Source organism: Yersinia sp. J1, assembly GCF_050586585.1.
GTDB lineage: Bacteria > Pseudomonadota > Gammaproteobacteria > Enterobacterales > Enterobacteriaceae > Yersinia > Yersinia entomophaga.
The window spans coordinates 1-85,456 of sequence record NZ_JBOBDP010000013.1; the positions used below are offsets into that span (position 1 = coordinate 1).

Consider the following 85,456-nt stretch of genomic DNA (forward strand, 5'->3'; position numbering starts at 1 on the left):
TAAAACGGGAGCCGATTGGGCTCCCGTTTGCTGATTTATTTTTGCCGGTTTAGCAAAAGGCATCAGTGAGTTGCATTGTATATTTAGTTACACTGCACTTTGATCGCCAGACCGCCGCGAGAAGTTTCACGGTATTTAGCATTCATATCTTTACCTGTTTCAAACATGGTTTCGATAACCTTGTCGAGAGAAACGCGCGGTTCGCTGCTACGGCGCATTGCCATGCGTGCGGAGTTAATCGCTTTTACCGAAGCAATCGCGTTTCGTTCGATGCAAGGAACCTGTACCTGACCGGCAACCGGGTCACAGGTCAGACCCAGGTTGTGCTCCATACCGATTTCGGCCGCAATGCATACTTGAATCGGGCTAGCGCCCAGCAGCTCCGCTAAACCGGCCGCCGCCATAGAACAGGCTACGCCCACTTCACCCTGACAGCCCACTTCTGCACCGGAAATCGACGCATTCATTTTATACAGAATGCCGATAGCGCCGGAGGCGAGGAAGTAACGGATAAAGATTTCCGGTGTCACAGGCTCGATAAAGTGATCGTAGTAAGCCAGAACCGCTGGAACGATACCGCAGGCGCCGTTGGTTGGTGCAGTCACCACGCGTCCACCGGCGGCGTTTTCTTCGTTCACGGCCAGCGCAAACATATTCACCCAGTCAATCACGTTCATTGGATCGCTGGAAAGTTTATCGGAAGAAACCAACAGACGGCGTAGCGCAGAAGCGCGACGCGGAACGCGTAGCGGACCCGGGAGAACCCCTTCGGTATTCAGACCACGATCGATACAGGCGCGCATAGTGTCCCAAATCGCCGTAAAGTAAGCATCAATCTCTTCTTTACTGTGCATGGCCAGCTCGTTCTGCATCACCATACCGGAGATGGACATCCCGGTGGTGCGACAGTGGGCCAGAATGTCTTCAGCGGAGTTAAACGGATAAGGTACGCTAATCTCGTTGACTGAGGCTTTACCGAAATGTTCTTCATCGACGATGAAGCCGCCGCCGATAGAATAGTAAGTTTTGCTGTACACTTTTTCATCGCCAGCGAAGGCGTGAATTTGCATACCGTTTTCATGCAGGGGCAGGTTATCGCTACGGAAAACCATGCCGCCTTCACGCGGGAAATCAACTTCGTGCAAGCCATTGGCCAGCATCAGTTTTTCACGTTGCTCAACATCGCGAATAAAACCGGGAATGCTATCGATATCTACGGTGTCAGGCATATTGCCCGCTAACCCCATAATGATAGCGATATCAGTATGGTGGCCTTTACCGGTTAATGACAGTGAGCCGTAAACCTCCACGGCCACACGCGTGATAGAAGGCATTAGTCCCTGTGTTACCAGGTCGTCTACAAACTGTTTGCCGGCTTTCATCGGTCCAACCGTATGAGAGCTGGACGGGCCGATGCCGATCTTAAACATGTCGAAAACGCTAATCACGCTAGAACTCCTCAAAAGGCATTGTGTTTAAAGCCGATGTTTTATGGTCGAAGCGTTTAAAAATTACGCAACGGGAACATCGGTATTGTAGGTTGACTCGTCAATTTTCGTGACTTTATTCGCATGAAATAAAGTAATCGCGAGCCTTAGTTTATTTTGTTTTTACTGGTGTTAGCGGTATCGATCGGATACAGCAACGGTCACTCTGTTAACCAACAACATAAGTGACTTTTTTTACGGGTTATTAACCCCACACTATTAGTGGTTTATAGTGAAGGAAGCTATTTTACAGGTATTTCATAACGCTGACAGGCCTGTTTACAGTTTTTTTAAAAACTGCGATACAGAGAACATAGAGTAAAAGTGGTAAAAGTGAGGTGATAGGGATCGTTTTATGCTGAAAATGAGGGGGTTAGCGCGTGATGATGTGATGGTTATCACGCGTTTCAGCGCGGTTCGATGCTGACCTGCTGAGCCAGACGGCGAATAATGGCGGCGGTGAGTCCCCAGACAAATTGGCTTTCGTACCAGGAAAGGTAAATCCGGTGGTGCGCGCCCGCGCGATGAACATCCAGTGGATAATAACGTGAAAGGCTTAACGCTTCGTATAGCGGCATTTCGAATAGACCGGCAACCTCCTCTTCATTACCGTGAAAGGGGACGTCCGCAGGAATAAGACCCACAATTGGCGTGACCTGAAAACCCGTCGAGCTATCCAGTGGCCCTAGCTGACCCAGCACGCGTACCGATTCAGGAGGAATCGCTACTTCTTCCTGCGCTTCCCGCAGAGCGGTTTCAATCAGCGAATGATCTTCTGGATCGGCCTTGCCGCCAGGGAAAGCCACTTGTCCGGCGTGTTTACGTAAATGAGCGGAGCGACGAGTTAACAGCAGCGTCGGCTCTGGGCGACAAATAATCGGCACCAGCACCGCCGCGCGATGATGATGAGCCGACAGGCTGCCGGGCTGGGGCAACTGAAGCTGAAAACGACTGATAAATTCGGCTAAACTGATCCCACTCACGGCTGCGGGTTCTCCCCCAATAATGGCAAAATGCGCGCGATTTTATCAAAAGTTTCTTGATATTCGGCTTGCTCCTGACTGTCTGCCACTATGCCACCTCCCGCCCAACAATAGATTTTACCCTTTTCCGTCAATAAGGTACGGATGGTGATATTGGTATCCATGGTGCCACAGCAACTAATATAGCCAATGTTTCCGCAATATCCATTACGACGATGAGGCTCCAGTTGTTCAATAATCTGCATGGCACGGATTTTGGGCGCGCCGGTAATCGAACCGCCGGGGAAACAGGCACGCAGCAATTGTGTTGGCGAACAATTCGTCGGCAGGGTGGCGGTGATGGTACTCACCAGATGATGCACCGCAGGGAAAGGTTCCACCACGAACAGCTCCGGTACCCGAACGCTGCCAGGTTCAGCGACGCGGCCAATATCGTTACGCAGTAAATCCACAATCATCAGGTTTTCTGCTCGATCTTTGGGTGACGCGGCTAAGCGCTCAGCCTGCTGCCGATCGGCATCCGCATCTTTCAGTCGTGGCAAAGTGCCTTTGATTGGCCGAGTCTGTATCTGTTGATTTTCTAGCCAGACAAAACGCTCGGGGGAAACGCTGATCACCGTATGTTCAGGCAGGCGAATAAATGCGGAGAAAGGCGCGCGATTGCTGGCGCTCAGGCGTAAAAAAGCCTGCCATTCATCCCCCTGATATTCGGCGCTGAAGCGTTGCGCCAGATTGATTTGATAGCAGTCGCCACTGTGCAGATATTCCTGTACCTGACGAAATTTTTCGCCGTACTCTTCACGAGCCATATTGGCCTGCCAAGGGCTTTGCAGCTCGAAAGACTGGGGCGTAGCCGGGCGCTGCTGCTCGAGCCATTGATGGCGTTGCTCTATATCCCCGTGGCTAATTAGCGTCAGTTTTTGCCGTTGGTGATCGGCAATCAGCGCCCAGTCATACAAACCAATGGCCATATCCGGCAAGTAAATATCTTGCTGTGCCAGCTCCGGTAAGACCTCGATTCTGCGTCCTAAATCGTAACCAAATAGCCCTAATGCGCCACCCAAAAAGGGTAGGTCTGGATTCGGTGAGCAGGTCAATCCCAAGCAATCCAGCTGTTGCTGTAATAAATCGAAAGGATCGATTTCTGAATATTGGGTATTCAGGGAATCGCTGATTTCCGTTTCTTTGCCTCGGGTGATCAAACGCACGCGGGGTTCAGCGACCAAAATATCAAACCTGTTATGGGAATGCTCGGCAAAACCCGAATGCAGCAGCATCGCCCAAGGCAAAGTGGAAATCGGAGCGAAATAGCGTAACAACGCATCGGGGTGATAAGGCAGGCTTTTACAGAAAGGAGCATTGGCTTGCAGGCTATGAGTATTTTTTTCGACTGACGACATGACAACTCGTGAAATAATTTCGGGGAAAAGATTCGGCCTGTAAGGTTATCACAGATTATGTGGGCGAGGGCAGTAGCGGCTTGACAGGGAATTCCCTATTACGCTAAAGAAACGGGTATACTTGCCGGCTAATTCGTAGGAGACAGATAATGCTAGCGGGAATGCCCTCACTTTCTCACCAAGAGCAACAGGAAGCTGTTGAACGTATTCACCAACTGATGTCCGAAGGGATGAGCAGTGGTGAAGCCATAGGTCTGGTTGCGGAAGAAATTCGCGAGCGCCACAAAAACGATCCTCAGGCAATGGTCATCTTTGATGATGAAGACTTTGAGGAACACAGCGATCCTGAATATCGCCGCGACAATGAAAAAGACGCGGACGAGTATGAGGATGACTACGAAGGTTAGTGATAACTATCAGTGACCAGAAGCTAAGTTATCCGAAGGCTAGCTAGCCAAAGTCAATCGCCATCATGAAGGTTTCGGTAAACTAGCCTGCAACCTTCATGATGTTTCGTATCACTTCCTAGAGCCTTGGATTTTTAGCTGTGGCTGACCGTGATTTGCCCAGCGGCATTTTTCGCCACGGCCACGGCTTGTTCTACCGTTTCGGCTACGGCCAGCGCGACGCCCATCCGCCGTCTGCCGGCAATTTCGGGTTTACCAAACAAACGCACGTCCACGTCACCCAGCAGCGCATTTCCCAAACCGCGATATACCACATTCTGGCTGGTTAACTCAGGTAAAATAACCGCCGAGGCGGCGGGGCCATACTGGCGAATCTGGCTGATTGGCATGCCGAGGAAGGCGCGAACATGCAGCGCAAATTCGGAAAGATTTTGTGAAATCAGCGTGACCATACCGGTATCGTGTGGGCGAGGGGAGACTTCGCTGAAAATAACTTCATCACCGCAGATAAACAGCTCCACGCCGAATAAACCGTAGCCACCCAAAGTTTGAACCACTTTAGCCGCGATCGCCTGAGCGCGTTGCAACGCCAGTTCGCTCATCTGCTGCGGCTGCCAGGATTCGCGATAATCACCCTCCTCCTGACGGTGGCCAATCGGCGCGCAGAAATGGATACCATCTACGGCGCTGATGGTCAGTAGGGTAATCTCGAAGTCAAAATTAACCAGACCTTCCACAATCACCCGACCGCCGCCGGCGCGACCGCCTTGCTGTGCATAATTCCATGCGGTTTGTCGTTGCTCTTCACTGCGGATCAGGCTTTGCCCTTTGCCAGAGGAACTCATCACTGGTTTCACAATGCACGGATAACCGATTTCGGCCACGGCTTGACGGAAGCGGCTTTCGGTATCGGCAAAACGGTAGCTGGAAGTGGGTAATCCCAGCGTTTCTGCGGCCAGACGACGAATGCCTTCACGGTTCATTGTCAGGCGAGTGGCTTCGGCGCAGGGCACTACGTGTTGACCCATAAGCTCCAGCTCCACCAGCATATCGGTGGCAATGGCTTCAATTTCCGGCACGATGTAGTGGGGGTTTTCCAGCTCCACAATTCGTTTGAGCGCCGCCCCATCCAGCATATTAATCACGTGACTGCGGTGGGCGACGTGCATAGCAGGCGCATCGGCATAGCGATCGACGGCGATCACTTCCAGCCCAAGGCGCTGACATTCAATCGCCACTTCTTTGCCCAGTTCGCCAGAGCCAAGCAGCATCACACGGGTTGCGCCGGGGCGCAAAGCAGTTCCAATGGTTAACATAATTCGATACCTACATCAGCAAGATAATATGCGAGGAAGAAACCGCCGCAGTATATACGAAAACGATTGCGCGGGCAGCGCTTAGGGCAAAAAACAGGTTTGAGTGCGGATAAATTCAGCAAAGTAAGGTCTGGAGCAATCAGGGGGGCGAAGATATCGAAAGGGATGCATTTGACCCATATCTAGGGTTACAGGAGAAAAACGCAGATTTCCCCGCGCTTTTTTACGCTTTAACTCAAGAAAAGGCCTCAACTCTGCTATTATCGCCGCAAATATTGCGCTTGCCTTCAGGCATCGCTTTCAATCCATTCCGTTATATAAGAGTTACCGCCGTGAGCACAACGTCCTTTTCTTCCCTAACGCTGCCTGCCGAGCAGTTGTCGAACCTTAATGAACTCGGTTATACCGAAATGACGCCGGTACAGGCCGCCGCGTTACCGGCCATTCTGAACGAGCAAGATGTTCGGGCCAAAGCCAAAACGGGCAGTGGTAAAACGGCCGCATTCGGCATTGGTTTGCTGGATAAAATTGCCGTGGGTGAGTTTGTGACTCAGGCATTGGTACTCTGTCCAACTCGCGAACTGGCCGATCAGGTCAGTAAAGAACTGCGTCGTTTGGCTCGTTTTACTCAAAATATTAAAATTCTGACCCTATGTGGCGGCCAGCCAATGGGGCACCAGTTGGACTCTCTGGTTCATGCGCCGCATATTGTTGTGGGCACGCCGGGACGCATTCAGGAACATTTGCGTAAACGCACCTTGGTATTGGACGATCTGAAAGTGCTGGTGCTGGATGAAGCGGATCGCATGCTGGACATGGGCTTTACTGACGCGATCAATGACGTTATCAGCTACACGCCGCCGCAGCGCCAGACGCTTCTGTTTTCCGCTACTTATCCGGCGGGGATCGAACAGATCAGCGCAAAAGTACAGCGTGAGCCGCTGAACGTAGAAGTGGCCGATGAAGGCGATGAACCGGCGATCGAACAGGTATTCTTCGAAACGACTCGTGAAAAACGTCTGCCGCTGCTGATCTCAGTGTTAAGCCACTATCAACCGGCGTCCTGCGTAGTATTCTGCAACACGAAAAAAGACTGTCAGAGCGTTTACGATGCGCTGGAATCACGTGGAATCAGCGTATTAGCGCTGCACGGTGACTTAGAGCAGCGGGATCGTGATCAGGTGCTGGTGCGCTTCTCTAACCGTAGTTGTCGAGTGTTGGTTGCCACCGACGTCGCGGCGCGCGGTCTGGATATCAAAGATTTGGAACTGGTTGTGAACTTCGAACTGGCTTTCGATCCGGAAGTCCATGTACACCGCATTGGTCGTACCGGGCGTGCGGGCATGAGCGGGCGGGCAGTCAGTCTGTGTACGCCGTCAGAAATGGGGCGTGCGCACGCCATTGAAGATTATCTGCAAATCAAAGTGAAATGGACGCCGGCGGAGCAAGTGAGCCGCAGCGCCAATGTCATGCTGGAGCCAGAAATGGTGACGTTATGCATCGACGGTGGCCGTAAAGCCAAGATTCGCCCAGGCGATATTTTGGGGGCGTTGACCGGCGATGCGGGTTTGACGGCGGCTGACGTCGGTAAAATCGATATGTTCCCAGTTCATGCTTACGTTGCTATTCGCAAAGCCAGTGCGAAACGGGCTATACAACAATTGCAGCAAGGTAAAATTAAAGGCAAAAACTGCAAGGCACGTTTGTTAAAATAGTAAATAACGATTTTTACGGGGTAGCGTGTATTGCGTTGCTCCGTTTCAGCCCCTTATATTGAATGTTAATAACTGACGGATTTACTGCTTAAGTTATTGAATTTATATATTTATTTCTTTTGTTTGAGCTGGCCGGAATCATTCCTTCCGCTCAACGGAATGACTATTTAACCGCATTTAATAAAGGGAATGTATTAAATATGATACCTGCCATTAATCAGACCGCAGTATTTTTCCGCCCAGCTTCTCTTTCTTCTTCCTCGGTTAACCCTAATGATTTTGCACCCCCAACAGGTGAGATAAAGTCCGCGCTGGATCAGCATATTAAGGGAAAGCAGGTGCTGGTTTTTAGCGGCTTTTCCGGCATGGGGTACGACGATGTTGAAGCGTTTCAAACCTCACTTGAATCTACATTAAAAGAGGCCAGCCTCAACCACGGAAAACATAATGTAGTGGTGGTCGCGGGGGCGACCAGCGTAGGTATTGGAGCGGTTTATTCGCTAGCAAAAAAACTCGAAATTAAAACGCTGGGGATTGTTTCTGAACAAGCCAAAGGCGGCGGTGAAATAGCCAGTAGTTGTGACGATGTAATTTATGTTCCTGAAAAGAAAGGCAGTTGGCAGGTGCTCTACGATATAGATAAGGCGAAGGGATTAACGGGTTCATATATGACTTATGTCGCCTCAAAAGCATCGCCAGCTTCAGGTGGTGAGTTCTTCGCTTTTGGGGGCGGAGACGTGACGGTGAGTGAACTTAAGGAAGCGAAAAAACTGGGAATAACCACGCGAGTTTATCCTGATTTCCAACCCAATCGGGATAAAGTAAAAGAGCGCCAGGCCAATAAACCGGGTAGCGATATGACGCCCGTGAAAACTTATATGACTCAGGTTCTGGAATAAAGCCTGACCACATTTTTCGGTAGCGGATGCCAATCCGGGTTTGAGATCCGTATTTACGAAAATCGTGTTCGCTAAATGAGTGTTCATCAATTTGCCGTTGAATGACTTCGAATAATGGGAAGCTCTGAGCCGCAACGAGAGCTTCCCATTATGTTATAATTTCTCCGGATTAAATATTTCCTGCTTATGTATCCGCCACTTATCGTTTTCAGAAATCCCTATTATTGGAAGGGATTTCGTTCTTTCATTTTGAGGTGAATAACGCAGCAGGGAATGATTACCATCATGTCTGAGTGTCTCTTCGGGGCGTCGCGGATATTAATAAAGTTACGGGTTGGTAAAAGGACTCTAATAAATGGCCGTTGAAGTAAAATTCGTTGTAGTACGACAGGGTGAGGAAAAAATGACTTTCACAACCAAAAAAGAAGCCGATGCATACGATAAAATGTTGGATTTGGCCGATAATCTGGCCGAATGGTTGTCGCAGTCCCCTCTGACGATGGAAGAAGAACAGCGTGAAGCGCTGAGTTTCTATCTGGCTGAAAATAAAGATGTTTTAGGGCAGATTTTACGTGGCGCTGCTCCAACCGCAGCGGCGGAGCCTGTGGTGAAAACCAAGGCAGAGAAAGGCGCTGCCAATAAGAAAAATGACAAAACCGAAGAAATTCAAGCGGCTTAATGAGTTATCTCCCGGCAAAATGGGGAAAAAGGATCTAGAATGAATCGTGAAATCACCTTCTTCAGCCGTTTTGAGGCGGATATTCTGGCGAATCGTAAAACCATTACTATTCGTGATAGCAGTGAATCCGATTTTCAACCCGGTGAAGTTTTGCGGGTTTGCCGCAATGAGGATGGCGTATTTTTTTGCCACATTGAAGTGAAGTCAGTGACGCCAGTGACATTGGACGCATTAACTGAACGCCATGCGAAGCAGGAAAACATGTCATTGGATGAACTGAAAAAGGTGATAAAGGAGATCTATCCCGGTTTGCAGCAATTTTATGTGATCGAATTTACCCAGTGCTAGTTCTGTAATGGAATTCACTCTGTAACCTACAACGCGATCTTTTGCTGCACCTCCGGATAGAAATAATAACGATTGGAGGAGCAATGAAAAAAACGGCATTCACTTTGACTGCGATGATGATGGCGCTGGGTAGCATGGCTGCATCGGCTCAAAACCACGAGCAGGAGCAACGCACTGCGAAGTTCCCCGCCTGCGTGGGATTGACTCAGGCCAAGGTGGCGACTCAGGTGAAACGTGACTTTTTGCAAAATCGCATTGTCCGTTGGGAGTCTGATAAAAAGCTGCTGGGAACCGCAACGCCGGTGGCCTGGGTGAGTCCAGATGATATCAATGGGAAAGACGATATCTGGGAAGTGCCGCTGACGGTGCGCGGGACCAAAGCGAATAAAAGCTACGACGTGGTTCTGAACTGCGTTGAAGGGACGATAACCTACAGTTTGCCGCAGTAACAGGTTAAATTTAGCCAGGTTTTAGTCGCTCAGGCTATTTTGAATGACAGTGTCCGAGTGCCGCTTTCTGACTGAAATCCCGATTCGCAGGAACGGCATTCGGCGCTGATTATAGTTTCTCCGAATTATTCAACGACTGTTTACGTTGCCTCTCGATACACCTCTTATTTATCATATGGTTACCACGACATCGGATTTGCCGAAAACGTGCAGGTGCTCTTGGCATCGTGCGTTAATCGTGTCACTCTGGCAAACATATATTGATACGGATAATTCACAGATGATCACACCTCCAAAGGCGGCCAAGCGCCCTCATACCATGACTTTGCACGGCGATACTCGTGTAGATGATTACTATTGGCTCCGCGATGATGAACGGAGCAATCCCGAAGTATTACGCTACCTGCAGGCGGAAAATGATTTCACCGAAGCGGTGTTACAGCCTCAGCAACCGCTGAGGGAAAGCTTGTATCAGGAGATGGTAGCGAGGATCCCTCAACAGGAAGCCTCGGTTCCTTATGTGCGTAATGGATATCGTTACCAAACTCGCTATGAACCGGGCAATGAATACGCTATTTACGTTCGCCAACCTAAAGAGGTCAATGCCGAATGGCATACGTTGCTGGATGGCAATATCCGTGCTGCAGACAGCGAGTTTTATACTTTAGGCGGTTTGGACGTGAGTCCGGACAATCAGCTACTGGCGGTTGCGGAGGATTTTCTGTCTCGCCGTCAGTATGATATTCGCGTTAAACAAATCAGCGACGATCGCTGGCATGACGAAGTCATCCGCAATACCTCGGGTAATTTCGAGTGGGCGAATGATTCGCAAACCCTGTATTACGTACGTAAACACGAAAAGACGCTGCTGCCTTATCAGGTGTATCGCCACCGTATCGGCACCGATCCAGAGCAGGATGAGCTTATCTATCAGGAACAGGACGATACTTTTTACGTCAGCCTGGAAAAAACCACCTCGGAGCGTTTTATTCTGATTCACCTCGGTAGCACCACCACTTCGGAAATCCTGCTATTGGATGCCGATGACGCTGAGGCGATGCCGCAAATGTTTGCTCCGCGCCGTCAGGATCATGAATACGGTTTGGATCATTATCAGCAGCATTTCTATATTCGTTCGAATAAAAACGGGAAGAATTTTGGGCTGTATCAGAGCCAGCAGGCTGATGAAAGCCAATGGCAAACCCTGATCGAGCCACGAGTTGAAGTGATGCTGGAAGGCTTCAGCCTGTTCCGTGATTGGCTAGTGGTGGAGGAACGTAGTCAGGGGTTGACGCATCTGCGGCAAATTCACTGGCGTAGCGGCGAAGAGAAAACCATTGCCTTCGACGATCCAACCTACACCACCTGGCTTGCCTACAATCCAGAGCCGGATACCGCGCTGTTGCGTTACGGTTATTCCTCCATGACCACGCCAAGTTCGCTGTTTGAAGTCAATATGGATACCGGCGAACGGGTTTTGCTGAAGCAGCAGGAAGTGAAAAACTTCACGGCAGAACATTATCGCAGTGAACGGATTTGGGTGAGCGCGTCGGATGGGGCAAAAGTGCCCGTTTCGCTGGTTTATCATCGCGATCACTTTAAGCCGGGGACTAACCCGCTCATGGTTTATGCCTACGGTTCCTACGGGAGCAGTATGGACCCAGCGTTTAGCGGCAGTCGTCTGAGCCTGTTAGATCGTGGTTTTGTCTACGCATTGGCGCATATTCGCGGCGGCGGCGAACTGGGGCAGCAATGGTATGAAGACGGTAAGTTATTCAACAAAATGAATACTTTTAACGACTTTATTGATGTAACCAAGGCTTTAATCGAGCAAGGCTACGGCGACGCCGAACGAGTGTTTGCTATGGGCGGCAGCGCTGGCGGCTTATTGATGGGCGCGGTGATCAATCAGGCTCCTGAATTATTTAAAGGCGTAGTAGCGCAGGTACCTTTCGTTGATGTGGTCACGACCATGCTGGATGAATCTATTCCGTTGACGACTGGCGAATACGAAGAGTGGGGCAATCCGAACGATAAGGCTTATTACGACTATATTAAACAGTACAGCCCTTACGATCAGGTGCGCGCTCAGGATTATCCTCATTTACTGGTGACGACCGGCCTGCACGATTCCCAGGTGCAATACTGGGAACCGGCAAAATGGGTCGCGAAGCTACGGGAAATGAAAACTGACGACCATCAACTGCTGCTGTTTACCGATATGGACTCCGGCCACGGCGGTAAATCAGGTCGTTTCAAAGCCTACGAGGATATCGCACTGGAATACGCGTTTATCCTCGCGCTGGCTTAATTTACCTATGATTCCAGATAATGCGTTAGGGTATGGCGCATGTCTGGAGTCAGGTCTTTCACCGATTTCAGCATCCAACGCAGATAGTCCGGATCTTGCTGGGCTATCTGTTCAATGTTTTGCCCACGATACTTGCCAAATTTCAGCGTCCGTAACAGCAGGGGGGCCTGCGTCAGCTCAACCATTTTCTCAGCGCTCCAACCGGAGTCTTTAATTATGCGTTGCAGCAGGGCGGCGGTGATATAGCAGTCATATAATGCGCGGTGGGGATAAAGATTTTCCGGTGGCGTAACTTCCAGTCGCAGGGCATAACGCAGATATTGATTACTGTATTTGATATCCGGATACAGTGCTCGCGCCAATTTATAGGTACAAATCCACTCACCGCCCATTTCCGGCAAGACACCTCGGTCAAACGGGGCATTGTGCGCGACATAATATTGACTGCCTTGATATCGGCCAATGGCTTTAGCAATTCGAGGCTTACCTTCCACCATTTCTTCGGTGATATGGTGAATGGCCATAGCTTCAAGGCTAATTGGCCGGTCCGGGCTGATTAAATCACTGATCGGATTAACGATTCGCCCATCAATCAGATCCAACGAAGCAATTTCGACGATCCCGCCGTCTAACCCGCAAGTCTCAGTATCAATAATGCGAAAATTCATGTGTTCTCCAGAGACTGGCCATTATTCGGTTTTATCTGGCGATCATAATAGACTGGCCAGTCCCTGCCAACTTTCTTCAGTCAGGCGGGTAATCACCAGAGCCTCGTGTTACCGCTAATCTGGGCGATCGCGTTGCCTTGTTGATCCCACACTGCGCTTATGCCCGCGCCGATTTTAGCCGAATAAATTAAGTTATAGGCAATAAAAAACCCGCCTGAGCGGGTTAACTTAACGTGATGAAAAACCTTTACTCTGCGCTGGAAGAAGATGCCTTCTTCGCACGTTTCTCCGCCTTTTTTTCGGCCGGAGTTTTCAGTGGTTTTTTCTTCGCGTTCTTTTTGCTGTCCATTCCCTTACTCATGGTTTGCCTCTCTATGACCTTCGGTTAGGTTGGTACGCATCTTCATTAAGGCCCTAATAGCGAATACTTGCAAGGAGATAAAGTCGAGAAAAGGCTAAAACGCTGTTAATTATAATGATTATTAAAATGTAATACTTGATATTAACGAGGAATAGCGACATTAACATCCTTTGCCAGTGAAACCGATGTAATGATCGGTTATGGAATCTGCAGCGCATTTCCTAATGATTGACTCATCAACGGCGATAAAAAATGCGCGATAGGGATCGTATAACCGGTATTTAAATGATTAATCAGCTTTATTTGACCTCTTTAGTCGTTGACCCTGCGTCAGGCATAGGCTTTTATAGAGAGGTGATCAATAACAAAAATGGAAAATGCGATGGGACAATTACGGGGACTCTATCCGGCTTATGAGCCTTACGATTGCGGCTGGTTGGAAACCGGTGATGGGCATAGCATCTATTGGGAGTTATGCGGTAATCCGCAGGGAAAGCCCGCAGTATTTATTCACGGCGGTCCCGGTGGCGGCATTGCGCCATATCATCGCCAGTTATTCGATCCAACCAAGTATAAAGTGATGCTGTTTGATCAACGCGGCTGCGGGCAATCCAGACCACATGCCAGCCTGGATAACAATACTACCTGGCATCTGGTGGAAGACATTGAGCGTCTGCGCGAACTGGCGGGTGTCGGTCAATGGCTGGTGTTCGGCGGTTCCTGGGGCTCTACGTTGGCATTGGCCTATGCGCAGAAGCATCCGGAGCGGGTGAGTGAGATGGTGCTTCGGGGGATTTTCACCCTGCGCAGAGAAGAATTGCTTTGGTACTATCAGGACGGCGCATCCCGTTTCTTCCCCGATAAATGGCAAAGGGTATTATCCATTTTATCTGAAGAAGAGCAAAAGGATGTGATCGCGGCTTATCGCAAACGTCTGACATCCCCGGATCGGGCTGTGCAGCTGGAAGCTGCGAAATTATGGAGCCTGTGGGAAGGGGAGACGGTAACGTTATTACCAACCAAAAGCTCGGCTTCATTCGGAGAGGATGATTTTGCCTTGGCTTTTGCCCGCATTGAAAACCATTATTTCACCCATAACGGTTTTTTGGCCCATGACAACCAGCTTCTGGATGATGTTCCATTAATTCGTCATATACCGACGGTTATTGTTCACGGCCGTTACGATATGGCATGTCAGGTGAAAAATGCCTGGGATCTGGCCCATCGTTGGCCTGAGGCAGAGTTACATATAGTGGAAGGTGCCGGGCATTCATTCGATGAGCCGGGGATATTGCATCAGTTGATGTTATCAACGGACAAATTTGCCAAATAATCGGGTTCCCGCAGGCTAAACGCTGGCGGGAACCTTTCAGTCGCCTTACTTAATTTTAGGCTCATAAGGCAAACGTGAGAATTTATTCGATTCGCTCCGATAGTGCGCGAGGCGCTGCAAAAAGTAGTCTCGCAGGTTTTCCGTCTGTTCACGGGCAACCAGTTCAGGGATCACTGGCATGTTATAGCGTTCCTTAAATGCAACGCCCGATGCAGCTAAATCGACGTTCATTTTTGCCGTTTCTTCGTCAGAAAGCTCTGCCAAGTTGTAACCCATCGTTTTCTCCTCTTTCGACTTAAGCGGCGGATTGTATCAAATCAGCGTTGAAAATAATGCAGGCATCTCCCTATGGCAAGAGGGTGTGGATAACGGTAGAGAGGAATGTAGAGAAGAAATAGCGAGCCAAATAATAAATGAGAATGATTGGCGTTTATTTTAAATAATAAATTAAAAATAAGAATGATTCCTTTTATTATTGGCGGGCTTGTTGATAATAGTTATCAAAGTTATTTGCCCACTTTTTCCCATATTAATTAAATAATTTATTTCATCATATTAAACATGTAGTTAATTCAATTTGTTGTTTTAATCTTTTTAAATGTGAATAGGGTGTTTTTATTTTGTGTTTATGTTGGCATAATACGTGAAATAACCTCCTGCCAACCTGCATGATAAAAACTAGGGACTAATTATGTTGAAGAAAGAAATGGCTCAAAAGCTCAATGAGCAACTCAATTTAGAATTCTATTCTGCCAATCTTTATTTGCAAATGAGTGCATGGTGCAGCGATAAAGGTTTTGAAGGTGCGGCCGCTTTCTTGAAAGAACATTCGCAGGAAGAGATGCAGCATATGCAGCGTTTGTTTGAATACCTGAGCGGCACAGGTTCGATGCCGATATTGGGCACCATCAGTGCGCCCCCGGTAGAGTTTGGCTCGTTAGCTGATGTCTTCAAGCTGACCTATGAACATGAGCAATTGATCACCACCAAGATCAATGAACTGGCACATGTTGCCATGACTACGCAAGATTACTCGACGTTCAACTTCCTACAGTGGTACGTTTCTGAACAGCATGAAGAAGAAAAACTGTTCAAATCCGTATTGGATAAATTGGCTCTGGTGGGTAACAGCGGTAATTCTCTGTTCTTTATCGATAAAGATTTGAAGAACATGGCCACCAGCGCGCAAATCCATTCTCAAGGTTAATTCTATCTTTTGAGCTATAACCGCAGTTTCTCTGTTATCGACAGAGGCTGCGGTTTTTTATTTTGTGTCATCCCTGCCTGAAACCATTTCTTGTCTGTGCCTGTAAGCTCGACTTCATACTCTCAACTCATTATTATTCATGGCTAACATACGGAAACGGATGACTTCAAGTGAGCATCCGGTGGCTTTTCGACCACTTATCCGATGTCGGCAGTTTATTTTGTGTGGTATCTCACATGTAGTACATCCAACTGGAAGCGATCGGGGTTTACGCCGCCAATATAGGGTAAAGTTGGTAGCAGCGATTTTTTTACCCCAATTTATTTAAGGGACTTTATGTTAATTAACAAAGTACGTTCATCCTGCCGCATGCTTTCTGCACTGGTTGTTTTGTTTGTTGGCCTTTCCAGCCAGCAGGCTTTAGCTCATGCTCATTTGAAAGTGGAAACCCCTGCCGCCGATACCACGGTAAGTGCCGCTCCAGAAGCGTTAACACTTAATTTTTCCGAAGGGATCGAGTTGGGTTTCAGCGGTGTGAAGGTGACGGGGCCAGATAATAACGCGGTGAAAACCGGCGCGTTAAAACTTGACCCGGTTAATAACACTCAGTTGATTTTGCCGTTGGATAATGCGCTAAGCGCAGGGAAGTATAATGTTTCCTGGCATGTGGTGTCCGTTGATGGCCACAAAACCAAAGGCAATTACAGCTTCACTGTAAAATAATATGTCTTTAGCGGCCTTATTTGTCCTGTGTCGCTTTGTGCATTTTATGGCGGTGATGCTGATGTTTGGTGTCAGCGTATTCACCGCCATATTGTCATCCGACCGTTTCGCTCTAACATTACAACAACGCCTTCAACCCTTGCTGGCTAGCAGTACGCTAGTCGCGGCATTTTCTGCCGTCGGCCTGTTGTCCATTCAGGCTGGAATTATGGGCGATGGATGGGCAGATACCTACCAGTTTCCCGTGTGGGGGTTAGTGCTGGGCACGCGTTTCGGCCAGGTTTGGCAGTGGCATCTCGCACTGTCTTTCATCAGTATCCTGCTGTTGTTTTTCAATCGAAAATCATATTTTTCGGCTCTGATGGTCGCCTGTTCGTCGCTGTTACTGGCTAGCTTGGCTTTTATCGGTCATGCGGCGATGCATGATGGCATAATTGGCTGGATACATCAGTCGAATCAAATTCTGCATCTTTTCAGCGCCGGTTATTGGTTCGGTAGTCTTTTACCTTTGCTGGTTTGCCTGCCCTATACCCGCAATAGTCAGCATAAACCCGCCGCTATCCATACTTTAATCCGTTTTTCCAGTTGGGGTCATTTGGCTGTCGTGCTGGTGGTTGTCACCGGAATGATTAATAGTTTCATTATACTGCGTGGTTGGCCCCTGGATTTCACCTCGACATATCAGAGATTGCTTTGGTGCAAAATTGTCTTGGTTGTTTTGATGATTATCATTGCGGTAATCAATAGGTATCGCGTGGTTCCAGCAATTCGTCATTTACCGGAAAAAGCGCACTATTGGCTGGTGATGAACGCTTGGTTTGAGGTGGTACTAGGGGCGGCGGTTCTACTTTTGGTGAGCACCTTTGCTACATTTGAGCCGGTATAAGCGGCTAGAGGGCTAACTAGCAGGGAACAAGGCTTGCTTCTTTAGGGTTAGATGCAGGAAAATCAGGTCAATCAGCTAACTTAGGAATAGTTAACATGAAGGGTTTCGCGCTAACGCTTTCTCTTTTGCTTCTGGCTGCTAATGCTGCGGCAGCATCAAAGATTATCACGGTCAGTAAGTTTGAATTTGGCAAGCAATGGGCATTCACGCGTGAAGAAGTGATGCTGGAGTGCCGCTCAGGTAATGCGCTGTTCGTGATTAATCCCAGTACACTAGCGCAATATCCTCTCAATGAAGTAGCAACTGAGCAGATGAAATCAGGAAAAGTATTGGCTTCATCATTAGATCCGTTGGTTTTGGAAGACAAAGATAATCCGGGCAAAAAAATGAGCCTGCAACCTTTCCAGCAACGAGCTCAAACTCTGTGTGAAAAATAGGGCGAAAGCGGATATGCCCGCCGGGATAGCGTTTGAATAATCTCATAATTACCAGTGGACTAACTAAGAAGCTATTAGTTAACCTGAGTGATTATTAAGTTATTATGTCGAAAGTTGGTAAAACGTGGGTCGTCTACTACGCTTAAGTAGTACGGCTGAATAAGCCTGCATGAAATGCCAACTTTTAGCGCACGGCTCTCTCCCAAGAGCCATTTCCCTAGACCGAATATAGGAATCGTATTCGGTCTTTTTTTAACTTGTTGTTTTATATGGTTATTTTCAGCCAATCCCGAAATCCCCCGAAATTTCCCCGAAATCCTATACTCGGCCTAAATTTCTACCCACTCATTTTTACGTGAATCCAGGTATACATTAGTCATTTTCATCGACTTGTGACCGAGCAGTTTCTGTGCAAATTCCTTACCGTATTCCGCTTCATACAACCGCGATGCCAGGCTGCGGATTTCATGAAAACTGGGCGGGGAGACTTCGTAAACCAGATCGGTCGCCTTCAATGCTTTAACAAATGCTTTAGTGAGCGAGTCTGCATTTAATGCACCGGGCTCTCGGCCTGATTTTCTACTGGACGAGCAAATGAGATATTCGCTCTTATTGTTATTCAGGCATTGTTCTATAACCTCACCGACGGAGGTATTCATTATTTCCAACCGAAGTGATAGTGATATCGCTATCTGCATCTTGGTTTTACTCTGGACTATCCAAAGCTTACCATCATGCACGTCATTTCTTTTTAATTGCCGCACATCGTCACGGCGTTGACCGGTAATCAGCGCCAGTGCCAGGCTGAGTTGAACCCAGTTCTGTTGTTGGCCGGCAGCCTCATAAATCTTGCAAAAGGCTGCATAGTCTAGCCGTTCCCGCTTAACTTTTGGTGACGGCGTACGGGTTGCTTCCACAGGATTGCGGCTAATTAATCCATCAGCTATGGCCTCTCTGAAAACGTCTGATAAAACAGAGCGTAAATTAACCGCCATCGAACTTTTACCATTATCGACATAGGTATTAATAAAATCAGCAATATGCTTAGTGGTAATAGCCTCGATCGGCTTATCTCCAAATTCTTGGTTAATATATCCGATTTGCAGAACTCGCATTTTCATGGTGTTCTCGGCCAGTTCGCGACGCTTTAATAGTCCTGAATAGCGCTTTAGCCAACGCGCTACGGTATTAACTTCAGCTTTAGCCGCAGGAGTGGGGGCGGGGGCTTGCAATCGTTCAAGCAGGGCTACTGGTTGAAAGTTTGATTCAATATAGTTGTTAGCCTGGATGGCCTGAGATATGGCATCCCTCCGGGCAATTTGCCCTAAGGATATTTCAGAACCAGTTATTGGGTTGCGCCAACAAAATGATTTCTCTCTACGCCGATATGTCAGATTTCTTGGCAAATTGGCATCATACTTTTTTGGCCTCTTTGCCATGAATAATTCTCTCTATCAGTGATGAACTTGTACTGGGCGATGTTTTAAGTATTTCTTTTGCCAGCCGGTAGCTTTTAGGCTGAATATAAATAGCGCCGGGCTTCACCCGATATTCCCGCCCGTGTTTTTCCGGTGCTGGGTAAATATTGCCGCCTCTCGCCCAACGTTGCAGGGTTTGAGTTGTTGGGCACTTGCTGCGGTAGGTTTCTGCCGCCCACTCTTCTAAAGTCAGTAGCTTGGTCATTGGTCTTTCCTCAGTAGGAAAGGGCGTAACGATGCTACGCCCTATTATGGTCGTTTTGTCTGGGGTGGTAAGGGGCTGTGTTTTAGTGATACAGCTATTGAGTGCTATTACAGCGACTACGTTTTTGGAAGGCTAGATATAGCCAATGCACTCCCTTCAGGAGTACAGCAATAAACAGTGCCATCACCCCACATAGCAGGCGCGGGGTGAGCGGTCATGTAGCCAACCGCAACTAACTGTTTAAGGTCAGCATTGTCACTGTGTCCATCACCGGCAAGAAAGTGATTTCGGTATGGTTCACGGCTCTTTTCAGAGACGCCAATAGTGTGTTGCAGTAATCCCAGATGGCGAAGCTCTAATTGATTAGCCATATCACCCACCTTAATAAACAAGAACAGTCAGATAAATAATCCCGGTCACTGCCGCTGCGAATATCACGGTCAGTAACAGGAGCCATGTAGATAAAGGCGCTTTTTGATGTATGGCCTTGTGAATTGCTGATTTGATTTCTCCCACCTCATCGCCTGGTGGCTGTTCGTACCGCTGTAATTGTTTTGACCATCATTGCTTCCTCGCAAAGAGAACGCCATCGACTGGCAGGCATTCATATTCAGGTGGCAGACCTTGCTGTTGAATGTCAGCCAGGCAGTTTTTATCATCGGGATAGATATAACCTTGCGGTTCGTACTGGCAGGGTTGGAATGTAAAGCAGACGTATAGAAACAATCCAAACATGGGATGACTCTTTAATTGAATGAAATAACCCCCAGCCTGCTGGCAGGAATATAATTAATGATTACTGGGGATTTATTGGGGGATATTATTTGGAATTATTAAGCCAATGCATAACGAAGCTAATTCGGATTTGTTATTAAAGGTTAATAATTGTTGGGGTAATAAACTTCATCCGCGTCGGATTCGTCTAATAGCAGCAGGCTATCGCCGTAGTACAATGCTGCCACTAGCTTTTCAAATTTGCCGCGGAACGTGATGACTTTTTTACCGATCACATCACCATCCAACTTACCGGAGTACAGGCTGTAGACCGGAAGGCCATCAACTTCTGCCCATACTTTTTCTTGGCGGCGCTGGCCCTCAATCTCAATGTACTCACCTTCACGAGAAAAATAGAGATTGTCCGTGAACTGGAATGGGTGTGTTTTCTTTCGTGACGAACTGAATAACGATGAACTTTCTCCTGCCGGCTCTTTTTCGATCCCCATGCGGAAACCATCATGTTCGCTCATTTCCATCAGTACTTCAGGCCGTTCCCATCCCTCTTGCGCCGCTTCTTCCTTGTGCTGCTCAACATAAGCTTCCCACAGGTCTGACGCTTTGATGTATTTTGGCGTCTGTTCAGACTTAATGAAATCCAGCACGATCTTTTGCATGCCAGCGGTCAATTGTTCCCCAACGGCATTGAGCGTCCAACTTTCTTCCAACGTCTTAGCCATAAGGATGTTGTAGCGCGGCAGATCGACCATATCGGAAATATTGGCCGGTAAAGCGGATTCCAGCGCTTTCTTGACTGCTCGAGGGAAGTCGCCCCAATCAAGGGTTTCTTTGATGGTATTTTCGTACAAATTGGCAACGTGTTTTTGTAACATCGCTGAATAATCCGGCGACTGCTCGAAGGCTAAGCAGTGAGCTGCAATGTCCGTAGCCAGGCTTGTTGTTTTTGGTTGTGTAGTAGCGGTTAGTTTTTCGTTGGTCATTGGTCAGTCCTCAGTTTATTTTTTCGAAATTGATTACCCATACTCATGGGCTTTTCCTCTACAACTAAACCTCCCGTAATAATCGGCTGATAATGTCTCTCTTAGCGGGAATGCGGAGCTGGTGAGCCAGTTGCCAGGCTTTGCGTTGGGTTTGAGTTTTATGCTCGAGCATTTTACGGATAGTAGCCGCTGGGATACCGGTATCACTGGCGATCAAGTTTTCATTGTGGCCAGCGCGGTGAAACTGATAGATAGCCAACAACACTTCCAGTGAGTAGCGCTTACGGATACCGATATCGACTGTATTCACCTGAGGAATGGCATCCCATTGGTCATCACCGGGATAAATCGGCTTTGGCATGGGTCGATAGGGATTACCGCTGCGGATCTCTGCGCGGGAGCGCATTAGCCAGATGATACGAGCGGTATAGTCTCCCCGGTCATCTTCTTTAAAGTAGCTGCCGGTACTCTGGTTCAGTTCCTCATCCATCATGCGGCTTCCTTCTGTTTCTGCTCTAATTCCCAGTCTTTCACGATCCTGGAACATTGAGCGTGTACCTGGCGGGCAGTTGCTATCCCAAAGCCTTTAACTGCATTTGCTAGCATATCGGGCGTTCGGCGGACAACATCAAACAAAGAATGGATCCTGGAGAGGGCCAGCAGTTCTAAATGTTGCTCTTTCAAAGGGAGGGTTTCGGTAAGCACTGACTCTGCCCACTCAGCCCGTTTAACCAGATGCGGATGAGTAGGCTCAAGCAGATCACGAATGCGTTGGGTAATAGCCGGGGTTAGGCCATCCGGCCAGTTCTGTTCGAAGTCATCGACCATGGGGTAAGAGGGCGCAGTCCATTCATTAACAGAGACAATCAGGCCAATGCCGTTGGTGGAACGAATTTCAATATGCCAGTCAATATCGTTAATTAGTTGCATATCGTAATCGCCTGAGCGCAGTTTCAGCCCCCACTGGAAGGTATAAAAGTAAAACTCAATGTCATCATTGCCACGATAGTAGGTTGGCTCGACGTCACCATCCATACGCTGGATCCGGTTGGTGAGGTCAGAAACAACATTATTCAATTGCTCATTAACATTAACCATGACAGCCAGTTTGCTGGTTTTTTCTGCTACCTCTTTTTTGTATCGCCGGATCTCCGTCAATTGCTGATTTAACAGTGTGCGCTTATTCTCCAGATCATCTTTCAGTCGAATGAGCTGGATTTTCATTTTTTCAGGATTCAGTGACTTTAGCCGATTCACCTCAGTAGCCAATACTCGTTGGTCTGAAAGTGAAAGGTTGTATTTGGCTGAAATACTGTCTCGCTGTGCATTGGCTTCAGCCACTGCTAGATCGGCATTTTCTATGCGTTCCTGCACTTGTGTTAGCGCCAAGGATTTCGTAATTAGGTCGTTTTCAGTTTTTTCTAAACGGTCGAATAATAGGTTGTACTCGTCAGTCTCGATGTTGAGTTGTTCAATACATAGGGACTGTGCTTGGTTGAGTAAAACAGTCGCGCTCTCTACAGAACGCTGTGCGGTGCCGGTAGTCTGCTCAATGGCAAGGTCTAGCTGCGCCCGAACTGGGCGCAGGGATGACTCCAGCACACTGGCAGTTGTGGCCTGTGTGGTCATGATGGGTTACCTGTGGAATGCCTGCCGTGGCAGGTTATGAAAAGTTATTGCGTGATAGAGAAATAGCGGATCCGGCCAGCTTTCACCGCGTTGTACAGACGGTTAACTGTTTCAGTAGTAAGCTCAATTCCTGCCGCCACTAAATCAGCATTAATTTGTGCAATCCAATCAACTGGCTTGTCTATAGTTGCCGAATTTACAGATTTGCCCAGTTGCTTAGGAAAGTTAACCGATCCCGCAGGGTGCAACGGCTGATGGGCAGTTGTATCAGTGCTAGCGGCAACAGTCTCTGTGGTGATCACTGATGCAGCCTGTTGCTGTTTTTTCAATTCATCAAGCCGCAATGCTTCCTGCTGTCTGTGCTGTTCCTCAATCTGTTTTTGCCTGGTAATGCGTTGATCAATCATCAGCGCCAAATGTTCGTGCTCAAGGGCAATTATCTGGTTGATGTCAGCGAACAGATTTTTATAAGCCGGTTCAATATCAGCAAATAGCGCTAAATTAGCCTGATATTTTTCACCTAATTGATTAGCGACAATCTTGGCGCGGGCTAGCTCATCGTTGGCGGCACTTTGCAACGAGGTGAGGGTTTTCTTTCCTTTGATGGCAGTGGCAAAGTCAGCCGGAATCGCGGGTAGGGTGACAATAGCCAACTGTTTATTGATAACAGCAATGTGCTCGGCAAGCGCGGCTTTGGCCTTATTCAGTATTTCAAGGCGAATAGCTTCTTTGCGCAACTTAACGAGTTTTGACAGGTCTAGCCGTTTGTTTCGCATTTCATCGCGCAAGGTATCAATGGTGCGGAAAAGGAGATCAATCTGTTCAGTTTTAGACAGTGCCTGTTGTTTAATCAGATCCAGCTCTTTCTCCGCCTTTTCGCAGAACTTAACGGTTTCTTCTGCGTCAGCGAAGTCCTGATCGGTCACCAGATTGGTGTTGATGGATTGAATAAAGGCCAGCGCCTGATTCTGGTAAACAGTCAGGTTTGATTCTTTTACTGCTCCTTCGATTTCTACCAGCAGAGCCGGGAGGCGCATTAAGGCTTTACCCTGCGGGATGTCTTTTATCTCAGGGGCTGTGTAACCGTTCAAATCCTGCTCAAATTGCTGCCAGCCTGCCATCAAAGCTTCACGGCGACCAGGTACCGGTAAATACTCCATCCACACAAAGTTATCTTCAGTGCCATCTGATACCACAAAAATGACCTTTTCGGACCCACTCACTAAAAGCTGCTGTTCTAACTGCCAGTAATACTCTGGCGGCAAGTCTTTATTTTTCACTGCCAGTGCCAGTGTGGCATTCCACATTTTGTGCTCAAACAACACATCTTCCATCATGGTCATGCCATCAAAGGAAGCCAACAAATAGCCATCATCATCGATGGCGGTTGCTGGGAATAATTCGGTACCGATCATGGATTCTACGATTACCCGTGCTGCGGCCTCCTGCGCGTGACCTTTATCAAACAAGTTGGTTTGTACCCAATCGCTGATTTCCCGTTCTGAGCCGGTAGCCTTCATGTTCAGTAATTCATCGCGGCGCATTTTACTGGAGGCTGCCATCATTACCGGGGCTTCGCTGGCGGTGAAATGGCGACTGCGCAAGGCGTGCCATTCCGGCGTGCCTTGCTGGACATTAATGATTTGCATCTTCTGCCTCCAGATATTCGATAGTTTTGATTTGTGCTGAGGTCAGGGTGTATTTGCTTTCGATGGTGTTGATGATTTGCGCGGCGGTTTTCTTGCCCTTGTTGATCAGCGTTGTCCAGTCAGCAAGGGCGCGTTGAAATTGTTCCGCGCTGTATTCCGGTAGTGCCTGCGGTTGGCTTGGTTGCTGGCTGCCTTGGCTGTGTTCTTTACCTTCATTCACATCAAGACTTTTGCCTTCCATTTCTTCTGCTGTTGGTTGTTGACCAATTTCAGGCCAGCCTTTACGCAATGCCTGCGCTTCAGCACATTTGGCTAGTTGCCCATAAGGGCGCTTTTTCCACATGGCATTGGGTGCCTGGGTATCGCGGCCAGCGGTGGCATAGTTTTCCAGCCAATACTCTTTTGCGCTGAACTCTACGATAGTGCCGTTAGGCATGAGTTTGCTCAGGGTGTATTTGCACCACTGAGGAAAGGTAATTTCTACACCGTTAAGTGTTTGTGTGATATCTGGGCCAAACTCAGGTTCTTGTGCGCCAGCATAATTACCGGAGCGGTCTGCTTGTATGCGATAAAGCCCAACACCGGGCATCACTACATCGCGCCATTCGTTTTTACCGGTTAGTGCATCTTTCACGCTCATGGGAACTAAATGAACGGGTTTCATCAACGGATCTAACTGGCGGGCGCGGCAATAGCTCACCGCCATAATGACTGAATCATCTTTAGCACCAGGGTAAATGCTATTTTTCAGCGCGTTCCACGTTGGTTCGTCAATATTCAACCCAACCACGGCGGGCGGGAGATTACGGGTTGTTACTGCTTGGGTGGTCATTGGTCAGCCCTCAGATTTTGATAGCGATAGCCAGAAACATGAAAGCGCCTAAAACACAGGCGAAGAAGAATTTCAGGCCAGATTGGCGGGGATAAAGGTTAAAATCGTCGCCAGTAACTCTGTGGCGGTATTGGAGTCTCTTGATGAATTCAATAGGCATGGTATGCTTTCCCATGGTTGGGTTTGGTCACTCAACCACGCTGATAATAATCCTCGTGGTTATTGTTCAGTCCTCAGTAGGTTTGCGGTTGGTCCCGCACTCCTGGGATAGCCCCGGCTTAATCGCTGGGGCTTTTCTCTTTATTGGAGTTGGTGGTTTTTCTCAGCGTCTAATTCCATTGCTCGTTCTGCCTTGGCAACCCGGAGAAATATTTCCTCCTGTACCTCATCCAGATAGAGTTCCATATCGGCGGTTTCGGTAAATGCCGGAAGATGTTCACCGCTTGAACCTGCAACATGGCAACTATTTTTAATTGCGGATTTAAAAGCACTGAGCATTTTCGAGTGCTGACGTAGGAACTCAATCCGCTTGCCCAATTCCTTTTGCTCACCGGGATCCGATATCAACAGGCGGTCATATTGCTCCAGCGATTGCTCAACCATTCGCTGATAGTTGTACTCATTCACGATGCACCTCGCTTATCAGGTTGAGAGATAGTCTTCACATATCTGTTTCGCTTGCTGGCACTGCTTAATGTCAAACCAGCCAAAGTGGCATTTCTCAGCAGGGATCCCCATTTTTTCAGCTAGCCATCCATACGCCTGAGAGCGAGACATAAGCCTTGATTGCCAAATGCACTCAAATGGAGTTTTGCACTGCTTCCTCGCTTGCCGGGTGGCTTTGTCAGCCAATGTTCCTAAAGGAATTGCCGTGAATGGATGCAATCCAACATATGCGCCACAGCCTTGGCATAAATAGATATAGGGCCAGTCGCTGTAGTCACGGCCATAAACTTCTTGATGTGTGGCGATTTGAACGCTATCGGAGCAAAAATGACACTCAGTAGGTGCCGGAAGAGGATTTTTTACTCGGGCAGTAGCTGTTCGACTTGGATTGGTCGGGGTCTTAATTTTAGAAGTGTCCAATATGTTTTCCTCAATGGTCTTACTCATGCGCCCATACTGATTAGGCGCATGGTGAAAGAGCGTTGATTATTCGCCGTCTTTCTTTTCGTTAATGCGTTGGAATGGGTAGCGGTCGGTATCCGTTTTAATATTGCGATAGAAGTGGGTGCCAATTGATTCAGCGCCGGAGAATGCCGCGTAATCATCAGCGGATACATTCTGGTAGTGATACAGCGCTGCCGGTTCACCTTTTGACTTAAAGCGAATCGCTAGAGTGTTGCTAATTGGGTCATGGCCGATGCTGTGGATCTGGGATGATTCAATCTGCTGCATATTAATTGCTGATAATTTGCTCATTTGGGTTCCTTTTAGGTAAAAAAAAGAGCCACAGCCTAAGCTGTAGCTCCGATGGGTTATTTTGATTTCCTGCTAATTAATGTTTAACGCACGCCACGCGGCAACTTGCTACAACCTCGCATCTTCTGGCGGGCAACTGCTGCAATCCGTTTCTCTGGATCGGCTGAAGTTCGGTGCTTGCTTGGTATTGCGGGCATATCTGGCATCGGCTTGCACCGCACCAAAACTAATACTGCTTTTTCAACTCGGTTACTTTCACGCTTTGCCAGTGCCTGGATATAGGCGTTGCGTTTTTTTGCCATACGCTTTTGACGAGATGTTGTGGCCATTGGTCAGTCCTCAGTTGCTTCTATCACCGCAGTACCTTTTAAAAAGGCACATGGGTAATTAGTGGTTTTATGCCTGCGGCCTCTAACTGACAGCAGCAGGGTAAATCCACTCGTCATTTTTTAAGCTGCTTATGCGTTAACTGGGCGCTAACCGGTTACTCAGTGATGCTTTACGCCTCCTTTCCCTCACTACGTCGCTGTGGGAACCCGACCTGTAACACCGTCGTCGCGTGCCTGAATTCAATCAGGCAGTGGGGGGTGGTCTATCCGCATTTTTAACTCATGGTTTTTCCTCCATTAATAGGCGCTCCGTGGTTTAGCTTAGCCGTGACCGGTACACGCGGACCGTTGTGTGTCACTTAACCTGTTTGTTAAAGAGCATATCCTTGCGGAATGCATAAAAGGTATAACTATACCGGTACTTTTGCAACCAAAAGATCGTTAAGTTTCGATACTTTATGTTTTTTGCGGAAATAAGATGTAAAAAAACCGGCCATAGCCGGTTAGTTGGATAAGTAATGAAACTATTTCAAGTAAAGTGTCGCTAGCTTTATGCTATTGATAATTGAGGATATTCCGCAGAAGAAGGCAATGACAGAGACTAGTTTAGTTAGCGTAATAGCAATCGCATTGTTAATTTTTTTAGACACTCGCCATAAACCAAGGCCAACGTTAAAGATATAAATTGCATATAGCGCCATACCGATGAGGATTGCCCAAAGATCCCAATTCGCATATCCAGCGGAGATAGTAATTACAGCAATAAAGGCAAGTGCCAAAATAAGATGAAGGTAAGTTCTGCCAATGCTCAGTTGTCCGTTAGCCAACTTCACTAACCAGTTAGGCTCAGCATTTTCTGTTACCGGATTATTCACAATAATTTGATTTCCTTATACGGGCTTAACGTGACACACCACGGTACCAATAACCTCACAATTGCCATTGATCTTAATGAAGCGGGCTTCTGGTGGGTAATCGGGGTTCAGCGCTTTTAGATAACGTTGATTATCAAGTATCTGCAGCTGTTTAAAGGTGGCTTCCGCGCTGCCTTCTAGGCGGGCAATAACAAATTTGCCACTTGGAGGATCGACCAACTCAGGATCGACATAGATAATATCGTCTGGCTCAAAACGAGGTGTCATTGACTCACCCTCAATGCGCAAAGCGAAACTTTCGGCACTGCATACTACCGGACAAGGGTAATAAACATAATCTTCACGCGGTAGCAGGGTAATTTCTGTGAATGCGCCTGCTTGTACCCAACTGATCAATGGAACCTCTCTGGTAATGACATCAATCGGCGAGGCATTATTGATTCTTACAGGTGCCTGCTGCGTGGCTTCCTTGTCACCTTTTCCTGATACCAACCAGTTAGGGTTTACATGCAGTGCTTTAGCTAACGAAAAAAGATTATCGGCTCGGGGCTTTTGTGTCATCCCAAGCTCGATCTTACTTATTGCCATCCGAGTAATCCCAGCCTTGGCCGCAAGGTCTTCTTGCGTTAGTCCGAGCTCCTCACGTCGCGCCAGAAGGCGCTCACCGAAAGTTTTATAGGTATTCATAGGTATAAAAGTAACTCAACTTTAGTAAACTTTGCGCTCGGTATAGTTTCGGTATATATTGCATCTCATGGGTATAATTCTACCTCTAAGCTGCGAGTGACAATCTAAAATGCACTGTACTAAAGCAACCTCGCTCAATGCGCGTATCAAAGCTGCAGAGAAAGTGATCAGACACTTTTCCAGTCCCTATCAGGCTGCCGAAGCGCTTGAATGCTCATACGAAGCGATCAAAACCTATCGAAAACGAGGACTACCAGAAAAGGTAGCTCTGCTTTGCCATATGTCTACGGATATCCCATACACCTATAACCCGGCAGATTATGGCCGCAACCCGGAAAATCTCAGTCTGGTTCTGACCAAACCAGCTCATCAGTAAAGATAGAGGACTGACCAATGACTATTAGCCCAAAGCGTTGGCTTGCTAACTGGAGAGCCAAACGTAAGAAACAAAAAACTGCTACTCCTCTTTGCCCCCTCTCAATAAACGCAAATGTGGGGAGGAGTGTGACTTTTCAGGATCTGGATCTTCTTGGCGTATCCGTGCTGAAAGGAAAACCTCAGTGCTTGAGCCATCCAGAAGGGCAGCAAAGTGAGCGAACAGTTCCTGGCCTTCATGTGACATCTCCAGTGTCGGATGATTCATGATTGCATCCAGACTTTGCTTGATACGGAGCTTATGTTGTTCATCACTACCGGATAGCACGGTAATGGCGACAACATCGACCAAGGCTCTAATGTAACTAAGGGAATTATCACTGGACATTGCGCCTCCGTGGCGGACTAAAAAAGAAACTATTCACAGTTTATGTCCATGTGTGTAATCACCAAAGATATTTAAGGACTGACCAATGACCACAATTTACCAACCTGCCGGTATAACGGCAGGGGCTGCGATAGCCTCTGACGTTCGGCGGGAGTTGTTATCCCGCAAAAAAGTAGGCAAGAACGGATTACCGTTCCATACCGTCCGCGAAGATCAGATTAAAACCCGATGGACAGAAAGCGAGGCAGTGACCATCAAAAGCACCGCCAGCGCACTGGAATCAAACCCCGCAGTAGAAACCAATGTGGCGGCGATTCGTGGTTTTTTGGCAATGTTCGCCGAAGCGCCTGAAATGCTGGTTCACGTTCATGCCGAATTAAAATTAGCCGGGCTACCGGTACCCGAATGGCTGCCTGAGCTTCCACCAAAACAGGAGAATCCTCTATGAGCAATATCACACCCAACACCACGCCATCAGTGGAACTGATTGCCAATATCGTGGGTAAAAAACTGGCTATTGACGGGCAGGAGGCCCGCCGTATGGCTATTACAGGGACGTTGTCCGGTGTGACGCAGGCGTTCTATTCCCGTCAACATAGTCCCTCTGATGCAAAGCAGCCGTAGGGGGATCTATGAGTCTGTTATTTAAATATCGGCCACTGGTAGTAAATCCAGAGTTAGCGGCCCGTATCGGTCTGAATGAAGCCATAGTTTTACAACAGATTAATTACTGGCTGACAGAAACTAACTCAGGCATTGAGCAGGATGGATTTCAGTGGGTTTATAACACCCACAAAGAATGGGTAAAGCAGTTCCCGTTCTGGTCCATTGACACAGTAAAGCGGACGCTTTTGTCATTGGAAAAATTGGGATGTGTCCGCGTGGAGCAGTTAGCAAAAGCACAGCGAGACATGACGAATTATTACACGATTAACTATGAGTGTGACGCCCTAAATAGTGAAAGCAAATTGCCACAGTCCAATGGGGCAAATTGCCCTGATGGAGATAGCAACTTGCCCCCATCCAATGGTGCAGATTGCCCCCATCTGAAGAGGGCAGATTGCCCTGATGTTCATACAGAGATTACAAAGACTACAACAGAGACTACTACAGAGAAGCGAAAGCGTAAGGCGGCTAAAAATTCGGCAATAGACTTCTCAGCTTTCCCGATGGCTGTTAGCTCTGAAATTTGGGATGACTATCTAAAACACCGAAAAGCAAAACGAGCGCCAATGACCCAGACCGTGGTGAACATGCTGGGTAAGGAATTGAGTAAAGCGGCTGCCGCTGGATGGTCGGTGGATGATGCGTTATCTGAAGCCATGGCCGCCGGTTGGCAGGGATTGAAATTTGAATGGTTACAGAATCGTAGCCGGCCACAGAACCAGTGCGCTGGTAACACCAGCATGAGTCGTCAGGAAGCGCTGGAGGCGCACAATGCGCGGGTTGCGGATGATTTTGTCAATGACGGGTGGTGAATATGCAGGGTATCGCTGATAGACGTGAATTCGCGGAGGTCATGAAAGCCACTCTGGCGATATACGGAAAAGATGCATCAAAAGCTGTGCTTGATCTCTATTGGAATGCGTTGCTGCCATACGATATCGACACCGTACGCCAGGCATTTAGCAACTGGCTGACTGATCCAGACCAAGGCAGATTCTCACCGAAACCTGCCGATATTATCCGCAATATCCAAACTATTGCCGGTAAGCCTGATTGGCTCTCTGCGAATGAGGCGTGGGCATTGGCATTACCCGCGCAAGATGAGGCTAACACTGTGGTTTGGACAAATGAAATTGCCCAGGCATGGAATATTGCTCTGCCAATTATGCAGGAAGGCGACAAGGTGGGTGCGCGTATGGCTTTCATTGCGGCCTATGAGCGATTGACTAAGGCAGCACAGGGAACAGGCCGATCACCTGAATGGTCAGTGTCTGAGGGATGGGATAAAGAGACCGTAAAACGCAGCGTTGAACAGGCGGTTACAACAGGACTCCTGCCAAAACCTAAAGTTGAAAAATATCAGTTGTTGTTATCAGACAAGGGCAAGTTGGGTAATGGGGTACCAACTAAAATCCGTCATTTTTTAGACGAACTGAAAGATAAAATTAAACAGGATCAGGAGGAAATGGCAAGAAGATGGCGAGATGAAAGTATCAGGTTACAAGAGTCTCTGGGCAGTAAACACCAAGAGCCATTACAGCAGGCCGCTGACCACGGTTTGCAAAATAATAAAATTACCGAGGACTGATCAATGAGCATTAATTTCAAGAACGTGTTGATTTACAAACTATCCCGCGATGTCTCTTTCGCCAATCTGGAAGAGCAAATGGCACAATTCGCATTCACCCCTTGTGGTAGCCAGGATATGGCGAAAACCGGTTGGATATCACCGATGGGAACTGATTGCACTGTACTGGCACATGTGGCTAACAAGCAAATCCTACTCACATTGCAGTGTGAGAAAAAGGATCTGCCAGCGCCAGTTATTGCCCGCGAGCTGGCGGGGAAAGTCGAGCGTTTGGAACAAGAGCAACACAGAAAACTGAAAAAAACAGAAAAAGACTCGCTGAAAGATGAAGTTATCCAGACTCTGCTGCCACGGGCCTTTAGCAAATACTCTACAACATCCATTTGGATTAACGCTGGGGCTGGGTTAATCATCATCGATGCAGCTAGCGCGCGGAAAGCTGAAAATGCATTGGCATTACTGCGCAAAACCATGGGTTCTCTGCCTGTTGTCCCCTTGACACTTGATACCCCAATTGAACTGACGTTAACCGAATGGCTGCGATCAGGTTCCGCGCCCGCTGGGTTTGCGTTTCAGGAAGAAGCTGAGTTAAAGGCGGTGCTGGAGCAAGGCGGGATTCTACGCAGTAAACATCAGGATTTAGTCAGTGACGAGATCCGGGGGCATATCGCCGCCGGTAAATTGGTCACCAAGCTGGCTTTGGAATGGCAGGAGCGCATTAGCTTCATGTTGTCTGACGATGGCAGCCTGAAGAGAGTGAAATTCAGCGCCGTGTTGCTGGAACAAAATGACGACATCGATCGGGAAGATTACGCCCAGCGGTTTGATGCCGACTTTATTCTGATGACCGGTGAAATGGCCGTGCTAATTGCGCAATTGATCGGCGCATTGGGCGGAGAGGCAGCCAGTAGCACATGGGTAGACCTGGATGGCGTAGAGCGGGACGATGATGCTCGTTACCCTGATGCTGTGAAATTCATCGAGGCAAAAGGCAGAGCCTCAATTTCTGGGCTACAGCGTGAATTCCGCATTGGTTATAACCGTGCGGCCTGGCTGCTTGAAAGAATGCAGGTTGAAGGCATTGTGTCACAACCAACGCCAGACGGAACCCGCCAAGTGCTGATCGGGGAGGGCGCGTAATGGTGACCAAACCGGAGGTACCCAATGCCGAACGTGTAGGGATTAATAACGGCATAAGGGCTATGCGCCTGGCTGGTCGGGTAAACGATGCCAACAGCCAGTTAAATCGAGTGGTCAGTGCCGCCAGTGGTGCTGATTGGCTGACACTTCGCGACCTCGAAAAGTTACTGTCCCAAATGTTCCCCGGCGAAGGTGACACTCAGGCCGCAATCAGCGCACGCCTGCGCGAGATCAATCCTGTCCGTCATGGGCTGGTGAAACAGGTTAGAACTGTCCGCAACGAAGATAGCGGTAAGCGGGTTTGGTTTTATCGTCTGATTCCAAATACTGGTCATGGGGAGCCATTGCATGATTGATTTCTCCAATACCCAATATGTTCATGATCTCGCAGCTCTCAAATCCGCCCCAACGCATAAGTTGAAATTGATTGGTGATCAGTGGCGCACGCCAGATGCTCTGTTCTGGGGTATCAATGCAATGTTTGGCCCGTTAGTCCTGGATCTGTTCAGTGATGGTGAGAATGCGAAAACGCCAGCTTATTACACTGCGGAAGATAACGCGCTCACTCAAGATTGGGCCGCAAGACTGACCGAATTGAATGGTGCCGCATTTGCCAATCCGCCCTACAGCACGGCGAAAAAGCATGAAGGGCAATATATTACAGGTATGAGGCACATCATGGCTTATACCTCTGAAATGCGGCAGCGTGGCGGTCGATATGTCTATTTGACCAAAGCGGCAACGTCAGAGGTGTGGTGGCCTGAAGAGGCAGACCATATTGCATTCATTCGCGGCAGAATTGGTTTTGAAGTACCTGCATGGTTCCGTCCAGAAGATAGCACTCAGGTGGCCTGTAATGCTGGGTTTGGTGCGGCTATTGCAATTTTCGATAAGGAATGGCGTGGCCCTGCGATTAGCTACATCAGCCGTGAGCAATTACTTGCCACTGGTGAGGCATTTCTAGCGCAGATCCGCAGAGAGGCCGAGCGGCTGTCCTCAATGGGGGCCGTATGACAACAGCGCAGCGAACTAAGTCCCCGAGAAAGAAAAAGACTGAGGTTATGGGCGTGCTGTTACCCGGTGGTGGAATTAAGTACGCCACCGATCACGATCGCGAAACCATGAAAGGGGTGCCTGTTGGCACTCCAATTTCTATGAGCCCTATCGGTGACCGGCGTAACCTGAAGCATCACCGTAAATTCTGGAAATTGCTCGAGCTGGGTTTTTCATATTGGGTACCGGATTGGACCTTTGTTAGTGCACCAGAGGAATGGATAGCCCATGAAGTAGCGAAAGCAGTGGGCAGCGCCGCTGGAGATTCAGAACTCTATGAAAAGGTTACCAAGTCTATTGCTCAAGCGGTATTAGACCGAGTCATCAGGCAGCGCCAAAAAAGATTTGATGGGGAGGCGGTAAAGACCGATACCGCTTATTTTAACCACGTCATGATCAAAGCCGGATTCTATGACCTGATGCCAAATCCAGAAGGTGGCACATTGAAACAGCGTTGGAGTATTGCGTTTGTGAATATGGATCAGGGGGCTTTTGACCGGATTTATAAAGGGGTGGCCGGTGTTATCTGGAATGAGACATTAGGCCAGCACTTTGATAACGAGTATGAAATGGAACAGGCAGTTAACCGGCTGCTGGAATACTGAGGACTGACCAATGAGCGATAATAACGATATTCATGATGATCAAAGTGACAATGTATTGGCATTCACCAAGCGATTTAATGAGAACGCTGATATCAAAGAAATGCTGAATTTTGTTAAGGCTGAGCCAGCAGCAAGCCAAAGCCGACGCTGTACTCATAGTAAAATTTTAGTTGATGATCATCTGCGTCAACTTACTTGCCGCCTGTGTGGTGCCGTAGTGGAAGCATTCGACTGGATTAACTCAGTAACGAAAAATGAAACAAAAGTCGATTGGGAACTTAAAGGACTGCGTGGAGAAATTAAGCAACATCGTGAAGGTTTAGAAAAGCTGAAACGTGAAGAGGTTAATTGCCGGGCAAGGATTAAGAATGCCGCATTCAAGTTGAATGATATCAACCTCCAGATCAGCAAAGCAGAGAGCGATCTAAGGGATAAAAGTGAGTAAGTCCCCGGCATTTAGAAGCAAAGCCCTGCGCGATTCTGCGCGGGGCCAATGCTGCACGCTCCAGATCCCCGGAATTTGTAATGGAAACCCGGAAACAACGGTACTGTGCCATTTACCCAGTTCGACCCACGGCATGGGGTATAAGTCAGATGACTACTGGGCCGTATTTGGCTGTTCGGATTGCCATGATGTGTTAGATGGACGGGTGCCGTATGAGTGGCTGGTGGGGGAGAAGGAGGAGATGGTGTTGATAGCATTACATTCAACTTTTAAAAGTTATTTTGATCGTGTAGTGGTTCAACTGACTGAAAAGTGACGTGTGTCATTGATTGAATTCAAAATAATTGATAAGACTTACTTCACATTAGAACTCATTTGGTAAAGAACATGGAAGCTCAAAGTACCTTCAGAATAAAATTCGCCTATTTTCATCCAACGTGGGATAGGAATGCACATTCGATCCCAGCGTTAAAATCTCAGGGGAAGAGAGTCTTACCTAGCGAATTTACACTAGAGATGGATCAAGCTATTTTTTGTCCGGAATGTTTTACGCCGCTTACCAGAAGGCCAAAACATAAGGAGATGACTACAAATGGGCGAAGCGCCAGTTTTGCACACTTAAGCTCATTCCGTGATGTGCCTTGTTTTTTGCGTTCTAAACCAGCGGAAGGTAAAAAATATTTAAACGAAGAAGAAGCCAGAAAAGCAATTTCAGATGATCAGTTGGCAATCGTCAAGGCATTTGTAACAGAGCGCCCTGAAATAAAGAAATCTGAATTGGGTACTTACGATCAAAACCATCTAGAGGATATCGATGGCGGACTCTCTGAAGTCGCCATCGGCAGGCATACTGACAAGCCTTTCTCTTTACCAAGTGTAATAACCACAGTGGCAGGACTCTGTCGAAATTTTGACAATAACTATTATAAATTTTTTGTTCTACCTGGTGAAAAAAATGCGGAACGCCTTGATAGATTATTAATTGATATAAAGACGATAAAAGATATTAACGATACGCCAAGATTATATTTTGCAAAAATTCAAAGTAGCTGGAGTAAACCTAAGGATACATCAATACGGATGACTAAGTTAGTTTGGGAAAGAAACAGTGATTATGCTGACTTCTATTTCAAACAAAAAAACAAAGACGCCAAAGATAAGCATATAAATGAAGATAGTCGAGGACGCTATATTATCATGTACGGTACAGTTGAAAAAAACGGAATAGGATTATGCTTGTCTGATTTGGGGTGGGGGGAATTCGCTCTTCTTCCAGAGAAATATAATTATTTATTGGAAGATAAGCAGATACAAAGTTGATAAATCAAATTGAGGCCATCGATCTTATTAGTACAAAAGCCAAGCTGGAGGTACGCAACGGCAAGATACGCAAAGTTAATCACCAGGCAGAAACGGAGGAACAGGCCGCCCTTATTCAATGGGCGGATAAAACTGTTATCGATGGTATCTGTGTTGGCGATTATCTGATCCATATTCCTAATGAGGGGAAGCGCGGGCCAAAGGCAGCGAGGGATGCTAAGCGACTAGGATTGCGAAAAGGCGTGCCGGATTTGTTTCTGGCGCTGCCGCGTGGTGGCTATGCAGGGTTGTGGATCGAGATGAAATCAGAGAAAGGTAGAACCTCAACAGAACAAAATCAGTGGATTACAAAATTGTGTGATGTAGGCTATCGAGTTGAAATGTGTTTTTGTTATGATAGCGCAAAGGGTGTGATAACTACTTATCTTAAACAATAAATTATCTTTCTCTGTAATTCTGAGTAAAGGTGGTTAGGAATGATAGAAGGTTTAAAAAATGGATGACAATAATAATTTAATAAACGTCTGCTATGAGGGCAGTTCTGGATCAACTGATATCAGGACTTATTATATTGAAGGTATTCTGCATTTCTCATTAAAAGATATTTTTATTATTTTAAATAAAGAAAATAGAGCAATGGGAGAGGAAAATCCAAGGTATATTCCTAATTTAATTAAAAACCAGATTAACGAATTAGATCAAGATGAATATACTATGCTGTTAAATCCTGATGAGTTTTTTGCTGGTCAAAAAGAAGTTTATATAACACAGCCTGGTTTAAATCGGGTTATGGGTAATGACAAATCAAAAGCTGGGCGTAAATTTCAGCGCTGGTTGTATCATGATGTAGTCCCTTCTCTTACAAAACATGGAAAATATCCGCCACCAGCAACCCCCCAAGGTTCGGCATTATCCCAGATGGCGGAAATTATTGCTCAGAACTCTCGCGCTTTAGCTGATTCGATCATTCGACAAGATATGCTAGAAAAAGAAGTAAGCATGGTTAAAGGGGAAGTGAAAAGTGTCTCAAGCCGTTTATCGAAATTAGAACAAGATACATTAACTAGTGATTACATACTGACGGTAAGACGGTGGTTTGAAAATGCAGGGTTAGTGTTAACGGCAGAAAAAGAGTTTGAAATAGTTACCTGGTGCGAGAATTTAAGCCTTAATCGTGCTAAACCAATTGAAAACTGCCCTTCTGGCGAAAGATTACGAGCTAAGTTTTATACAGAAATCATTGAAGAAGCTAAGAAGTTGGTTGAACAATCTAGAGGGTAAGGAGTTATTTTTATTTCATTTTATGCAATGGTTTTATTATTGTTGCGATTTATAAAATGAACTATAAAATCAGTCTCGTGAGCTTAAAGCACAGGACTGACCAATGACCACTGCAATTGAACAACTTATCAAAATGCACGATCCGCGCTGCGTCAGCATAGAGTCGCTGAACATTGGCCGAGGTCGTGCTGTTCTGACCAAAGACCAGATATTAGGGACTTTCGCTACCTGCCAGCACCAACATCCTGTTGGATTCGATATCTTGATGACCAAATATCGCAATGACTGCCAAGCGGAGCAACGCTTACGGGCCGCAATTAGTGTGTGGCTGCATAAGCGACCGCATCCCGCGCGTGCCATTGCTGCCTGTCAGCTAGCGCTTAATATGGTATTGGATAGAAATCTCCCCGCGCAGGTAGAGCAAATTGCAACTTTATTACGACGTTACGGCTCCCGTACAGGGATGACCAGAAAGGTCGTTGATGGGATACAGCAGCAAATCAAATTACTGGAAAGAGATAAAGCCCAGGCACTTGATGATGGCACTATCGCATTACTGGCAGACGAAATAAAAACCCTTCAGTCTAAAATCAAAACAGAACGTGGTGCATTGCGGGCGTGGGCGAATCAACAGGCAACCACAACGCAGATCTGTCCACGTTGCCATGGTGCCGGTAAAACTCTGCGACCTCATCCAGAAACATGCAACGAATGCGGTGGTGGTGGCCGTATACCGCCAACAATGGAACATCTGCGCAAATCCATGGGCATCATAGGGGCTGAGATACCGGCCGGAGAGTGGGCTGCGCAATATGCACCGCTGGTGAAGGAATGCATGCGCTGGCTATATGTAGAAGAGTCGAATGCCGGTGATGTTTTAATTGAGAGAATTCAGTTAGAAAAAGACTTTTGACCAATGATTGACCCTGAATCATATATGCGATAAATTTCCGAAAGATGCCGGAGTATGCTTAAAAGCTGCTCCGGTTTTTTATTGGTCAGTTCCGGTCAGTCCTGATTATCCCAAAGCCTGCATGGTTCGCCTTGCGGGCTTTTTTTATTCCCCAAATCCGGGGAGGTGGAGCATGAAAATGGAGAGGCTCACAACCGGTATCTCTTATACCGCGTCCGGTGGCGGCGCTTTATTTTGGTTTAAACAATTATTGAATGGATTTGCCCCGGAACAATGGGCGGCAATTGGCGTGCTGGGTAGCCTGATGTTTGCCTTCCTGACATTCCTAACCAATTTGTATTTCAAAGTCCGAGAAGATAAACGCAAAGCGGAAAAGGGGGAGTAATGGCGATATCCCCCGTGTTACGCAATAAACTATTGGGCGTAGCTGCGGGCGGTGCTATGGCTATCACTCTGGCTCTGCTCGGTGGTCATGATGGACTGGAAGGGCGTGAGTATATGCCTTACCGTGATGTAGTTGGCGTGCTGACGGTCTGCGATGGTCACACTGGCAAAGATATTATCCCCGGCAAACGCTACAGCGATACAGAATGCGACACTTTGCTGCGACAAGACCTGATACCCGTATTTGCCGCTATCGATCGCAGCGTCAAAGTACCACTAACTGATTTCCGCAAAGCCGCCCTGGCATCATTCGGTTATAACGTCGGTATTACTGCAATGTCGAATTCAACTATGGTGAAGAAACTCAATCGTGGAGATACCTCCGGGGCGTGCGAAGAATTACGCCGATGGGTTAAGGCCGGTGGCAAGGTTTGGAAGGGGTTAGTTAATCGCCGTGAAGTCGAGCGCGAATTATGCCTAACTCCATAAATCCCTTATAAATTAGCTAATAACACCCATTTACATGCTGTTTTGGTAGCGCTACGTGAAATCTGAATCACGGGTGTATGCCATTACCCCTGCTTTTTTCATAGTAAACGGCATTAAGCCCGGATCCTGATATGTCCACAAAACTACTTATCGCGATTGCCAGCGTTCTGCTGGTGGTGATCCTGTGCCTTGGCGGTACCGCTTTCTATTTCCACAAATCTGCTGTTGAGAAGGCCGGGCAATTATCACAACTGCAAAGTGATCTGGATGAATCAAAAGCCACCCAGGCATTACAGGCTTTTCAGTTCCAGCGTTCCAATGAGATAGCTGCGGCTGCCGGTAGCTATAACGTTGGCATTACAGCTAAAAGCGAGGAGCGCCAAAGTGAAACACGCAAAGACCTCAAGACTGAGGAATGCGCTAATCAGTACATCCCTAATTCTACTGCTCAGCGGATGTACGACTATACGGACGGTTTACGTACCAGGGCAATGCGCGATCCCGACCAACCTGACGGAACCCTTACTGGTACCACTTCCCCCCGCAGAATGACTTACCGCCAAGCAGTGCTGTGGATTGACCCGTTGCTGACTCTGTTAGACAGGGCCAACAATGACCGTGCGTCAATTCGCAGCCTGCCGTCACAGCAACCATCCAAACAGGAATTACCATGAGCGATAAAGATATTGAGAAAGAAATTCAGCGTAAAGGCTTAACTGCACCACGGATTACCCCGGAGCATATCGAGCGCGTTCAGGTTGCGGGCCAATATCATCGTTTTCCAGGCACCACTGTAATCATTTGCTGTATCACATTAGAGAATGGTTACACCGTTACCGGTGAGAGTGCCTATGCAAGTCCCGAGAACTTTGATGAAGAGATAGGTCGTAGAATCGCTATGGATAACGCGGTACATAAAATATGGGGGCTGGAAGGATATTTACTGCGCCAGAAATTGCATGAGCAGTCACCGAGGGCTTTATCCCGTGGGCAAACATCGGGTAAGGCTGTTTAAGTCATTACAGAGTCACTTTGCAATAGGTGGCTCGATAATGGCCCACAACAGACCAATAGAACACTATGGCAAAGCATGATTGGAAAACGTTGCAAACGGCCTTTCTGGCAGACAACGCAGAAACAGGGATTACTGCTCAGCAATGGTGTGAACAGCATGGACTTAATTACCAATCTGCACGCCGCTACATCAAACCTCGCGCTGCGAAATCTGCGCAAAAGATCCCCCGCACAACTGCGCACAATGCGCAATTTGATACTACTGCGCAACAGTGCGCAAACAGTGATGACGCAGAAGAGGAAGAACAGAAATTATCATCGGGCGTAGATGATGACCGCGTTCCCGAGTCAGAGCCAAGCGAGAAACCGAACTCCGGCAGATCTGGCAACGGGCAATTCACCAAAGGTAATCGTCATTCAGAAGGCAATGCAGGTAATCCCAATCCGGTTGGTGCTTTTGCTCCCGGCAACCAGGTTGCGAGAAAGCATGGTGCTTATGCGCGATATCTGAATGCAGATGATTTGTTTGAGGCGGCGGCAGATTCAGATCTTCATGACGAACTGATATTTACCCGAGCGCGGGCATTATCGGTGACAAAAACCATGCGGAAAATCCATGAGGATTTAGCGGCAGCAGAATCCGTTGAAGCGCGAATAGAACTGTATGACAAGTTGCTAAAAGCTGAATCGGCTCTGGATAGAAACATTGGTCGCATTGAATCCATTGAGAACAGTTTGAGCAAATTAAGGCTGGATGCCATCAACGGACCTCGTTTAACGGCTGATATGTATCGTATCAAAGCGGCCACTTCTAAGCTGAAGGCAGAAACCCAAAAATTAACCTCAGAAGGCAAGGGCGTGACAACCCCGCTCAGCGAAGCCGTGAAGGAAGTTAGGGACTCAGGACAGGATGGTTTGCTGTGAAACAAGACAATAGGATTGGCGATGCAGGTATTGCCGCAATGAGTGAAGCAGAACAGATCGCCTATATCAAAGCACACTTATCTGATGTTTGGTGGCGGTTGAATAACCTGTACAAGATAGTCAATGAAGATGGCGAGCTAGTGACCTTCCGAATGCGCCCAGCACAGCGGGAGTTGTTCAAGAATATGCACTATCGAAACATCATCCTAAAAGCCCGCCAACTGGGTTTTTCAACGGGTATAGATATCTACCTTCTGGATCAGGCGTTGTTTAATGCCAATCTGTCATGCGGGATTATCGCTCAAGATTTACCAGCAGCAGGGGAGATATTCAGCACGAAAATATCAATTCCATTCGATAACTTGCCTGTTTGGTTACGTGCAACGTTTCAAATCAATACTCGACGTGAAGGTGCCAATGGTGGGCATATAGAATTTGCTCATGGTTCCAAGATCCGCGTATCAACATCATTTCGTTCAGGGACGGTTCAAAGGCTACATATTTCAGAGCATGGAAAGATTTGCGCCAAGTATCCGGCCAAAGCTAAAGAGGTCCGAACCGGTACGCTAAACGCCATTAAAGACGGCTGCATTGTCTTTATTGAAAGCACTGCTGAAGGTGTTGGCGGCGATTTTCATAGTATGAGCACGCGAGCGATGGAGTTAGGGCAATCTGATGTTGAGCTGACTTCCCAAGATTATAAGTTTCATTTCTTTGCCTGGTGGCAGGATCCTAAATATCAATCACCGGTACCAACAGGCGGTCTGCGTCTCAGTAAATACCATCAGGAATATTTTTCTGCGGTAGAAGCGTCGATGGATGTAACGCTTTCAGAAGAGCAAAAGCAATGGTACATCCGCAAAGAGATTGAGCAGCAGGACGAAATGAAGCAGGAGTTTCCCAGCACGCCGAGCGAAGCATTCCTGACCTCTGGCCGCCGTGTATTCCCTGCCATTAGCGTGATGAAGGCTGAGAGTAAGTGTAAGCCACCATTACTGGTGTACGACATGGAGCCAGTAACCGGCAAACGAACCAAAGTTCAGGCGTTGCGTGCTGGTAATGCAGAGGAACTTCAACGCACGTTACTTAATCACTTGTTGGTATGGGAACTGCCGGATCCGGATGAGGATTATGCTATCGGTGGTGATGTGGCTGAGGGTTTGGAAAATGGCGACCGATCATCATTTGATGTGGTGAAAAAGTCTACCGGGGAACAGGTCGCCCACTGGTTCGGCTATCTGGATGCTGAATTGTTCGCTCAACTTCTAGCCCATGTTGGCAAATGGTACAACACGGCATTTATCGGTCCAGAACGAAACAACCACGGCCACGCTGTATTGCAGAAACTGCGGGAAGTTTACCCACACCGTTCTATCTACTCAGAGCAATACCTCGACCGTGATCATGATGATGAAACACCAAAGCTTGGCTGGCTAACGACAGCACAAAGCAAACCGGTGATCGTCGAGGGCTTTAAAACACTGCTACGTGAAAAAGCCTCGGGTATTCGCTGGATCGGCACTATCAACGAATTGAACACCTACGTTTATGACACGCGGGGCCGTATGAATGCGCAAACCGGTTGCTTCGATGACCAGGTAATGAGCTATGCCATTGCTCAGGAAATGCGTGCCCGTATGCCAGCCCGCCCGAAAGTTACCCTTATTGACCGCTCTAAACCTAAACACTGGATGGCTATCTGATGACTATTTCCACCCAAAGCGCTGAAGCCACAGGCTCTCAGCCAGAAAACCATGACCGTTTTACTCTGCAACGTCTATTAGAAATCTCGTCAGATATCGATCACCAACCGGACTGGCGCACTAATGCCAATACTGCTTGCGCCTATTACGATGGTGATCAGTTAGCGCCGGAGGTGGTAGCCAAGCTGCGGGAGCGCGGGCAGCCGCTGACTATGCACAATCTGATAGCGCCAACCATTGATGGCGTGTTGGGCATGGAAGCCAAGACGCGCACCGATTTAATGGTGATAGCTGACGATCCCAACGAAGAAATGGAACAGTTGGCCGAAGCGGTTAACGCCGAGTTTTCCGATGCTTGTCGGTTAAGCGGTCTGAACAAAGCCCGTAGCGATGCCTATGCCGAACAAATCAAAGCGGGTTTGTCATGGGTGGAAGTGCGCCGCAATAGCGATCCCTTTGGCAATAAATTCAAAGTCTCGACCGTTCACCGCAACGAAGTGTTCTTTGACTGGTTCAGCCGCGAGGCGGATCTCAGTGATTGTCGTTGGTTGATGCGCAAGCGTTGGTTGGATGTGGATGAAGTCAAAAGTAATTTTCCGGGCAAAGCAGAGGTGATAGACCATTCTCTCAATGATTGGAAAGGCTTTGTCGATACGGATCTGGCAGCCGGTCAGGAATCTGAACTGATCGGCGCTTATGACGAATATCAATCATGGAGCCGGGAAAGTACCGAATGGATCAGCAGTAACCGCAAACGGGTGATGTTGCAGGTGATCTACTACCGCACTTATCAGCGCTTGGCGGTAATGCAGCTTAGTAACGGGAGGGTGGTGCTGTTTGATAAGAATAACGTCATGCACGCGGTCGCCATCGCTAGCGGTCGGGTACAAATCACCATGGCAAGGGTAAACCGTATTCGGGAAGCCTGGTTTGTCGGGCCGCATTTTATTACCGATCGCCCCTGTACCGCACCGCAAGGCATGTTTCCGCTGATCCCGTTTTGGGGATATCGCAAGGATAAGACCGGCGCACCTTATGGATTGGCCTGTCGTGCTATTCCAGCACAAGATGAAGTGAATTTCCGCCGCATCAAACTAACCTGGCTATTGCAAGCCAAGCGAGTTATCAAAGATGCTGACGCCACCAATATGACAGATAAACAGTTGGCGGAAGAAATTGAACGCCCGGATGGGGTGATTAATCTCAACCCTAATCGCGCCAATAAAACCACAGCCGCCGATGCGTTAAATATCCAGCAAGACTTCCAAGTTGCACAGCAGCAGTTTCAGGTGATGCAAGAATCCATGAAGTTGATTCAAGATGGTCTGGGTGTTTACTCTGCGTTCCTTGGACAAGACTCGAATGCATCCAGTGGGGTGGCAATCAGCAACTTGGTAGAGCAGGGCGCGACCACGTTGGCAGAGATTAACGATAACTATCAGTTTGCTTGCCAGCAGGTCGGACAATTATTACTGAGTTACTTATTAGAAGATTTGAGCCAGCGCCGTAATTATCCGGTAGTGATTAACCGGGAAGATCCGCAGCGGCGCAAACAGGTCGAGCTGAATGTGACAGGTGAATCGGGTGGGATGAATAACGACGTGTCGCGATTGCGCGCTCATATAGCTTTGGCTCCAATTCAGCAGACGCCAGCGTATAAATCCCAACTGGCACAGCGATTGTCTGAGGTAATAGTGGGCCTGCCGCCGCAGATTCAGGTCAGCGTGCTGGATATGTGGGTGGAATTATTAGATCTGCCAAATAAGCAGCAGTTTATCGAACGTATTCGTGGTGCGCTGGGTACGCCGAAAGCCCCGGAAGATATGACACCAGAAGAACAGCAGGTCGCGCAGCAAGAGCAACAGTTACAGCAGCAACAGCAAGAACTGGCAATGCGTGAGCTGGTGGCCAAGGTAGACCGATTGGAAGCTGAAGCCAAACGTATTAACGCTCAAGCTGAGAGGGAATCCACATTGGCAAATGGCCAGCGCTTCAATGATGCTTTTACCCAGGCGAAAACCGGGCAGGTATTGCAGGAGATGGAGAATGTCACTCAAGAAATAGGCGCATTGCACCATGAGATGATGCAAACTATTCAAGGTCAAATAGACCAATTACCACTATAGCTATTGCGTGGCCGGTTAATACGCGCTAAATTCCCGAAAGATGCATTACTTAGCATCAAATTAAGCCTCGCCTAATCGCGGGGCTTTTTGCTTTCTGGCATTCAAGTATTGGCCTGCCGAGTTACCTGCCCACCTTGTGTGGGCTTTTTTATATCTATCCCGCCGTTGATGCTGCTGAGCGCTCTTACCCAAGAGTGCTTATTCGCATGGGCAGCGATACGCCTTTCTCATTCGGATCTATCCGGTAAATAGTCATGCAGGAGTCATAACGTGGACATTGAATTAACAGGTAACGAAACGCCAGAACAGTTGGAAGCAATGATCGATGGCTTTGGCGATGTGGATATTTCTGATGTAACACAGACGGCGGCAGTGACTACTACTCCCGCTGTTGTTACTGACGATACCAATGCAACAGCAGTAAATACGGGCGATAAGAAAGACGAGCTGACGCCGGGCGCGACTGCCGCAGCACAGGCCACGGAAGCTATAGCGACAACACAAGCGACAACAACTGAAGGCACTGAGAAGCCAAAAGGTATTCTCAGTAAAGACGGTCAGCACGTTATTCCATACGATGTGCTGGTGGCAGAGCGGGCAGAAAAACAGCGTTTGGCCGGTACCAATCAGCAGGCGGCAACTGAGTTAGTTGAGGCTAAACGCCGACTGGAAGTACTGACTCGGCAGATCAACTCTGCGGGGATGCAGCCGGTGCCATTACCGGAGAAAGCGCAGATTACCCCGCAGCAAATTGATTCTATCCGCGAAAACTTTCCTGAAGTAGCGGCAGTGCTGGACACCGTGGCACAGAAAATTGATTACCTGCAAGGGGAACCTGCGTCTGCCGTAATAGAGCGCGATGCCAATCCGGTTGCAGATGCCATGAATGCGGTGCCTGATCTGAAGTCATGGCAGGATCAAGATCCTGACCGTTTCACTCTGGCGGTACACATTGATAGCACGCTGCAAAATGATCCAGCATGGAAAGACAAACCTTTAACTGAGCGCTTTGCAGAAGTGGCGAAACGCACCAAGGCCGCCTACGGTGAATCGGTCGAGTTGGTTCAACAAGAGCAGGTTACTGCTCCCACTGCGGCCACGCAGACCACCGCGGATGTGCAACGGATTGCTGCCGAGAAACTGGCGGCTGCAACTGTGGCGACTCAAGTACCGGCTTCACCATCAGATCTCGGGGTAACAACGTCTCATACAGGTTCACCATTAGAACAAGCCGCTAATGCATCGCCGGATCAGCTACAAGCCATGTTTGCTGGCATGACCGATGCACAAATCGAGGCGTTGTTAGAGCAAGCGCTCTGATAAACCCACACACTTAATTCTCGACCCGCTACGGCGGGTTTTCTCGTTTATGGAGTTCCTATGACTACAATCACCTCTGCCCAGGCGAATAAGCTGATGCAGGTCGCGCTGTTTACGGCTGCCAACCGTAACCGCTCTTTTGTTAACGTTTTAACCGAACAGCAGGAAGCGCCAAAGGCTGTCAGCCCGGATAAAAAAGGCACCACGCAAACCAGCTACACCGCGCCAGTAGTACGTATCACCGATCTGCAAAAACAGAAGGGTGACGAAGTGGATATGCAGATCGTCCACAAGTTGTCTAAGCGCCCGACGATGGGCGATGAAAATCTGGCAGGTCGCGGCGAGAATCTGGCCTTTGCCAATTTCGCCCTGAAGATTAATCAGGGACGGCATCTGGTGGATGCTGGCGGTAAAATGTCTGAGCAGCGCTTTAAGCATAACCTCAACAAAACCGCCCGCACCTTGCTGGGTACTTACTTCAATGATCTGCAAGACCAGAGCGCCACCGTGCATCTGGCGGGTGCGCGCGGAGACTTCATCGCTGATGACACCATTCTGCCGCTGTCCAACCATGGCGAGTTCGGCAAAATCATGATCAATGATGTAACGCCGCCGACTTATGATCGCCATTTCTTTGCCGGTGATGCCACCTCACTGGAAACGCTGGACGCAGCGGATCTGTTCTCCCTCGGCACCGTGGACAATATGGCGCTGTTTCTGGATGAAATGGCTCATCCGCTGCAACCGGTGCGGATGTCCAAAGATGAGTTAGCCAACGAAGACCCGTATTTTGTTTTGTATGTCACCCCGCGCCAATGGAATGACTGGTACACCTCGACCACAGGCAAAGATTGGCAATCCATGATGACCCGCGCCATGCAACGATCCAAAGGTTTCGACCATCCGTTGTTCAAAGGCGAATGCGCTATGTGGCGTAACGTTTTGGTACGGAAATATGGCGGTATGCCGATCCGCTTTAATCAGGGTTCCAACGTGTTGGTATCCAATAACGATGCGGCGGCCACTACCCGAATTGTTACCGCAAGCACCACCATCGATCGCGCCATGTTGTTGGGCGGCCAGGCACTGGCGAACGCCTACGGTACCGGCGATGGCGGCGGTTTCTTTGGTTATAACGAGGAAAAAGTCGATCACGGTAACAGCACCGAGGTTTCCGTGCGCTGGATTAACGGTTTGAAGAAGATCCGCTTCCAGCAGAAAGACGGTCGCATCAACGATCACGGCGTCATGGTCGTGGATTCCGCCGTCACGCTGAGTAAGTAATTCACTCATTCCCCCCAACAGGCAGGCTTCGGCCTGCTTTCTTTTTGTCTGGAGAAAATCTAATGAGCAGCATTAAAGCGCCGTCTATGGGCGACACGGTATATCAGGGGCCGCAGGGTAATCTCTCGCTGGCGGAAGGCCAGATCATCTTAAATAAAGCCGATGACGGTACGGTGATTGAGTTGTTGGAGTTGCCTCTTGGCATTTGTATTTATGGCTTGTCAGTGGTCAGCGAAGCGCTGGGAGCAGGCGTTACCCTTGCTGTGAAAAGCGGCGCTACTGAACTGCTGGCGGCCAACGCCCACGATATCGCCGTAGCTAATTACACGCCGATTGTTCCTTACAGCACGGTTGCCGCAGGGGAAAAAATCACCGCCATTATTGCCGGTGGTAAAGCCAGCGGGCGGCTGGTGGTCAACATCCACTATGTAGCCAAGGGCTACTGATTTTCCTGAATCCCCATTCCCGCTTCGGCGGGTTTTTTATTTTTGGAGCAAACTATGCCAACTAAAATCGCCGTGGTTTATATCGGCCCGAAAGAAAAAAAACGTGACACCATTACCGGTAGCCGCCTGGTATTTCCCCGCTTGAAGTCAGTAGAGGTTGAAAACGCTATCGCGCATCAGTTACTGGATTTCCCAACGGTATTCGTTCGCCATGATGAGCTAGAGAAGCTGCTGGAGGCCAAACAGCAGAGCGTATTGGATCGCGCTTACCAGTTAGCACTTGAAGAGGACGGCCTTCGCCAACAGACGGCGCTGAATAGCTTTGTGGTCAAGGTTGGTAGCGATGAGGTGGATTTAGCCAAGATGACCTCGGTTCAACTGGCGACGCTGGTGGAATCGGAAGATCTAGGCATCAAACAGGGCGCGCAGGAAAAAGTGGATGACTTCCGTCTGCGCGTGCGCGAGTCCATCAATGCCAAGGTTGAGGCTGAATAATTATGGCTACCCTTGACGCTTTTCTGCCCCTCATCCGTAAACATATCAATGGGCCGCTGGATATCATGATGAAGCAGGCAGCTCTAGAGGCGGCTATTACCTTCTGCCGTGAATCTCTGTTTTGCCGAGAGTCAGTGACCTTTAGCAATGTGCAACCCAATGATCTCTATGTGCTGAACGACAGTGAGCGGGTGAAATGCGTCAAGCGGTTACGTGTAATAGATTTAAGTGACCAGGCCGCTACAATTGGTTCACCGCTGACAGCAGGTATTGATTTCACCGTCAAATCAGCTAACCAGCTAGCGTTCCATCGTACCTTCACCAACGTACAGGTGGATTTTGCCGTCGAGCCGCAACGTAGTGTCAGCGAGATCCCCGATGTGCTGGTCGATGATTATGCCGATGTAATCGCTAATGGTGCGCTGGCGGATTTATTTCTGATGCCCGGCAAGCCGTGGACCGATCCGCAGCGTTCGCAATATTTCGGTACTCGTTTTGTCGATGGCTACCGGCGGGCGTTTCGCGAGGCGCTGGATAACTCCCCAATCACTGCCTTTAGCAATCCCACTCGCAAACATGAGTTCTACTGATGATCACCATTGCCGAGATTATTGGGCGGGTTAATACCCAGCTCAAGGACACCGCCTGGCTACGCTGGCCACTGGCGGAGCTGTGCGATTACTACAACGACGCAATACGGGCGGTGATTCTGGCGCGGCCTGATGCGGGTGCCACAACGGAGATATTGACCAGCGTTATCGGTACTCGCCAGCAACTGCCTGATGGTGCCATTCGGTTGATTGAAATGGTCAGATTGCAGGACGGGCGTGCATTGCGCCCGGTACCGCGCGATGTGCTGGATAGCCAATATCCAGACTGGCACCAAATGATCGGGCCGGTGGAGCGTTACACCTATAACGAATTGACGCCGAAAACTTACTACCTGTTTCCCGGTGCGGAGCAGGTGCTGTTAATTGAGGCGGTTGTCGCTCGCATCCCGCCGACCGTCATGATTTCCACGCTGAAAGATCGCACGCCCGTTCCCATCGATGAGCTTTACGTTAACCCTCTGGTGGATTGGATCTTATTTCGTGCCTTTAGCAAAGACGGTGACGCGGGCGCTAATCTCAATCTGGCGATGCAGCATTACCAGGCATTTGGCGAACAACTGGGTGTGAAACAAAATGCGGAAAACTTTGCCCAGCAGCTTAAGCAATCACAATATCAGGGAGGTGGTCTGTGAGTATTCTTGTTTCCGGCGTTTTAATGGATCCGGCTGGTCGCCCGATCTCCGAGGCACAAATCACCCTGACGGCCATCGCTAATAGCCTGAGCGTACTCAATGGATTTTCTGCCACGGTGGAAACCGATAGCGCAGGGCACTATGGCATCACGCTGGCCGTCGGCAGTTATTCCATTGGTATTGCCGCCGAAGGGCGCAACCATATCTATGGTGCGATAACTCTGGATGACACCACCGGCCCCAGTACTCTGAACCAATTGCTCAAGCAGCAGATTATGGAGTCAGAAGTTACACCGGACGTGATTTTGTATTTCCGTCAGATTCAGCAGCAGGTGGCGAATGATCTGTCCACAGTAAAGGTATTGGAAGGAAGGGCAACGGACGCCGCCGGTAGTGCATCTGCGTCACGGGATGCTGCCCAGCAGTACGCCACGGGCTTGGCCGAGGCGGTTGCCAGTGCTAAAGCTTATCGGGATCAAGCTGAAAGGGATGCCGTAACTGCAACGCTGGGTGCCGCCAGCGCCACGCTAAGTAAAGATGCTGCCACCGTCAGCCAACAGGCCAGTGCACAATCTGAAAACAATGCGCGCCAGTATCGTGATGAGGCAAAGCAAGCAGCCACAACCGCCGCAGAAGATGCCTCTACCCGAGCTGCTCAGCAGGCAGTGGATAAAGTTGCAGGGCAAGTTAAGGCTGATGCAGATCGCGCTGTTCAGGGAGCTTCGACGGCGCAGGAAGTAAAAAGGTCTGTAGATCTAACTGCGCAAAGAGTTACCCAACAACACGGCGAAGCGGTGCAGGCTGCCAGCAATGCCAAAGCCAGTGAAACCCACGCGGCTAACAGCGCCGGTACCGCCACTAATGCAGCAGGAACGGCGGTAGCCGCAAAAGACGAGGCAGCAGGCAGCGCCCAAAACGCGGCCAACAGTGCCGGTGGCAGTCAGGTCAGTGCCACGCAGGCGGCCGGTTCAGCCGGTGCGGCAGCGGGTTCGGCGGTGACGGCCAAACAAGAAGCGGATCGGGCTACTGCGGCATCAGAGGGAAAACTGGATAAAACCGGCGGCGAGCTAAGTGGTGGGTTAAAAATATCTGGCGAGGCTAATGCGGCTCCCGGCCCTAATGATTACAGAACTCAATTGGCATTGGTTGGCAGTGGTGGTATTTCTAACCAATCAGGGGGTAATAATGGAGTGGGTTTTCACGAAGACGGTAACACTTACTTCTGGAATAATAAGGGGGTTGCTGGAAAGTACAATGTCATCATGTCTAATGCTGGCATAACTGTTGACGGATTCTTACGGACTAACAAATTTGTCGAAGCTAAGGATTATGTTCTTTGCGATGGACCGTTAATTTCCAGGTCTGCTGTAGTCAATGGGTATGCCCCTCTGTACTTCAGAAAGTTTGGCAACAACACAAATGATGCATCGCTTCAATTTGAGTCGTCTACCAATAAACTTCTTATGACTACCCCGACTAGCTACCATAAAATTGGTAATAACATGATCGAACTTGCCTCACACGCTGCTGCCAGAGGTAGTGAAAACGCGCTACTTAAAGGCAGAGTAGAGCCGGGTTCAGTGGCAAGCTGGAGAAGCAGGGCACCGGCACTTCAAGTCGATTCTGATGGTTTTGGCAGCGGTTATATGATGTGGCGATTTACTCATTGGGGAACTGAGCATATCGCTAGCATGCAGGTAGTCCCTATCTCCGGTGACACCTCTTATACAGTGCTATCTATTCGTGGCACGCATTTCCATACCAACGAGAACGGAACCAGATATATCACCAATGATGCCGGGACAATAAACAGAACCGATGCGCCTAATGGGGATATTAATGGCGCAGTATGGGGCGGTTGGTTATCGACTAAGCTGGCTCAAACCCGAAGTACATCAAACACCACTGTCGATGCCAATGGTTTTATCAAGCAAGCCTCACCAATCATTCGCCTGTTCGATAACGCCCGGTTCGATGATGTGGCTTATTACAGTATGCCAGAGGGGTTCACACAGGCCGGAGCCGGTGCGGTAAACGGCGAAGCGAAAGGCGTAGTGGCGACACGTATCAGCGAAGGGGTTTATCAGGTTACCGGTGCACAAGGTTTCGCTCTTGAAGGCTGGCAGATTGAATTGCCGACCGATGATAACCGCCAGCCACTCATCTGGGCAGTACGGGAAGTGGATGAATCTGGTGTTATCACCATCCGCACTTATCACCGTGAACACCCCAACTCACCACCCTTTGCTCAAAATAAACGGGACGGTTACGGCGATGGCCAACCGGTGGATATTCCGCATGGGCGTTGGGTGGATTTAAGGTTGGAGATGGCGGCAATTGAAACTGAAGAATCAGAATAAAATTGCAATATGTGGCAGGGATGCCAAATGAATATTCCTACTCATTATCACCGTCGATGATTGATGATACTGGCAAGCGTTTGAACGCGAAAAAGTCAAAGACCATTGATACGAAGTAATTAACGCGCTAAATTACCCAAAGATGCCAAGCCTCACTTTTTAGTGGGGCTTTTTTTATGCCTGTCGGGAATCACTCATTATGCCTGCTATTGATATCACGACCATGCGTGGTGAAATGCCGCGTGCGGTCGCACATCTGTTACCTGAACAAGCCGCCACGGTTGCCCGTAATTGCCACTTCCGCCACGGCGTAATTACCCCAATGATGGCTGATGGTGACGGCGGAAAAACCTTTGCCTTCAAACCAGAGACAATATTCCGTTACCGGGATAATTTTTGGTTTGCCTGGCGCGGACAGGTGGATGCGATACATAGCCCAATCGCTCAGGATAAATATGATCGGGTGTATTTTACCGATGGCGAATACCCCAAGGTAACCAGTTCCGCCATTGCGACCCAAGGCAGCGGTAATTATCCTGCGGCCAGTTTTCGGCTCGGTATTCCTGCGCCAAGCAATCCCATTGAAGTCACGTCGATTAACCCGCCGGCAGATCATGGCGAAGACGACCCGACCGACGACGATACGCGTTTTTATGTGGAAACCTACGTCACTGATTATGGCGAAGAAGGGCCGCCGGGGCCGGTATCGCAGGAAGTCACAATCACCTATCCCGGCAGCAGTGTGGATCTCACTTTGCAGCCACCGGGCAGCCAACACTCTAACATTACCCGCCGTCGTATTTACCGCTCTGCATCCGGTGGGGGCGTGGCGGATTACCTGCTGCTGGTCGAACTGGCGGTTGGCGTACTGACTTATCAGGACTTGTCGCTGGATAAAGAACTGGGGCCGGTGCTGGAAACTGAAAATTACCTGATGCCGCCGGATGGAATGATCGGGCTATGTCTAATGGCTAACGGTATTGCCGCGGGGTTCGCCGGTAATCAGGTGATGTTCTCCGAGGCATTTCTGCCCTATGCCTGGCCGGAAAGTTACAAGCAAACTACCGAGCACGACATTGTTGCCATCGCGCCGATCGGTGCGGGGCTGGTGGTGGGCACTAAAGGGCGGCCTTATCTATTTAGCGGCATTTCGCCATCCAATATCACCAACATCAAATTGCCATTGGTTCAAGCCTGCGTAAGTCGCCGCAGTATGGTGGCGATGGATGGTTTCGCTCTCTATGCCTCGCCTAATGGACTGGTGTCGGTGGATGGTTCAGGCAATGCGCTGGTGGCTACCGAACAGATTATTGAGCCACGTCAGTGGCGTAAGCACTTTAACCCGGAAAGCATCAAAGCCTGGCAAGTAGAGGGCGAGTATCTGGCGATTTACCAGACCGCCAAGGGTAACCGCGCCGGATTTATTTTTGATCCGCAGTCGATGGATATTCGTCATCTCACCTCGGTTTTTGATACTGCGTTTAACGATCTGGAATCTGACACGCTCTATACCGTAAAAGGCGACAAACTGTTTATCTCTCAGTCCAGTGCCTCACCGTTACCGCTGGTATGGCGTAGTAAGCTTTATCTAGCTCCTGCGGGCACCTCATTTTCCTGCCTGCGAATTATGAGTGATAGCGTGCAGCGGGTAGGCGTCAATTTGATGGTCGATGGCGCTCCGGTGCTGTCTTTGCCACCGGGATCCCTAACTGACGGATTGCTTAAATTACCGCCAATTGTGGGGCGTAAATGGTTGGTGGAAGTTTGGGGCTATGCACAAGTGGAGCGGATCACCCTCAGTACCTCTATGTTGGAAATGCCAGCATGACCAGCAAAACCTTTCGCGCCGGGCGAGACTCTGCCGCCGTATCCGAAAACATTGAAATTCTCACTGGCCAACGTGGGAATGGGAAAGATCGGGCAGTGACATGGGGGGAGTTGGCTGGGCTGGATTTGGCGAAATTACGCGTGGGTGCGGGCGGTAAGTTTCAGCTTAAGCCCCAAGGTGATGGCGTCACTGGCCCCGCTCCGGCTTTTCCCACGCAGCCGAAAAACTTCAAAGCCAGCGGGGGGTTTAGCGCGGTATTACTGGAATGGGATATGCCCAAGTATCGCGGTCACTCTCAAACAGAAATATACCGTAGCACAGAGGACAATCTTGCCAATGCTGTAATGGTAGGCACCTCTGCCGCCGCTGTTTACGGTGACCCGATAGACCCGGGCTGGAAAGGATATTACTGGATCCGCTTCGTTAACGCCGCAGGTGTGCCGGGGCCGTATAACGATGCCGAAGGTACCTTTGCAGAAACCCAGCCAGATATCGATGAGATGATCGATCTGATTAATGCTGAAATCAATAACTCCCCACTCATCAGCGAATTAACCAGCGGGCTAGAAAGTGCCAACAAAGGGCTGGTAGAAACCAATCAAAGTGTAGTGAAGGTGGAGCAGAACGTCGCCACTGTTTCCGGTGACGTGAGTAAACTTGGCAATCATCTGAATGGAATTGATAAAAATGGCGGCGAAGCCTTTCAGGCGATGTGGAGTACCAAAGCCAGTGCCAGCGGTATTACGGCAGGCATTGGTATTGTGGCCGGTAAAGATGCCAATGGCCAACCGATTAGCCAGGTAGGCATTTCCGCCGGTCAGGTTTTTATCTTCGATCCCAATAATCCTAATGACAACAGAACTTACGCCATTCCATTCAGTGTCTCTGGCGGCAAGGTGGTGATCAGCGAAGCCGCTATTCGTGAAGCCACCATCAAGATCCTCAATGCACAAACTATCGTCGCCGACTCCGTGAAAGCCGGTATCAGTATTTCCACGCCTACATTGAATAGCGCCACGATAAACAACGGAAAATTCACCGTAGATGCCGCCGGTAATCTGAATATTGGCGGGTTATTTACGGTATCCAATACCGGCCGAATTACCATCCGTCAAAGCGCGGGGAATATTGGTCTGGTCATCACCAATGAGAAAATAGAGGTATACGATGAAAATGGTGCGCTTATGGTTCGTCTTGGCAAGCTTAATTAGTTTAACCGCTTGCATGTCCGTTGGTCAGACTCCTCCGCCTGATTTTAATTTTAATGGAGTCTGGCAGTGTCGCGCTACGGTGTAGAAGTTTTCCGCCGCGATGGAACCTCGATTGTTTTAGATAACCAAACCACCGTGACCAAGATATTAGGCATGGGCAGTAAGGCGTCGAGTTATGGCGAATGGAATACCGGTATAACTATTCCCGCAGGGCATGACTATTGCCTGTGGATGTCGTCATTTGCCTGGCTGGAGTATGTTGTCGGTCGTAATGGAGGTCGCAGCCAGTGGACTCCCGGACGGCATGCTTATAATCGCGCCTATTTGGATGCAAATAGGGTACTGAAGGTTAGTTCGGTCAATTACAATACGGCACTCCCCGCGTCATATTACGGCGTTTATACTTGGCCGGTTGGAACTGTACACGGGAATTATGGCGTTCAGTTCTTTGGTGCCAATAATATTTCTGGCATTAACGATATCAGTCAATTCACTTGCCTCCTGTTTAAAGGCGAGATCGACATTTATAACGGTTGGTTGCCCAGCCATATTAATGCCGGTTTTACGCCCGATAAAGTGATCTGTTTTTTCTACACTGAAGATGCCAATAAAACCATCGTCACTGATACGCTCGGGAACGTTGATAATCCTCCGGCAGTGAGAAGTTATCGGGTTTTTGCTTCAGGCAGTGGTGAAACCTCTCCCGTTCGCGCCAAGGTTTGCATATTCGGTAATGGTGCATTGAAGAAAGATGACTACGGGCTGGAGATTTACTCTTCGCAGTCTCATGCACTGGTTTATAACTCCGGCTACGACATGCTAGCGCGACCCAAAATGACGCTACTCTCTGGTATGGCATTGGGGGAAAAGAAGAACATTCCGGGTATATCTCGGCCAATGTATGCCCCCTGCAATATCGGGGGGCTGTACAGCAACAACTGGCAGGTCAATGTCTGGATTAACAGCAACGGGACGCAGGTTGGTCCGTCTTGGGGACATGCGGTATATCAACCGGCGTCATTCGGCCCCTACACTTACTTCGTAGGTGACATTCCTATTTTGGTGTTAGATGCCGCAGATTACTTTCGATTCTAAGCTGGCACGGGTTGCTCGCGATGCCGGCGATCCTTACTTGCTGACTCAGATTCAAGACGCCTGCCGTAAAATGCAGGCGTTTTGCTTTGCGGCAGAGGATGCGCGGATTGTATTGCGACCAAGGCTGAGGGACGGCGTGCCTTATGTGGTGGTGTGGCTGGGCGTCAGCAGTGGACATCATGGGTTGGAGAAATACACACCCCAAGTACAACAATTAACGCGAATGATTGGCGGACGTTGGGCTGAGTTTTATACGGCACGTAAAGGTTTCATCCGAATTGCGCGGCGCCTCGGTTTTGAGCGTTTGGCTGATGAAGGTGGATTGATGAAATTCAAAATACCGATTTAATGTACACGAGTAGATAAGCGAAAGCCCCGAACTGTTAGCAGCAGTCGGGGCTTTCTACTTTCTGCACCTTGAAAAAGGCAAGGGAGAAGATGGGTGAATATTAACCTAGGAGAATGGGTTGTGAAAGCTCTAGAACTGTTTGAACGAAGTAAAACACTCCGGCGCATGTATTACTCCACTGTGCTGGTCGGCATTTTATATGGTGTGGCCGGCGTGCTATCCGTAGTCCGTTGGTGGTGAATATGGGAGGTCATTATGGGCAAAAGCGGCGGAAGTACCGAGGTAAAAGAAACCTCACAGGAAATTGCGGCGGCGGAGATTGCTGGCAAACAGTGGCAACTGTACCAAAGCGATCTCAAGCCGATGGAAAACCTGTTTATGGACAAAGTAGACGGGATGAATCAGGAGTCTAAATACGACGATGCTGCCGGTACCGTCAATTTGGGTTATCAGCAGGAGTTTGGCAAAGCCAGGCAACAGACGGCGACCGAACTGGCCGCATCAGGTGCGGATCCTACCAGCGGCAAGTTCCAAAGCGCTCTTGGGAATATTCAAAGTGACCAGGTGGCAGGGCAGATCGATACCACGAATCGGGCGCAAACCTCCCAACAAGATAAGTACGTTGCTGGGCTTCAGGACGTGGTGGCTATGGGTTCAGGGCAAAAAGCCGATGCGTTGGCGGGCTATAGCAATATCGCCAACCAAAGCCTGAATAAAGCCAGCAACGACGCGCAGAAATCACTAGGGGATCGTCAGGCTGTCGGGCAACTGGTCGGTGCTGCCGGTGGTTTGGCTGCGCGAACCTACGGCCTGAAAGATGCCAGCCCCACGGCAACCGGCGGTCAATCCAGCGGCGTGTTTGGTGGCCGCGTCTCTAATACGCCATTCGGCGGCACTGGCTACAAAGGGAGATAACTATGGGGTATGCATCTGATACCTATGCGAATCTAATTCGTGAACAATACAGCGACTGGTTAACCCGCTATTACCCCAAGCAGCAGGAACTGATGGGTATGGCCACCAACGGGAAGTTGATGAACCAGCAATTAACTCGCGTCAGTGACAGTTCCGCCAACAGTCTGCGTTCTGCTCAGTTGGGTACGCAAAATCAGTTAGCGCGTTATGGCACCACTCAGACGGCTAACCCGAATGATAACAGTCTCGGCCTACGTTCGGCGCTGGCCACGGCGGGGGCGAAAAACGGTATCCGTGAGGCAGAACAGGATCGGCAAATGAACATCTTAACCGGCGGCAGCGCCAGTCTGCGCCAGCAAATGAATATCGGCGGAGGAAAATCTTAATGGGATACGGATTGATAGATGTGGCTAACCAGACGCGCCAACAGGCGATGAGTGGTCTGGGTGATGCCGCTAACCGCGAAACGCAGCGGGAAAGCGCTAACCAGCAGCTCAAGGCTCAACAGAAACAAAGCCAAATGAGCATGATTGGCGTTGGCGCGGGTACCGGTATGGCCGTGGGCGCAACTTATGGCGCCGCGGGTGGGCCGATCGGTGCGGGTATCGGGGCAGCAGTGGGTTTGCTGGCGAGCAGTCTTTTTTAAAGGGTATTTGTCATGGGTGTACAAGGTTTGGCCGAAGGTTTTCTGGCTGGTTTTAACACCGCCGATCAGGCGGTAAGCCGCAACCGCGAACTGGGCTTGCGTGATGCGGCTCAACAGCAACAGATTAAGGACTCCGATCGTAATTACGGTCTGGCGCAGGAACAGGCGAACTGGAGAAAAGAAACCGATAATCGGGATCATCAATATAAAACCCAGCGGGATAGCGTGGGGGACGAGCAGTGGGGTAAGAATTACGGTTTAGCGCAGGCTAACCAGCGCACGGCCAATGCCAGCCTGGGAATGCGGGAGCAGGAGCTGAATATGCGTAAAGATGAGTTAAATTTCCAGCGTTCACATGCTCAACGTCAGCAACGGATGCAAGAAGAAATGCCGGTTGTTCAGGCGTTGTATAAGCAGATTGAAACTACGGGTCAGGTCGATCCTCAGCTGTATCAGCAAATCTCTAAAGATAATCCCCTTAATCCGTCGCGCTTCTTTGGTCAAGAAGCCATTAATAACGTGATGGAGATTAACCGGATAATGCCAAAGGTACTTACAGGGGAGGTGAACTACAACGATCCCAAGGTATTAAAGGTGATGAATACGGTGCTGGCTCCACATATTGGGCGCAATACCGACGAAGTGGATCCCCAAACTGGCAAGAAGATTAAGAGCAAAGAGCTGAATCACATCGGCATTACCGAAGATGGCAAGTATGTGGTGCCGGGTCTGAAGGTCACCTATAGCGATGGCACCACGGCGAATAAGCCAATGACTCAATTTGGCTCTGCCGATGTGAAGGATAATCAGGTAGCTAAAATCCCGATTGAGCAGTTTATGAGTCAGGTGCGCGGTTATAGCCAGATGGTCGGCCAGCTCAACCAACCAGAACGTGCGAAGTTTATCGGCAGTATGGTTAATCCGCCGGACTACAGCGCTCTGAAGGAAGAGGCTAAAGGGTTACGTAAAGATCTGCTAGATATCGGTAAGGCGCGGGCTAAAGCAATATCTGAAGCCCCAGATAAAGAAGCTGCCGCCACAATCAATAAGCAGTATGACCAGCTAGAAGATCAAATTAATGAATCGTATGGAAAACCCACTAAAGACCGAGTCACTCCAGTGGTGCAGCAGTGGACTGGAGATGATCAGACTAAAGCTGCTTTTGTTCAAAATATTCAAAAGTCAGGAGCTCTAGATTCATCTATAACGTCTGATCAGCTTGATAACGCATACAAAAAGTACACTTCCAGCATGGGAAATAGGCAAACAACAGACCAACAAAATATTTCTACAGAACAGACAAAAGTCCCACAACAAAATACTGCATTGCCTACTCAACCTGATATTCAACCGCAAAAAAGGGAAAGTAGAAGTATCCAAAATAATTTAACCACAATGAGATTTTCTGAAATGGGGGTTGATGAAATATCTGACATGAGAAATCAAATTAGCGCTTACAAAAATGACATGGGTAAAAGTGAGTTAATTCATCTTAGAGCTAATTTACAACGAGAAAGTAGTCGAGCACATGGAGAGAAATCCAAGTATTTAGAAAGTATGTTAAGTGAAGTAAATGATGAAATAAGCAAAAAGGCAGGCTCAAGCTTTAAGGGACTCAGTGATCTCGGTCCAAAACCAATGACATATAGTCAGTGGGAAAAAGGGAATAGTGGACCAGGACTGAGAGACTTCGCTAACTGAACTAAGCCCCAACTGGGGCTTATATTACCTTTAAAGTGCTGGTTTATTGTTCGGCTTTATTTTTTTAAGTTCATTGGTTAGAGCTATCAATGACTCTTTAAATCCATTGGAGGTGAAATTACCACCAATCCCTGCCCATCGTATTGTTATCATTGAGTTCCCCCATAACTTATCAATAGCATATTCAGCCGCATCTTGACTATTAGTACAAACATATATGCTCTTTGTTCCGTTAGGTAAGGAAATAGTATCAACTTTGACATTTAAAGCTTGGCTATCAATATACATCTGTCCGTGATAGTCATCATAAACCGCAGAAGGGAATAGGGCTGGTGTAGAATAACAAAATGTCAATGGCTGAAATAAAACAGATATTGAATCACCACTTTTATTATCTAATGTCATACCTGCCATTGCAGTATCATATGACCAACGCTCAACATTTTGACTAGCGTTAACATTAAAGATCATAGCAAATAATAGTAAAACAATAATCCTTGGCATTAATCACCTCGTGTTTTTTTATTTGTATTCTTCTTCGATGGTAAAACATACTGACTTTCAGGGTGTTCGATTGTAAAACGCCATAAAATTTCATTATTTTCATTTAATGTTTTTTTTACTTCATTTAATTCTTTTACAATTGCAGAAAACATTTCACTACGATTCTCTTGTTCAATAACAAAAGGATAATTATCAGTATGGACAGTCTCTGTATTGATAGCTTCCTCTAAAATCATGATGATTTCAGTATTCATGGATCGCCCATTATTTTTTGCTCTTTCCGCAATTTTATCACGAAGACCCTCAGGGAATCTCACTGTGAACTTATCTTGTGTTTGGCTAGGAAATTTACTCATAAATGATTACCTAATGGTGCGTATCAATTTGATTGATAATAGCGGCAACTTGACATTATCCGCAATGGTGTTAACTTGACTCTAGTGTCAAGTTGACTTTATGTGGTATTCACAGAAAGGCAGAGCTCATTCTCGGGCTTAGGTCATAAACAGAAGGGAAAATCATGAAAAGTAAGTCCGTCAAAATGAAAACCTCGACTATACGGCTTCCCGTTGATCTATCTAAGGCCCTGAGCCATATAGCTGTAGATAACGAACGCAGTTTGAATACAGAAATGGTTTATGCACTGAGGCGTTATGTTGAGACAAATAAAAATCGGGGGTTCGATGTATAAGCAAGGCACTCAGAAAGGTGAAGCCCTAACTGCACCAACAGCCAGGGCCTCTAGTTGTCAAATCCAAGCAAGGAATATCGACATGAACAGTTTAGCAGCAAACAATACCGCAAGCACAGTCCCTGTGATCGCTGGGGTAGAAATCACCACTGATCTGGAAGGGCGCTTTAACCTGAATGCTCTGCATAAGGCTAGTGGGTTGGGGGAAGATAAATCACCTAGCCAGTGGATGCGTCGTTCTACCACGAAAGCGCTAATAAATGAGCTAAGTGTAAATTCACACTTAGCTGATAAAGTAATCAATTCTATAAAAGGTGGCGTAACTCCAGGCACTTTTGCCCATGAGCTTCTTGCTGTTTCCTATGCGGGATGGATAAGCCCGGCATTTCAGTTGCAGGTCAACCAAACATTCTTAGACTATCGTACTGGCAAACTTCAATCTGCACCGATGGCATTACCCTCCATGAAAGAACTTGCATTGATGGTAGTTAAGGTTGAAGAAGAGAAAGAATTATTGACCTTCAAAAACCAGCAACTAGCGCAACAAGTTGAAGTTGCCACGCCTAAAGTTGAGTTTCATGACAAGGTTGTCGCTGCGCATGGTGCAATTAGCCTCGCAAACGCTGCGAAAATTTTAGGTACAGGCCGGAATCGTCTTTGTGAGTTCATGCGGCATAACGGTTGGCTTACGCGTCGAAATGAACCCTATCAAGAGAAGATCACTGCTGGGTTATTAGATGTAAAACTTGGAAGTTGGGATCACCCTGATCATGGAGTACAACAATCAGTAACAGCTTTAGTTACTGGTAAGGGTTTGGCACAGCTTCAGCGCTTGCTAAGTAATCGAAGTTGCACAAATCCTAACCTGCCTCAGCCAGTCACGAAAAACGGTATGTCATTAATATAGTTAATCTATTATAAGGACAGTATTAATGAAAATGACGACTGAAGAGACTCTGGGATGCCTTACTTCATTATTAGATTTAATGACACATTGCAATGACAATACCGATGCTGAGACCATTCAGAACGCATCTTTTCTGGGGTTGGCATTATTGGCTAACTTGAAAGAAAAGGACACGAAGAAACCTTAACTTCACATTGTTCTAATTCCGCGCTAAATTACAGAAAGATGCCGAAGTGAGCTTTAAAAAGCCCTTCGGCTTTTTAATTGATAGAAATTACCACTGACCTAAAAGGGCGCTTTAACCTTAATGCCCTACATAAAGCTAGTGGTGGGGAGAAAAAGGATGGGCCAGCCTATTGGCTTGTTCTTGATAGCACTGAAAATCTTATTAATGAGCTTGAAAAGCAAACTACCGAGATTACGGTAGCTAAGAAAGAATGCCGTAATGGCGGAACCTTTACCCATGAGCTTCTTGCAGTTTCCTATGCGGATGGATAAGCCCGACATTCCAGTTGCAGGTCAACCAAACATTTTACTCAGCGCAATTTTGCGCCCGCTGATTCCATTGATAAAAATGGAAATGTACAGCCGATGTTAAAGCAATTAATAAAGCTTGTAGCAATGCTTTCAACGCTATCGAACAGCCTCAAAATGAGGCTTTTTTTATGCCCAAAAATTGGAGTTAGCTAAATGGCTTACGATCCACAGCAACAACGTCCTGAAAATCAAATGACAAATAACAATCGGCAAGGGCTAAATATTCAGCAGCCCGGAGAAATGTCAGACTTTGACCGAGAGTTCTTCTCGCCAGAGAATTGGAAGAAAGCCATATTGCCGCCAACAGAGCCAAGCATTATTGATACTATTTCTGATACTGGCCGCAGCATTTGGAGTGGGATCGATAATGCAGCATTAAATACAAGAGAGGCAATTAGCAAAGTTCCACTACTTGGTGGTGCGATTGTTTCCGGTGTTGATGCGGTAGATAAGCATGTATTTGGAAATGGCGATTCAGAGCAGTTTCTCAAGCAAGATCAGCGGCAAACAATTTCCAATATGACACCTCAAATGCAGGAAGCATTGCAAAAAGACTGGTGGGATAGTGATAAGGGGACGTTAGGCGCAGCTTGGTCTGATTGGCGTAGTTATGCTGGAGGTGCCATTCAGTCTATACCCGAAATGGCACTGACTATGACGCCAGCCATGCGTTTAGCTAAAATTTCATATGCATCAAAAATTGCCAAAGGAGCAGATGCTACAGAGGCAGGTATCGCTGCTGCAAGGACTGCATCCATAACAGGTAAGATCACCGAGGGTGTATTAGCTGGAGGCGCATCATCTCGCGAAGTAAGGGATACAATAATGTCGCTTCCTGACGAAGTAATATTACAGTCGGAGGCTGCCCAGGGACTAATTCAATCTGGCATGGATATTGAGCAAGCACGCAAAACGTTGGCGGAAGATGGATCAACAAAAGCATTTCTAATGTCTGGTACTGCGACCGGAACATTTGGTGGACAAGGCGATAAAATCATAGCAAAAATCCTCACAGGTCAGATAACTAAAGGTATTTTGCCCAGATTTATAAAAGGTGCTGTTGCCGAAGGCGTCATGGAGGAATTACCTCAGTCTATCGGGAGTCGCGTGGCTGAGAACTATGCTATCCAGTCAGCAGACCCTAACCATAAATTCTCTGATGATGTGCTTAATCAGGGACTTGGTGGTGCAGCATCCGGCTCAATAATGGGAGGAACCATTGCGGGTGCTTCTCGTCCCGGTAAGTGGGATAGCCAAAGCCCATCAAAACCAGTGGAACCTGTGAATCAACCGTTCAACTCGGAGGATATACCACAAGGTCAGGTACCCCCTGATGCTAACAGTCAACCTTTGGATAATCAGTCTCAACTGGAACAACCATTTTCCGAGTCTGATAGTGCGAATGAAACCGGGGTACCCAATTCCCAGATTGATGATTTCCGCGATACCCCAGCTTACTTACGTCAGGATCCTCGTGTGCAAGGCTTTGCTGATGATAGCGATGTTCAGCGTTCACTTGCAGAGCCAGAAGCACAGCCGACTGCACAAGATCTTATTCAGCAGCAAATGGAATCAGGAGAGCAAGGTTTTACCCCTGATGAATTAGCGATACTTGAGCAAGCCGACCAGATTCGGGCGCAGCGAACGCCACGCCTGCCAGCGCCCGGTAATATTCATCCAGGCGAAGGTTTCCCTATGCCGGGGCCAATTCAAGGTGATGAACCTCAAGCGGGTTCCGCGCCACAATTCACTGCCGGGGAACAGACTCGTGGGCAAGTGTATTTGCCGAGGGAGCAGGCAGAGCAGCAAGGTGCGGTCAGAGAAACCCATACCTACGATGGGCAAACGGATCCGCAGGCCATTACGGATAAAAACATCATCTTTGCTGATGGACCTGTAGTTAATCCTGATGATGTTCAGTCAGGGAAAGCGCCGCAGTTTGAGGGAGGGCAGCGTAAAGATGTGCGCCGCTTTACTGAGGCGATGGGAGCGCAGTCTGAAACAGCGATTACCGATCAGCGTCAGCGTGCTGGTGGTGTCCCTATAGATGCACGTACTGAAGCTTATGCAAAAGGTGAAACTCTTGGCGAGTTGAGATTGCACCACGGCAAGCCATTCCCTAATGAGAAAGTGGCCAGATTCACTAAGTGGGCAAAAATGCCAGGTGCTGTTATTGAGCCGGTAGGTGACGGTTTCGGCGTACGGTTACCGCTTGAGCCAACTGATAACCGTAAAGCATCCACCAAAGAAGGTCACATTGAGTCAGTAGATCCGCAAGGCGAATTGAGGTTGCACCACGGCAAGCCATTCCGAAGTGAGAAAGTAGCCAGGCTCACTAAGTGGGCCAAGATGCCGGGGGCGGTGATTGAACCGGTCGGTGATGGCTTTGGCGTGCGTCTGCTGCCAGATCCAACAGAGGATAACACGAAAACAGCGCCCTCAAATGAGGGCGTTGTTGCATCTAGTGAGCAGCCAACGGGTGAATTAAAACTATTTGGTGACCAACCATTTTCCAGTGAAAAGGTTGCTAAGTATTCGAAGTGGGGCAAGATGCCGGGGGCGACGATTGAGGCCGTTGGTAAGGGGTATGGTGTGCGATTGCCAGCGACTGAGCCAGCGCCTAAAGCCAAAAATACGGATGTAAAAATTGATGATTTTGGTGAGGAACTTAAGGGGGCAGCTAAGCATAAATGGGGCCAATTGGCAGAGTCACTGAAAGCCGATCATGATATTGAAGAAATTAAGAAACAGCCTCTTTCGAAACTATTCCCGCACCCTGATTACACCAAGATGCATGAGAATGGCATTGAACCAGGGAAACTGGCATTACTTGCGGCATTACGTTCGTTTATCCCCACCAAGCCGGGATCCCCTTATAAGCTTAATCAGTGGGCTGAACAGGTTAAGGGGGTTCGTGATTTAGCGAGTTCCATTATCAATAGTCATGCGAGTGTTGACGATATAAAAACCATTTTTCGCAGTAAGTCCTCCTTGCGTTCTGCCGCTGATACCATTGATCTGATCTCACAGTTCAAACCTGCGCAAATGGCCGAGGCGTCTAAATATACGATCCATTCCGGTCATTACACCTATTTTGACGGCAAGAGCTATCCCGGCGGTAAAACACTGTATCAGCTAGTCGCGCCAAGGGGCGTGACCGCAAATATTTCAGCGGGATCCATGGCGGAACTATTACCCAAAGCCAAGGCCTTTATCGAGACTCAGCTCAATAGTGATAAAGGGGAAGCGGCCCCTAAACAGGCTAAGTTAGAGGTCTATACCCGGCGGGCAGATAAGAGCGTGTTTATTGGCTACAAAGGGGCTATGGGCGTTTTGCCGCTTAAAGCGGGCTTCAAAACATCTAACGAGGCACGAGCTTATCTGGCAGAGAATCGCGCTGAAATTGAAGCCAAACTGGATAAATTACGCAAAACATCGCGAGAAGAACAACGCAAATTAACCAACGAGCCCCGGATAGGAATTGAACGCCGTAATGGCAATGTGACGCCTGAACAATTTAGTGATGCCTTCGGCTTCCGCGGGGTGCAGTTTGGTAACTATCTTGAGGGAACTCGACGCCAAACTGAATTAAACGATGCTTATGACTCGTTGGTCGATATGGCCGAATTACTGAATGTGCCGCCAAAAGCGCTGTCATTGAATGGCGAATTGGGCCTGGCATTTGGCGCGCGGGGTAGGGGCGGAGCCAAAGCACATTATGAGCCTGGGCAAGTGGTTATCAATCTCACCAAGGGTAACGGTGCAGGCTCGCTAGCGCATGAGTGGTTCCATGCATTGGATAACTATTTTGGCACCTATGATGTACATGGCGAGGCATCCGGTAAACGTTCATCCGAATTTATTACCGATCGTAAACGTCCTCTCTATGAATTTAGCGGCGGCAAAAGGCAAGAAATCATCCATCCAGTCCGGCAAGAAGTGCATGACGCCTTTAAAAGTGCCGTCGATAAAGTCACCAATAGTGGAATGGTGGAGCGGGCTACATTGTTAGATGGTGGCCGAAGCAAAGCCTACTGGACGACTAAACTCGAAATGTCAGCGCGAGCCTTTGAGCGTTATTTGCTTGATAAAGCACAGAGTAAAGGAATCACTAACGACTATCTAGTGAACCTGCGCAAAGCTGACGAACATGCAAACCCTGAAACTTATGCTTATCCAACTGAAGGTGAATTAAACGGCGGCGTGCGTCAGGCATTTGATCACCTATTCCAAACCATCAAAACCAAGCCAACCGATAAAGGTATCGCTTTCTATGCGCGTAAGGGTACTGACATTGGCAAAGGCAATGTGATTTCAGATACCGGACACACTGCTTCTGGCGACAAACCCACTCAAGGAATACGGCAAGGGCGGGCTCAAGTTATCGCTGATGTTTGGGTGCGCAATTTGAATGGTGCAGCCAAAATTAAAGTTAAGGTAGTGCAAACCCAAGCTGAAGCGGCTGCCATGATGCCGAGCGGGATCCCGAAAGAATTCGGCATTGTTCATGCAATTTATCAACCGGAACTCAGCCGGGTGATTGTGGTAGCGGATAACATTACTTCTGACCGCGAGCTTCGGGCTAAATTGCGTCATGAGGTCTTGGCGCACCATGGGCTAGCTTCCGTCATTGGCGATGTTGAATACGACCGTATCATGCGTGTATTACATCAAACGCGTGACAGCAAAAATAAAGAAATTCAGGATGTTTGGCGAGAAGTCGATAAATCATATCGCAATGAATCCCCAGAAATGCAGGCTAATGAGTTTTTGGCTCACATGGCTGAGCGTTCAGAACTCACCGGCCTTGGAGCAATGTGGGACCGTTTTGTTTCTGTGCTGCTCAATGGATTGAAGAAAACGGGCATCATGAATGCGAATGACATTTCCCCATCGGAAATACGTAATATTCTGCGCACGGTCGCCGGGCGGTTTAAAAAGACGGCTATGTATGATGGCGAACAGCCGGGAACACGGGAGTTCGATAATACTTTCTCTCGCTCTGATGCGTTGTATTCGAAACATGATGATGTTGACCCACTCAAGCCATTACCAGTGGAAGCCGAACAATACAGATCTGAACTTGATAAGGCTATGCGGTCACTACGCTCAGTAGACACTCCAGTAAAATTAGGTAGGACACCTCCAGTGCTGAAAGCATTGGGTGCACCGAATCTGGATATGTTTATTACCCGTGATACGGTCCGCAAAGCTACAAATGGTATTAAGCATGAAGTGCCAATGTCGGTCATCGAACAATTGCCTGAGCTACTTCATGACCCGCTGGCAGTCTATCGGTCATCGACTCAGGATAATGCGGTCGTGGTATTACTCGAAGCGAATGACGCAAGCAATAATCCGGTTGTAACGGCTATTCATTTGAATGCGAAAAAAGGCTTTATTGAGGTTAATAAGATCGCTTCGGTCTATGGCACCGTTGGTGGGATGCAAAAAATTAATGGGATGGAAGATGCGGGGTTAACTTTATACAAGCGAGAAAAACAAAACCCTGAGAAGCTTCATTCCAGAGGGCTTCAATTGCCCAAGGAGAACACTTATCAGGGTTCAGAATCCCAATCTGGTACGGCCCAAGAGCTTCAATTGCTCAAACACGGTTCACCAAATCAAGATTCAGTTAAAAATATACTCTCATCAACCGATATTCGCAAGAATAAGGCACTTTACTCCCGCACTGCCAACCCATCAATGGATGCGGAAACCAACCGCAAAATGGGCTTTAACGTCGAGCAGGGTTGGTTTGATAAGGCCAAAACGTTCTATGGCACGGTGATCAGCAAAGACAAAACGGCACTGAAAGCCTGGTTAAAAGAAACGGGTCGCAAACTCAATACCAAAACCTTTGATGGCATGGCTCCCCTAAAGTACGCCGAAGATGCTGCCGGTATCGATGATGCGCGCAGTTCTGCATATATTGGCGCACGTATGGCCGCAGGGGCGGGTTCTGTTACTGCTGCCACTTTAGAGCATGGCTTGCCGCGCTATAACACAGCGGAGGGGATTGTTGAGCGCCAAGCCGGTACAGGGAAAGACGATGCACTAATGGGTATCCTTGACGGCTTGGGAAACCATCGGGAAAGCTTCTTTAAATGGATCGCCGGCCACCGTTCCGAACGGCTGATGAAAGAGGGCAAAGAGAACAACTTTAATGCCAATGAAATTGCTTATATGAAAACCCTCAACCGGGGTAATGAGGCTTTATTCGAAGGTCAGAAGAAAAAGTATGACGCCTTTATTAAGTCGATTCTGGATCTTCAACAGGATATGGGATTGATTGATCCAGAAAGCCGCGCACAGTGGGAGGATGCCTGGTACTTGCCATATTACCGCGAAGCAGAAAATGGTGAGGTGAAGGGGCCGTGGACCAGTAAAGGCATTGCTAACCAGAGCAGTACCGTCCGGAAATTGAAAGGTAGCGATCTGACTATCAAGGATCCGATTGAAAACCTGTTTAACTACGTGGCGAAATCGGTCGATGCTTCGATGAAAAATGAAGCAATGCGCAGGTCAGTGGTGAACCTTGCTGATACTGGTGTGCTGGAGGTGATTGAATCACCGAACAAGATGGACTTTGAGCGTATCGGCAAAGATGTTGTGAAGGTGTTTATCGAAGGGCAGGAACAACTTGTTCAGGTTAATGATCCGGAACTGTATCGCGCCTTTACCATGATTGATCTCGAGCGCAGCAATTCTACTTTCATGAAGGCAGCCCGCCAGGCTAAAAAAGTGCTGACCGTCAGCACCACATCGATGCCTGACTTTATTATTCGTAACTTTTTACGTGATTCTATTCATTCATGGGCGATTAATAAGGATGGCTTTAAGCCCGTTACCGCTTCATGGGCCGGATTTAAAAAAGCGTTACGTACTGATGATAGTCTGGTGGATATGATGTTTGCCGGCGCGACTTTTGGTGGTGGTTATTCGAATGTTTATGATCCGGCATCGACTGCTAAAACTATCCGTAGCGTGCTGCGACGTAAAGGCTATAACGACAGCCAAATTCATGAGTTTGAATCTTCCATTGCCCGAAACAGTAAAGAGGTGATGGGCAAGATTGAACAGGGGTTGCATAAATACAAAAATCTCAGCGAAGCCGCCGAAAACGCCAACCGACTGGCTACTTATGAGGCGGCGATTAAGTCCGGTAAAAGCAAGGCACAGGCGGCCTTCGAATCCCGCGATTTAATGGATTTCAGCATGATGGGTGCCAGCAATATCATGATTAACCTGAGCGACATGCTGCCGTTCTTCAATGCCCGTATGCAGGGATTAAGTAAGTTGGGCAGGGCGATTAAAGATAACCCCCGCGAAGTGCTGAAACGTGGCGGCATGATTACTGCCGCATCGCTGGCATTGATGGCTTTGAACTGGGACGACAAACGTTACGAAGAGCTACAGGACTGGGATAAAGACACCTATTGGCATGTGTGGATTGGCGATCAGCATATTCGCTTCCCGAAACCGTTTGAAATTGGCCTGATGTTTGGCACTTTACCAGAACGATTTGTTCGTGCGCTGGGCGGTAAAGATACCGGGGCTAAATTTGGCAAGCTGGTGGCGCATAACTTTATGGAAACCATGGCATTCAACCCTATCCCACAAGTCGCCATGCCGATTGCGGAGGCTTATGTTAACTATGATTTCTTCAAAGGTGGTCCGATTGAGAATATGGCCGACAGTAACCTGATCGCCGGTGCTCGCTATAACGACCAGACCAGTTTACTGATGCGTGAGATTGGTGAGGCAACGAATCTATCACCGAAGATGATGGATCACATCATTACTGGTTATACCGGTAGTTTGGGGGCATACGTGATGGGGGCAACGAATATTCTCATGCGTAATCTGAAAGACTATGGTGAAACGCCCGCTATACGCCTGGATGAAATGCCCGTGATTAAATCCTTCTTTAGAGGTTCAGATCCGGCTAAGTCTACCCAGTTCACAGAAGATTTTTACCGCATGATGACTGAAGCCAATCAGATAAACAGTACCATTAACAGTTTCCGTAAGCAGGGGCGTGGTGATGATGCTAATGAATTGATAGAGGACAATAGAGGGAAGTTATCGCAGCGTCAGGGGCTAACAGCGACGCAAAAGCAAGTGAAAGCACTGAATGCCCAGATTGAAATGATGAGGCGGGACCGGATACTAACAGCGGATCAGAAAAGAGAAAAAATTGACCGGTTAATGGCAACCAGAAATAAACTGGTACAGCAGGCGGTGGAGAGGGTGAATCCGTATTTTAATAAGTAAATTGAAAGGGAGTTTGAAAGAACTCCCTAATTGATTAACCTTTGAGTAAAGTAATGTTGTCATGGCTATAGATGGCTTTACTTGCCAACTCAATAACAACCTCGCATGAGGGAATCGGCCCATTGCTAGACGCAGACGTTGCTAATATCACTGATGTACTAACATAGGGGCTCTGGTCTGTTCACAAAGGCGTAGGGTTAAGCGCTACGATATTGAAAAATAGTGAGTTGCTATAAAAATATGAGGTAGAGAGTGCAATTTTTTTCAGCACTATCACTGTCAAAAATTCTAAAAGGAAAAAGAAATGGCATTTGTTGTAGATATTCGAGTTGAGGATAACTCTGTAGCAGCCGCAGCAACAGCACAAGTTATAGCCCAGCGGTTAGGTGGTGGTTTAAGGGAAAGATTTGAGAACTATATTCACAAGCGGGAGTGCCAACCAGGCCAACAAGACTACAACATTAAGATGGCAAGCAGAGCTTTGGCTGCGTTTACCATGTACCAACTCAGCGGAGTTGATGAAAAGCACGCGGGAGAGTCGGTTTGCGATAGTAGTGAGGATGGTGGTATCGACGGTATAGTAATAAATCATAATGAAAAAATTGTCGTCGTTGTACAATCGAAATTCAATCAAGCTGGCAATGGGACATGGACCAAACCTGATTTTCTTTGTTTCCAAGATGCTTGTGAAAAGTTACAAAATGAGCGCTATGAATTATTTGACCAAATACTCCAAGATAAAAGTGCAGATATAAGTGCTGCACTTAATTCTTTTGATTATAAATTTGTTTTTGCAATGACCCATACTGGAAAAAAAGGTGCCTCTGAGGAAATTTTGCGTGAAATGCAAGAGTGGCAAAGTCAATTGAACGCCGCTTCATTTACACCGGAGGAAGAACCAAAAGAGGAATGGGCTTTTCAGGTTCATTTAATTTCATCTGAAGACTTAGTTCATTGGCTACATACGGGGTCAAGAGGGCAAATTGATTTGCCGAGCGTTGAGGTTGAACGTTATGGATATCTAAATGAACCGTATAAAGCATTTTACGGAACACTATCAGGTGATCAGATTGGGAACTGGTGGAAACAATATGGAACACGCCTTTTTACAAAAAACATTCGAAACATGTTAGGAAAGACCGATGTAAATGAAGAAATAAAAAAAACAGCTACCGAAACACCTGAGATGTTTTGGTTTTATAATAATGGGATTACCGTTTTAGTTAATGAGGTCATTCCTCATAGAAGAAATGCGGCTGCCGGAACAGAAAGGGGAGTTTTTGATTTTAAGGATGTAAGTATTATCAATGGCGCACAAACTGTGAGTAGCATAGGTGGTGTTATGGACGCTCTTGGAGATAATATATTTAGAGTTAAAGTCCAAGCTCGCTTCATTGAAATTAATAATGATGAGGATAATCTTAATGCTAACGCAATAACTAGGGCAAATAACTTCCAAAATAGAGTGCTCGGAAGAGATTTTGCTTCACAGCAACCTGATCAGCATCGGTTGGCAAGAGAACTTGTATTGGAGGGATACCAATATCAACTTTTACGGACCGACGAGGATTATTCACAAACTAACATCAAGGTTATCGATCTGGATGAGGCTTTGAATGCTTTAGCTTGCTTAAGTAAAAATAACACCATTGTTGCTACGTTGAAATCTAATCGAGGCAGGTTTTTTGAGAATTTCGAGGGTTCTCTTTACCGGACAATTTTCAACCCAAGATTAAGTGGTGTTAAGCTTATCAATGCTGTGAATCATTTTAGAACAATAGAAAGAGCCATTAGTGCAACTTTATCTGCTACAGATAAGTTAACTCATAGTAGACGACATCTGATAATAACGCATGGTAACAGATATTATGCCTCAGTTTTATTAAACACAGTGCCTAATTTGAATACTAGCACTGATAAATTAACCCCAGATGTAGCGAGACTTACTACAGATTTGGCTAGTTTGATAGCCAGAACAGAGAACTATATAGAGGCACATTATCCAAACGCTTATCCAGCTAGATTTTTTGCCAATCCTGCGAAAATACAGGAGTTATACGCTAATAATTAGTTTATAAAGGGAGGGGCCTGAGGTATCCCCAGAAAATGAGACCGGCATAGAGATTTGTGATCTTATTGGTTGTGGAGCCAATTCAGTGAGATACCGCTATGCTAGAATTTTTCTGTGATGGGTTTGCCCCTCCATGCATATCGCCAAAAATATCTTAAGGATGCCATTACCACTGCTATCAACGGTGCGAGCCATACTCTCACCGGCATCAGTTAGGCTAGGCTCATAACAGAAAAACGCGCGAAAAGACTTCTCAGTAATTGCGGTCTTCTGGAGGTGAATCACCACTAGAGCTCTAGGTACTTAGAGTCGGTGGGTAGTATTACGTCCACTTTTCACTCTTAGTTGTTCATCAGATTGAGTAGCGATTAATGCACATTACAGTATTAATAATTATTTGAGAGCGTCATTAACAATAACGAACAGAACCAATAGCAGAATAAATCCGATGATCCCTAAAATGATACTTGTGTTACTGTCCATGTGCATATTGCCTTTACCTGCAAGCAAGTAAGCAGCGATAACGAAAGGAATGCAGAGAGCAGGGTGGATGGTGATCATTACGGCGGCCAGTATTAGGCAGACTATAAATAGTGTTGATGTCATGTTTCCCTCATTTTAGCGCCCGAACTTTTCCCGAGCATTTTCGAAATATATGATAACTATATGATCATATTGATCTTTTAAAGACGGTATTAAACGTATGCTAAAGGTCATAACTCTGATTATCTTATTGTTTTATAAAGATATAATCAATAATTCTCACCTTTAGGAATCGTATTCGGTCTTTTTTTAATTAGTTGATTTTAAAGCAATTATTTTACAGCAAACGAAAATAAACGAAATTTCCACGAAATCCTATACTCGGCCTAAATTTCTACCCACTCATTTTTACGTGAATCCAGGTATACATTAGTCATTTTCATCGACTTGTGACCGAGCAGTTTCTGTGCAAATTCCTTACCGTATTCTGCTTCATAAAGCCGCGATGCCAGGCTGCGGATTTCATGAAAACTGGGCGGGGAGACTTCATAAACCAGATCGGTTGCCTTCAATGCTTTAACAAATGCTTTGGTGAGCGAGTCCGCATTTAATGCACCGGGCTCTCGGCCTGATTTTCTACTGGACGAGCAAATGAGATATTCGCTCTTATTGTTATTCAGGCATTGTTCTACAACGTCACCGACGGAGGTATTCATTATTTCCAACCGAAGTGATAGTGATATAGCTATCTGCATTTTAGTTTTACTTTGGACTATCCAAAGCTTGCCATCATGCACGTCGCTTCTTTTTAATTGCCGCACATCGTCACGGCGTTGACCGGTAATCAGCGCCAGTGCCAGGCTGAGTTGAACCCAGTTCTGTTGTTGGCCGGCAGCCTCATAAATCTTGCAAAAGGTTGCATAGTCTAGCCGTTCTCGCTTAACTTTTGGTGAGGGCGTACGGGTTGCTTCCACAGGATTGCGGCTAATTAATCCATCAGCTATGGCCTCTCTGAAAACGTCTGATAAAACAGAGCGCAAATTAACCGCCATTGAACTTTTACCATTATCGACATAGGTATTAATAAAATCAGCGATATGCTTGGTGGTAACGGTTTCAATCGGCTTATCTCCAAATTCTTGGTTAATATATCCGATTTGCAGGACTCTCATTTTCATGGTGTTATCAGCCAGCTCCCGACGCTTTAATAGTCCTCATGTATTGGCCACCTGAATAGAGGTGATATGCTCACCTCAGAACAATACAGGTGCCTCAATGAAAAAAAGAAATTTTAGCTCAGAGTTTAAACGCGAATCAGCTCAACTCGTTGTTGATCAAAACTACACCGTTGCTGATGCGGCCAGCGCTATGGATGTGGGTCTTTCCACCATGACGCGATGGGTAAAACAGCTGCGTGATGAACGCCGGGGAAAAACGCCAAAAGCTTCTCCTATTACTCCAGAACAAATTGAAATACGTGAGCTAAAGAAGAAACTACAACGTATTGAAATGGAAAATGAAATATTAAAAAAGGCTACCGCGCTCTTGATGTCAGACTCCCTGAACAGTTCTCGTTAATCGGGAAACTCAGGGCGCGTTATCCTGTGGCCACACTCTGCCACGCGTTCGGGGTTCATCGCAGCAGCTACAAATACGGGAAAAACCGCCCTGAAAAGCCAGACGGCAGATGGGCTGTATTACGAAGCCAGGTTCTGGAACTGCACAGCATCAGTCATGGCTCTGCTGGTGCAAGAAGTATCGCCACAATGGCAACGCTGAGAGGCTTCCGGTTGGGGTGATGGCTCCATGAAAGAACTGGGTCTGGTCAGCTGCCAGCAACCTGTTCATCAATATAAACGTGGCGGTCATGAACATGTCACTATCCCGAATCATCTTGAGCGTCAGTTCGCAGTCACAGAGCCAAATCAGGTGCGGCGATGTGACATATATCTGGACCGGGAAACGCTGGGTATATAAAAATGGAAGCAATACGCTATCTGAAGCGTTATATCTCACGCGAAGTTTATACATTACTGCGAAATCAAAACAGACAGATCAACAGCATCTCGATAACGGCTTGACTCTTAGAAGGGCGTCCAGGGTAGCCACTATACAAGCAGGCAGTTCCGACAGTCACTGTGGCGGTACCGGATCAGGCAAAGTATGAGTCGCCGTGGAAACTGCTGGGATAATAGTCCAATGGAACGCTTCTTCAGAAGCCTGAAGAATGAGTGGGTACCGGTGACGGGTTACATAAACTTCAGCAACGCAGTGCACGCAATAACGGACTATATCGTTGGGTATTACAGCGTGCTCAGGTCGCACGAATATAACGGTGGGTTACCGCCAAACGAATCGGAAAATAGATACTGGAAAAACGCTAAAGCGGTGGCCAGTTTTAGTTGACCACTACAAAACGCGTATCGTCGTCGGTCGGGTCGTCTTCGCCATGATCTGCTGGCGGGTTAATCGACGTGACTTCAATGGGATTGCTTGGCGCAGGAATACCGAGCCGAAAACTGGCCGCAGGATAATTACCTCTGCCTTGGGTCGCAATGGCGGAACTGGTTACCTTGGGGTATTCGCCATCGGTAAAATACACCCGATCATATTTATCCTGAGCGATTGGGCTATGTATCGCATCCACCTGTCCGCGCCAGGCAAACCAGAAATTATCCCGGTAACGGAATATTGTCTCTGGTTTGAAGGCAAAGGTTTTTCCGCCGTCACCATCAGCCATCATTGGGGTAATTACGCCGTGGCGGAAGTGGCAATTACGGGCAACCGTGGCGGCTTGTTCAGGTAACAGATGTGCGACCGCACGCGGCATTTCACCACGCATGGTCGTGATATCAATAGCGGGCATAATGAGTGATTTCCGACAGGCATAAAAAAAGCCCCACTAAAAAGTGAGGCTTGGCATCTTTGGGTAATTTAGCGCGTAACCTGTTCGGCATCAATGATATCGTCGTTTTTTTCGCAACCAGAGCATCAAACAACGACGGATAACACGAAAACCATGAGCGAGCCAACATCCACCTTATCAATAAGTATACAATTTGATAGTATTGTAAAAGATATTCAGATGTATTTTGTGAGTTCGGAATTTTAGGTTTTTCAGGAAATTAACGTAAGGGAATTATGTGGCTAATTTAATTTAATTTATTTGACTATAAAAGGCGAAAAACAGGGGCTTATCTCTGCTGGATGCTCAACTTATGACTCAATCGGCAATAAATTTCAAGCCGGTCATACTGACCAAATAATGGTCTACTCACTGACTCATGGTATCAACCGGGCTCAGAATGCGACTCACTTACCTATAAATATCGTTAAACCAATAGATAAGGCAACGCCATTATTAGGCACCGCTATTTCTGATAATGAAGTTTTGCATCTGACGTTGACCTCTACAGAACATCAAGTAATGGTCATCAAGAAATCTATTTTTCCATTGAAGTTAGAAATGCCAACATCAAGCATGTTGGTATAAATTACCCCCATATTATGACCAATAAAGATAGCCAACCCGAAGAAATGCTCAGTGTCACCTACCAAGATATAAAATGGGTCCATCACGCGGCAGGAACGACAGGTTATAGTTTGTGGGAAGATAGGGTTTATTAAGCCGTTATGACAGTGACTGGTAGTGTGCCGGTACATATATAGATATTGTCTGCTGTGTACCGGTATTTTTTTATTTCTTTTCTGATAAATCTTCCCAATTAGTTGAGCTGCCATTTATCAATTGATAGAGGGAAAGACCGACGGTAGAATCGCCAGTCACTTCGCTGATGAGTCCGGCAGCTCCCATGTCTCTCCATCCAATAATATAATCCTCTCTTATATGGTGGAAAAGCTTCCAGGCATCTTTTTTTAGTACCGACCTGAACAGCGAACCGGCAGAAAGAGAAAGATCACCGATGGAGAAGGCGATATCACCGTCTTTATCATCGCCGCCCAGAATCCTTGCCGACTGCCGGTATACGTTTCTTAATGGTACTAGACTAGGATCTTCTCGATATAAAAGATAATAGCCATTCTCCCATACGTTCTCTGAACCATGCAAAAGTAAAGGACTTCCCAAATAGGAGCATGCTGCCCCTAGGCTGGTATAACAAATCCCCCGCCACCAATTATTTTTAACCATCCGCTTACAAAACCAACCTGTTTCAAGATAATATTGGTTATTGAATTCTGTTCTTTTTTTCTTTCCACAATGGCATATAGCTTCGCATTTCCCATATGAAGAGACATGCTTACTTTTAAAAGAGATTGATATTGGTCATGAAGTTTTGTATTGGCTTCGGAAAATTGAAGTCGTCCTAATCTATAACCAGTAACGCTGGCTTCTGCCATTTAATATTCATCGAAAATGAAATCACTAATAACGGCCCCATTATTTAAATATTGATAAGCAACATCTCTAGCCATGCGGTTTATCTTTTCTCGCTCTCTTTCTAATGCCATAATCGCATAACTATCCATGCTATCTCCCTCCTAATGAAAACAATACTTTAAAACTCCAGAATAATTTTTTGAAAAAAGGAGTAAAGATGTACATTATAACAAGGCCTGGTAGGTATATAGCACTAAATGTTATAATTTCTCTACTATCCATCTTATTGATGAAGAATAAGTAAGTCAGTATTATACATAGCGTATACCAATACAAACCGGATAAGCTTAAAAAAAATTGCCAGCTAACGCTTGTTTTTTTATATTTGGCGAGTTTAATTAATGTGCCAGCATCAATTTGTTTCATTCCCAGCGCGATTAGTTTGTTTTTTAGCTCGACATCATCCATATGTTTAATTCCTTTTAAAAATAAGTATCTATGTTAGATAAACGTAGTCGTTCGCTTTAACCAGTTTTTATCCAACGGGCGAAAGTTTAACCTCCCCCCTCTCCAACCGCAAATCTACCCACCGCCCATGGGGAATATCCACCGCCTGGCCATTGCTGTAGCCGTCCCGTTTATTCTGGGCAAATGGCGGTGAGTTGGGGTGTTCGCGGTGATAAGTGCGGATGGTGATAACTCCGGCCTCATCCACTTCCCGTTCTAATTGAGCGTGAAAAGCGGATTGTCTTACAGGCCAAACACTTTATGCGAGTTCGTAATTAAACCGAAGCAGAATCACAACGGGGGCAATGAAGGTTAACGCAAGCCATGAGAAAACCTCAAAAGATCGCAATGTACATCAAATTCACACAACTGGAGTCATTATCTTTTAGAATAAAGATTCACCGTCTTCTAACGGTAATGTTTTCGGAAAGAAGCACTTTATGTTCTATCGCTGCGGCTAAAAGGAGAGTTAGCCACTTGTTTTGTTCATGATCGAAACCATCAACCCGATGCGTTTGCGGCAATTTTTCGTTGGCCGGTTGCATTTTTACACGACAGCTACTAGGCCATGCTGAAAGCATGAGGACAGTACGGCCTGATAATGTCTAAAGCGTGGGCAAGGTTGACGGAACCGTCTCAGCGTTACTCAGGGGCTTCATAGATATTGACGGTCATAGAACTGAAGATGGAGTAATGTTTATTAAATACCGAGCTCATCCAGTTTTCAAACTCAACTGTGGAGGTGAAGGATAACTCGCCGAAATTTGGATCCATAAAGCGGATATGGTCTTGCTCATCTTTTATACAGGCGACGGCATGTCCTGGTCCATCGTCTGGGGTGAGTAGATAACACATGTTGTAGCACCCCTTTTCGTCATTGCGTGCTAGGCTCATCGCTTGGGCAGCGAATTGGGGGGTAAAGTCTTCGTTGTTCACTATATAAGTACCAACGTGATTGAAGTGATCCTTCAGTTCATACTGGATTCTGGTTTGTGCTTCAGGGGGCGGTAGGGGGTGATAGTCATCGTTAAGATATTGAGATAATACCTGCCATTTGGCAGATGAATCGGCAAGCCAAGCGTAAAAACCCTCCCCCTGTGAATTCTTGACAAGATACTTTGCCGACATGGCCATGCAGACGCCGTTATCGGTCACATTGGTTTTAACACCAAACGCCTCATTGACGCTCTTGGTAATCTCCGATTGATTGTAGCTGGTTTCTATATGACCAAAGATCGTATTCTGATTGGTGACATTGTTTATCATGGCTGAATCTCTACGTCCTTAATGTGCTTTATTTCCCTGAGTTCTCTATAACAAGTGAAGGGGCTCAGGTTGGTTTTACTTAATAATATTAGAATAATGAGAGTTCCACTTTCATATTTCGTCCGGTCTTGTTGCAAGAATCGGTAATGACTCCAATTGTGTGAATTTGATGTACATTGCGATCTTTTGAGGTTTTCTTATGGCTTGCGTTAACCTTCATTGCCCCCGTTGTGATTCTGCTTTGGTTTAATTACGAACTCGCATAAAGCGTTTGGCCTGTAAGACAATCCGCGTTTCACGCTCAATTAGAACGGGAAGTGGATGAGGCCGGAGTTATCACCATCCGCACTTATCACCGCGAACACCCCAACTCACCGCCATTTGCCCAGAATAAACGGGACGGCTACAGCAATGGCCAGGCGGTGGATATTCCCCATGGGCGGTGGGTAGATTTGCGGTTGGAGAGGGGGGAGGTTAAACTTTCGCCCGTTGGATAAAAACTGGTTAAAGCGAACGACTACGTTTATCTAACATAGATACTTATTTTTAAAAGGAATTAAACATATGGATGATGTCGAGCTAAAAAACAAACTAATTAAACTTGGTATGCTACCAATCGATGCCGATACATTAATTAGCATAGCAAAAAAAAACAACACCAGTGTAAGTAGAGTTTTCTTCATGAGTTTACGAGGGTTGTATTTTTCAAATTTATTATTAGTTGTTACTTACTTCTTTTTTACATACAAAACGGACGTTAAAAGTTTAATTTCATTCTCAGTTGCGTATATATCAATAGTTCTTATTCTTTACTTCGTTACCCCATCATTAAAAACTTTATTTTGGAGTTTGAAGGTTCTGATTAACTTAAAGGGAAGGTGAATGAGCAACTATTCAACAAATACACTAGAAAAAAAGAAGACATTTACTGTGCAGCTATGGATGTTGCCTTTTTATACATAAATGATATACGCCTTCGCAGTGGTTTTATTTACAGTGAAAATGAAATCTAGGTATACATTAGTCATTTTCATCGACTTGTGACCGAGTAATTTTTGTGCAAACTCCTTACCGTATTCCGCTTCATACAACCGCGATGCCAGGCTGTGGATTTCATGAAAACTTGGTGGCGATGTTTCATAAACCAGATCGGTCGCCTTCAATGCTTTAACAAATGCTTTGGTGAGTGAGTCAGCATTAAGTGCACCAGGCACCCGACCGGATTTTCTACTGGTGGAGCTAATAAGCCGTTCTCGTTTAACTTGTTATGGATTTAAACACGCCCAAACACAGATCCAATATTACTTATCCTAAATTAATTATAAAAATGGATGCTTAGGACTTTTTAAAAGTGTTTCATATCAATAGCTCAACTCAAATTAATCACATTTGGTTATTATGTTTTAGGTTAGAGTAACGCAATGCAATTGATTATTTTGTTATTTCAATCATGAACGATTAATATTTCATTACATTGGTTGATCAGGTATGGCTTGAGCTGTAAATTATGTGCAAATAAAATCTTTATAAGATAATCATGAGCAACAAACCAGCCGAGCAACAATTTTTTTGGGTTAATCACAAACAAACATTCAAAATTGCGCGTAAAGAAGGATTTATTTGGGCACCTTGTCGGGCTAAAGATGGAAAATCAAAACCAGCGTACGATACGCTCCAATTAGTCAATCCTGGTGACGTAATATTTTCCTATGCATTTACTAAAATAGGTGCTGTAGGTGTGGCTAAGTCCAATTGCTATGACGCTATGCAACCTCCTACCTTTGATAGCTTTTGGGACGATCAAGGGTGGAAGGTTGATGTTGAGTTTACAACGTTAAAGACTCCTATCTTTCCAAAGGAACATCTCGCGGAAATCGCACCGTTATTACCTGATACTCGTTCGCCAATAAAGCCGCAGAATGGCAATGGTAATGAGATGTACCTATCAAAAATCAGCCATGAACTAGGTCATTTACTGTTAAAGATTTGCAAATCAGCCAGTTTAATACAACAAAATAATGCTTCTGATTATCAAGAAATTGAAAAGGACATTACTGAAATTAAAGCTAGGAGGCTTAGCGACTCTACAACCACTGAAAAATTAATCCAGGCAAGGGTGGGGCAGGGTTTATTTCGCCAAGATGTACTTAAGCACTATCCTGAATGTCCAGTGACAGGAGTGTCTATGCTCGAATTACTGCGAGCAAGTCATATTAAGCCCTGGAGACATTGTACTGATGAAGAACGTTTAGACCCATATAATGGCTTGATGCTGGCTGCGCATGTAGATGTGTTGTTCGATAAAGGATTTATCAGTTTTTCGGGTCAGGGAGAGATGCTTATCGGAGATAAACCGTTAATTAATGAGATGATAGAAAAACTCAATATAAAAACAGATGTAAAAATAAAGGTGAGCGATAAATCAATAAAGTATCTTAAGTGGCATAGGGATGTTCTATTCAATAAGAATCAATGATTATTTATTATAACAAGTGAATTTTTTTATGCTTATTATAGATAGTTAGATATTGTTGGCTTTTTGAAAAAAAAAGAGCAATGGATGGACATTGACTGCTCAAGGTGGCTCTAGTAATTGTTGCGATTCATAGTATGAACTATAAGATCAGTCTTGTGAGCTATAAAATATAGGACTGACCAATGATCACAGCAATTGAACTTATTAAAATGCAAGTTCCGCGCTGCGTCAGCATTGAATCGCTAAGTATTGGCTGAGATCGTGCAGTTCTGACCTAAGACTAGATATTTGAGGCTTCATTTCCCTGCCAACGCTATTTGTAGGCTGCCTAATCGGTAACGCAACTTTTGCCAACTTCATGTCACTAATGCGACAGAGCCCTATAAAGAGCCATTTTGCTGAAAAGTGTCTCAATAAAGTTTAGATGTGGAAAACGTAACGTCGGGATGAGACAAAACAAACTCAGTGAGACAAAAATACAGTCTCACTGAGTTGTCTATTTTAGGTTTACTCAAACAGGATAACAGCTACTCCTTCTCTGGAGTGGAGTATTTTATCTTACTAAAAATGAAACTCTCAGGGGCGGAAACATAATCCTGGTAAGCTCAATATCACTATCCTGTTATTATGACCGGGGTAACATTCTGGCTTTGATGATATATCGGTGAGATGTTCCATATTGTTCTGGGTTGTCCATATAAGACCTTCCTTCTGGAAGGTATTGTAAAGATGTTATCTTCATCCTGTTGTATAATGGAAACGTCACTTCACCCTCGGAGGCATACAATCCTTCAGAAACACCGGCGTGTCCTGGCTCAAGATCAAAGTGCCACATAATTGTTTTACCTGACACATAACCCATTTTAGGATCCTTAGCTGTAGACATTATGAGGGGAGATTTTATTTCTAAATCCATTGATTTTTGTACAGTATCGCTCTTACCTTCAGATTCATTTATAAACTCAGCAAGCCAAGAATAACTATTAGATATTACTGGCGTGTCTCCACGGAAGGTTTCGTTCACATCTGCTGAATGATACCCAGACCATTCAGCATCAATTTTGCCCAGAGTTTTCTGAACCTCTATAAACTTGTCGTGACTAATATCTCTTGCTGCCGGCTTCATGTTTCTACCAATTTCAGCCCACTTGCTTATAAAGTTGTCCATATCGATAATTGAATCATAATGACTGATATTAAGCTTCTGTAAGGCTATTGTGAATGAAGAATAGTATGGATATTCCCCCCCTTGCTGTTTATATAAAGCGGGGTCTTCCTTAATAACCCAGTTTTTCTTTGCTACATTTTGCTGCCCGGGCATCGATGGTGGCGGCGGAGGGTTTCCTCCCGCCATCGGTGGCGGCGGCGGAGGGTTTCCTCCCGCCATCGGTGGCGGCGGCGGAGGGTTTCCTCCCATCATCGGTGGTGGTGGCGGTGGATTTCCCCCCATCATCGGTGGCGGCGGTGGAATCATAGTATTGATAGGGATTCTTCCATCATTGTCCTTCCACGCCACCGGATTATTCCGCACCATCCTGTACAGATTCAGCCCGTCCACCGAGCCCGCCGGGTCTGCACTTAGCCATCTGCCCGCCCACGGTTGGTAGTACCGGTAACCGTAGTAGTACAGCCCCGTTGCGTCCCGCTCCTTGCCTGAATACCTCACGGTCTTGTAGTTTGCCTCCACCGCGCTGCGAACCGTCCATACCGCTGTCCCGCCGTACGGATAGTATTCCTCCATGCTGATAAGTTTGCCGTCGCTGTCCAGCTCCAGCACGCTACTGCCGGTCAGGTTATCGTAACTGTAACGTACCTTGTCGTCAGTGATTCCATCCGGCCTGCCGCTCTCCCAGTGCAGCATCCGCACCTGCGCACGGCTCGCCTCACCCACAGTGATAACCTGCAGGCTTTCCGTTTCCGTATCGCCATTTTTCGCGCTGCGCAGTTCCAAGCCCGGAAGGTACAGCGCCCGCTGCGTCTGCGCGCTGTTACCGGTTTTCTGTACACTGACCTTCAGAATGCGCTGACTACCGCCGTCATAGCGGTAATTCTCGCTGTCATCCGCACTGCCATCTCGCATCACCGGCGTTACCTTCAACAGCTCATTACGTGCCGTCCAGACCAGGCCCAGCCCCGGCTGTAGCTGCGTCTGCTGGCCGCCCGCAGTGAACAGTGCGTCCACGTCTGCGGCGTTTTCGGTCAAGTTGCTAAGCACAGCCCGGTTGCTGCGGTTGCTTACGGTGATGTTGGTTGTGTAACCGCTGCGTGTTGCCGGGGAATGGCGTATCTGCGTCAGGTTGCTGGCTTCGTCGTAGGTGTAGGTGCGGGTGTAACTGGTATATGCGGAGCTGTCTGTAGGAAAGGGGACGGTAGCTGACGGTAAACGGCTGCCCTGCTGTCCGACGTTTGCCATCTCGCGCCCGGTGGCACTGACCAGTTGGTACAGGCTGTCGTAGGTGTAGGTATTTTCCGGCACCACTTTCTGATTACTCCAGAAGCGGGTTGCTTCAGCATCATTGGTGATTTTCAGCACGTTGCCCACCGGGTCATACTCATAGCGCAGGTCCTGCAGCACCTTGGCACCCGAAGCGTGGCCGGCAGGTCGCTCCGTCCGGATGCCGGTCAGGCGCTGCGTCTCTGCCTCGTACGTGTACGTGATCACCACGCCGTTGCCGTGATCCTCGCGTTGCTTCTGCCCGGCGGCCGAGTACGTCAGGGACTTCACGATAACCTGTTCCGTACGGTCCCTCACCGTCAGCCAACTGCCTGACAACAGTCCCGCCACGTCGTACCTCACGCGCTGAATATTACCTTTCGCATCGGTGGTGGTCAGCACCGTCCCGGTGGCGTCAGCAGTGGTCAGGGTGACATACTCCTCGCCACTGAGCAGATCATTCCATGCAGAGGCACCTTCTCCTTGCCAGTCAGCCACGGTGTCCGGGTTATCCGCGTCCTTCAGCAGACGGCGGGTGACGGAGAGCGAGACGCCTGTCAGCGCTATGCTGTCTGTCTGCACCAGTCCTGCCGTATCGTAATGACGGACGCATAATCCCGCCAGGTTCAGAGTCTTCTCTGCGCCAGTATTGCCGGCATACACGAAGCGCTCCGTGATGCGGGCGACTTCAGTGCTGATCTGCTCCGTCACGTTCAGTGGTCGACCCGGAAGCGCCGCATCCTCATACTGCCAGGTGCGGGTCACCGCCAGGCTTCTGTCCTCAGTGCCCTCATCGGTGGCGCTGATATGACTGACCACGATAAACGGTCGTCCGGCGATGTCGTTCAGACTGACGCTAGTACCGTTATCCGCCCCCTGTGTACGCAGAACGCCTCCGGCCAGGTCCGTCAGGTAGCTGAAATTTACGCGACCGGCGTCGTGCAGCCGCGGGTCGGCGCTCTGCGTCAGAAAGCCGCGTGCGTCGTACTGGTGGGGTGTGATGCGTTCATTTGTCACCTCAGGGGCATCAGGGTGGCGATGGTACGCGATGTCGCGCGCGGTCAGGCCGCGGTTATCAAAGACCGTGACCTTCGGGGTTCTGCTGAACAACGATGTGCTCATGGTATTCTCCTGTTTATGATATGTAGCCGGTCAGGCTGCACAAGAAATAGCTTTGTCGCAGATTTATTAATGGTCAACGACAATACCGCGCTCTGCCATCAACGA

84 protein-coding genes and 5 pseudogenes are annotated in these 85,456 nt (G+C 47.5%); 57 read left to right on the plus strand and 32 right to left on the minus strand.

The window, feature by feature from the left end; translation table 11 throughout:
- Nucleotides 1-83: 83 nt before the first annotated feature.
- The 3 genes from sdaA to pabB form a co-directional block, all read right to left on the minus strand.
- Nucleotides 84-1,448, minus strand: coding sequence for an L-serine ammonia-lyase (gene sdaA / locus ACQ4OC_RS15430; RefSeq protein ID WP_049600486.1), 1,365 nt, complete (start codon nucleotides 1,446-1,448; stop codon nucleotides 84-86).
- A 446-nt stretch (nucleotides 1,449-1,894) separates the two neighbouring features.
- Nucleotides 1,895-2,470, minus strand: coding sequence for a CoA pyrophosphatase (locus tag ACQ4OC_RS15435; RefSeq protein ID WP_371112922.1), 576 nt, complete (start codon nucleotides 2,468-2,470; stop codon nucleotides 1,895-1,897).
- A complete protein-coding gene (gene pabB / locus ACQ4OC_RS15440; protein ID WP_430971330.1) occupies nucleotides 2,467-3,870 on the minus strand; it encodes an aminodeoxychorismate synthase component 1 in 1,404 nt (467 codons plus the stop codon). The genes ACQ4OC_RS15435 and pabB overlap by 4 nt, the downstream gene beginning before the upstream one ends.
- A gap of 149 nt (nucleotides 3,871-4,019) precedes the next feature.
- Between pabB and ACQ4OC_RS15445 the strand changes: the two genes are divergently transcribed.
- Entirely contained in the window at nucleotides 4,020-4,277 is a 258-nt protein-coding gene (locus tag ACQ4OC_RS15445; protein ID WP_064517971.1) for a YoaH family protein, read from the plus strand.
- A 134-nt stretch (nucleotides 4,278-4,411) separates the two neighbouring features.
- Here ACQ4OC_RS15445 and purT read toward each other — a convergent pair whose 3' ends face one another.
- On the minus strand, nucleotides 4,412-5,593 hold the full coding sequence (gene purT, locus ACQ4OC_RS15450; protein WP_064517973.1) for a formate-dependent phosphoribosylglycinamide formyltransferase: 1,182 nt from the start codon (nucleotides 5,591-5,593) through the stop codon (nucleotides 4,412-4,414).
- Between the two features lie 332 nt (nucleotides 5,594-5,925).
- On the opposite strand from purT, the gene dbpA reads away from it, so the two are divergent.
- The 6 genes from dbpA to ACQ4OC_RS15480 all read left to right on the plus strand — a co-directional run bounded on the left by dbpA (nucleotide 5,926) and on the right by ACQ4OC_RS15480 (nucleotide 11,994).
- Nucleotides 5,926-7,308, plus strand: a complete 1,383-nt coding sequence (gene dbpA, locus ACQ4OC_RS15455) for an ATP-dependent RNA helicase DbpA (protein ID WP_430971331.1) — start codon at nucleotides 5,926-5,928, stop codon at nucleotides 7,306-7,308.
- A gap of 200 nt (nucleotides 7,309-7,508) precedes the next feature.
- Nucleotides 7,509-8,207 carry a hypothetical protein gene (locus ACQ4OC_RS15460; RefSeq protein WP_162975239.1) on the plus strand — a complete coding sequence of 233 codons (699 nt, stop codon included), beginning with the start codon at nucleotides 7,509-7,511 and terminating at the stop codon, nucleotides 8,205-8,207.
- Nucleotides 8,208-8,562: 355 nt separating this feature from the next.
- Nucleotides 8,563-8,886 (plus strand): YebG family protein, encoded by a 324-nt coding sequence (locus ACQ4OC_RS15465; protein ID WP_120806938.1) that lies wholly within the window; start codon nucleotides 8,563-8,565, stop codon nucleotides 8,884-8,886.
- Between the two features lie 39 nt (nucleotides 8,887-8,925).
- On the plus strand, nucleotides 8,926-9,234 hold the full coding sequence (gene yqfB, locus ACQ4OC_RS15470; RefSeq protein WP_064517981.1) for a N(4)-acetylcytidine aminohydrolase: 309 nt from the start codon (nucleotides 8,926-8,928) through the stop codon (nucleotides 9,232-9,234).
- 83 nt (nucleotides 9,235-9,317) lie between these two features.
- A complete protein-coding gene (gene yebF / locus ACQ4OC_RS15475; protein ID WP_064517983.1) occupies nucleotides 9,318-9,683 on the plus strand; it encodes a protein YebF in 366 nt (121 codons plus the stop codon).
- A 280-nt stretch (nucleotides 9,684-9,963) separates the two neighbouring features.
- Nucleotides 9,964-11,994 (plus strand): S9 family peptidase, encoded by a 2,031-nt coding sequence (locus tag ACQ4OC_RS15480; protein WP_064517985.1) that lies wholly within the window; start codon nucleotides 9,964-9,966, stop codon nucleotides 11,992-11,994.
- A 5-nt stretch (nucleotides 11,995-11,999) separates the two neighbouring features.
- Here ACQ4OC_RS15480 and exoX read toward each other — a convergent pair whose 3' ends face one another.
- Nucleotides 12,000-12,662, minus strand: a complete 663-nt coding sequence (gene exoX, locus ACQ4OC_RS15485; protein WP_064517987.1) for an exodeoxyribonuclease X — start codon at nucleotides 12,660-12,662, stop codon at nucleotides 12,000-12,002.
- A 743-nt stretch (nucleotides 12,663-13,405) separates the two neighbouring features.
- Between exoX and pip the strand changes: the two genes are divergently transcribed.
- Entirely contained in the window at nucleotides 13,406-14,356 is a 951-nt protein-coding gene (gene pip / locus ACQ4OC_RS15490; RefSeq protein ID WP_430971332.1) for a prolyl aminopeptidase, read from the plus strand.
- 45 nt (nucleotides 14,357-14,401) lie between these two features.
- On the opposite strand, the gene ACQ4OC_RS15495 is transcribed toward pip, so the two are convergent.
- Nucleotides 14,402-14,632, minus strand: a complete 231-nt coding sequence (locus ACQ4OC_RS15495) for a DNA polymerase III subunit theta (RefSeq protein ID WP_064517991.1) — start codon at nucleotides 14,630-14,632, stop codon at nucleotides 14,402-14,404.
- A gap of 415 nt (nucleotides 14,633-15,047) precedes the next feature.
- On the opposite strand from ACQ4OC_RS15495, the gene ftnA reads away from it, so the two are divergent.
- The 4 genes from ftnA (at nucleotide 15,048) to ACQ4OC_RS15515 (ending at nucleotide 17,609) form a co-directional block, all read left to right on the plus strand.
- A complete protein-coding gene (ftnA, locus tag ACQ4OC_RS15500; RefSeq protein ID WP_064517993.1) occupies nucleotides 15,048-15,563 on the plus strand; it encodes a non-heme ferritin in 516 nt (171 codons plus the stop codon).
- A gap of 336 nt (nucleotides 15,564-15,899) precedes the next feature.
- Nucleotides 15,900-16,286, plus strand: coding sequence for a CopC domain-containing protein YobA (yobA, locus tag ACQ4OC_RS15505; protein ID WP_064517994.1), 387 nt, complete (start codon nucleotides 15,900-15,902; stop codon nucleotides 16,284-16,286).
- Nucleotide 16,287: 1 nt separating this feature from the next.
- Entirely contained in the window at nucleotides 16,288-17,172 is an 885-nt protein-coding gene (copD, locus tag ACQ4OC_RS15510; RefSeq protein WP_064517996.1) for a copper homeostasis membrane protein CopD, read from the plus strand.
- Between the two features lie 95 nt (nucleotides 17,173-17,267).
- Nucleotides 17,268-17,609 (plus strand): YebY family protein, encoded by a 342-nt coding sequence (locus ACQ4OC_RS15515; RefSeq protein ID WP_064517998.1) that lies wholly within the window; start codon nucleotides 17,268-17,270, stop codon nucleotides 17,607-17,609.
- A gap of 329 nt (nucleotides 17,610-17,938) precedes the next feature.
- On the opposite strand, the gene ACQ4OC_RS15520 is transcribed toward ACQ4OC_RS15515, so the two are convergent.
- The 14 genes from ACQ4OC_RS15520 to ACQ4OC_RS15585 form a co-directional block, all read right to left on the minus strand.
- Nucleotides 17,939-19,048 (minus strand): site-specific integrase, encoded by a 1,110-nt coding sequence (locus tag ACQ4OC_RS15520; protein ID WP_430971333.1) that lies wholly within the window; start codon nucleotides 19,046-19,048, stop codon nucleotides 17,939-17,941.
- Nucleotides 19,023-19,292 carry an excisionase gene (locus ACQ4OC_RS15525; protein ID WP_430971334.1) on the minus strand — a complete coding sequence of 90 codons (270 nt, stop codon included), beginning with the start codon at nucleotides 19,290-19,292 and terminating at the stop codon, nucleotides 19,023-19,025. Before ACQ4OC_RS15525 ends, ACQ4OC_RS15520 begins: the two co-directional genes overlap by 26 nt.
- Before the next feature lie 116 nt (nucleotides 19,293-19,408).
- The gene (locus ACQ4OC_RS15530; RefSeq protein ID WP_193553624.1) at nucleotides 19,409-19,663 is read right to left on the minus strand and encodes a hypothetical protein; all 255 of its coding nucleotides are present in this window, start codon (nucleotides 19,661-19,663) and stop codon (nucleotides 19,409-19,411) included.
- A 507-nt stretch (nucleotides 19,664-20,170) separates the two neighbouring features.
- Nucleotides 20,171-21,007, minus strand: a complete 837-nt coding sequence (locus ACQ4OC_RS15535; RefSeq protein WP_430971335.1) for a hypothetical protein — start codon at nucleotides 21,005-21,007, stop codon at nucleotides 20,171-20,173.
- 64 nt (nucleotides 21,008-21,071) lie between these two features.
- A complete protein-coding gene (locus tag ACQ4OC_RS15540; RefSeq protein WP_430971336.1) occupies nucleotides 21,072-21,500 on the minus strand; it encodes a hypothetical protein in 429 nt (142 codons plus the stop codon).
- Nucleotides 21,497-22,636, minus strand: a complete 1,140-nt coding sequence (locus ACQ4OC_RS15545; RefSeq protein WP_430971337.1) for a hypothetical protein — start codon at nucleotides 22,634-22,636, stop codon at nucleotides 21,497-21,499. Before ACQ4OC_RS15545 ends, ACQ4OC_RS15540 begins: the two co-directional genes overlap by 4 nt.
- 44 nt (nucleotides 22,637-22,680) lie before the next feature.
- A complete protein-coding gene (locus ACQ4OC_RS15550) occupies nucleotides 22,681-24,285 on the minus strand; it encodes a YqaJ viral recombinase family protein (RefSeq protein ID WP_430971338.1) in 1,605 nt (534 codons plus the stop codon).
- On the minus strand, nucleotides 24,272-25,117 hold the full coding sequence (gene bet / locus ACQ4OC_RS15555) for a phage recombination protein Bet (protein WP_430971339.1): 846 nt from the start codon (nucleotides 25,115-25,117) through the stop codon (nucleotides 24,272-24,274). The genes ACQ4OC_RS15550 and bet overlap by 14 nt, the downstream gene beginning before the upstream one ends.
- Before the next feature lie 300 nt (nucleotides 25,118-25,417).
- On the minus strand, nucleotides 25,418-25,744 hold the full coding sequence (locus ACQ4OC_RS15560; protein ID WP_126940132.1) for a hypothetical protein: 327 nt from the start codon (nucleotides 25,742-25,744) through the stop codon (nucleotides 25,418-25,420).
- 15 nt (nucleotides 25,745-25,759) lie between these two features.
- Nucleotides 25,760-26,230, minus strand: a complete 471-nt coding sequence (locus tag ACQ4OC_RS15565; RefSeq protein ID WP_430971340.1) for a zinc-finger-containing protein — start codon at nucleotides 26,228-26,230, stop codon at nucleotides 25,760-25,762.
- Nucleotides 26,231-26,269: 39 nt separating this feature from the next.
- Entirely contained in the window at nucleotides 26,270-26,539 is a 270-nt protein-coding gene (locus tag ACQ4OC_RS15570) for a KTSC domain-containing protein (protein WP_430971341.1), read from the minus strand.
- An 83-nt stretch (nucleotides 26,540-26,622) separates the two neighbouring features.
- Nucleotides 26,623-26,868 (minus strand): hypothetical protein, encoded by a 246-nt coding sequence (locus ACQ4OC_RS15575; protein ID WP_430971342.1) that lies wholly within the window; start codon nucleotides 26,866-26,868, stop codon nucleotides 26,623-26,625.
- Nucleotides 26,869-27,392: 524 nt separating this feature from the next.
- Entirely contained in the window at nucleotides 27,393-27,743 is a 351-nt protein-coding gene (locus tag ACQ4OC_RS15580; RefSeq protein ID WP_430971343.1) for a hypothetical protein, read from the minus strand.
- A 15-nt stretch (nucleotides 27,744-27,758) separates the two neighbouring features.
- Nucleotides 27,759-28,430 (minus strand): LexA family protein, encoded by a 672-nt coding sequence (locus tag ACQ4OC_RS15585; RefSeq protein WP_430971344.1) that lies wholly within the window; start codon nucleotides 28,428-28,430, stop codon nucleotides 27,759-27,761.
- A 109-nt stretch (nucleotides 28,431-28,539) separates the two neighbouring features.
- Here ACQ4OC_RS15585 and ACQ4OC_RS15590 point away from each other — a divergent pair, with 109 nt between their 5' ends.
- Nucleotides 28,540-28,806: a hypothetical protein gene (locus ACQ4OC_RS15590; RefSeq protein WP_430971346.1), complete on the plus strand. Its 267-nt coding sequence runs from the start codon at nucleotides 28,540-28,542 to the stop codon at nucleotides 28,804-28,806.
- A gap of 81 nt (nucleotides 28,807-28,887) precedes the next feature.
- On the opposite strand, the gene ACQ4OC_RS15595 is transcribed toward ACQ4OC_RS15590, so the two are convergent.
- The gene (locus ACQ4OC_RS15595) at nucleotides 28,888-29,193 is read right to left on the minus strand and encodes a hypothetical protein (protein ID WP_038243388.1); all 306 of its coding nucleotides are present in this window, start codon (nucleotides 29,191-29,193) and stop codon (nucleotides 28,888-28,890) included.
- A gap of 85 nt (nucleotides 29,194-29,278) precedes the next feature.
- Here ACQ4OC_RS15595 and ACQ4OC_RS15600 point away from each other — a divergent pair, with 85 nt between their 5' ends.
- The 37 genes and pseudogenes from ACQ4OC_RS15600 to ACQ4OC_RS15780 all read left to right on the plus strand — a co-directional run bounded on the left by ACQ4OC_RS15600 (nucleotide 29,279) and on the right by ACQ4OC_RS15780 (nucleotide 59,737).
- Nucleotides 29,279-29,641, plus strand: coding sequence for a hypothetical protein (locus tag ACQ4OC_RS15600; protein WP_248577746.1), 363 nt, complete (start codon nucleotides 29,279-29,281; stop codon nucleotides 29,639-29,641).
- On the plus strand, nucleotides 29,638-29,817 hold the full coding sequence (locus ACQ4OC_RS15605; protein WP_096823462.1) for a hypothetical protein: 180 nt from the start codon (nucleotides 29,638-29,640) through the stop codon (nucleotides 29,815-29,817). Before ACQ4OC_RS15600 ends, ACQ4OC_RS15605 begins: the two co-directional genes overlap by 4 nt.
- Nucleotides 29,818-29,825: 8 nt before the next feature.
- Nucleotides 29,826-30,671 (plus strand): hypothetical protein, encoded by an 846-nt coding sequence (locus ACQ4OC_RS15610; protein WP_096823461.1) that lies wholly within the window; start codon nucleotides 29,826-29,828, stop codon nucleotides 30,669-30,671.
- A 41-nt stretch (nucleotides 30,672-30,712) separates the two neighbouring features.
- Nucleotides 30,713-31,447, plus strand: coding sequence for a hypothetical protein (locus tag ACQ4OC_RS15615; protein ID WP_245759501.1), 735 nt, complete (start codon nucleotides 30,713-30,715; stop codon nucleotides 31,445-31,447).
- 3 nt (nucleotides 31,448-31,450) lie between these two features.
- Nucleotides 31,451-32,350 (plus strand): annotated as a pseudogene (rdgC, locus tag ACQ4OC_RS15620) (recombination-associated protein RdgC); the annotation flags it as partial.
- A gap of 66 nt (nucleotides 32,351-32,416) precedes the next feature.
- Nucleotides 32,417-32,587 (plus strand): DNA translocase FtsK, encoded by a 171-nt coding sequence (locus tag ACQ4OC_RS15625; protein ID WP_248577846.1) that lies wholly within the window; start codon nucleotides 32,417-32,419, stop codon nucleotides 32,585-32,587.
- On the plus strand, nucleotides 32,587-32,943 hold the full coding sequence (locus ACQ4OC_RS15630; protein ID WP_430971347.1) for a hypothetical protein: 357 nt from the start codon (nucleotides 32,587-32,589) through the stop codon (nucleotides 32,941-32,943). The genes ACQ4OC_RS15625 and ACQ4OC_RS15630 overlap by 1 nt, the downstream gene beginning before the upstream one ends.
- Nucleotides 32,936-33,601, plus strand: coding sequence for a phage N-6-adenine-methyltransferase (locus ACQ4OC_RS15635; protein ID WP_430971348.1), 666 nt, complete (start codon nucleotides 32,936-32,938; stop codon nucleotides 33,599-33,601). The genes ACQ4OC_RS15630 and ACQ4OC_RS15635 overlap by 8 nt, the downstream gene beginning before the upstream one ends.
- Entirely contained in the window at nucleotides 33,598-34,245 is a 648-nt protein-coding gene (locus ACQ4OC_RS15640; RefSeq protein WP_120806951.1) for a DUF1367 family protein, read from the plus strand. Before ACQ4OC_RS15635 ends, ACQ4OC_RS15640 begins: the two co-directional genes overlap by 4 nt.
- Before the next feature lie 10 nt (nucleotides 34,246-34,255).
- A complete protein-coding gene (locus ACQ4OC_RS15645; RefSeq protein WP_038245410.1) occupies nucleotides 34,256-34,690 on the plus strand; it encodes a hypothetical protein in 435 nt (144 codons plus the stop codon).
- Nucleotides 34,683-35,006, plus strand: coding sequence for a DUF1364 domain-containing protein (locus tag ACQ4OC_RS15650; protein ID WP_430971349.1), 324 nt, complete (start codon nucleotides 34,683-34,685; stop codon nucleotides 35,004-35,006). The genes ACQ4OC_RS15645 and ACQ4OC_RS15650 overlap by 8 nt, the downstream gene beginning before the upstream one ends.
- A 71-nt stretch (nucleotides 35,007-35,077) precedes the next feature.
- Nucleotides 35,078-36,010 (plus strand): hypothetical protein, encoded by a 933-nt coding sequence (locus tag ACQ4OC_RS15655; RefSeq protein ID WP_430971350.1) that lies wholly within the window; start codon nucleotides 35,078-35,080, stop codon nucleotides 36,008-36,010.
- Nucleotides 36,007-36,447: a VRR-NUC domain-containing protein gene (locus ACQ4OC_RS15660; RefSeq protein ID WP_430971351.1), complete on the plus strand. Its 441-nt coding sequence runs from the start codon at nucleotides 36,007-36,009 to the stop codon at nucleotides 36,445-36,447. The genes ACQ4OC_RS15655 and ACQ4OC_RS15660 overlap by 4 nt, the downstream gene beginning before the upstream one ends.
- A 58-nt stretch (nucleotides 36,448-36,505) precedes the next feature.
- Nucleotides 36,506-37,291 carry a BRO-N domain-containing protein gene (locus ACQ4OC_RS15665; protein WP_430971352.1) on the plus strand — a complete coding sequence of 262 codons (786 nt, stop codon included), beginning with the start codon at nucleotides 36,506-36,508 and terminating at the stop codon, nucleotides 37,289-37,291.
- Between the two features lie 103 nt (nucleotides 37,292-37,394).
- Nucleotides 37,395-38,204 (plus strand): TIGR02642 family protein, encoded by an 810-nt coding sequence (locus tag ACQ4OC_RS15670; protein WP_430971353.1) that lies wholly within the window; start codon nucleotides 37,395-37,397, stop codon nucleotides 38,202-38,204.
- A 178-nt stretch (nucleotides 38,205-38,382) separates the two neighbouring features.
- Nucleotides 38,383-38,589, plus strand: a complete 207-nt coding sequence (locus tag ACQ4OC_RS15675) for a class II holin family protein (protein ID WP_370273288.1) — start codon at nucleotides 38,383-38,385, stop codon at nucleotides 38,587-38,589.
- Nucleotides 38,590-38,594: 5 nt separating this feature from the next.
- Entirely contained in the window at nucleotides 38,595-39,077 is a 483-nt protein-coding gene (locus ACQ4OC_RS15680; protein ID WP_038245299.1) for a lysozyme, read from the plus strand.
- Between the two features lie 131 nt (nucleotides 39,078-39,208).
- Entirely contained in the window at nucleotides 39,209-39,751 is a 543-nt protein-coding gene (locus ACQ4OC_RS15685; RefSeq protein WP_430971354.1) for a DUF2570 domain-containing protein, read from the plus strand.
- Entirely contained in the window at nucleotides 39,748-40,092 is a 345-nt protein-coding gene (locus ACQ4OC_RS15690; protein ID WP_430971355.1) for a Gp49 family protein, read from the plus strand. Before ACQ4OC_RS15685 ends, ACQ4OC_RS15690 begins: the two co-directional genes overlap by 4 nt.
- A 65-nt stretch (nucleotides 40,093-40,157) precedes the next feature.
- On the plus strand, nucleotides 40,158-41,015 hold the full coding sequence (locus ACQ4OC_RS15695; protein ID WP_430971356.1) for a terminase: 858 nt from the start codon (nucleotides 40,158-40,160) through the stop codon (nucleotides 41,013-41,015).
- 38 nt (nucleotides 41,016-41,053) lie between these two features.
- The gene (locus tag ACQ4OC_RS15700) at nucleotides 41,054-42,718 is read left to right on the plus strand and encodes a terminase (protein WP_430971376.1); all 1,665 of its coding nucleotides are present in this window, start codon (nucleotides 41,054-41,056) and stop codon (nucleotides 42,716-42,718) included.
- On the plus strand, nucleotides 42,718-44,844 hold the full coding sequence (locus ACQ4OC_RS15705; RefSeq protein WP_430971357.1) for a portal protein: 2,127 nt from the start codon (nucleotides 42,718-42,720) through the stop codon (nucleotides 44,842-44,844). Before ACQ4OC_RS15700 ends, ACQ4OC_RS15705 begins: the two co-directional genes overlap by 1 nt.
- A 270-nt stretch (nucleotides 44,845-45,114) precedes the next feature.
- A complete protein-coding gene (locus ACQ4OC_RS15710; protein WP_120807052.1) occupies nucleotides 45,115-46,164 on the plus strand; it encodes a hypothetical protein in 1,050 nt (349 codons plus the stop codon).
- 60 nt (nucleotides 46,165-46,224) lie between these two features.
- Entirely contained in the window at nucleotides 46,225-47,448 is a 1,224-nt protein-coding gene (locus ACQ4OC_RS15715) for a N4-gp56 family major capsid protein (protein ID WP_430971358.1), read from the plus strand.
- 62 nt (nucleotides 47,449-47,510) lie between these two features.
- Nucleotides 47,511-47,894, plus strand: coding sequence for a hypothetical protein (locus ACQ4OC_RS15720; RefSeq protein ID WP_096823445.1), 384 nt, complete (start codon nucleotides 47,511-47,513; stop codon nucleotides 47,892-47,894).
- Between the two features lie 54 nt (nucleotides 47,895-47,948).
- Nucleotides 47,949-48,389: a hypothetical protein gene (locus ACQ4OC_RS15725; protein WP_038245291.1), complete on the plus strand. Its 441-nt coding sequence runs from the start codon at nucleotides 47,949-47,951 to the stop codon at nucleotides 48,387-48,389.
- A gap of 2 nt (nucleotides 48,390-48,391) precedes the next feature.
- Complete coding sequence (locus ACQ4OC_RS15730; protein WP_120807050.1) at nucleotides 48,392-48,979, plus strand: hypothetical protein; 588 nt, start codon at nucleotides 48,392-48,394, stop codon at nucleotides 48,977-48,979.
- Nucleotides 48,979-49,632, plus strand: coding sequence for a DUF6682 family protein (locus ACQ4OC_RS15735; protein ID WP_096823443.1), 654 nt, complete (start codon nucleotides 48,979-48,981; stop codon nucleotides 49,630-49,632). The genes ACQ4OC_RS15730 and ACQ4OC_RS15735 overlap by 1 nt, the downstream gene beginning before the upstream one ends.
- A complete protein-coding gene (locus tag ACQ4OC_RS15740; protein WP_430971359.1) occupies nucleotides 49,629-51,992 on the plus strand; it encodes a prophage tail fiber N-terminal domain-containing protein in 2,364 nt (787 codons plus the stop codon). Before ACQ4OC_RS15735 ends, ACQ4OC_RS15740 begins: the two co-directional genes overlap by 4 nt.
- 199 nt (nucleotides 51,993-52,191) lie before the next feature.
- Nucleotides 52,192-53,820: a hypothetical protein gene (locus ACQ4OC_RS15745; RefSeq protein ID WP_430971360.1), complete on the plus strand. Its 1,629-nt coding sequence runs from the start codon at nucleotides 52,192-52,194 to the stop codon at nucleotides 53,818-53,820.
- On the plus strand, nucleotides 53,817-55,031 hold the full coding sequence (locus ACQ4OC_RS15750; RefSeq protein WP_430971361.1) for a phage tail tip fiber protein: 1,215 nt from the start codon (nucleotides 53,817-53,819) through the stop codon (nucleotides 55,029-55,031). Before ACQ4OC_RS15745 ends, ACQ4OC_RS15750 begins: the two co-directional genes overlap by 4 nt.
- Before the next feature lie 66 nt (nucleotides 55,032-55,097).
- Nucleotides 55,098-56,126 (plus strand): hypothetical protein, encoded by a 1,029-nt coding sequence (locus ACQ4OC_RS15755; RefSeq protein ID WP_430971362.1) that lies wholly within the window; start codon nucleotides 55,098-55,100, stop codon nucleotides 56,124-56,126.
- Complete coding sequence (locus ACQ4OC_RS15760) at nucleotides 56,101-56,475, plus strand: hypothetical protein (RefSeq protein WP_430971363.1); 375 nt, start codon at nucleotides 56,101-56,103, stop codon at nucleotides 56,473-56,475. Before ACQ4OC_RS15755 ends, ACQ4OC_RS15760 begins: the two co-directional genes overlap by 26 nt.
- A gap of 255 nt (nucleotides 56,476-56,730) precedes the next feature.
- Nucleotides 56,731-57,390, plus strand: coding sequence for a hypothetical protein (locus tag ACQ4OC_RS15765; RefSeq protein ID WP_430971364.1), 660 nt, complete (start codon nucleotides 56,731-56,733; stop codon nucleotides 57,388-57,390).
- Nucleotides 57,391-57,392: 2 nt separating this feature from the next.
- Entirely contained in the window at nucleotides 57,393-57,776 is a 384-nt protein-coding gene (locus ACQ4OC_RS15770; protein ID WP_096823437.1) for a hypothetical protein, read from the plus strand.
- A complete protein-coding gene (locus tag ACQ4OC_RS15775; RefSeq protein WP_430971365.1) occupies nucleotides 57,776-58,036 on the plus strand; it encodes a bacteriocin in 261 nt (86 codons plus the stop codon). Before ACQ4OC_RS15770 ends, ACQ4OC_RS15775 begins: the two co-directional genes overlap by 1 nt.
- 12 nt (nucleotides 58,037-58,048) lie before the next feature.
- Entirely contained in the window at nucleotides 58,049-59,737 is a 1,689-nt protein-coding gene (locus ACQ4OC_RS15780) for a hypothetical protein (RefSeq protein WP_430971366.1), read from the plus strand.
- Between the two features lie 30 nt (nucleotides 59,738-59,767).
- On the opposite strand, the gene ACQ4OC_RS15785 is transcribed toward ACQ4OC_RS15780, so the two are convergent.
- On the minus strand, nucleotides 59,768-60,241 hold the full coding sequence (locus ACQ4OC_RS15785; protein WP_430971367.1) for a hypothetical protein: 474 nt from the start codon (nucleotides 60,239-60,241) through the stop codon (nucleotides 59,768-59,770).
- Entirely contained in the window at nucleotides 60,241-60,597 is a 357-nt protein-coding gene (locus ACQ4OC_RS15790; protein ID WP_430971368.1) for an Arc family DNA-binding protein, read from the minus strand. Before ACQ4OC_RS15790 ends, ACQ4OC_RS15785 begins: the two co-directional genes overlap by 1 nt.
- 417 nt (nucleotides 60,598-61,014) lie before the next feature.
- On the opposite strand from ACQ4OC_RS15790, the gene ACQ4OC_RS15795 reads away from it, so the two are divergent.
- From ACQ4OC_RS15795 to ACQ4OC_RS15810, 4 genes are all read left to right on the plus strand, one after another.
- Entirely contained in the window at nucleotides 61,015-61,839 is an 825-nt protein-coding gene (locus ACQ4OC_RS15795; RefSeq protein ID WP_430971369.1) for a phage antirepressor KilAC domain-containing protein, read from the plus strand.
- 264 nt (nucleotides 61,840-62,103) lie between these two features.
- Nucleotides 62,104-62,337, plus strand: a complete 234-nt coding sequence (locus ACQ4OC_RS15800) for a KilA-N domain-containing protein (protein WP_430971370.1) — start codon at nucleotides 62,104-62,106, stop codon at nucleotides 62,335-62,337.
- 192 nt (nucleotides 62,338-62,529) lie between these two features.
- Nucleotides 62,530-70,653, plus strand: coding sequence for an LPD38 domain-containing protein (locus tag ACQ4OC_RS15805; protein ID WP_430971371.1), 8,124 nt, complete (start codon nucleotides 62,530-62,532; stop codon nucleotides 70,651-70,653).
- Nucleotides 70,654-70,957: 304 nt separating this feature from the next.
- Nucleotides 70,958-72,724 carry an AIPR family protein gene (locus ACQ4OC_RS15810; protein ID WP_430971372.1) on the plus strand — a complete coding sequence of 589 codons (1,767 nt, stop codon included), beginning with the start codon at nucleotides 70,958-70,960 and terminating at the stop codon, nucleotides 72,722-72,724.
- An 869-nt stretch (nucleotides 72,725-73,593) separates the two neighbouring features.
- On the opposite strand, the gene ACQ4OC_RS15815 is transcribed toward ACQ4OC_RS15810, so the two are convergent.
- Both ACQ4OC_RS15815 and ACQ4OC_RS15820 read right to left on the minus strand, forming a co-directional pair.
- Nucleotides 73,594-74,181, minus strand: coding sequence for a tyrosine-type recombinase/integrase (locus ACQ4OC_RS15815; RefSeq protein ID WP_430971377.1), 588 nt, complete (start codon nucleotides 74,179-74,181; stop codon nucleotides 73,594-73,596).
- Nucleotides 74,179-74,406, minus strand: a pseudogene (locus ACQ4OC_RS15820) (phage integrase central domain-containing protein); the annotation flags it as partial. The gene ACQ4OC_RS15815 and the pseudogene ACQ4OC_RS15820, both read right to left, overlap by 3 nt.
- Nucleotides 74,407-74,482: 76 nt before the next feature.
- On the opposite strand from ACQ4OC_RS15820, the pseudogene ACQ4OC_RS15825 reads away from it, so the two are divergent.
- Nucleotides 74,483-75,613 (plus strand): annotated as a pseudogene (locus tag ACQ4OC_RS15825) (IS3 family transposase).
- Here the strand turns inward: ACQ4OC_RS15825 and ACQ4OC_RS15830 are convergent.
- Nucleotides 75,606-76,073 (minus strand): hypothetical protein, encoded by a 468-nt coding sequence (locus ACQ4OC_RS15830; protein WP_064518002.1) that lies wholly within the window; start codon nucleotides 76,071-76,073, stop codon nucleotides 75,606-75,608. The pseudogene ACQ4OC_RS15825 and the gene ACQ4OC_RS15830 overlap by 8 nt on opposite strands.
- A 294-nt stretch (nucleotides 76,074-76,367) precedes the next feature.
- Here ACQ4OC_RS15830 and ACQ4OC_RS15835 point away from each other — a divergent pair.
- Nucleotides 76,368-76,834: pseudogene (locus ACQ4OC_RS15835) on the plus strand (Hcp family type VI secretion system effector).
- A 70-nt stretch (nucleotides 76,835-76,904) separates the two neighbouring features.
- Here the strand turns inward: ACQ4OC_RS15835 and ACQ4OC_RS15840 are convergent.
- The 5 genes and pseudogenes from ACQ4OC_RS15840 to ACQ4OC_RS15860 form a co-directional block, all read right to left on the minus strand.
- Nucleotides 76,905-77,566, minus strand: a pseudogene (locus ACQ4OC_RS15840) (DUF4225 domain-containing protein).
- Nucleotides 77,567-77,695 (minus strand): hypothetical protein, encoded by a 129-nt coding sequence (locus ACQ4OC_RS15845; RefSeq protein ID WP_256966768.1) that lies wholly within the window; start codon nucleotides 77,693-77,695, stop codon nucleotides 77,567-77,569.
- 1 nt (nucleotide 77,696) lies between these two features.
- Entirely contained in the window at nucleotides 77,697-78,014 is a 318-nt protein-coding gene (locus ACQ4OC_RS15850; protein WP_430971373.1) for a hypothetical protein, read from the minus strand.
- A gap of 681 nt (nucleotides 78,015-78,695) precedes the next feature.
- On the minus strand, nucleotides 78,696-79,319 hold the full coding sequence (locus ACQ4OC_RS15855) for a YopT-type cysteine protease domain-containing protein (RefSeq protein ID WP_064518007.1): 624 nt from the start codon (nucleotides 79,317-79,319) through the stop codon (nucleotides 78,696-78,698).
- Between the two features lie 953 nt (nucleotides 79,320-80,272).
- Nucleotides 80,273-80,533: a tyrosine-type recombinase/integrase gene (locus tag ACQ4OC_RS15860; protein WP_240442714.1), complete on the minus strand. Its 261-nt coding sequence runs from the start codon at nucleotides 80,531-80,533 to the stop codon at nucleotides 80,273-80,275.
- Nucleotides 80,534-80,856: 323 nt separating this feature from the next.
- Here ACQ4OC_RS15860 and ACQ4OC_RS15865 point away from each other — a divergent pair, with 323 nt between their 5' ends.
- Nucleotides 80,857-81,795 carry an HNH endonuclease gene (locus ACQ4OC_RS15865; protein WP_430971374.1) on the plus strand — a complete coding sequence of 313 codons (939 nt, stop codon included), beginning with the start codon at nucleotides 80,857-80,859 and terminating at the stop codon, nucleotides 81,793-81,795.
- A 625-nt stretch (nucleotides 81,796-82,420) separates the two neighbouring features.
- Here the strand turns inward: ACQ4OC_RS15865 and ACQ4OC_RS15870 are convergent.
- Entirely contained in the window at nucleotides 82,421-85,351 is a 2,931-nt protein-coding gene (locus tag ACQ4OC_RS15870; protein WP_430971375.1) for an RHS repeat-associated core domain-containing protein, read from the minus strand.
- Nucleotides 85,352-85,456 lie beyond the last annotated feature (105 nt).

Coding starts and splice junctions, on each gene's coding strand:
- pabB (WP_430971330.1), bottom strand. CDS start 3,870: ATGTCGTCAGTCGAAAAAAATACTCATAGCCTGCAAGCCAATGCTCCT.
- ACQ4OC_RS15760 (WP_430971363.1), top strand. CDS start 56,101: ATGCCGCAGATTACTTTCGATTCTAAGCTGGCACGGGTTGCTCGCGAT.
- ACQ4OC_RS15850 (WP_430971373.1), bottom strand. CDS start 78,014: ATGGATGATGTCGAGCTAAAAAACAAACTAATCGCGCTGGGAATGAAA.
- ACQ4OC_RS15565 (WP_430971340.1), bottom strand. CDS start 26,230: ATGAGTAAGACCATTGAGGAAAACATATTGGACACTTCTAAAATTAAG.
- ACQ4OC_RS15780 (WP_430971366.1), top strand. CDS start 58,049: ATGGGTGTACAAGGTTTGGCCGAAGGTTTTCTGGCTGGTTTTAACACC.
- ACQ4OC_RS15845 (WP_256966768.1), bottom strand. CDS start 77,695: ATGGATAGTTATGCGATTATGGCATTAGAAAGAGAGCGAGAAAAGATA.
- ACQ4OC_RS15690 (WP_430971355.1), top strand. CDS start 39,748: ATGAGCGATAAAGATATTGAGAAAGAAATTCAGCGTAAAGGCTTAACT.
- ACQ4OC_RS15870 (WP_430971375.1), bottom strand. CDS start 85,351: ATGAGCACATCGTTGTTCAGCAGAACCCCGAAGGTCACGGTCTTTGAT.
- ACQ4OC_RS15730 (WP_120807050.1), top strand. CDS start 48,392: ATGGCTACCCTTGACGCTTTTCTGCCCCTCATCCGTAAACATATCAAT.
- ACQ4OC_RS15480 (WP_064517985.1), top strand. CDS start 9,964: ATGATCACACCTCCAAAGGCGGCCAAGCGCCCTCATACCATGACTTTG.
- ACQ4OC_RS15705 (WP_430971357.1), top strand. CDS start 42,718: ATGACTATTTCCACCCAAAGCGCTGAAGCCACAGGCTCTCAGCCAGAA.
- ACQ4OC_RS15770 (WP_096823437.1), top strand. CDS start 57,393: ATGGGGTATGCATCTGATACCTATGCGAATCTAATTCGTGAACAATAC.
- ACQ4OC_RS15795 (WP_430971369.1), top strand. CDS start 61,015: ATGAACAGTTTAGCAGCAAACAATACCGCAAGCACAGTCCCTGTGATC.
- purT (WP_064517973.1), bottom strand. CDS start 5,593: ATGTTAACCATTGGAACTGCTTTGCGCCCCGGCGCAACCCGTGTGATG.
- ACQ4OC_RS15665 (WP_430971352.1), top strand. CDS start 36,506: ATGGATGACAATAATAATTTAATAAACGTCTGCTATGAGGGCAGTTCT.
- ACQ4OC_RS15615 (WP_245759501.1), top strand. CDS start 30,713: ATGAAAGCCACTCTGGCGATATACGGAAAAGATGCATCAAAAGCTGTG.
- ACQ4OC_RS15445 (WP_064517971.1), top strand. CDS start 4,020: ATGCTAGCGGGAATGCCCTCACTTTCTCACCAAGAGCAACAGGAAGCT.
- ACQ4OC_RS15570 (WP_430971341.1), bottom strand. CDS start 26,539: ATGAGCAAATTATCAGCAATTAATATGCAGCAGATTGAATCATCCCAG.
- ACQ4OC_RS15700 (WP_430971376.1), top strand. CDS start 41,054: ATGAGTGAAGCAGAACAGATCGCCTATATCAAAGCACACTTATCTGAT.
- ACQ4OC_RS15460 (WP_162975239.1), top strand. CDS start 7,509: ATGATACCTGCCATTAATCAGACCGCAGTATTTTTCCGCCCAGCTTCT.
- ACQ4OC_RS15610 (WP_096823461.1), top strand. CDS start 29,826: ATGAGTCTGTTATTTAAATATCGGCCACTGGTAGTAAATCCAGAGTTA.
- ACQ4OC_RS15675 (WP_370273288.1), top strand. CDS start 38,383: ATGGAGAGGCTCACAACCGGTATCTCTTATACCGCGTCCGGTGGCGGC.
- ACQ4OC_RS15640 (WP_120806951.1), top strand. CDS start 33,598: ATGACAACAGCGCAGCGAACTAAGTCCCCGAGAAAGAAAAAGACTGAG.
- ACQ4OC_RS15550 (WP_430971338.1), bottom strand. CDS start 24,285: ATGCAAATCATTAATGTCCAGCAAGGCACGCCGGAATGGCACGCCTTG.
- ACQ4OC_RS15630 (WP_430971347.1), top strand. CDS start 32,587: ATGGTGACCAAACCGGAGGTACCCAATGCCGAACGTGTAGGGATTAAT.
- ACQ4OC_RS15530 (WP_193553624.1), bottom strand. CDS start 19,663: ATGGCTAATCAATTAGAGCTTCGCCATCTGGGATTACTGCAACACACT.
- yobA (WP_064517994.1), top strand. CDS start 15,900: ATGTTAATTAACAAAGTACGTTCATCCTGCCGCATGCTTTCTGCACTG.
- pip (WP_430971332.1), top strand. CDS start 13,406: ATGGGACAATTACGGGGACTCTATCCGGCTTATGAGCCTTACGATTGC.
- ACQ4OC_RS15765 (WP_430971364.1), top strand. CDS start 56,731: ATGGGCAAAAGCGGCGGAAGTACCGAGGTAAAAGAAACCTCACAGGAA.
- ACQ4OC_RS15495 (WP_064517991.1), bottom strand. CDS start 14,632: ATGGGTTACAACTTGGCAGAGCTTTCTGACGAAGAAACGGCAAAAATG.
- ACQ4OC_RS15775 (WP_430971365.1), top strand. CDS start 57,776: ATGGGATACGGATTGATAGATGTGGCTAACCAGACGCGCCAACAGGCG.
- ACQ4OC_RS15685 (WP_430971354.1), top strand. CDS start 39,209: ATGTCCACAAAACTACTTATCGCGATTGCCAGCGTTCTGCTGGTGGTG.
- copD (WP_064517996.1), top strand. CDS start 16,288: ATGTCTTTAGCGGCCTTATTTGTCCTGTGTCGCTTTGTGCATTTTATG.
- ACQ4OC_RS15540 (WP_430971336.1), bottom strand. CDS start 21,500: ATGATGGATGAGGAACTGAACCAGAGTACCGGCAGCTACTTTAAAGAA.
- ACQ4OC_RS15745 (WP_430971360.1), top strand. CDS start 52,192: ATGCCTGCTATTGATATCACGACCATGCGTGGTGAAATGCCGCGTGCG.
- ACQ4OC_RS15520 (WP_430971333.1), bottom strand. CDS start 19,048: ATGGCAAAGAGGCCAAAAAAGTATGATGCCAATTTGCCAAGAAATCTG.
- exoX (WP_064517987.1), bottom strand. CDS start 12,662: ATGAATTTTCGCATTATTGATACTGAGACTTGCGGGTTAGACGGCGGG.
- ACQ4OC_RS15785 (WP_430971367.1), bottom strand. CDS start 60,241: ATGCCAAGGATTATTGTTTTACTATTATTTGCTATGATCTTTAATGTT.
- ACQ4OC_RS15575 (WP_430971342.1), bottom strand. CDS start 26,868: ATGGCCACAACATCTCGTCAAAAGCGTATGGCAAAAAAACGCAACGCC.
- ftnA (WP_064517993.1), top strand. CDS start 15,048: ATGTTGAAGAAAGAAATGGCTCAAAAGCTCAATGAGCAACTCAATTTA.
- ACQ4OC_RS15645 (WP_038245410.1), top strand. CDS start 34,256: ATGAGCGATAATAACGATATTCATGATGATCAAAGTGACAATGTATTG.
- ACQ4OC_RS15715 (WP_430971358.1), top strand. CDS start 46,225: ATGACTACAATCACCTCTGCCCAGGCGAATAAGCTGATGCAGGTCGCG.
- ACQ4OC_RS15515 (WP_064517998.1), top strand. CDS start 17,268: ATGAAGGGTTTCGCGCTAACGCTTTCTCTTTTGCTTCTGGCTGCTAAT.
- ACQ4OC_RS15695 (WP_430971356.1), top strand. CDS start 40,158: ATGGCAAAGCATGATTGGAAAACGTTGCAAACGGCCTTTCTGGCAGAC.
- ACQ4OC_RS15465 (WP_120806938.1), top strand. CDS start 8,563: ATGGCCGTTGAAGTAAAATTCGTTGTAGTACGACAGGGTGAGGAAAAA.
- ACQ4OC_RS15725 (WP_038245291.1), top strand. CDS start 47,949: ATGCCAACTAAAATCGCCGTGGTTTATATCGGCCCGAAAGAAAAAAAA.
- ACQ4OC_RS15805 (WP_430971371.1), top strand. CDS start 62,530: ATGGCTTACGATCCACAGCAACAACGTCCTGAAAATCAAATGACAAAT.
- bet (WP_430971339.1), bottom strand. CDS start 25,117: ATGACCACCCAAGCAGTAACAACCCGTAATCTCCCGCCCGCCGTGGTT.
- ACQ4OC_RS15750 (WP_430971361.1), top strand. CDS start 53,817: ATGACCAGCAAAACCTTTCGCGCCGGGCGAGACTCTGCCGCCGTATCC.
- ACQ4OC_RS15865 (WP_430971374.1), top strand. CDS start 80,857: ATGAGCAACAAACCAGCCGAGCAACAATTTTTTTGGGTTAATCACAAA.
- ACQ4OC_RS15545 (WP_430971337.1), bottom strand. CDS start 22,636: ATGACCACACAGGCCACAACTGCCAGTGTGCTGGAGTCATCCCTGCGC.
- ACQ4OC_RS15635 (WP_430971348.1), top strand. CDS start 32,936: ATGATTGATTTCTCCAATACCCAATATGTTCATGATCTCGCAGCTCTC.
- yebF (WP_064517983.1), top strand. CDS start 9,318: ATGAAAAAAACGGCATTCACTTTGACTGCGATGATGATGGCGCTGGGT.
- ACQ4OC_RS15525 (WP_430971334.1), bottom strand. CDS start 19,292: ATGACCAAGCTACTGACTTTAGAAGAGTGGGCGGCAGAAACCTACCGC.
- ACQ4OC_RS15605 (WP_096823462.1), top strand. CDS start 29,638: ATGAGCAATATCACACCCAACACCACGCCATCAGTGGAACTGATTGCC.
- ACQ4OC_RS15810 (WP_430971372.1), top strand. CDS start 70,958: ATGGCATTTGTTGTAGATATTCGAGTTGAGGATAACTCTGTAGCAGCC.
- yqfB (WP_064517981.1), top strand. CDS start 8,926: ATGAATCGTGAAATCACCTTCTTCAGCCGTTTTGAGGCGGATATTCTG.
- ACQ4OC_RS15600 (WP_248577746.1), top strand. CDS start 29,279: ATGACCACAATTTACCAACCTGCCGGTATAACGGCAGGGGCTGCGATA.
- ACQ4OC_RS15720 (WP_096823445.1), top strand. CDS start 47,511: ATGAGCAGCATTAAAGCGCCGTCTATGGGCGACACGGTATATCAGGGG.
- ACQ4OC_RS15735 (WP_096823443.1), top strand. CDS start 48,979: ATGATCACCATTGCCGAGATTATTGGGCGGGTTAATACCCAGCTCAAG.
- ACQ4OC_RS15790 (WP_430971368.1), bottom strand. CDS start 60,597: ATGAGTAAATTTCCTAGCCAAACACAAGATAAGTTCACAGTGAGATTC.
- ACQ4OC_RS15670 (WP_430971353.1), top strand. CDS start 37,395: ATGACCACTGCAATTGAACAACTTATCAAAATGCACGATCCGCGCTGC.
- ACQ4OC_RS15590 (WP_430971346.1), top strand. CDS start 28,540: ATGCACTGTACTAAAGCAACCTCGCTCAATGCGCGTATCAAAGCTGCA.
- ACQ4OC_RS15855 (WP_064518007.1), bottom strand. CDS start 79,319: ATGATAAACAATGTCACCAATCAGAATACGATCTTTGGTCATATAGAA.
- ACQ4OC_RS15655 (WP_430971350.1), top strand. CDS start 35,078: ATGGAAGCTCAAAGTACCTTCAGAATAAAATTCGCCTATTTTCATCCA.
- ACQ4OC_RS15595 (WP_038243388.1), bottom strand. CDS start 29,193: ATGTCCAGTGATAATTCCCTTAGTTACATTAGAGCCTTGGTCGATGTT.
- ACQ4OC_RS15535 (WP_430971335.1), bottom strand. CDS start 21,007: ATGACCAACGAAAAACTAACCGCTACTACACAACCAAAAACAACAAGC.
- ACQ4OC_RS15830 (WP_064518002.1), bottom strand. CDS start 76,073: ATGCCCGCTATTGATATCACGACCATGCGTGGTGAAATGCCGCGTGCG.
- ACQ4OC_RS15585 (WP_430971344.1), bottom strand. CDS start 28,430: ATGAATACCTATAAAACTTTCGGTGAGCGCCTTCTGGCGCGACGTGAG.